The following is a 115,343-nucleotide window of genomic DNA, read 5'->3' on the forward strand; positions in this document are numbered from 1 at the left end:
CTCCATAATAAAGATTAATGCCGATATTTTTAAGAAAATATCCGCATCTATATGGTTTTTATGAAAATATCGGCATTAAAAAAATATCGGCATTAGGGACAAAATGCCGATATCGGTATTTTATCCCATCTGAGAAAATAAAGTGCTTTGAAAGCTGTTTGATCCAGAGAAAAGTCATTTGTGATCAAGGTTTCCGTAACACCGCTGGGAAGGGAAAAGCGCAGCACACGGACACGCATCCCTTCATATAAAGTGACCACCTGGTCGGTCACCCCATGCTCTTCGGAAGGGAGTGGGACTGCATCAATCTCCAGGTTGAATTTTGAGCGGAGCCGAAAAAGATAACGCGTATGGATATCATTTTCGATATAAGATATCAATTTTTTTGAAGCATATCCCCGATCGAAGATGAACATGGTGTATAATAGATCTGTCCGGCTTTTGCATCTGATGTGATCCATATGGCGTGCCGCAAGGGTACGTTCATCAATGCTCATGGGTTCAAGCAGGGCGTCAAGAATACGGTGGTTGAGCACATCATAGGCAATGCTGGCCATGGCAGTGGGAGAGTTTGCGCCTCTCCCAATACTGCCGTATTTGTGGAGAAGGGCTTTTCTGTTAGGCAAGGGAATCTTGGAACCATCAATCGCAACAGGCTGAATGCCCCATACCCCACCAAGACGGCGGTGATAGTCCAGGGATTCCGTACAGCAGAGGAAATCCAGGACATTTTCAAAGCATTCCTGGAAAATGGTGTGGCTGATACCAGCCCTTGCTTTGCTGAAAGCCTGCTGTGAGCAGTGGATGGTCTGTGAGATAGGATTCCCCATTTTCTTGCGTAAGTCAGAAAAGAACTCATCAAGCATGGAAGAAGTGGAACGCTTGACGCTTTTGAGGAGCAGTTCCATCATAGTCCAAAAGGGAAGCTTGCCACAGTTCCTGGTAAAAGCCCCTTTTCTGAGACGGGCCCTTTTAAGTACTTGAGGATCCGAAAGGGTATTGCAGATGATAGACGCGACAATTTCCATTAATTTCATAAGAAGAATCTCCTTTCAAAAAGTGTATAATCAAGGAGCTTCGCTGCAAAATTTTCGTAATTTGTCAATAGGTAAATATTACCAAAAATAGGGCGATATATTTGTGCAATATTAAGCAAGAAAAGACATGGAAACCTGAGTTAAGGAAAAGAAAAAGCGGTATGAGAAATATGCCATACCACTAAAAAGATGGAATAAATTTATCTGCGATTAAAAATCAAAAATACAAGATATTGTGGTTAGTAGGAAGAATAATATTTAAGTTGTTAACATTGATTTAATAGTATACTTACTAACGGATCGTTTGTCAAACAGTTTACAGATCGGATGGAGGAGATTTTGCACTCCCCTTAGATCGCGCGCCCGCCGGATACACCACGAAAAAGCTGCCATGTTCCTCACATGACAGCTTCCTCCTGATCTGTTATAAACCATTTCTGATCGCAATGCAGTATAATAGATCCTCTACACTCTCACCGCCGCATAATACCCTGTATTCATCGCGTCATAGATCTTCCCGACCTTCCCGCAGTCCCCGATGATATAGCACTCGTCCACCAGCTCCGCCAGCGTGTCCGCCTTTTCGCAAAGGGGCTTCAATCCCAGCGCGCACACCACCGTATCCGCTTCCAGAAGTAGCTCCTCTCCGTCCTTCTCACAGAGCACCCCTTCCGGCACCACGGCCTTGACCTTTGTATTCACATAACACTTAGCCGCCTTCTCCACCTCCGGCATCAGGCCGCCCCGGTAGAAGGAATTGACATCCTCCGCAATGGCCGGCTTCATCTCCACGATGGCGCATTCCTTCCCGTCATGGTGAAATCCGACGGCCGCTTCCGCTCCCACCAGGCCGCCGCCCATGATGACCACCTTCTGTCCCAGCTTTTCCGGATGCAGCTCCGCGTCGATCGCCATCACGACCTTCTCCGAATCCAGCCCCGGAATCGGCGGGCACAGTTCCTCGGAGCCAATCGCCACGAACAGCGCGTCCGGCGCAAATTCCTTCACATAGTCCGGCGTCGCTTCTGTTCCCAGCAGCACCTTCACCCCGGCACGCTCCACCCGGCGCTCCAGCACATTGCAGAGCTTCCGGATATCTTCCTTAAAATAAGCGGCTCCCGCCGGATGCAGGTTTCCGCCCAGCCTTTCCGATTTTTCCGCCAATGTGACCTCATGCCCCCGCCGGGCGGCAGTGATGGCTGCCTCCATCCCGGCCGGGCCGCCGCCCACGACCAGGATCTTCTTTTTCCGCTCCGGCTCCGCCTTCGGACATTTCGCCGCAAGCTGCTGGCCCATGGTGGGATTCACCATACATTTTACCATCTCCAGCTCCACGGTGGAACCGAAGCACTCGTAGTAGCGCAGACAGGGTGTAATGTCATCCGCGCGGCCCTCGTACGCTTTTTTCGGCAGATAGGGATCGGCCAGCACGGCCCTTCCGATCTCCACCGCATCGGCCTGCCCGGAGGCAATGATCTCCTCCATCTGGGCCGGGTCGTTTAAGGAGCCCACGCAGGCTACCGGGGTCTTCACATGCTTTTTGACGGCCGCCGCCAGATACACGTTGACCCCTCTCGGATAAAATGCGGAAGGATGGGTTCTGCAGAACATATCCGGGTCCTCATGGTTTCCGCAGGATACGTTGATCAGATCCACCTTGCCGTCGATCATCTCCGCCACCTTGATGCAGTCCTCCATCCCCAGACCGATATCCGTCAGGTCGTCCCCGGAGATCCTCGCCTCAATCGGGAAATGGGGCCCTACCGCATTTCTGACCGCCTCCACCGTCAGCAGGAAAAATCTGGCCCGGTTTTCCAGGCTTCCTCCAAATTCATCCGTCCTCTGGTTCATCACCGGGGATAAAAACTGGGAAAACAGCCATCCATGGGCCGCATGCACCTGCACCATATCAAATCCCGTCTCCTTGCACAGCTTCGCCGCCTTTCCGTAGGACTCGATGATCTCATAGATCAGCTCCCGGGGCATCTCCTGCACCTCTCCCATGGGTGTCACTTCATGGCTGGGGCCGTAGGCCACCTCGCAGGTTGCCACATCCCCGCCCACGCTGACCAGTCCGCCGTATTTTCCGCCGTGGGACAACTGGATATTGGCATAGGCGCCTGCGTTGTGGATGGCCCTCGCCGCCTCCGCCATGCCCTGGCGCACGCCGAACGCATCCAGCTGAAGCTGTTTGTTGTGGGACTTTCCGGTGGCCGAATGGATGATTGCCTCCCCATAAGTCACAACCGCCGCGCCACCTTCGGCCTTTTCCTCCAGATAAGCGATCATCTCCAGTGTAAAATGTCCGTTTAAATCGATCATGCTGGGGCTGGTGGGCGCACAGATGATGCGGTTTTTCATCCTGATGTTTCCGATCCTCAAAGGCGCAAACAGATGAGGATACAGTTCTTTTCCTTTGCTGCAGCTTTTTTCCGCCATGATTCCTTCCTTTCCGCGGTTTCCTCACATCCGGTACTGGTACTGGATGTCCAAAAGCCGGATTTCCTGCGCCAGCAGAACGCTTTCCAGCTCCAGCACGCCGTCCGTCACCTCCACGGTTTTCATCTCCATGGTAGGAACCGCCCTCTTTTTCAGATATTCAATCTCGTCCTTGGCAAGCCCTTTGGCAAATTCCAGCTTCCGCCAAAGTTCCTGCGCATTTCCGTTATCCTGGTTCACATAATAGATCTTCACCAGGTAATTTCCGTTTTTCATATTTTTCAGCGAAAATCTCAGTTCCAGCGGCTCCATATCCTCCAGGAACTGTTCCAGGTCGCCGATCTGGATCTCGTCCTCCTCGGTAAATACATACCGGGAAGAGAGTTTTTTATAATTATGACTGGCGATCACATACCGGCCCCTGCCGTTGGTCGTCACCATGCAGTTTTCGTCCTTGGCCATGACATACTGCTGCAGCCTGCCCAAAAACTGAAAGGCATAGAACGAGGGCTTCTTGATACCGTCCCTGGAGATCATGCCGGAGTCCCCGTTTAAGATGGACCCTGAATCATAGTACTCCGAATAGATATCCAGTCCGTGCCAATAGGCCATAAAATCCACACAGCCTTCCATCTCCATACAGGTTTTCATTATATAGGCTCCCTGCTCGCAGCTATCGTTGAGTATATTCCGGTTGGATACGGTAAAATTCCATTCATCAATGTGAATCTCCGGAACCTGAAAATCCACTTCTTCCATCATTTCCCGCAGGATCGCCACCTGATTTTTCATATAATGTCCGTCAATGGACTTCCTCCCGTACCGCATCCCGGATTCCACCAGAGCGATATACTGGAATGAGCAAAATGATATAAAATCCGGCCTGCATGCTCTCTGCTTCCAGATCTTAAAAATATCTCTGGCTACCGGAGTCTCATACCCAAGGATCAGCCCGGCGCCGCCCACCCGAACCTCTGGCAGGATCTGCTTAAATGTCCGGTAAATGACTTCAAAATAGCGGTAGTACTCCCCGTCCTCCCCGGTCATCTGAAGCTGCGGGTCATTCCAAAATTCAAAATACCAGCTTTCCACCTCATCCGCGCCGTATCGGTTCACCAGGTGCATACACAGCGTCCTTATGATCTCGCAGAACGTATCATAGGGGTAGATTCCGTCCTCCCGCTCCTCCTGCCGCAGACACCGCTCCGGCGTATAGAGAAAGAGCTCCGGTTTGTATCCCAGCTCAATATACGGCTTCATCTGGATATCCACCAGGAAATCCAGCACCAGGTCCAGCTTTCGGAAATTGTATCCCTCCCGCTCATCAAAACAGCTTTCACGGGTCAGCAGATTCCAGATCCTCGCATAGACCATCCCGGTTTCCCTCTGGATCTCCCGAAGCTGGTTCTGTACCGCCGACTGCAGGATGCAGTAGGCTTCTCCCACGTTGACCGCCTTATTCCACAGCATGTCTCTGCTCTCGTATGCGGCCGCGTCGGCCTCGCAGCCCTGGAAATGCTTTACCACCGGCTCCTGCCGGTTTTCCCTTAATTTCAGATATTCCTGGATTCGCTGCCGGTTCTTTTCCTCCTGCTCCGGAGTGGGCTCCGGCTCCTGGTTCACATTCTGGATCTTCTTCCGGTACTCACTGGGGGATTCCCCATGGATATCCCGGAATGCCTTGGTAAATGCCGCTGATGTGGGAAAGCCGTTGTCCAGCGCGATCCTGGTAATATTTTTATTTGTATAGATGAGTTCGTCTACAGCATGGAACAGACGAACGTTGTTCAGATATTCCAAAAAGGTCAGTCCCAGGTGTTTCTTTACATATTTTGAAAGGTATGCGTTGGACAGATACAGCTTTTCCGCCAGGTCATTCAGGCTGATCTGCCCCTGGTAATTGGCCTGGATATAGTTCTGGATCTGGCGCACCCGGACACGATCCTGGGAATTTTCCAGATTGACGCGCACGTCATCCGCCTTGACCATAAAATTGCTGGTCAGAAGATGCAGTGTCTCAAAATAAAGGGACTGCAGATGGAGGGAGCCCTTGTCTTCTTTTTCAAAATACCGCTCCAGAATCCGGTCCAGCAAAACCCGCATGTCCTGGTAGGCATCATTTTTATCCGCCGCCGTATTGCACCAGAACATGAGCTGCATGGTTCCCATATATTCTGCCAGCAGGTGGAAGTCGATCTCAAACCGGGCGCCGAACATTTCCCTGGTTACGGTAATGGCATGGCTCTTATTCGCGTTGACTACAATAAAATCACCATTTTTTAATATGTAGAGAGCATCATCAATCTGAATCTCCATTTCGCCCTTAAGCACATAGAGTATCTCCAGATTCTGATGGTAATGTGTTGATTTCTCCGGGCTTGTAAGAAAATAAAACTGCATCAGTTTTCTGTCGTTTTCCATGCCTTTACCTCTTCATTTCTACACTAGCTTCTTTTTTGTACAGAGTATCACCGCCGCTGCCGCTGCAGTCATCCCGATCACGGCCAGCAGATACACATGGGACGTGGCCGTCTCTCCAAAGATCAGTTTCGAAGCCGTATTTAAAACGGTGGGGGATATAAACTGTCCGAAACAGTTTCCGCAGGTCAGGCAGGCTGCCGCCATGGCCGTGGCCGCGGGTTTTACAGCGTTGGACACCTCCACCATGGCCGTCGGTATGAACATTCCCTGGGAAAATCCGCAGAAAACCGCTCCTGCAATGAGCATACCATAATTGGCCGGAAAAAGCATCACCAACAAACCGCCCACGGAAAAACTCAGCATTGCGATCGGAAGCGTATATTTCTTCGTGGCCTTTGTCACCGTCCCCAGGATCAGCCCCATGACGATCTGGGCCCCGGAAAATACGCCCGTCAGATTTCCGGATACCACCGTACTGCCTGCCAGGCTTCCGCCAAGGTGCATGGCGATGTTGGTGGAAAATGTAATCAAAAACAGCATTTCCAGCGCCCCAAGCGCCGTCACTGTCCAGACTCTTGGAGTCATCTCCAGCTTTTCCCCCTGTTCGGTTTTCACCGTCCCGGTATCCGGCAGGCAGAATGCGATCAAGAGCATGGAGATAAATCCGATGCTGTTGATAAAATAAGATTTTTCAAATCCAAATCCGCCCAGGAATCCGCCCACCGTCGTCACCACGACCATCCCGGCGCCTACGCTGGCCGCCTGGATGCCCATGACGGCTACCCGTTCGTCGCCTTCAGAAAATTCCGCCACAACCGCCGTATTCAATGCGATCGCCAGCCCCAGCGAGATGCCGTAGAGGGCCCGGGACGCAAACAGCAGCCAGAAGCTGTCCGCCAGAAAGGGGAGAAATCCGGTCACTCCGGCCACCAGCCCGGCAAATACCAGCAGCTTTTTCTTGCTGATCTTCATCACCAGAGCGCCGGAGATCAACGCCACCACGATGGAAAGCAGGGTCGGCGCCGTCACCAGCATCTGTACCATGCTCACCCCGGCCTCCGGGAAATGCTTCTGGATCGGGCCCAGCACCGGCGACACGCAGAACTGCAGCCCCTGGATGAAGGAAATGGCGACGATGGTAATGATGATCTTTATCTTGTCTGTTTTACTCAATTTCATATTTTTTTCACCCTGTTTTCTTCCTTATGCGAAGTCAAAGCCCTGGAAATTACAAACGCCGCTGTATGTTTTCACGGCTTCCTTTCCGTCCAGCACACGCCCGGCTCCTGCCGCCATGGCTTCCATCTCAAATTCTCCCGGATAGGCGCAGACCGGCGCGATCCAGCCGCAGGCTTCCTTCACCTGGTTTACCAGATCCTGGTTGTAGACCATTCCGCCTCCCAGCAGAATCCCGTCCACCTTGCCGTGCAGCACTGCCGCCATAGAGCCGATGCATTTTGTAATCTGGTAGATCATGGTATTCCACAGCATTTCGGCATAGGGATCGCCGTTTTCGGCACGCCTGGTCAGCTCCAGTGCATCCGAGATCCCGGTGTGGCTCACAAATCCGCCGCTTCTGGTGCAGAGCTTTTTCACCTCTTTTAAGTCTTTCCCTTCACAGTATTTCAGAAGATCCGCCGCACAGACACTGCCGCAGCGCGTGGGGGCCATGGGCCCTTCTCCGCCTACGATGTCAAATCCGTCCACCATCTTTCCGCCCCGGTGCGCAGAGATGGAGATCCCGCCTCCGATATGGCAGACTACAAAATTGCAGTCCTCATATGCCTTTCCCAGGCTTTCCGCATGGCGGATGGTCGTCTCTTTCAGGTTCAGTGCGTGGAGGTGGACCATCCGGTATACCCCTTTGATTCCGGTCATACGTGCCAGATCCTGGAGCTCGTCCACATCCGGCGGGTTTACCGTATACGCTTTTGCGCCGTACATATCCGCAAACTCCTTCGCAATGCTGGGGCCTAAGCATGCCGGATGGATCACCCCGTTGGCCGCGTGGATGGAATGATCCAGCACCAGTTCGTCGATGGCATAGGTGCCGCCGTCCATGGCAAGCAGTCCGCCGCCCCTTCCCACGCAGGCATCCAGCCCTCTCAGGTCGATCTGGTTTTCTTTCAAAAGCTGCCCGATCGTTTCCTTCCGATAGGCAAGCTGATCCGCAAGGGTCTCAAACTTCTCAAGAGCCCCGGCGTCATGGCTGACATTTGCGCAAAATACTTTTTTGTCCCCTTCAAACAGCGCAATCTTGGTCGATGTTGAACCGGGGTTCACCGTAAATACTTTATAATCACCCATGCTGCTCCTCCTGTGCCGCCGCGCGAATCACCAGCATGGCCACGTTTCCAAGCATCTCATCCACCGGCGCGCTTCTGGAGAAGTCGCATACCGGCTGCGCGAAGCCCTGGAGCACCGGCCCGTAGGCATTGGCATGGCCGAAGATCTGGATCAGCTTGACTCCGATATTTCCTGCATGGAGGTTGGGGAAGATGAGGACATTTGCCTTACCTGCCACTTCGCTCTCCCACTTAACCTTTTTGGCTGCCACTGCCGGGATGATGGCGGAATCCAACTGAAATTCCCCGTCCACCTTCACATCCGGACGGTATTCGCGCACCAGCTTTACCGCCTCCCGGACAACATCCAGGCTTTCATGCTCTGCGCTTCCGCAGGTGGAAAAGGACAGCATGGCTACCCGGGGCTCCCAGCCAAGCAGATTTTTTACGGTGTCTGCGGAAGAAATGGCGATGCCCGCCAGATCCTTTGCGTCAGGCTGGGCGGTAATGGCGCAGTCCGCCAGTCCCAGCATCTGCCCCTGGGGCCCGTCAAATCCCGGGATATCCGCAATCCCTAAGCTGGACACGCTCTCCACGCCTTCCTGCAGCCCTACGATTCCCATGGTTTCAAAAATCACATCTCCTGTAGAATATTCCTTTCCTGCAGCTACGCAGTCCACTTTATGCAGCTTTAAAAGGAACAGCGCGCAGCGCACCGGGTCTTTGGATTTCCTGGCAACCGCCTTGGCGGAAAAATCCTCATGTCCGGCCGTATATTCCTCTGCCAGCTTCAGGCGGTTTTCTTCCTCTGTATAATCAAAATAGTCGAATCCTGCTGTGGAGATCTGATGCTCCCCTGCCAGGCTTTCAATCGCTTCTGGCTTTCCCATCAGGACCGGAAAGCCAATCCCGGCCGCAGTGACCTGCTCCGCCGTGCGCAGGATATCCACATTCATAGCCTCCGGAAAAGCGACCCGCTTTGGGTTCTTTTTCGCTTTTTCCGTCATATTCTTGATAAATTCATTCATGATACTCTCTCCCTGAGAGCGGTCGGGAAATGCCATGTCTCCGCAGCAAATCGTGTACCTGTTTCATTCCCCGCCCGCCCCGATTCTATTATTCGTCAAGCAGCTCTGCTACATAATCCGCCGCTTCCCCGAAGGTCGCGCAGCGCTTGAAGTTCATATAAGGAACCTCCGCGTCAAATTCGTCCTCCAGAAATGTGGTCATCTGTGAATAATGTGCGGACTTGGGATTCATGGACGCAAATTCCGTATCTCCGTTCAGTGTAGATGCGTCTGCTCCCCAGATTTTGCTTGCTTTCTCGATGATCTTTGCCAATACTTCTTCTCTCATGATTTGATATTCCTTTCTTTTTTTATGTTCTATTCTCGGCCGGCATTCACACAGTTTTCCTCATTACCGGATGATAATGTCCCCATCCTGGAACCGGGGCGGGATCACCGGGATCTGCAGGAAGGACTCGTACTGTCCGCCTGTATAGATCAGGTGGTTGCCCTTGTTGTCAGACTCCCATCTCAGCGGCTCGAACCAGTCTTCACGGATATACCTTCCGGCAATCTGGACACGGATCTGCTGCCCCTTGTGGAAGAACCGGCTGGTGGGCACGATCTCAATATCTACAGGCACGATCTGGCCCGGCTCCAGCTTTTCATCGCAGGTGTGGGCCTGCACCGGATTGTAATCTGTGGACAGCTTTTCGTCCAGCTTCCGGCGGGACACACGCATCTTGCCCCACGCCCCCGGATGGTTCTCCCCGAACAAGGTGATCGGAAGAAATTCCCCTGTGGTGCTCAGCTTCTGGATGTTGACGAACAGATCCATGTCGTCGTAGCTTTCCGCCGCCACATAGAGCCTCAGCTTCAAGTATCCTGTCAGCTCCGTATCCTCTTCAAAGCGGTAATCGAAACACACCTCTCCGGTCAGACTGTCATAGCTTGCCTTTGCTTCCCCGGCCACAGGTTCTGCCTTCATGGAATTGTCGGACGCATCCAGGTACAGTTTTTCGTATCTGGTCCGTTTCAGCGGGAAGGACTCTTCCGGACGGTTGGTCTGGTAGTTGAACTCTCCCACATCCTGAACCTCGATCCTGACCTTCGGAGTCAGCTCCCAGCCGTTGCGCTCCAGCTTTAAATATCTGGCATAGAATTTTTCCAGATCCTGAATGTTCTCATTGCTATATGCGTCCGGCCACTCGAAATTCCTGTGGGCACGGAGCCATTTCCGGCGGGATTTGCATTTCCGGAATGCGTTGATGGAGCCCCGCAGGTGCAGGTGATTCCAGCATGCCGTCTGGTATACCGGGATCTTCACCTTCCCGAAGTCCGGTTCCTTGTCCTTCCAGTACGTGCAGTTGACAAACGGATATTTTTCCAGGTTCAGCGGCGTGTTGTCTATGTAGTTAATTCCGCATGCCTCACGCATCACAAAGCCTACAAACGCTTTTGCCGGAATCCCGCCTTCGCACAGAGATTCCCGGTACATATCCGTGGTGGACTCCCATGGCGCAATACATGCCAGGTGGGGCGGCTGCTGAGCGGCGATCCTCCACTGGGTCATTGCCACACAGCTGTTGCCCGCCAGTCCGCATCTTCCGTTGCACCAGTCCTGGTCAGCCGCCCACTCAATGAAGTCATAACCGTCTTTTCCGTCCTGGGTACCGAACTGTACAAAGTCCCCTTCCGAATGTCCGATCCCTCTCGGGTCTACATTTGCCACCGCATAGCCGTGGCGGCACCAGTAACCCGGGTCCGGGCTCTCGAATTTGGACATGTCCGACACGGTGTGGGGAGGAACCCCCATGATCTGCCACTCTGCCTGTCCCTCGAATGGACGCTTGCCGTAAAAGCTCCAGGAAATGATCAGGGGATATTTTCCCTCTGCCTCGGGCTTGTAAATATCCACATAGATCGTCACGCCGTCACGCATCTTCACCGGAATGTCCTGCATACAGATGATCCCTTCCTCCGGGCTGTAGGTCCGCTGGTTCAACGCCGGCTGGATCTTCGCGCGCTCCCGCTCCTCCAGGGACATTGCCTCAAATTCTTCCCGCGTGCAGGGAGTCATCATCTTTGTCATGACAATCTCCACCTGTTCCCCGCTCATATCCACGGTTTTCGTAATTCTTTCTACTTCTCCCATGTTTGGAAACCTCCTCGTTTTTCTTTTCCTTACTGATTCTATTTTAGAAAAATCAGACGAAAAACAACAGAACACTTTTCCGGTTTGTGTTCAAATTGTACAGATTTCAGAAATGTGTCTAACTGCCCCGGCCGGTTTTTCCGAATGAATGAGTTGGGTTGGATGTTCAAAGAGCATCCAACCGTACAGGTGGAACATCTTCCGCTGACAGCTCCTGTATACCATGGAATCAAAAACGGACGCTGATTTCCATCCATGTCCTCTTTTGGAACATCCCGGAAATCAGCGTCCGTCTTCTGGGTAATATAACATTTTGATTGTAAAAACCGAATCCTTCCAAGCCCCTCCATATGGGTCTGTCAAACCGGCGTCTTGTCCCCGGTCTTTGCCGCGATCATCTGCTTATAGGTCATATATCCCGCCCCTACCCGCATGGTGTTCAGGAGGTTCACCACCTCTTCAGCCGTCAGTGCGTTTTCCCCCTCCGATTCCAGCCAAAGCCGCGCGGACAGAAAGTGCAGTTCCGCAACGGTCCTGACAAAATACCCCCGCAGCTCATCCCGGGGCAGCCCGTCATTGTCCATCATGGCTTCGATGTATTCATTCAATATATTTTTCAGCTTTTTCACAAAATAAGGATCGCCGTTGTGGGGATCAAGCAGCGCTTCCATGGCCGTCTTATGGGCCCTGCAGAAATCGAACCAGAACAGCAGAAGGGGCGGCGGCTCAATCTCATACCTGTCAATAAATTCTTCTATTGGGAACGGCGGCCTTGGATTTCCGGACAATTCCTTATATTTCCTCGACATTTCCTGCAGGATGGAATCCTGGATCTGTTCCATCAGTTCATAGATGTCCCCATAATATTGATAGAACGTCCCCCTGGTGATATTCGCCCGGGAACAGAGCTCCTTTACCGTGATCCTGTCCCACTTTTTTTCAAAAATCAGATTCAGATACGTCTGTTCGATCCGCTTCCTTGTCTGCTCCGACCTGGAGCCTTTTGCATTCGAAATCATTTCCTGCATGGCCATTCTCCTTTATCTGTTTGGGGAACCTGTTTTCACGTCATTTTCTCCTCTATGCTAACATTTTTTCGCCCCATTTTCAATTCTGTGTCCGTACTTTTTTGCATCCTGAAGATTTTTACTTGTTTTTTCTGATTTGCAGATATAAAATATGGATAGCTACCGAAAGGAGGAGCCTCTGCCATGACTTACGGCATCGGAACCGATATTTTAAAAATCAGCAGCATAGCCAAAAGTGTCGCCGACTTAAACGATCCCTTTGTTCGGAAAACCTATACCCCCGGCGAGGTTGCGCTGATCACCTCCCGGCCGGTCCCGCTCAACAGCTTTGCCACCAGGTTCGCCGGCAAGGAAGCGGTCTTTAAATCCCTGAACCTCCATGGGAATGACATCCGTCTCAATGAGATCGAGATCCTGGAAAACGAGAACGGGCAGCCTACAGTCACCCTCCACGGGAATGCCCTGCGGCTGGCAGAGCAAAAAGGAATTTCCCGGATTCTGGTCTCCCTCTCCTACGATACGGATTACGCCGTTGCTTATGCCTCTGCGCATAAAAACTTTCCACCTGTACGGTTGCAATCCATAATCTCAGTTGGTGTTAGTCAAAAAAAGTGTTGGTTCTAATTTTTTGCTTGAACGCAAACACTTGTTCTGATATAATTAGATTATCACAAAGACTTACGGGGGATAATCTTATGGAAAACAAAATAAATACACTCTTTGACTATATCAAAACATTATCTGAATCTGATCTGGATCGGATTATTAAATTTGTACTTGGCATTGTTTTCGTAAATCAGCAATCTGAATCCCTGCCAGATTGTCCGTATTGTGGCGGCTCACATGTTATCAAGCACGGCCACAAGAATAAAAAACAGCGCTTTATGTGTTATGATTGTAAACGAACCTATATGCATACAACAAATACCTTGATGGCCAATTCCCATTACACGCAATCTGTGTGGATTGATTTTATACAAGATACACTTTATGGGAAAACTTTGGATGAATCTGCAAAAAAATATGGATTTTCCCATCAAACATCTTTCAATATGCGACATAAAGTGCTTATGGCGTTACAAGATTTTTTTGAAAAAAATCCCGTGCTCCTTTCCGACATTGCTGAATTGGATGAAACATTTGTCCTTGACTGTTATAAGGGAGGCCCGGTTCCGGAATCAGCAGGCCGTGAAGCGCGTAAACACGGCGCAAAAGCGGCCAAACGTGGGATTTCAAATGAATATATTTCCATCTGTACGGGCGTCCAGCGTGATGGCGGTGTAATTGCCGCGAGCGTAAACAGGGCAAAACCATCCAGTAAAGAACTCGAAGGAATATTTCGAGGACATATAGCGGAGTCTACCCTTGTGCTTACAGATGGACTGCGTAGTTATCATGTACTCGAAACGCTGGCAGACTGCACAGTTGTAGATATCAATCGTGAAGAACATCATGGATTTTTTAACCTTAATACAGTCAACAGCTTACATTCATTTATCAAAGAGACATATAATCATTATCGTGGTGTTGCTACGAAGTATATCAACCGTTATAATGCTTTATTCTCGATTGCGTTTCGATGCGCAAGTAATCTGAAGGATACATTGCTCTCATCCTTGGGCACAGTCGGACAAGAATGCTATTGGCACAGCATAAAAGATGTCCGTAATTGGCAGTTGTTGTTGATTTAAGAAATTACCAACACTTTTTTTGACTAACACCTCTCAGTTTTATGCAATTCATTGCAATAAAACTGAGATTATGGATTAGCAACCTACTCTTGAATGAGCAAAAAAACGGCTGCGTTAGCAGACGTAAGAGTGCGTCAGCACGGTTTTTGCGAATGGATGAGTAGGTTGGAGGCTCTTTAGAGCATCCAACCGTACAGGTGGAAAACTTTCCCTAATTCCATCTTATCATTTTGCTTGGAGATGACGATATAAATATGGACTTTCACGTAAAAGCTGCAAGTGAAAGCAAGAGCTTCAATATTTTTACATAAGGAGACTATAGTTATGAAAAAAGTGATCCAAAATTTAAAAATCAGCCAAAAGCTCTATGTCCTTGTAGGCGTCGCACTGATCGGGATGCTGATAATCGGGGGCATGTCATTCAGCCTGATGGGCAAATTGAATGAGAAAACAAGTGATATCTCCACAAGCTGGCTTCCCAGCGTTGACACGGCCAGAGATATGGATACGACCATTTCCTATATCCGTCTCAACGAGCTGGCGTATCTCACCGCCGTTTCTTCGGAAAAGGAGGAATCCAGCCTGCAGTATCTGGAGAGCGAAAAAAAAGAGATGAATAACCTTCTTGCCAAATACGGCGGCCTGATTGATCCGGAAGAAACCCCATATTATGAAGCCGCTCAAAAAGCATGGAGCGAGTATGCCAAGGCGGATGAGGAACTGCTTGCTCTCGCAAAGCAGGGCAGAATCGAACAGGCCCGCAGCCTTCTGGACGGCGAATGTGTCGGACTTTACAATGCGGTAACCGGCGCCCTTGCCGATATCATCGCATATAATACGGAAGGCAGCAATTCCGAGACCCAGGAGAGTATTTCTCTTTACAGAACCGCGCTCCTTTCCCAGGCTGCCGTCATGATTATCATTATTATCATCGGCGTGTACTTTTCCTTTATAATCATACGTGGGATCAAGTTTCCCTTATTTGAAATTGAGCAGGCCGCTACGAAGATGGCGCAGGGTGACCTGGATATCCATATTTCCTATGAGTCGAGAGACGAGCTGGGCGACCTTTCCTCACAGGTACGCAGGCTGATCCGCAAGCTTCAGGCCATCATTGAAGATGAAAATAAATTTCTGGCGAAAATGGCTTCCGGAGATTTTACCATAGATTCCGCCTGCGCCGAGGAGTATACCGGCGGTTTCCGTCCTCTTTTGGATTCCTTCCGCACGATCTCTGAACGGCTGAATGACACCATGCTTCAGATCAGTTCCAGCTCTGAGCAGGTGGCAAACGGTTCCGAGCAGGTATCCAGCGGAGCCCAGGCGCTTTCCCAGGGTGCGACGGAACAGGCCAGCTCCGTGGAAGAGCTTGCCGCCACAGTGACCGAGATCTCGAACCGCGTCAAGCAAAATGCGGAGCACGCCAGAAAGGCCAACTCCATGGCGGATACGGTCAGTGATGAGATGAATACAAGCAACCAGAAGATGCAGGATATGATTCAGGCTATGAACGATATCAGCCATAGTTCCGATGAGATCGGCAAGATCATCAAGACCATCGAAGATATTGCGTTCCAGACCAACATCCTGGCTCTGAACGCAGCGGTGGAGGCAGCCCGCGCGGGAGACGCCGGAAAAGGCTTCGCCGTTGTGGCCGATGAAGTCCGCAACTTAGCAAGCAAGAGCGCCGATGCTTCCCACAGTACGGCTTCCCTGATCGAAAATTCCCTGCAGGCAGTAGCCAGCGGAACACAGATTGCGGACGAAACCGCAAAATCTCTGAGAGAAGCGGTGGAAGGCGTCAACGCGATGCACGATATCATCTCCCAGATCTCCGAGGCCAGCAGCACACAGGCAGACGCCATCTCCCAGATCTCCATGGGGATCGAGCAGATTTCCAGCGTGGTGCAGACCAACTCCGCAACCGCCCAGGAAAGCGCCGCGGCCAGCCAGGAGCTGTCCGGCCAGTCCCAGCTCATGAAGAGCCTGGTTGGACGATTCCGCCTGAAAAACGGCAGTCATCGTTAAATGTCAAAATACTTCCAGCTGTCGGATTGGCAGCCGCACAGCCGGAAATACTTTCAAGGGACGCTCTCGCAGGGGAAAGCGTCCCTTTATTGCAATTGACAGTCGGATCAGCCCTAGTGTACTGACCGCATTATATCCGGTAAAACTCCGCAGGATAATTTTTCATCGGCAAGGCGACTGAATGAGGCGATGTGGTTACTGTTGTCACAAGGAGGGACCCGCTTGCGGGAGGATTCCTTATGACCTGATCGTCGATTGAAGTCAACGCAGTCCGATGGAAAATTAGACAAGGAGGTTTATTGGAATATAATGCGGTCAGTACACTAGTACAATGTTGCATTAATAATTGAGTAATAAGCGCTCGCTGTCCATGCCATTACTGCGTTGGAGTCAGTCAACGATGCTACCGGCATCGCCTCCTTCCTCCGCCTTGTACTGACATGAACAGCGAACGCTTATTACTTCAAAATTAATGCAACATTGTACTAGTATTGATACCGAATATCCAGCGCCTTGATCTCATGTGGCGCCAGCTTCGCCTCCACCCGGAGCACCCCGTCCTCCGCCTTGAGCCTGCGCAGCTCCACCCTGGGCATAGCGCTGCGGCGCATGTAGTCGATCTCCCCTTTTGACAGATTTCTGATATACTCCATATCCTTCCAGGTATTCTGCACGCTTCCGTTGTCCTTGTTTACATAGAATACCCGCATCAGATAATCCCCGTCTTTCACATTCCGGATCTCGAATTTCAAGTGAACCGCCTCCAGGTCTTCGTACAGCTCGTCCATCTCCTCAATCCGGATGTCCTTCTCCTCCTTCATGGCATACCGGTAATTGAACTGCTTGCAGTTGTGGCATACAATGGAATAGGTGCCTCTGCCGTTGGTGGTCAGCAGGGCGTTTTCCGTCTTTCCCAGCAGTCGGGACTGGGCGAAATGCAGGAAATGGAAGGCGTAGAACGACGGCTTCTTGATCCCGTCCCTGGTCAGCAGCCCGTTGTCCCCATACAGGACGCCTTCCGTATCAAAAAATTCCGTATGCAGGTCTGACCCGTGCCAGTACCCCATCATATCCACATTTCCAATGGACTCAATGCAGGTTTTCATCACATAGGCTCCATGGGCGCAGCTGTCATTGATGCAGTTCCGGTTGGAAATGGTGAAGTTCCACTCCGTAATATGCAGTTCCTCCGGCACAAAGTCCTCCTCCGCCAGGATCTTTTTAAAAATATCCACCTGATTTTTTACAAAATTGTGATCCAGCGAACGCTTCCCGAAATACATGTTATTCTGCTGGATCAGCTCATAGGAGTAGGCGTACACGCTGATAAAGTCCGGACGGATCTGCCGCTTTTTCCAGTTGCTGATCAGATCCCGGTACTGATGCCGGTCATATCCCATGGCAAATCCTGCGCCGCCCACCCTGATCCTGGGCGAAATCTGCTTCAAAGCCTTGTATCCGATCTCAAAGCAGTCGAAATACCATCCGTTTTCGTCCAGCATGTTCATCCGCTCGTCTTTCCAGAGTTCAAAATACCAGGTCTCGATCTCCTCCAGCCCGTACCGGTTGATCAGGTGGGCCGCCAAATCCTGCATCACCTTCTCATAGCTTTCCCGCTCGTGGAAAATGATGTCGTTCTCCTTCTGGGCCAGGGTGGAATTGATGGTATAACTCACATGGATCGGTTTGAAGGACAGCTCGATATACGGCTTCAGCCTGTGATCCACGAGAAAATCCAGCCCCCGGTCCACCCGGCTGAAATTGTAGTGCCACCCTTTCTCCTCGTCCTCATCGTACATGTCTCCCACGAAGATGTTCCAGATCCGGACATAGGAAAATCCCAGCTCCTCCTGCATAAGCAGAATCTGCTGCTGCATGCTGCTGTCCAGAAGTGATTCCACCCGCCCGATGTTGATGATCTTGCACCAGTTTTTGGTGTATTCCTTCGTCTTCAAAGCGTCCACGGTAAACAGGCTGATATTTCTGGCCGCGACGGTGTCCTCCACCGTAACGCTGCCTGCCAGATAGTCCTTCACCCTCTGCCCCACTTCCTCCTGCTGTCCGGCTGCATCCATATCCTCCCGTTCCTCCTGCCGCACGCTGGTCCGGTAGGCGGAGGGCGTCATATGGTAAATGTCCCGGAATGCCTTGTTGAAGGATGCCGATGTGGGAAAGCCGTTGTCCAGCGCGATTCTTGTGATCTTCTTCTCCGTATACAAAAGCTCGTCCACCGCATGGAACAGCCGGATATTGTTCACATATTCCAGAAAGCTTAGACCGAACCGCTTCTTGATATACTTGGACAGATAGGCGTTGGACAGGTACAGTTTTTTTGCCAGGTCATTGAGGCTGATCTGCTTCTGGTAATTGGCCTGCACATAATTCTGGATCTCAAACACCCGGGAATTGTCCGGCGACACCTGTTCTTTCAGCCGGTTATCGTCCGCCTTGATCATAAAGTAGCTGGTCAGCAGATACAATACCTCGTAATAAATGCTGTTGAGATACAGAGCACCTTCCTTTTCCTTGTCATAGTACCGGTTCAGCATCCGGTCCAGCACCTTTTTCAGTTGTTCGTAAGCCTCGCTTTTGTCCGCCGCGGAATTGCACCAGAACAAAATCTGGTTCGTCCCCAGATATTCCACCAGTATCGAAAAATTCATCTGGATGCTGACTATGAGCAGGTCTTTTCGTGTCTCCCGCAGGGAATGCCGCTTGTTGGCGTTCACCAGCAGAAATTCCCCTTTTTGCAGCTCCTGGGTCTCCGATTCGATCTCCAGCTCCAGAGCGCCCTCCAGCACATAGATGATCTCGGGGTTCTGGTGGAAATGCGTATTCTGTATTTTTCTCGTATCAAACTCAAAGTCCATGACTGAACGTATATTTTCCATGTTCTGTACCTTTCCTGTGTTTATTCCAGCCATTCTACCTTACAGGCATGTTCTTTTGTTTCTCTGCTGTAGCCGATTCCGACGGCCAGCAAGCATGTCAAGCGCCTGGGGGATCTATCGTCTCGTTGACCAGGCCGATCAATCCGCTTTTGTCAACATGTGTCATTTCTGATCCCGGCAAATCCACTATTTCCTGGATTCAAATACATTCCCATCACCGATCACGCTCCTCAATTCCGTAAAACTCCCGTCAAGTGTTCACATTATAACACAATCTTTGATATCTGTCCTCTATTTGTTCTTGTTCATTCCCAGCTTCCTTGCACATGAAAATTTATCCTGTGTGTAAGGTAGCGGTAATTATCGTGAGTTATACTAGTACTGTACTGGCCTGTGACCGTGCAGCGCAGTGCACGGCCCAGGAGTCAACAGTAACATACCAAGCGTCACTTTTGCCCCGCCTTCCTCCCCATTCTCCATCACCAGATATCCCCCCTGGCCCATGGCAAACTGCCGGGCCGTGTGCAGTCCGATCCCATAATGCACCTTGCTGCTCCGGCTTTTATCTCCCTGGTAAAACCGTTCGGCGGCATATTTCAGATCTTCCGCTGAAAATCCCGGCCCTTCATCCGTAACTACCGCCAGCAGATACGCCTTCCCTGCTTCTTCCCTGTTGGAAAACGCAATCCGTATCCCTTTCCCAGGGGGGCTGTAATCCAGCGCATTGCTGACAATATTCTGAAATGCCCTGATCATCCGGCTTTCACTCCCTCTGACCATGCCCCGCAGCGGGCCTCTTCTGAACGTAACCCCACATTGCCGCGCGGATGCCAGAAGCCTGGCCTGCTCCTCCATTTTCCCGGCCAGCGCTTCACAAGTGATCTGCCGCTCTTCGTCATCCTCCTGTGCGCTGCCGTTTTCCATCTCTGTCCGGTCTGCCTGCAGAATCTCATGCAGCATTTCCAGATATTCCTCCATGATCGCCACGCTTTGCAGGATATCCCGGTTATACTCCTGTTCCTCCTCCGCAAGCTCCCCTTCCGCCAAAAGCTCCGCATTTCCCCGGATGACCGTCAGCGGAGTCCTGATATCATGGGCCAGCGCCGCAATCTGCTCCTCTTTGCCCTTTTCCAAATTCCATTGCCGATGCAGGGAGCTTTTCAGGGCCTCCTTCATCTGATACAGGGAATCCAGCACTTCCTCCACTTCCTTCAATTCCGAATGCGTCCTTTCAAAATCCAGGTTCTGGTTCCGGATTTCTCCCGTAACCTCATTGAGCACCGCAAGCCTTGCCCCCATATCTTTCCCAAAATGCCGTGAGACCACGAACGTATGCAGCAAGAACAGAACCACATATCCGATCACCAGCAGAAAATCCATCCTGGGAACCCATTTTCTAAGAAATGCGTTCCGATACAGCATAGTAATCCTGTAGTTTACAATGCACACCTCCCCCTTATCCCGTTCCAGGAAACGCAGGTACCCACTGCCATCGGTATAGGCATCATTCTTTTCATAGTGCTCCCAGGCCACTTCCCTTAGCTCCCCGGAAAACGTACCGTACCGCCAGCTTCCATCTGTCTTGTAGACTCCGAAGGTGCACTCCGGAGGTATCATGTTCTCTGTGACTTCCGAAGCCGTCCGGATCTCTGCCGCCGTTTCATTGAGCCAGAGCTCCGCATAATTGGCCGGAAGCACCTCCCCAGACGCCTCCAGCGCGATAAAGATGCAGACCAGGATCAGAAGCCACATCAGCGCCCCTCCTGCCAGCAGGCAGATATATCTCAGAAAAACATTTGCGATTGTTTTTTGTCCTTTTCTCCTCATCCCTGTCTCCATCGATATCCGATCCCCCACACCGTCTCAATCGGCTCCAGCCCTGCCTTCTGGCATTTTGCCCGAATATTCTTGATATGCTCGGTGATCACCGAATTGTCGCTCTCTTTCTCATAGCCGAAGACATGCTCATAGATCTGCTCCTTGGAAAATACCTGGCCATGGTTCAGCGCAAGGTACTCGCAGATCGCATACTCACTCTTTGTAAAATCCAGTTCCTCATCCTTGTACCGCACCTTTTTCGCCTTCAAAAGAAACTGCACGCCGCCCACCGACACCGCCTGCTTTTTCTCCCTCGTCTCCCGCCGCAGATGGGCCGCCACCCGTGCCCGAAGCTCTCCGATGCCGAAGGGCTTGGTAATGTAGTCGTCCCCTCCCACGCCCAGCCCCTTCATGATATCCGCCTCTTCCGTTTTTGCGGTCAGAAACAGGATCGGGCAGTCCACCGAATCCCGAATCTCCCCGCACAGCGCAAATCCGTCCTTCCCCGGCATCATGACATCCAGAAGGATCAATTGATACTCCGTGAGTTTCAGCTTTTCAAGCTCCTGCGGATCTGACACCGCCGTCACATGATACCCTTCCCTTGCCAGCGCGTTTTGAATCAGCCTTAAGATATGTTTCTCATCATCCACTGCCAATATATTAATCATGACACTGCCTTCCTTCATAATAATGATACCACAGGAAAATCATTCCCCACAGCGCCGCCGTCAGAACTGCGCCGATTCCCAGGCTCCGGGATACAAATCCGGCAGGCATCGCCTGCCCTTTCCAATATAATAGCAGATATCCGCTCCATCTGCTACCCCAGGAGCAGGGAAAAAACTGCCACAGCCCTTCCCCCAGCCCGGTCAGAAACAACGCCGCTGTGAGCAGCTCCGCTGTTCCGACACACATAGAAATGGTTTTGGAAAATGCCAGATTCAGGAACAGATGAAGGAGGTACAAATTGATTCCTCCCAGCCACAGCACCCCCACCATCCCTGCATATTGCGCCGGTGTATAGACCGACCCTCCTGTCATCATCCCGAAGCCCGCCGCAAACCCTCCCACTGCCAGCAGCAGAGCCCCCAGCCCCAGCACCGCCAGCACCGCCCACTTTGCCAGCAGCGCGGCTTTTTTATGCACCATCGCCCCGAGCATCGTCTGGAAATGCCCCTGTTCCTCCATTTCCACGGACAGGGAGCAGACTACGCTGATGATCAGCGGAAATGCAATGGATAATACCTGGATGTACCCGGATACCTTCCCTTCGTCACTCCACCCTGACCAACTGTAGTACATCAGGAACACCACAATCCCCAGCAGAGGAACCAGCAGATGAATCCAGGTTAAAAGGGTATGCCGCACTTTCCAAAATTCCGCTTTTATGAGCCGCAGCAGTTCCCCTTGTATGCTTCTATTCACTTTTGCAGACCTTCCGGATTCCCCGGGCTGCTCTCTTTCTGTCCTTACATGCTCTTTTAATTTTTCAGGCGTCACTTCTTCCTTTACAGAACTTTTTAATTCCCCCGATCTGTTTACATCTGTCCTCACAGCTTCCATCATCTCTCCACCTTCCTTTCAAACCACCTCCGGCTCAAACGCCAGAAAAGAAAGAACCAGATAAGCGATGCCGCGATTCCCAGAGGCAGCCCCGTCCGTTCCATCAGTTCCGGTGAATAGGTCATGCTTCCCGGTTCTGCTACCAGCCCGTTTGGCAGTATCCCCAAGATTATACACATCATCCGGGACGCAATTCCTCCCGGAAGCACCCAGAAATAGGGTTTCAGCGACAGTTCGGCGGAGCACAGAACCCACATGCCCATATGGAGAAGCACCATAGGAAATGTCCCTATAGCCTGCTGCAGAAACAGGCAGAAGGGAATCTGCCACAATGACACTGTAAACAATATCAGCACCGCAAAGATCTGCTGTCCGGGTGTCAGGCTGATCCGTAATACTCTGTGCAGGATCTGTTCCATTCCGATACCGGCAGCCAGGGTCACGCCTCCCAGCACCAGCAGGGCTGTTCCCATACAGCGGATGCCGTACAGGATCTTTCCGTCCCATATGTTCCCCGGCTCTGCCGGCAGCGTCCAGATGGCCCGATTCCCCAGCTTCTTATCCCTGTTTCCCACTGCCCCGCACAGGAACGCAGCCATTCCCGGGAACAGAACTGTATACCACCAGTTATAGCAGTCGATTGTAAAATAATCCCAGGTCAGCATGGCCGACAGTGCCACCACCGTCAACGGCATGATCCAGCCCAGCTTCCCCGCGAAGGTGTGCCGGTTCTTTAAACTCTCCGCAATATAATATTCTCTCATCTGATCTCTTCTCCTTCCAAATATATACCTGCCAGTTTCTCTTAACGCACAGTCTGTACATATGATTTCGCGCCGGTTCCTAAGCCGCCCGGTGCTTCGCCGCAATCTTCATAAATAATTCCTCCAGATGTCCTTCCTCCGGCATTTCTCCCTGATAACCCAGCATCCCGTTTGCGATGATCCCGATATAGTCTGCAGTCTGGGCGATCTCACTCAAGATATGGCTGGACACGATCACCGTGATCCCCTCCTGGGGGAATCTCCGGATCATTTCACGCAGCTCCTGAATCCCGATCGGATCCAGTCCGTTCAGCGGTTCGTCCAGGATCAAAAGCCTCGGCCGGTTAAGCAGCGCGATCCCAAGTCCCAGCCTCTGCTTCATCCCCAGCGAAAATGCCCCCGCCTTTTTCTTCCCTGTATCCGCCAGATCCACCAGTTCCAGCACTTCCCGAATCCGGACGTCCGATATTCCCAGGATCAGCGCCCGGACTTTCAGATTCTCCCAGGCCGTCAGGTTCTCATATACCGGGGGCGTCTCCACCAGCGCGCCGATCTCTGCCAGATCCTTCCGACTCCATGGATGTCCGTCAAAAAGCACCTTCCCGCTGGTGGGCCTAAAAATCCCTGTCAGCATCTTAAGAATCGTCGATTTTCCCGCCCCGTTGGGGCCAAGAAGCCCGTATACACAGCACTCCGGCACCTGCAGAGACACGCCGCACACTGCGGAATGCCCCCGGAACTCTTTTGTTACACACTCTGTTTCTAAAATATGTTTCATCATATTCCATCCTTTCCTTTATCCTCTTTCATCGGGTACTTTGTAATAGCAGTTGAGCACTCAGCCTATGCAGTAAAATCTTCTGCTTCATATCCGATTACATATATAAGGATAAATTGGAATTATGAAGAATTTATAAGGAAATGAAAAATCCGCTGTTCTTTTTTCTATATACGGCCACCAAAAAAAGAGTGCCAAACAGTCAACACTCTTTCGATATCGCCAGTCTTTTTTAAGTCTACTACCGCCCTTTATACCGTTTTATATGACACTTCTAAACGGACAGCTATTTCGGACAATGAAATCATTTACGCTATTATAAGCACTAAAACCCTTATGTTTACAGTGATAAGGAAGTATAGAAACTAACTTATCATTAACACGGACAAACAGGGGCTACAAACAGAGAGCCAATTACCGCAAAAAAATTCCAGTTTTATATCTTGATTCTCAGATCTATCTAGGAACGACCTGAATCTAATGATGAAGCAAGCCTCTTCTTAGCCCTGTTAATAGATTGTTTTAGTTTAGCCTCAAGCAACTTCATGTCTGGAAGTTTTGTCATATACTCCGCAACTCGTATATTACTTTCATCGAGTCTCATCAGTTCAATATGTTCCTCATTTTTACCAGAACACAAAATCAACCCTATCGGCTGATTTTCCCCTTCAACCATTTCGTATTTTTCCAGCCAACGTAAATAAAGTTCCATTTGTCCTTTATGTGCCGCTTCAAACTTTCCTAATTTCAGGTCAATAGCGACCAGACACTTCAGTCTTCTATGAAAGAATAACAGATCGATATAGTAGTCTTCATTATCTATCGTAATTCTTTTCTGACGAGCCATAAACGCAAAATCAGACCCCAATTCTATAATGAACTGCTGCAATTCTGCAATAATTGCAGATTCCAAATCCTTTTCAGAATAAGTATCCGTAAGCCCCAGATAATCCAAAAAATATGGATCTCTAAACACTAAATCCGGAGTCAATTTATTTTCTTCTTGCAATAATGACAATTCCTGAACTATCAGCTCATCCGGCTTTCTGCTAATAGCGGTTCTCTCATACAGCATAGAATTAATTCTATCCTGAAGCGTTCGAGTATTCCAATGGTTCATTTTGCACATTTCGATATAAAAATCTCTCTTCAACGGTTCATCTATATACATTAATGCTTTTATACATGTCCAATTTAATTCTCTCCGCAATGCGGAGAATTTTTCGTCATAAGGAAATGTAATCGCTAAATGCACACAATGCCGCAACTGTTTTTCGCTCCATCCACGTCCATACTCTTGCGTCAACTTTTCTGATAAATATTTTATAATCTGCTTTCCATATGTTGCACGTTCATTATTAAGTATATTTTCATTAATATGACTTCCAATTTTCCAATACAAATCTGTGATCTCAGAATTAACAATGAAAGCAACTTTATTGCGACTATTATCTATCAACTTTTTGATTTCTAAATAGAGCCTATTCTCATATTTAGCAAGTTCCATAAATCCTCCAATTCTCTCCGCAGTGCGGAGAATTTTTTCAGGTATTCGATTCCTGTCCCTTTAACTGCTGCTTAGTGCTGACACTCCGATAATGATATTCGACCTTATAATTTACTGGATAGTTGTTCGGAATGACACAAATTTCAATATTAGCCTTTCTATCTTCCACCAGCGAATTCATCTACAATAATGCCCAAAACATCTCAAAACCATATTAGAAATGTCCTCAAGCAGCTTTTCATGCCACAATTCGTTCCATTCTTCCAGAAGTAAACCGTCCCTTTCTCTAAATATGACCTTATAAATCCCTGACTATCTCAGACCAAATATTGTTTCTTATCCTCCATAAATTTTTGATAATCAATCTCAATATACATCCAGTCAATCAATGTTGGTGCTATACCTCTCTGCGGTTTCGTCTTATGAAATTCCTTATAATACTCTCCCCGCTTATACAGCCAGTCACTGTTATAATGAAGTCCTAATCGTTTTAGATATTCCTCCATTTTTTCTGCATCTTCATCCGATTCTGTCATAGTGGTAGTACTCCCCCTGTCCTGACAATGTTCTATAATATTCGCCATAAGGTTTTTCATCTCTGCTCGTTCCTGACCTTCTTTTTGAATAACAAATCCATCTTTTTTAGAACATTTATTTTTTCCTATACATTGCTTCACATATATTTTTTCTTCTAGGATTGGGATATGTGCCACAATTGAAAAAGCATCTACCATTGACTCTATATTTGGACTGTTTTTTTCATGATAGGGACTGATATCACATACTAACAATGCTTGTTCCTTTTCTCCTAAGGAATCGGTATTAAAATCTTCACCTCAAACCAGTTCGAGTTCAGAGCAGCCATCACAGAGCCGTCATATTTCCTAACTGTACTTTGGATACTCTTCATCCCAAATCCATGGAGACGCTTATCTTTTTTTGTAGTCACTGGCATGCCTTTCTTAAACTGAATCTGTTCCGTACAGTAATTTTCCGTACAGATTCGCAGAAATTGCTTTTCCCGAACCACATAGAGACGGATCAGCCGCATCCGCTCATCCGGAAGCTTTTCCACGGACTCTATGGCATTGTCCAGCATATTTCCAAACAAGGCACTGACATCCATATCATCCATAAAGAAGAGGAGATCCCCTTCTACCACGCACTTCAGTTCAATCCCTTTCCCCTGGCAAGCCATGCTTTTGATAGTAAGGACAGCATCTAACACTTTGTTTCCTGTCTTGTTCTGCACTTCATAACTTTTAATCTCCCGTTCCATCTGCTCCAGATATTCCACGGATTTTTGCGTTTCTGTCTCTGCCTTCAGCAGTGTGATCTGATGCTTCAAATCATGATATTTCTGATTCACCATATCAATATTATCCTGTGACATCTGATAACTTTTATACTGCATTTCCATGATATTCTGAAGGGTATCCATTTCAAACCGCATCTGCATCGCACGTACCTGGATATGATAGGCATAAAGGAGACAGATCCCGCAGAAGTCCGTCAACGTACGGATAATAAAGATATCCCTGCTCATGGCGCTGCTGAACAGCCATTCCGTATCCACATAACTCATATTGCTGACACTATATACCATAAGCACAATCACAAATACGCTCAGCAGTTCACGGCCGGTAAGCCGAAGTTCCTCAATATCCTTGCGCAGATGCCGCTCCAGAAAATAAATCGCCGCATAAATAAGGCCATAGACCAGGACCATTTCTCCAACGCGCCAGAAAACCTGATAATCCTTTGGAATATCGAACGCAAAGTTATAGTAGATCTGCCAGCAGAGGGATGCGGCAAACTCCGCATTGATCAGCACTGTAGCCCCGTAATATCCTGTTTCCCTTAACGTAAAATCACAATTTATCCGTATATATAAAAGCACCAGAAAGATGATCAGCAGCATAGACGGTATGAACAGGAACTTTGCCACGCCGTCTGTCAGATACATGAATACCTGCAGGATCACAAATGCCGCCGCATCTCCTGCCCAATGTTTTTTTTGCCGCGGCTTATCGTGATAAATGAAGATGATCACAAATGCGGACATCCAATAGGCAAATGCATAGTAATATCCCGGTGTATTCAAGATTTCCGCTCCTTTCATCCCCACTCTCCATTCATATGTGCATTTAGCGCGTCCAGAAATGCATTCCGCCTGCCCCGGCTCATGGCAAGGACATCACCGTTCACCGTAAGATCGTTTCCACGGTAATGCTCTACATAATCCAGATTCACTACATAACTCCTGCTGCAGCTGAAAAAACGTTCATCCAGCTGGCTTAGTGTATCTTTCAGCGTTCCCCGGGCCTCATAAATTCCTTCGGTGGTATGATACAGCAGAAGATGATCCAGCACCTCCACATAACAGATGCCGGAAATATCCAGTTTCATTTTTCCTCCCTTTGTGGCAACCACGACATATTTTTTCTCCGATGTCCCAATCCGTTTCAGTGCCTTGTTCATGGTCTCCGTAAATGAAAAATAGGAGAGCGGCTTTAACAGATAGTCCAATGCATTTACTTTATAGCCCTGGATTGCATACTGGGGCATATTTGTAATAAAGATCAGTTCCACGTCCGGATCCATTTCCCGAATCCGCCGGGCCGCACTCATGCCATTCATAAAGGTCATTTCAATATCCATCAGTATCAGGTCATATTTTGCCATATACTCTGTAATGATGTCCTCGCCGTCCGAAAATTCGGTCACCTCAAACCGCCGCTGGGTTTCCTCTTCATATCTTTTCAGACATTTTTTCAGCCGGGCTTTATCATGGACGTCATCCTCTACAATCGCAATGTGTATCATACACTGTCCCTCGCTGCAGCCATTCTTATGCTAGATCAAAAGAAATAAAGTCAAAGCTTCCTCTTCCTTCATATTTGAAAAACAACGCCTGCTTTTCTCCAGGTGCTTTCAGTTCCGAGACAAAACCATGCACATCTTTTGTCGGTTTTACCTCAATCTTTGCCACCGGCTCCTGATTCTCCGCAGTACGGATATAAACCATGCCAGAGGCATTTCCACGGATATTAATCCTGATCTTGGAAGTTTCTCTTAAGTCAAAATACTTAAACCCTGCCACCGCGCCGTCATCCATGTTCGCAATATACTGGTCATCTCCTGATTCACGGTCTTTACCGTCCTGAGTAAAGTAGGGGTAGCCTCTCTTTGGATGCTTGATCATGCTTAAAAATCTGGTTCCCTTTTTTCCATATAAATTACAGGCGATATAACTGGGATAATGCCCTTTTCCAGACAGCGGCTTTCCGTTCAGCCCGCAGGATGTCAGTTCCGCCTGATAAAATTTTCCGTCTTCGAAACGAATTTTCTCCGCGCAGGCCTGTCTGGAAGACTGCTTCCGGTTGCTGTGGCGATGATAGAATATATAATATTCTCCATTGATCTCAATAATACTCCCGTGGGTATTTCCCGTATAATTTTTTGCATGGTTCACGTCTGTCACGCCCGGCATTCCGATGTCTCCGTTGCTGACCAGAATCCCCCCGTACGAAAAACCGCTGGTGGGATTGTCACTTGTGGCATAGCAAAGTTCATGGCTGTTCAGGGAACTGTAGATAAAATAATAGGTTCCATTGAATTTACGCATGGAACTTGCCTCTAAGAAAGGATGTCCCTCATAAGGGGTCCCGGGCGCTTCCTTCTCTCCTGCAATCCCAATATACACAGGGCCTTTTTTCACCGTCAGCATATCGGAAGGATCCAGTTCAAAGCACATGGGGCCATGCTCCGTCGGTTTAGAGCCGTCCAGAAGAATGGGATTCCCCGCCAGCGCAAAACCGCTGTACATATACAGCCGTCCGTCGTCATCCATGAAGATTCCCGGATCGAACTGAAATGGTTCATTCTTTTTGCCTACAGGCACGTCATCCTCATATTTTACATATCCATAGAATTCATACTTTCCTGCCGGTTCATCGCAGACTGCCACAGAGATCATCTTTGTGCCGCCCATGAAATAATACAGATAGTATTTTCCGTCCGGCCCCTGTACCATATCCGGAGCCGCCAGCCCATTCGTCAGGCGGATCCTGGGCGCCGCCGGATCCTGCTCCCTCTTATAAATACAGCCCTCATATCTCCAATTACTTAAGTCCCCGACCGGGGCAGACCAGCACACATAGTCCCCCAGGCAAAAATTCAGGCCGTTGAACAGATCATGGGAACCATAAATGTAAACACGGCCATCCACAATATGCGGCTCAGCATCCGGTACATATTCATAACTTGGCAGATACGGGTTAAATGCTTGTTTTGTTTTCATCTTAGAACCTCCACTCCATTTTATCTGTTATTTCGTGTTTCGTCCACGCTTATAATGGATTATTATAACTTTTTTTTCGACTGATGCTTTTTCCTGACGTAAAACGTCATTTTTCTAACGTGGATTGTGCCTTGATCCTTCCTGCATACATGGACCAAAAATAATTCAGCCGATAATCCGGCAATACCTTGTCTATTACATAGATATCCGCATCTGTTCCACGCAGTAATCCCTGCCCCGGACGGATTTCTGATGGCTGTTCATTTTCAAGTATGATCGCCTGTAACCGGCTGCAACCTTCAAATGCGCCGTCCTCAATCAGTGCAACCTCCTTCGGTATCGTGATAGCCTGGATGTCCTCATTTCCCGCATAAATATCTGCATACAGTATTTCTGGCTGTTCCTCCAAATCTCCTCCCGTATCCGCCGGCATTTCCGGTTTATTTGGAAATTCATATGCCGTCTGCGTACTTTCTCCCAGCATGGCTTTTATATCCCGAATACATTGGATCGTGTTCACAATCTTCCCGCTGGAATTCAGATGGAAATTTGTATCATAAAACCATTCCGCATCCATTACACTGTCATTCGGGTTCCCGATGACCGGAAAAGAAAGCTTTGTCTGTAGCGCTTCGTAATATGCGGACATATCCCCTGGCACTACTGCCAACGCATTGACCGGACAGAACCGGTACCAGACTTTTGCCCCTTGTTTCTCAAGCTGTAAGGCATAGGTATTCATATACTCTATAAACTCCTCCTGCCAGACATCGTCTGTAAAACGAACTGGAGTGTTCCTGTCGTATCCTTGCGGCATGATATTCTGCCCACACAGCTTTGTGTCAATATCTCCGTATGCATTAAACGAATCCTTCCGATATATCCCTTCCGGCTCAGGCGTTGTCCCATGTAAATGATAACGGAATTTGTCTGCCGCAAAACCCGGCAGCGTCCCTAGCATCTGCCCCCAGTTCCCGCGTTTGATCTTGAAAAGCAGCGAAAATTCCCCGTCCGCCGCCTGCCACATGGCTTCTCCATTAAAATAGTCCGAAAGAGTCTGTGCCTCCTGCTCCGGCGACAGGATCACAATGTCATTTTCCCGAGCGGATCCCTCAGATAAATCCAGCATCACTTTCGTTCCAAGCCCTGCATACATCCCGAAATTTACAACCTGGTACTCCGGGAATGCCCCCTCCAGCATCGAACTGTCATAGCCGAAAGCAATACCGCTCCCTCCCGCCAGTATGATACGCTTCCCTTCGATTTCCTCCAGACGCCTGCATTTCTCTCTCAGTTCACCTAAAAATGTTTCTTCGTACCTGGCAGGCAGACAGAGGGCACATACAATGAGAAATACAGGTATCGCAAGAAGAAGAACCCATGTTATGATAAGTACCGCTTTTTTCGCTGTCCGCTCCATGTCCTTACCCCCGAATCCACACTTAAAACCTAAAATAAATAAAAGAATTTCCTCTGTCCGCCGCGGCTCCAACCAGCCAGGAAATGGCAATCGCGTTTACCATATAAAATCCAAGAAATGATACTTTTACGGTCTCTTTTAATGTCCTGGCCCTACAGATTGTATCCGGCATCTGTTCCACAAGCAGCAGGCAGCCCAGCGCCAACGGCAGGAGCAATAAATCGATTCCTTGTATCTGCATGGACTGCAGTGTCTCTAAGATTCCCAGATCCGCAAAGTGGAACAGGATCTGCCCCAGGACCTGCCCTGCCTCCCTCATATTCTCTGCCCGGAAGAAGATCCAGGCAAAGCAGACAAATCCAAATGTAACAAACCGGCCAGGCAAATACATGCCGCTTTTGGACGGATAGACTTCATTCCACAATGTATACGCTAAAAAACAGACTCCATGCAGCAGCCCCCAGGCTGCGTAATTCCAGGACAGCCCATGCCATAACCCACTCAGCAGGAAGACCACCATGATATTTCTGCAGCGGATCAGTTTACCGCTCCTGCTGCCTCCCAGCGGAATATACACATAATCCGTAAACCATTTTGTCAGGCTGATATGCCATCTCTGCCAGAATTCCCGGATATTTTCCGCCCCATATGGATTATTAAAATTTTCTGTCAGACGGATTCCCATCATAAGCGCCGTCCCCCGCGCAATATCCGTATAGCCGGAAAAATCACAATAAATCTGCCCCGCAAAGCATAAAGTCCCAAGGACTGCCCCAAGTCCCCCCGCCTCCCCCGGCGAAGCATAGACAACATCCACAAAAACCGCCAGATAGTCCGCTGCCACCAGTTTTTTATAGAAGCCCTTGAGCATAAGCCAGCCCCCATCAATAATATCATTTCGATTCCAGACCTGTACTTTTTTTAACTGCAAAAGAAGTCTTTCCGTCCGTTCAATCGGTCCGGCGACCAACTGAGGAAAGAAAGAGACAAATAATGCATAATATCCAAAATGCCGTTCACATCGGATCTGTCCGCGGTACACATCCAGCACATAGGCCAATGTCTGGAATGTATAAAACGAAATTCCTACAACCAGAAAGCCTTTTCGCTTCCAAATCACCAGACACCCCAGACAGCAGACAAGAGCTAACAGCATCCACAATCTAATCTCTTTTGCCCCCGCCCCTTTCTCACGTCGGATTCTCTCCATCTGTAATGCGGCCGTATAGGATACCCCTGTAGTAAACAAAAGCAGCGCCCCTGATCTGAGGCTCCCGTCCATATAGAACAGGTAGCTTGCCGCTAAAAGCAGGATCCATCTTCTATGTCCCGGCATGATCCAATAAAGAATCAGGACCGCCGGAAAAAAAGTGATAAATTCCAAAGATGTAAAATTCATATATTTTCCTCATTTTTCACGGCCGGTCCGCTCTGCGGCCCGATCGCCTTCTTCACGTTTCTCTTATTGCCCGCCCGGACGACCAGCAGGCTCACAAAGAGCATCAAAAGCACCCCCGCCAAAATTTCCTGAAGTTTAGCGCCGCAGACCAGCGCATACAAAATTCCGGCCACAGTAAAAAACTCACAAATAATGCAAATGATTCCGATCTTCATTTCTCATCCTGTTCCTTTTCCATTTCTTCTTTCAATTCCTGAATGATCCTCCTGGTCCGGATCTCCACCCCTTCGGTAGACAGATGGTTATCCGTCCCATACAGATACACCCCGGAAACCAGAGAATCCTCCAGTTCCGTGATCACCGGCACAATTAGGTTCTCCTGAAAATACTGATGCAGCCGCGCGCGTTCTTCGGGTGTACTCTCCTCTGACACGGCATACTGGTTACGGGGCGAATATGTAAAATAAACGTCAGCCCCTTTTTCCAAAAACTGCTCATACACCGCATTTAACGGCTCAATATACTGTCCCTTTGGAAACGCATTGACTGTATAATGCACCGGAAGGCCATAGATTGGCTGTTCTTCTGCAGAATTTGGCCGATACAGGCAATAGTCCCCATATTCGTTATAGCTGTCTTCTTCTACCGGAATACCATCCTCATCATAATGAGACGCAGAGATTTTATAATTTTTCTTTTCCATTCCTTCCCGCCCGGCATTGTAAGAAGAAAATGCGGTAAATACCTGCTCAAAATCCCGGATATCCAGCTTTGTAAACACATCGTAACCTGATTCCATCATGGCAAATGTGGCGTAATCCAAAGCTTTCTGCCCGCAGAACTGCCGGTTGCTGGCATCAAATTCCGGCGCGTGGATCAGAATATCTCCTTCCCGCATACATTCCAGAATCAATTGCAGCTGCGGAAGCGCCGGAGTATAGGCAAACACTCCCATGTTCACCACCTCATACTCTTCAAACGCCTCATCGATCATAGCGCTGTCATAGCCGAACCGGGTAGAAGAACCTGAAAACAATACGATTTTTTTCTGATCCTTCAACTGCAAAAGCCTGTCATATTTGTCCTGGAAGGTGTCAAAATAATTTCCGCTATATACCGGCGGCTCTATTGCATTGATATGCAGCGTTTCAAACTGCCCGCATCCTGCAAATGCATGATCGCTGATCTTGGAAATATCATCATAAAGATAAAGTTCCTGCAGCGATGCACTTTCAAACGCTTTGTTTTCCACTTCATAGATTCCCGGCGGCAAAATCACTCTTCTGCAATCCACACCTGCAAATGCCCCTTCTGCGATCCGCCGTACCTTCTTTCCATCCAGTTCTGCCGGAATACAGATCGTATCTTCCTGCCCTTGATAATCTATAATCCGTGCAAATTCTCCTTGTTCTTCATACTCAAAAAGAGCCGCATCTGTCCAGGGAACCCACTGCGCATAGAGTAACATCCCCTCCTGAGTATCCACCCTGCTGCCAAGCCCGATCTGAGTCCCGCTCCCGTCCTGCTTTGTATTCCAGCCAATCAGCGTATAGCCGGTCCTCTCAAATAAATCTGTACCAATCGACGTATTCGGCCGCAAATGGGAACGCACAACAGCAACCGGGACTTCATCCCCGCCGCCATCCTCCCCATATCCTTCATCCGCCATATCCCTGCTTTCACATCTGCGGCCCCCATTGGCATGATACCGGATGACCACATCACTTTTTTCAACCCGAGCCTGCACAGTCTCGGAATATCGAACGTCATACAGCGTCAAAGTAAGCGCTCTGCCATCCCCATCATATTTCACGGAATAATTGTGGGCAGCACTTCCTGTTTCCCTGTCATCTCCATATTTCACATTTTGCAGTTCATATCCATCCTCCAGGATCATCTCAAAAGACGCATCCTTCCCCCGTTCCACCGTCAGGGCACTTTCCTCCACAAAAAAACCTTCCCCTTCTTCCAGCACAAGATGGCAGAAATCCTTTTCTTCCAGCGCCCTTTTGCCGCATCCCATGACACCAAAGGCAATACAAACCCAAAGGACACATGAAACAATATGCCGTTTTCTTTCCATTGCGCCCTCCTCTATCCGTAACTGACTACTACAAAAATGCAGCAGATGGTACTCCATCCACTGCACTTAAGACATTATCCCACTTCCCGTTCTTTCCTCTTCGCAATCTGCGCCTGCTCCTGCGGCAGATTCTTTTCCACCGTAAACAGGAAGATCAGCACCGCGCAAACCGCATAAGCAGCAGTCTCCACCCAGATATAGCTGATCGAAATCGCATTCTGCACTGCCGCGCTTTGTGCCGCCGTCCCCAGCGCCACATCCGCATCCTGCACATATCCGCTGAAATTCAGGACTGCGCTGAAGATGGAATTACAGATTGGAGTCCCTGCTACCATGATAGAACTATAGATAGACATTGTCAATCCATCGGTACGCATCCCTTCCTTAAACTCAATATGGTCGATCACATCTGCCAGCATTGCCAGAATCACATAAGCCGCCGGAGAAGACCCCAGGCATTTCAGCGCAACGCCGGCTGCTACCGGCACAATGCTTCCGTTTCCCAGGCCGGCGATCAAACCGCCTGCCACACCGATCACCATTCCGATAAATACAACCACTCTCTTGCTGAATTTATTGCACAGCGGAACCACGACCACAACTGCCAGAGCCATCGGAATCGCCCCCATAATGCTCAAAAGAGACTGGGAAGCCCCCCATGCATCGGCGGAGCCAAAAAAAGTATTATCCAATACCCATTTACAAAAGAAGGACATGGAGCCATTTTTGATGGCGCCGCTCCACTGAAATACAAGGTAGAACAGAATTGCGGTCCACCACATTTTCTCGCTTGCAACGGCTTTCAGCTGTGCGGACAAGGACACGGATTCCGCCGCTTTTCCATCCGGTTCTTTCCCACCGGACGCCATAAGTTCCTCTGTCACACGCTCTCTGGTAAACATAAACTGCAGATAGATGGTCAGCGCGGAAAATACGGCAACCGCCAGCATAACCATAAACCACAATGCCTGATTATCTTTTAACGCAAAGGACACTAAAATCGGAAATACCATGGAGCCAAATCCCATAACGCCCAGGCCCGCCACATTGGTAAAGGAAGCCAATGCGCCCCGCTTCTGGCTGTCCCTTGTAGACACCGGCACCAACGTAGAATTTGCCGTATTATAGATTGGATACGCCACTGCATAATACAAGTTGTAGGCAATGGCAACCCAGACCAGCTTTGCCGCCCCTTCAAAGGGAACAATGAACATCAGGACGCTGGCCGCCGACAGGGTCAGCGCGGAAAGCAAGATCCAGGGCCTTGCCTTTCCGGCAAAGGTTTTTGTCCGCTCGATCAACTGTCCCACGATCAGGTTTGCCGCTACGATCAGAATGGTGGAGAACAACTGCAGGGTTGTCAGAAACGTCAGATCCAGACGAAGAACATCCGTAAAATAATTTTGCAGGATGCTGGTAAATATACCGGATGAAAGCAGCGCTCCGAAAGGGCCGATAAAATAGCCCAGAAGCATCTCCGGTGTCCTGACATCCGAGGCCGTAATCCTGGAACGAGTCAGCGGACTGCTCCAAAAATCATTTTTCTGACTGCTCATATTTCTTCATTCCTTTCTGGAACTGCAGCGGTATTACCGTGCAGTTCCAAACTTCCATATTTATGCTTCTTTCACAACTTTAAAGAAGGAACTGATCATCACCAGTAATAATGCGATCACGCAGCAGGCCATGGCAACAATGGCATTGTTCAGGTCCGCCATATTTTCTGCATTGCTTTCAAAGGTCATAATGGAAGCCGCGCCCGCAATCCTGCTTCCGATAAACTGGATTGCCGCAACAGCCGTCAGGATTCCGCACACTACCGGGATCGCGTCCAGATACGCTTTCTCACCCTGCTTCATGGATAAAGCCAGCATCAATGCTTCCAGCACCACCGCAGCCACAAGGCATGCAGCCACTGTCGTGTCAACGCCCATATTTGCAAAATAATTTGTCTTACAGTTCTGCAGATAAAGGAACAGTGATACGGCAGTCACGATCATCGTCAAAACTGTCAGGATATATCCGATACCAATCTTTCTTTTCTCGCCCATCTCATTTTCCCCTTTCCTACTGCTCTTTCTTCTTCATTCCAAGAAGATACATTGCGATGCAAAGAACTGTCAGAATGCCAAATCCGGCTCTCAGGCCCAATACCAGGTTGTCATACCATGTATTGACCTTTTCGATGTGGGTACTGGTAGACATACCGTCCATTGCATTGGAATTCGCCAGCGCATAATTCTGATACAGCATCACCTGTTTCAAGTCTTGAAGCAGAGTCTCGTCCTGGCTTACATTTTCCACGGTCCAGTAAGGCCATTTTGCAGAGACTGCCTCGATATTGTTGTCACCTGTATTACAGGTCATGGTCACGCCGTTATGTACGGCCTCTTTTAATACCGTATAATTCGGGTCCTGAATGAAGTCTTCCGACATCAGGCCTTTGAAGCCCCATTCCTTATGGAGAATGTTCAGGAGCAGTCCTTCGTGGGCATTGCTCTGTGTACATCCCACACGGTTATAGGTGGACATCACACCCAGGGCGCCTGCCTCTTCGATACAATCCTGTGTCCCCCTGAGTTCATTTTCCCTTGCCGCCTGTTCGGTCATAAACGCGGCAATACCGGTCCGGTTGATCTCCGTATCATTAAATGCCAGATGCTTCGGCGCAATAATGGTTCCGTATTCCTGTCCCGCGGCAATGAATGTGGAAGCCTGTCCTGCTGTCAGCACTGCGTCTTCTGAAAAATACTCATGATTTCTCGCATTGTACGGTACACGGTGAAGGTTCGTGCCTGCCCCCCAGAAAATCGTTGTATTTGCCCACAGGGAATAGTTTCCGATCACCTTGCCCCATTCTTCCATGAGCTGTTTGCTGAAGGTCTGCCCCATAACTGTGCCATTTCCCATAACCCCCATCCTGTAGCCCAGGTTCGGGTCATCCGGATCGACTGCACAGGGGTCGCCTGTGGAAGCATCCTTATTGGCATATTGTCCCAGAGGATAGGAGTTAAAACCGTTCGGTCCGTCGTTCTGAATGACCTCAGGAGATACGATGGATTCAATGATCTTCGTGCTTGTTCCGCCAAATGCAGTACGGATCAAAGCCTCTTCCAGTTCAATCTGGTCGATCAGCTGGCTCCACCGCTCGTCTTCAATATCTGTCACGCCCTTTAAATCAGCCAGTGTCAGGCCATTATCTGCGCCGAATATGACAGACTCAGGGTCGCCCTGGGCCGTAATCTCACGGATGTCATTGTCCATAATATCCAGCATCTCATCCGTCGCCGTCAGATCCTGATAAGTCTTCGGCCAGGTGCCCTCCCAGTCATTTCTGGTCAGATAGGTGACCGTATCAGGCATATAGTAATTCAGATCTGCGTCTGCAAGCTGGTTTTCTACCGGAGTTCCGTTTAATGTCACCGCAAAAGATTCCGAATCAAAGTTGTCTAAATCCCATGTCTTTACATTTCCCTCGTCCCCGTCTGCTGCCGCGCCCTGTGCCGCAAGCACATTATTGACCGCCTCATGCGCTCCGTTTCCTACGGTAAAATAATAAGTTCCGTCATCCAGAATCCAGTTTCCCGCAGTCCCTGCCTCATTTTTGCAGGTGGAATCCCAGCTTGCCATATCCTGCGCGTCTGCCGTGATGGTCACCTTCTCGGATTTACCCGGCTCAATGAGATCTGTCTTTTCATAATCCAGAAGCTGGATTGCCGATTTTTCTACCAGATGCTCTTTGTCATATTCGGTATATGGAACAGATGTATAGAACTGTACCACATCTTTTCCCGCAACGTCACCGGTATTCGTCACTGTTACTTCTGCGGTCACTGTTTTGGAATCCAGATCTACCTCCACACTTTCCAGTTCCTGCTCAAAAGTCGTGTAGGACAGCCCATAACCAAATGGATAAGAAACTTCACTGTCATAATCCCATGCGCCGCCTGTGGTACTTCCTGCTTTAGAAGCAGCATTTCCCTGCCCGAGCACCACATCCGCATAACGGGTCTCGTAATATTTATATCCCGTGTAGATCCCTTCCGCCTCTACCTCAAAAGAATTGGTGCTGGTAGACGGATCCGGGTTTGTCCATGCGAAATTGCCAAAATTCTGTGCCGCGGGAGAATTTGCATTCTTCACAACATAGGTATCCGTCAGATGGCCGGAAGGATTTGCCTCCCCGCTTAAGACATCTGCGATTCCATAGAAACCATATCCTCCCGGCAGGCCGATCTCCATGATCGCATCCACACCGGTATGATTCTTGATCTCGTCAATTTCCATGGCGTTTGCGTTATTCAGAAGCACGATCACTTTTCCGCCGTTTGATTTTTTCGCCTCAACTGCCGCATTGATCAGATCACGTTCGTCATCGGAAAGTCCCAAAGGATCTGTCTGGTTCAGATTCTGTGACGGGTCTACGCCCGTCTCTCCCGGCAGATAGGTTCCGTTTTCCGTAGAAGAACGCGCAATGGTCACCAGCATCACATTGTAATCATCCATACTGTCTTTCCATGAAGGATCCGTACTGTCCATGATTTCCTGAGACGGCTCTTTGCTGGAAAAAACACCGTCTGTCGCCGGAGCGGTAATGTGGTAATATTCCATGATATTTCCCCACATATCGATCTCTGTCTTAAAGCTCGATTCCAGACCTTTGTAAAGCTCCTGCAGTTTTTCATTCATGCCAAAGCCCTTTGCAGACAATGCCTGTACAAAATCTACCGTATCTGCGTCTGTTCCGCCGTTGTCTGTTCCGCCCCCGCCATTGGCTGTCAGGGAACTTCCCATATCGCCGCCCTGTACCGGATAATAACTGGAAAAGCCCAGCAGGGAAATTTTCTGTGTCTCGTCCTCAGTAAGCGGAAGGGCATTGTTTTCATTTTTCAACAGGACCGTGCCCTCTTCACTCATACGTTCCCCCAGATCTTCGATGGAATCCAGAAGTTCCGTGGTGCTGGAATAATCCGACTTGTAAGTATACAAATCTTCTCCGTCCTTATTTTCCGTGATCATCATGCTGCTTTTCGTTCCAAGGAATTTGTCAATGTCCGTGCGATAGCTGTCTACGAGCGGACCTGCTGCCAGAGAAACCGCCAGCAATGATGCCGTGCAGGTGGACAAGCCCCGCCAAAGATTTTTTCTGTAACTCATCTCTTTCTCTCCCTTTCTCTTTTTGATGTAAGGATTATAGCATGTCTTTTTTCCGGCAGATGGCCAGGAACGTCAGCTGCACTTTTTTTGACGCGAATGGAGGGGCCGGTTATTTTCGTCCAAACTCAAAAGTCCCCTCTGTTCGCTGTATTTATGGATGCTCTTTTGCCCTTGCCATTATGTCCAGCAATCACTTTATATATTTTTATTTACACAGAACCTCTGCGGTATGGCTCCCCCGGCTGTCTTCCACCGTTACGGTTACCACACCGGCTTCCCCGGCCCTGACAACCGCCATGGCCTCCCCATAATAGGTGTCCGCCGTATCCTGCGCGTAATTTCCTTTTACATATGCATTTGCACTGCCAAGCCCCATCAGGACTCCGTTTTCCACAGATACCTTCAGCCGCTCCCGCGCCATCGGCTTCCAGATCCCTTCTGCATCTGTATATTGGAGCGGAATAAACACAAGCTTCCCTGGCTTTACTTCCTGCTGTTCCGGACAAATCCTGAGCCGGATATCTTCCCCTGCTGTTTTCAAAGTCCGGCGGCCGATGATCCTGCCCATGCTGTCATAGGAAACCGCCGTAATTTCTCCATCCTCGTATTTTGTTTTAAATACCCTTCGGCATGTATTTTTATAGCTTTTTCTGCCCACGGCCTGCCCGTTCACCAGAAGTTCCACTTCTGCGGCCCTTGCGTACACTTCCACCGTGGCTGTCTGCCCCTGACACCCGTGCCACGACCAGCTTTCCAGCGCCTTCGTCAGCTGCCACCCGGTCAGGTTCAGCTTCTCCTTCTGGTATACCGGGTTGACCGCAATGAGCGGCCCCTTTTCCCGCTCAAAGGCGACTCGGGTAAATGCGGCCTCTGCCCGTGGTTTTCCGAGCAGATCCACACGCCCGTTGCCTCCGGTCATGCGGCAGGCCGGATTTTCTTCTTTATAGTCCGAATATTCTGCGGCTCCGTCACCCGTCTCTCCGATATAGTCCATACCGGCCCATACAAAATCTCCCAGAATGCGTGGATTCTGTTTTGCTTTTTCCCAGAAAGAATATGCATCCTTGCAGAACGTCTCTGTTCCCAGAATCAGACGGTCTGGATATTTTTTGAGGTCATGAAGATAGCGGAAGATGCCGTAATTATAACCTGCAATATCCATATTGGCAAATGCGTCTCTGGTTTTTAAATCGCAGTGGTACAGCGTGGCTCCGCATTTCATGAAATAGTCCCCGGCAAGGCAGGCCAGAGTATTATAAAATTCACTTCCCACCGGTTTTTTCTTTTTTTCCTTCCCTGCATCTGTTTTCTTTCGTGCTGCCTGAGCATTCTTCTCCGCCGCCTGGGCGTTCTTTTTTGCCTTGTCGTCACTGTAAACCCCAAAACCGATGGAACTTAAAAAGTTAAAGAAAATATTGATCCCGCAGGTTACCGGCCTGGTGCTGTCCAGAGAATGAAGGTACTGGGTAAACTGGCCTGTCAGCTTTATTCCTTTTTTCTGGGCAGTCTCCGATACCTCATTTCCTGTGGAATACATAATGACGGACGGATGGTTGTAATCCTTTTCCACCATATCTTTCAGATCCTGCTTCCACCAGCGGGGGAGGTGAACCACATAATCATGCTCTGTCTTGTGGATATACCATACATCCACATATTCATCCATCACCAACATGCCCAGACGGTCACAGGCATCCAAAATGGCTTTGGAGCAGGGATTATGGGCGGATCGCAGGGCATTGTAGCCCTGTTCCTTCAAAATCCGCACTTTCCGTTCCTCTGCTTCCGGGAAGGCACATGCCCCCAGGATTCCATTGTCGTGATGGATACAGGCGCCGCGGAGGATAACACGTTTTCCATTGATGGTGAGGCCTGCATCTTTGTTCCACTCCAGAAGCCGGATTCCAAAATGCTCTTCCACAACGTCTTCCCCGAATGTCACTTTACAGCGATACAGATTTGGAGTATCGCAGTTCCAGAGTTTTGGAGACGGAATCTGCATCTGGACAGAAGCTTGAGATTCGATTTCCAGTTCTTTTACTTCCACGCACTTTTCGCTGTCATCAAAAATCTCAATCTTCACTCGGCCATTGATACTGGTTTTGACTTCCGCCTCTATAACAGCAGGTTCATAACTGACGGTGCGGATCCGCACACCGTTAACCGGAATGTGCTTTTCCTCTCCAATCCAGAGAAATACCGGGCGGTATATTCCGGTTCCCGGATACCAACGGCTGTTGGGCTGATCCGAATTATAGGCGGTCACGCAGATTTCATTTTCCTCACCGTAAAGCAGCGCATCTTTTGTATCCACATAAAAGTTGGTATAGCCGTAGGGACGGGACAGAATCTTTTTCCCATTGAGAAAGACCTCTGCATTATGATAGACTCCTTCAAATTCTATCAGGATCTTCTTGTCCCGGTCATCTTCTGATACAAAAAATAATTTCCGGTATTCATAGTCTCCGCCCTCAAACCACCCGATATTATTCTCTCCCTTACTTGCCTCTGTACGGGCCTCTGACCACATAGCGTCATGAGGCAGAGCCACTGGATACTCCGCCTCGTCACGTGTCAGGCATCTACAGGTCCAGCCTTCGTTAAAATCCACTTTTCTCATCTTATGCTTCCTTTCCTGTTTCCTTTTCAAGAACCATAGGAAAATATCCTGTACAGCTTGTTTTCATTATTTCCCTATATTTCCATAGTGCCCGAATACATTTCCTACATTATTTATGCAGGACCCGGTTATCAAAAAGTGTAACATAACCATGAGATGAAATACAAATTTACACGCGAATTGTCTGTTTTTTAACGTTAATGTCGTTACATGTCACACCCCGACCAATCACCACGCTGATTGGTCGGGAGGATGCACATAAGAGCTGGTATTCAGGCCGTCCATTGCCGTAGGCAATTTAAAATGACGGCCTGAGTTACAGGGCACGCCTGGTCAAGGTGTGACCTGTAACTTAATGTCACCTGGCCTGAGAACTCGCTTATCCTTTTGCCGCCCCGCCCGTGATCAAACCGCGCTGTTCCGCGCGCCAGCTGACAAAGCAGGCACATCATTCTTCTCTATGTGAAACCCCATACCACGACCAGAACTTCTGACCGCCTTCATTTCCAAGCTGTGCCATTGCCACCGACACCATCTGGCTGTTCCAAATAATCCCGCAAACAAATTTCCTCCCAAATAGTACCTCATTACATGGGCAACATATTCCGGATCCCCCTCTTTTTATAGTCATTTTCTGAAAATTCTGTTATAATGTATTCATAGAAACCGATATTTTTCCACTGCAGAAATCCCGCCGCCCGCGGTTTTTCTGCACACCAAGGTATCCCGATGCCATGCAGCCTGCTGCGCGGCACGGAAGTGAAAGGAGCCCTGTAATATGACAAAACGAATCATTACCATCAATCGGATGTATGGGAGCAATGGGAGAAAGATTGGAAAGGCACTGTCGGACGAGTTGGGAATCCATTACTATGACAAGGAACTCATCCGGATTGCCAGCGAAAAGGAAGGCATCCCATATGAAGAACTGCAGAAAGTAGACGAAAAGCGTGCCAGTCAATGGCGTTATCCTCTGGACGAACCAATGCAGATGGCGCCCCAATACCGCTTTTATCCCATGAATGACGTACTGTACCAGGCCGAAAGCGAAATCATCCTCTCCCTTTCCCAACGTGAGGACTGTGTCATCATCGGGCGCTGTGCCGGACATATCCTGGAAAAGCAGGCTTTGCGCGTGTTTATCCACGCCCCCTTCGACTTCCGGGTATCAACGGCTGCCGAACGGATGGATATTCCGGAACGGGACGCACGTGTTTATGTAAAGAAGATGGACAAAGAGCGGCGCAATTATTACGAGTATTTTACAGATGAGAAATGGCTGGACATCACTTCTTACGATCTGTGCATCGACAGCAGCCGATTTACGGAAACACAGGCTGTCCAGATCTTAAAGGCCGCCTATGAAGACCGCTACTGCCCTGAATCTGCTGCAGGCGTCAGCTGATTGAACATACATACGATCAAAGCGGCAGCACAAGCGTCCGCCTGCTTTTCCGTATCCAAAAGCATTTCCAAAACCTGTATCCGGGATCTGCACGCTTCTGTAAAAGAGCCTGCCCGGTTCCGGATACATTTTTTTGTTCATCCGGTTCTCCGCGTAATCACCGGTCTGTCTGCACGTCTAATTCCATCTGCTTCCCATCCAGCGCCGCATACAGCAGAGTTCCCTTGGCGTCATAGACCAGCTTCAAAGAAAAGAATGGATACCCTTCCTCCAAAAGCCGGAAGAAGATCTTATCCCCTTCCCAGATGTCCAGCTCCTGGATCTTTTTCTTTTCCACCCATTCCAGCTCTCCTTCGTCACAGGGAATCGCTTCTCCCTCAAACCCTTCCGCCGTATAGAGGGACATGTACTCCGTCACGTCCTCCCCATAGAGAAACGTCACGATTCCCCTGTATTTCCAGGACGTCAGCGTATATCCCGTCTCTTCCTTCACCTCACGGAGCAGACATTCCTCCGGGCTCTCCCCTTTTTCAAAATGTCCGCCCACACCGATCCATTTGTCCTTATTGATGTCATTCTTCTTCACCGTCCTGTGAAGCATCAAATATTGATCGTCTTTTTCGATATAACACAATGTACTCAAACTGACCATCATTCCAACCTCTTTTTTATCAACAGTATATTTGCATAGGCTGGCGGAAGAAGAAGCCGCAGTGGGCTGCGGCGACTGATGACAACGATGCCTATACAAATTTAGGCAAGCAAGATATACATAATATTTTGAGACAGTTCCTTAGCTCAAAGAACCCTCTCCAGCACTTCCTCTACCTTCTTCACCGGTATGATCTCCAGCTTCTCCTTCACTTCCTCCGCCACATCGTCCAGATCATCCACATTGTCCTCCGGTATAAATACCTTGGAAATTCCGGCCCGCTGCGCTGCCATCAGCTTTTCCGGCAGGCCGCCGATTGGCATCACCGTCCCCCGCAGGGACACCTCGCCTGTCATAGCATATTCCGGGCTCACCGGCTTTTTGGTCACTAAGGACGCCAGGGCCGTAGTCAGGGTGATCCCGGCTGACGGTCCGTCCTTCGGAACCGCGCCCGATGGCACATGGATATGCAGGTCATTGGTCTTGAATGCCTCCGCCGCTTCGGGATATCTGGATTTTACAAGGCTGACCGCAATCTGGGCGGACTCCTTCATCACATCCCCGAGCTGTCCGGTGACCTTCACCTTTCCTTCCCCTTTGGTAAATAAAGTCTCTACGAAAAGGATCTCCCCGCCTGCTGCCGTCCATGCAAGCCCGGTGACAATCCCCTGCTTCTTCTCCTCCAGCGCTTCCTCATGCCGGATGGGCTTCCGGTCCAAAAATTCCGGCAGCCTTTTGGGGCTCACCGTGATGCTCTTCTGCTCGCCCTTGACCAGCTTCACCGCCGCATATCTGCATAGGCCGTCCAGCCGCTTTTTCAGTCCGCGCACGCCGGATTCCCTGGTATAATCACTGATGATGGCCTGGACAGCCTGATCCGTCACTTTCAGGTTCTGGGCCTTGATTCCCATTCCCTTCATGGCTTTGGGCAGCAGATGCTTCCTCGCGATCTGGAACTTCTCCACCGCCGTGTAGCCCGGGAACTGGATCACCTCCATCCGGTTCAGCAAAGGCTCCGGTATCGTGTCCGTGGTATTGGCCGTACATACAAACAGCACATCCGACAGGTCGTAAGGCACATTCATATAATGATCCGTAAAATTATTATTCTGCTCCGGATCCAATACTTCCAGCAGCGCGCTTGCCGGATCGCCGCTGTAATCCCTGGACAGCTTATCCACCTCATCCAATACCATCACCGGATTGGAGGTCCCGCAGCGCTTCATCCCCTCCATGATCCTGCCCGGCATGGCACCCACGTAGGTTCTGCGGTGTCCCCGGATCTCCGCCTCGTCGCGCACGCCGCCTAAGCTGACCCGGACATACTTCCGGTGCAGGGCCTCCGCAATGCTCTGGCCGATACTCGTCTTTCCGGTTCCCGGCGCGCCTACAAACAGCAGGATCGAGCCGGACTGGCTCTGTTTGAGCGCCATCACCGCCATTTGCTGCACGATCCTCTGCTTCACCTTTTTCAGTCCGTAATGCTCGCGGTCCAGGATTTCCTCGGATTCTTTCAGATCCACATCCTCCGCGTCCATTTTTTTCCAGGACAGGCTGGTAACAAAGTCCAGATAGTCATAGAGCAGCCCGTACTCGTGGCTGTCCTTCCCTTCCTGCTTCATCCGGTTCAGAACCTTGTCGGCTTCCTTTCTCGCATCCTGGTTCATCCCGGAATCCTGGAGCTTTTGTTCAAACTTCCGGATATCGGAGACATTTTCCGGATGCATCTCGTCGAGCTGCCTCTGCAGAAAATCGATCTGCTTCTTGATGGCTTCTTCCCGATAGACCTTCTCGTGCTTCTCCTGCTGCGCCGTCTCCGCTTCCTCGCTGACTCTGGCCATCTCGATAAATTCATAGATTGCTTTTTCGATCCGTTCCATACGCTCGGATACCGTATCTGAGGCAAGGATCGCATATTTCTCATCGTCTGACAGTGTGAGATATCCGGACAGGGCAGATACCACCTCATTCATGGACTTCCAGTGCAGGACATAGCTGCGCGCCCAGATTCCCCACTGGAATCCCTGTATAAAATGAAGCAGCGTGGAGCGCATTTTCTCAAAACGCTCCTGGATCTCTTCGGACTCGATGTCCTCCTCCACTTTTCTGACTGACACCGACGCCTCAATGGCTTCCTCTGTCACCTGCAGATCCGATACCTCCACCCGCTCCCCGGTCTTGACGCTCACATTGCCGTCCCCGTCAATGGTCTCCAGTTCCCCGATCACACCGATCGGATAGAAATCTGACATGGTCATGTCCTTCCTGCTCTTATCCTCTTTCAGCATAAGAAACAGGAGCTGATCCCCCTTCTCGGCGCCCTGTGCCCCCAGATCCTTCAGTACGTCTTTCTTAAAATAATAGGTCACATCCGGCAAAATGATCATATCATAAATGGGTATTGTAATCATAACAGTCTCTCCTTCTGTCAGCACTCTATTCGACCGAGTGCTAACCTATTTGTAACCATACCACACTTCCCGTCATTTGTAAAGCATAGAGTCGCTTGAAGATAATTGCTGTTACAATTCATAGCCTGGCCGACCGTAAATTGTAACTAATTGATATATTTTATAGCTGGAATTCACTTCACCCGCATAAGCCAAAAGCGGAGTCGTAATACTTCTATATAAAAGAGTGATTTGCATGCATGATTACAAACCACTCCTTCGTATTCCTTATCGATCCTGCAGCAGGAAACGATCTTTCTCTGCTGTCCTGATCCGCATAAAAGCGAACTGCTTTTCTGATACTCAAAATCAGTCACGTTCGATGAGTCTTCCGTCTCTTACAGATTCGCGCTGTTCCCGCGCATAAACCTGTATTCCGCTACGGAACGGTCAAATCCTTTAATATGCCGGTACAGCCAGTCGATCACGTTGCGGTTCACCTGCTCTACAAATGCCGGCGTCGGCCCTTCCTCCTCCACAAGCATCTGGTGGAGCTCATCTACCACCTTTCTCAGCTTAGCATGCTCTTCTTTGTGCTCTTTTATCCCCGGATACTCCATTTCCTCCTGCAGCTTTTCCTCCGCCGTAAAATGGAAATCCGTATATTCCGCCAGATAGTCCAGCGTCTTGACCGCCGCCAGCTTGTCATTGCCGTCCTCACAGCTGTCCAGCAATCCGTTGATCTTGCCGATCAGTTCTTTGTGCTGGGAATCGATCATCTCGTTTCCTGTAATCAAGGTTTCGTCAAATTCTGCTCTCATCATGTTTCTTCCTTTCTCATTTATATATTCAATTGGCAAATGCTATACCAAATTCTTTTGCTTCTTGTTTACTTTCCGCAAGCTTAAGTACCATGCTGTTTTATTCAGCCGCGCATTACATCGCTTATATTCTTCCATTCTTAAACCGCATGATCATCTCATTGGTCAGGCTGTCCCTGGATGGCGTGACCGGAATCTCCTCCCGTTCGAACCACTCCGCCAGCGCCAGTTCTTCCTCATCCAGCCGGATCTCATCCGATCCGTCCAGATCACAGTAAAAGCCCATCAAAATGGTATCGCTGAACGCCCACGGCTGGCTTTTATAGTAGCGGATATTCTTCACCTTCAGCCCCACCTCTTCCATGACCTCCCGTGCCACGGTCTCTTCCATCGTCTCCCCGATTTCCGTGTAGCCCGCAAGGAGCGCATATTTTTTATATGTCCGCCCTGCATATTTGGAAAGCAGAAGCCGGTTTCCGTCTGTCACGCCGATGATCACGGCAGGGCAGATCCTGGGATATTCCATGGAACGGCATGTTTCACAATACAGCATCCGCTCTTTCCCGTCCGGCTTTGTGGGAGAACCACACTGTCCGCAGTACCGGTGGGCCTGATACCAATGGTATAACTGATGACCCGTAATTCCGGCAAATGCCCTGTACTGTGGTTCGGCCTGTCGGAAAACAGTCAGATCCTCCAGCTCAAAGTCAGACAGACAGTCCCCTTTTGCTTCCGTGACCAGATAATACCGTTCTTCATCTACCTGGAACAGATAGGTATAAGCTTTGTAAATCTCCGTATTTTCTTTCTCCAGATCCGCAAATCTTGGAAAAATGATCTCTTCTCCCGCTCGTTTCATCAGACAGGCGCGTCCTTCATAACACAAGGCTATACTGTCCCGGTCCGGCGGGACAGGACGGTATGCATTGTCCAGATGATGCGGAGCTATATCCTGTATCATGAGTTTTTTCCTCCGTGAAAAGAAGCCGCCACAGAATTATCCCATTCTCATAGCGGCCTGCATTTCATTTTTCACATCATTACACTCACGGCAAAATCCATTTGCTGTGAACATCGCGCCAACATCAGCCTTCGGAAAGAGCGGACAGAATATCGTCTATACTTTTGCCTGACTCCTCCACAGCTTTAAAGAGAGCTTCCTTCTTCTCTTCCTTGATCTGCTTATCTATCTCTTTTCTCTTACGCTTCAGTTCTTTGATCTGTTCCTCACATGCGGCAATCTCGTTATTCACTGCCTCAAGCTGTTCCTCTAATGTAAGATTTACCTGTTTTTTGCGTCCTCTCGCCATTTATGCAACCTCCTATATCATGTATTTTCGTAACCTCACACATACAAATTTATTTGATGCTATTTTTTGAAGCTACGCATTTCTTCTATTTTAACACTACTTTATAAAAAATACTATACATTTTTACTCTTTGTCCGCAAAAATATTTATCCAGAAATAAATCGTTACAGTTCACACGGCGTCGTGCTCCCTGCTGCACGGCGACCGGCCAATAAAGCAACATTTGCCATAATATCCAGCCCCTCGCCGAAGGCGACTAAAAATGGGCTGTATACTGTTACTGGAGCACCCAAAAGGTGTGAACAGTAACAATAAATCAACTGCCAATATACGAACGGCGCGGCGTCTGAGTATTTCTGATTTCAGATGCCACGCCCTGTTTTTCCTGAAATAGCCTCTACGTATTCCGGCTATTCCAGCAAAGATTCACTTTATGCAAATGTAATCACTGTCCCAGTCTTCCCCTCCAATGCTTCCAGCGCTTTGTCAAGGCTGGTGATAATCGCTTTTTTCTGTGGGTTCTGACGTACAAACTTCATGCAGGCTTCCACCTTCGGAAGCATACTTCCCGGAGCGAATTGCCCCTCTTCCACATACTGCGCCGCTTCTTTCAGGCTCATGGTATCCAGATTTTTCTGATTCGGCCTGCCCCAGTTGACCGCGGCCTTTTCCACTTCTGTCAGAATCATCAGAATATCTGCTTCCACCTGCTCCGCAAGCAGCTCAGCCGCATGATCCTTATCAATGACGGCAGCAACCCCTTCCAGTGTCCCGTCCGGATTCTCGACTACCGGAATGCCGCCTCCTCCGCAGGAAATCACAATTGTAGATTTCCACAGATTTTTAATTGCCTCTATCTCTACGATCTTTCTGGGGATCGGAGACGCAACCACTCTGCGCCATCCCCGGCCCGCATCCTCTTTCATCGTATATCCATTTTCCTCTTCCAGCTTCTTTGCCTCTTCCTCCGTATAAAACGGACCGATTGGTTTTGCAGGATTTTCAAAAGCCCTGTCGTCTCTGTCAACCACCATCTGCGTCGCGACTGTCACCACCGGGCAATGCTTATTCCGAATACTGAGCGCGTATTTTAATGCCTGTTGGATATGATACCCGATATATCCCTGGCTCATGGCTCCGCACACATCAAACGGCATTGCAGGTGTCAGATCCTTTGCGGCCTCAGAGGCCAGAAGGATTCTCCCGACCTGAGGTCCGTTTCCATGGACAATACTCATCTCATATCCCTGGGCGCTGATCTCCGCCAGCCTTTCGCAGGTCTGCCTGACCACTTCCAGCTGTCCTTCTGCTGTCGGTTTGCTGTCCTTGGACTGGAGCGCGTTCCCGCCCAGAGCAATTACAATTTTCGGCATGTTTTCACCTCTTCCTATGAAAAGAACTCCTATTTCGATGCCCTCGGTACATTCTTCGTCGCGCAGTGCACTCCGCCGCCCCGGATATTCAGCGCGGTACTGACAAACGGCACGATCTTTCTGTCCGGGAACACCTCCCGCAGCACAGCCAGTGCCTGTTCATCCCGCTTTTTAATGCTTTCCGGACGTCCTTCTTCCCAGTAATTCTGAGCGATCACGATATTGTTCAGGATCAAAAAGTTAATATAACTCAAGGCCGGCTGCATGATCATATCCCCTGTCGGCATCGGTGTTCCGTCATCCAGGAATTCATTTCCCTCCCCGTAACGGCAGGACCATGTATCATTGATCCAGTCTCCCGGTTTAGAATATACATAGAATGGCTCCGGAGCCGGCATACGCACGATCTTAAACGGATTTCCTTCTGCGTCTGTTGCATTTTTTAAAACTTCATAAGCGGCATCACAGCGCTCCTTCGTAATCCGGTGGGAGTTCAGGTTTGATGCCTCTTCTTCCGTAATTTCGGTGAGAAGGATCGTATTGGGTCCTACAAACCTTGCAAATTCATCCATGTGCCCATTTGCGGATGAGGAACGGTAAACCGGCTCTCCATCCACATAATCCAATACCCCTGAGGTGGTCAGCTCGTCGTCGAACACACCTTTCTCCAGCCAGAGCACTTTTTTCAAGTGGAACAATCTCTTCAGCTCTTCCTCTACCTCTTCGGTTGACATATGTGGATTACGCTTCGTCACCTCCGTATCACGCAATGCCATGAGCACACCGTTGCCGTTGAATTCCTTGTCTCCGCCTTCTGTAATCAGGGTGGAATTCACAAAATCCCGGCATCCGATTTCCAACGCGAGGTGGGGCGCGAACTTTGCGCATAATGTAGAAGTAACACTGTCAATGGTACTCTGACCATACATGTTAAATCTCGGATTGGCAAGGAGACGATGGCCCTTATCGTCCACCAGAATATCCGGGCCGTAGTCCCTTGTCCAGTTACTGCCGTCCGGGTAGGTCGTGATCACAACCTTTTCAATCTCCACTTCTTCCTCTGTCAAAGCCTTCCTGCAGCTTTCCACACGCTTCTGATCCGGACAGTTCACATAGACGGTCACACCCTCTGCCTGTTCCACAATAATCTTGATCAACTGTGCAAATGCTTTGTGCAGACTGTACCCTTTTATACATTCCGCCATTTCCGGCCATCCCAGGATCACGGCCTCCTGGGGTTCAAATTCCCCCGGTACGCGAAAATCTTCATAATCCAGCCCTCTGTAGTTTAAAATATCCATAAATGGTTCCTCCTTCTTAAGGTCTATCGCTTTAACTTCGCAAAATTACAAGTTGCATGCTATATATCATCTTTCTCCTAATACAGCTTTGATCACCGCTTTGATCGTGTGCTTTCGGTTGCCTGCTTCCTGGAAAATATATTTTGCGTTCTGTTCAAAGACTTCATCTGTCACTTCCATTCCGCCCTTTAAAAATTCACGCAGTTCCGGATCCTCTATTACGGACAGCAGCTTTTGTCCGGACGCGTGATCCATATTGTGTGTGGACGGCAGCATATGGATGACAATACAATCCGGATTTTCCGAACGTTCCAGAAGCTCTCTGTTCACCTGGTACGGACGAAAACGCACAATCCCCGGAAGCCATGTCTCCACAGGGTCTGTAAAGAATCCCCAGTTCTCTGTCGTGATCACATCCACGCCCTTGATTGCGTTGATATCATCCGTTTCAATAAATTTACATTCCGGGCTGTATTTCGCGAACAGTTCTTCTACAATTTTGCGCTTTCTCGCATCCATCTTGGTATCCCAGTTCGGAGATACTACTCCTTCGGGCACAAATTTGCGGAATGTAGCCTTTTCTGCTGCTGTCAGACCTTCCAGAGCCTCGTCCATTTCCATATAAGAGGTAATATAGGTAAAGTTCATACCAAGCATAGCACACATTACGCCATATGAGAAGGAGTTCACGGCACCGCCCCGCCCGATAAAGCACAATGTTTTCCCCTTATAGTTCTCCCGTCCCCAAACCTCGTCCAGTGTCATCGCGTCCGCCAGCATCTGGGTCGGATGCTGATGATCTGTGTATCCGTTGATGATCGGGATCGTACTGTCCTTTGCCATTTCAAGCAGCGTGCTGTGCTTAGCGCCCCGGTAGCCGATTGCACTGTACATCTCGCTGAATACACGCATGGAGTCTTTGATCGTCTCCGTATTTCCGAAATGCGAGTTTGAAAGAAATGTGGTTCCCATTCCCAGATCATTTGCGGAAGTCTCAAACGCGCAGCGGGTTCGTGTAGAATTCATTTCAAATAATAACAGAAAGTCCTCCCCGATATAGTCCTGATGTTTGATGTGTTCCTTACTTTCCTTTTTCAGCTGGATTGCAAGATCCAAAAGGTAACGGATCTCCTCCGGTGTAAAATCCTCCAATGCGAAAAAGTTTCTTCCTTTCAGTGAAATTGCCATTTTTGTTTTCTCCTTTATTATTGAATGCTTCTTACCACTTTGTTACCAGTTTGAATACCTTAGTTTGTCTACACGACTCCTTCTCATATCCGCTTTAACCAATCAAGGTCAATCCCAACGCAAATGCGAGGCACACCAGGAAGATCACAGCCAATGGTTTCCATACTGCCTTGATCCAGGATGTATAGTCAATCTTCGCGTACTGGGTACATGTCATAACCGCGATCGAAGTCGGTGTAAACATCTTGGCAATGCCAAGCGCAAAGTTATAAATAATGATCATCACATACGGCGGTACCCCTGCAAATGTCCCCAGAGGAACCATGACCGATATGGTTGCCCCTGCAAGCCCTGTAGAACTGGGAAGGAAGCATGCAAAGATCAGATAGATCACAAATGCCAGAATTACGAATATCACGACCGGCAGGGATCCCAGTGTCACCTCTGTAGCATGCAGGATGGTGGATGTAATATTTCCGGATGTCATGATCACCTGGATACCGCGTGCCATGGGAACGATCAGGGCCGTTGACACAAGCTCCGCCGCACCCTTGATTATAATATTAATGATCTTATCCAGGTCATACCCTGCCATAAATCCCGCAATCAGGCACATCACAAGCATCAATGCTGTCAATTCCGTAAAATACCAGTCTCCGAATGCCACCACGCTGCTTCCGATCACGGTGCTGATAACCGGTGTCGTATTCACCCATTCCGCAATTGATGCAAAAATTGTAAAATGCTCATTAATGGATGTCCATGGGAACAATGCCAGGAGCATGATCACGAAGGTCAGGACAAACACGATCACAAGCCCCTTCATATGCTTCACATCACTTACCGTATCACCCGCCTCTTCGGAATTGGAAAATTCCTTCATATCCTGATCCCGCCGGTAGAACTGCACGGATTTTTCCGGATGAGACTGCACTGTCTTCGCATACCAGCTGATCAGCACGGAAACAACTGCCGACAGCACGAAGAACAGAATCAGTCTTGGAATAATACCGTCTCCAAAAGAAATTCCTGCAATATCCGAAGCAATCCCTGTGGAAAACGGATTGATCGCTGATGCGGCACATCCAATCTGCGTACCGAATACAGAAATCATCACGACCGTAATCGTATCCATCCCCATCGCCAGGAAAATCGGCAGGAACAAGGATACATAAATGGCACATTCTTCATATGCCCCCTGTGACGTACCAAGGAATGACAGAATAAATACAAGGATTGTTATCAGTATATAAGGCTTTTTCTGAAATTTTTTTGCCACGGATGTCAGCGCAAATCCGATGACACCTGTCTCTTCCATCATCTTCAGGAAGCTCCCGAAAAGCATGATGTAAAGGGAAATGGAAATCGCCCCGCTCACCGCGCCATTTCCGACCATACCTACGATCGGCGCAGTGATCACGTCCCAAAGCCCCTGCGGATTGGCTGGAAGCTCTTTGTAAGTCCCGGCAATCGCATATCCGGCCTCATCCAATTCATATTCCCCTCCCGGAATGAACCAGGTCAGAATTGCCATGAATGCAATTACAACAAATATAACTACATAGGAATTCAGACCCTTCTTTTCTTTTTTCTTTTTTTGAGTTTCTCCCATTGTTGACTCACCTTCCTTTTCATTTGTCTGTATTTTCTGTTTTTTCCTTGTGTATTTTATTTTAGTAAAAATATTTTCCGAAATATATTGTCTGAACCCACAAAGTCAGTTCAAAAGATTTGTATGAATCACCAATCCAAAAGCGCCCTGCTATCAGCTTTTCTGCCTCCTGATGATAAAAACGTAATCTTCAAAACAGCATGTTCCAAACAGACGTGAAAAAAGAGACTGTCAGCAGGCAGCCCCTTCATTCTTTAAAATACACCAAATAAATTTGTCAGCAGCACAATTATCGGCAGTGCGATCAGCGTCTTTTCTATAAATATAAAGCACAGATCTTTCAACTTGACCGGAACTTTCGAGGAAATCATAATCGATCCGATCTCCGTAATATATACGATCTGAACCAATGACAGTGCCCCCAGTATAAATCTGGTTTTCACCGACTCCACTCCCGCAAGCAGCACAGACGGCAAAAACATGTCAATAAATCCAATGATTGCCGCAGGCGCCACCGCAAATGCATCCTCAATCCCAAATAACCGCAGATAATATCCGAACGGAACGGAAAGCCATTTAAAAATCGGTGTATATGCCTCCACCATACATGCAATCGTACCAAAAGCCATTACGATCGGAGCCGTCTGAAATACGATCCCCATAAAGGTACTCAGCCCGCTAAGCAGGATCTGCCTCACCCCCGGTCCCTTAGCCGCCTTTTCTACAGCCAGCTTCAACGCCCACTGATGCATGGTATATCCTTCAATTTCCTCCTCCTTGACCTGTTTTCCTACATCAGGACAGAACTCGTCCGGATACAGACGAAGCGGCGGGATCCGGATCATGAGCGCCGCACTTACGAAGCCGGTAATTGTCACGATCAGATAAAAGGGAATAAACAAATGATCCACACCGATCATTGCGGCGATTACAAGGCTGAATGGAAGCGACACGGCAGAAAAACAACATGCGATCACAATGGCTTCTCTCGCCGTATAATATCCCCGCTCATACTGCTTAATAGTAAGCACCGCACCCACCGTATTGCTTCCCAGCCAGGATGCCAGCAGATCCACCGCCGCTCTTCCCGGCAGATGGAACACCGGCCTGGTCACCCTGCGCAGCAGCGTACCGACATAATCCATAATTCCGAAATCCATCAGTAGCGGAATCAAAAAAGCTGCTGCCATAAACCACACGGTAATCGTCTTTAATAATCCCAGCATGGTTCCGCCGGTATCCGGGGAAACCACAGCTTCAAAGCCGATTTCAAAATACACCATCACCGCAAATACCATTCCCAGAAGACGGCAGATATAATAGAAGGTACTGCATGAAAAAATCGCGTTCAGGCGTTCACTTTTTATAATCCATTCCGGTTTCAAAAATTTTCTGATCGTAGAAAGCACTGCTGAAAGGACAATTGCAATTGTCACCACAGCTGAAATCACCGGCGCAAGCAATACCTGCAGTGCATCCGTAATAATTCCGATTAATATGGTCATATTTCCATGCCATTTGATCGGCAGCAGGAAAATGACCGTCCCCAAAAGAGACGGGAGGATAAATCTGCATAATTCCCCTCCGCTATAACTTTTTTTGCCTTTACTCTCCATATTTTTTTCTCCTGTACATCCATGTTATTTACGCGCCGCGCCGTCCCCACCAAAAACGTTTCATCTTCTCATAGTATACCCATAGGCATCCCATCATGGTCTTTTCATAAAGTATAATTTTTAAATTCTGTTTTTTCTATTGTATGCATCCACAAAATTTTGCCCCTATTTTTATATTCTGCACCAATTTACATTTTGCTTTTCTTGTATTTAAATTTAATTAATCTTTCAGTAACTAAATTTACCATAATCATCTTTGCATATTCAGGAAACAATGATATAATCAGCAGATAAGGTGGTGGCTAAATGGAAGAAAATCTATTAAATTACACATTTCATAATGATTTTAAGGAGGTTTCCATCCGAGATCTACTCAATACAAAACCGATGGTTTCCTGCGATATGATCATAACTGAGGAGGGATTGGAGCACATTATAAAAAGCGCAACCGTCATGGACGTGGAGGATATAGAGAATTGGCTGCATGAAGGCGATATTCTGATTGTAAGCCGTTTCATGCGTACTTGTCTCACTGAGAGCTTTATCAATACTCTGCACCGGAAAAAAATTTCCGGCGTGATCACGCACAAGCTGTATGAAAAGTATATCACTGAGGAACAAAAAGAGTTGTTGATCAAATATCACATTCCTCTTATATTTATTGAAGATCACGTTCCATGGAGCAGTATGATCGTTCTGATCCAGAATCTGATCATCAATAATCAAACACAGTACCTTGTAGAAAATCAGAATTTTCAGAATTCTATTATCAACTATCTGTCCAATAATTACCTGCTGAACAGCCTTTGCGAAATTGTGCATAACCTGACAAAAATCACGATCGCTCTTGCAGACTATAATCTTCGGATTCAGGACAGCTCTAATGACAACGACTGGAATTCGGAGCTTCGGAATCTGAGAGTCAGTACTCTTTTACAGCGCATTCCTGTCGGGGAAAATTTCAACGGCACTGCCATGAACGGATATAAATACCATGACAATTCTGTCAATGAACAAGATCAGTATTTTATCATCCCTTCCCATATTTCAAAATTTACTTCTGCATTTTATATTATTGTAAAATACCGTTCATCTGCCGAGACGCTTCCTCCTGAACTGATCTGCCGACTGGAAACAATCATGTCCATATATTCTCTGAAAATCAGTATTACGGCAGAATTTGAGAAATCAAACTATTACTTCAAAAGTGTTGTTTTTGAAAGTCTCCTTGACCTGCCGCACGAGGACCGTGCCCGCAAAAAGCAGATCAGCCTGAGTCTGAATACAGAATTGAGCAACAGCTATTATCTGCTCTTAATCAACAGCCGCAAAGACTTAAATCTCTTTAATAACGTGGAGCTATTGACCGGATTTATCAATCATTTAAAGCATATCAGGCTCTACAATAATAAATTTCTTGTGTTTTTATATAAAGAACAATGGGTGATTCTGATTGATGATAAAGTACGATCCATAAAAGATGTGGGCATGCAGCTCTATGATGCCCTGTCCACTTATTTTAATTCCTCCCACTTTATTATGGGGATCAGTGACCTCCATCGCTACTATGATCTGCGGAGGGCATATAATGAAGCCGTATTTACTTTGAATTATGTCAGAAACAGGCAGGACAGCGTTTCTCTGCTTATATATGGAGAGCTGGGGATCATCAAGCTGTTTACGGACAGCAACGGCAACATCAACGATGCCTACCTGGACGAGTTGTACCAATTATACTTGAGACCGATCCTTGAATATGACAGGAAGCATTCCTCCGACCTCTATTTTACCTTGGAATCTTTTTTTTCGAATGAGCTTTCCTATAAGCTGACCAGCGAAAAACTATTCATTCACGTCAATACGCTGCATGCGCGAATTTCGAAAATCGAACACCTGATCCATGTCAGTTTTTCCAATCTGGACAGTATCATAGGGCTCCGGCTTACGATTCTACTGAACCAGTTTGACTACTTTTCACATTACAGGAGCCACCCTGCCTGAGATGGATGTATCTCAGGCAGGGTGGCTCCGAGAACCGGAGATCTCCGGAACTATTTTATTTTTTCTTACTGCTATGAAGCAACGCGCAAAGCATGACCAGAATGCTTCCTGCCCCCAGGAGAAAGTCGCCCAGATTGAAGGTCAGCTTCGTAATCTTTTCCCACCTGGTCTGAAATCCCACATAATCGATCACGTAGCCGCGGAACCACCGGTCAAAAGTATTGCTCCACGCGCCTGCCGTCATCAGCGACAGGCCGATCTTCTTCACGCAGTGCTTCTTCCGCGTCAGCGTAAGCAATTGATAAATGGTCAGGAGCACTGCCGCATATGCCGAAGCATACTTTACGGCCTCCGGCCTCTCTTCCAGCAGATTCATGCAGAATCCGCGATTATAGACCTTGCGCAGGATCACCTTTCCCTTGCAGGCCGTCCGCTCTTCCTTCCGGGTCATATATCCTTCTATGACAGACTTGGCCGTAATATCCAGAAGTGCCAGACAGGCCGTAATACTGATCAATAATAAAATTCCCATAACCATCGTCCTGCTTTATGATTCTGTCTTTGCTTCGTCCACATGCTCTGCTGCCGTTTCCGCAATGTCTTCCGCCTTCTCTGCCACAGCTTCCGCAACTTCTTCCACTTTCTCAGCCGCCGCTTCCGCTGCTTCTTCCGTCTTCTCAGCCGCCACGTCTACTGCTTCTTCCACTGCTTCCGCAACGTCCTCCGCTGCCTCCTCGACGATCTCCGGCATCTTATGTCCGCAGAATGGGCAGTATGCCATGCCTTTTCCAACGGTCTTTCCGCAATCCTCGCACTGGGAATCACCCTTTACATCGGAAATCTTCTGCAGGCATTCCGCAATGCTCTCTTCTCTGCTCTGAATAGCCTCGCACAGCCCTGCAGCTTCTTCACCTACCTCTGTCCCGGACTTAAACTGGTCGTAAACCGCAAGCCCAAGCTCTGCCAGGTCACTGTCGTTCTCCCTTTCCAGTGTACGGATCTGGCTTTTCAGCTTCTGGATCTCCATCGCCTCTCCCGCTTTGTTCGTTACGCTCTCAGCAGTTTCACCCAGACGCTTTCCCAAATCCTCCAAAAAATTTCTCATATCAACACAGCCCCTTTCATTGGTTTATAATTTGGCATGCAACTGTTCAGCTTACACAGTTACGTTCACTAGTCTTCATTATACCCCATTCTCCGTCAACTTCAAATAGTTTCTAACTTTTTTTATACTTTCATAATATTTTTTTTACGATTCCCGGCGTCAGTACAGTTTCTATTCGCGGCATGACCGGCCGCTCATAGTAACGCAATACAGTCTGCTGTTCTGAAAAATCCACTTCCGTCATATAGTAGCATTAAACAGCAGCATGAAAAAGAAAGTATATATAGCCTATGGTTGATCTGGAAACATGTAAAACAGCCATCCTCTCTGACGATTACCGTGATTTTATCGTGAATGATAATTCCTCACTGATCTCGCGGATCAATGAAGAAGATTTTTGTACACAGACTGCGGAAACGAATTACCGCTGCATCTATGTTCCCAGCGAACAGGCGGATCCGCTCACCTCGGAAATGCTGTATTACCCGGCCGTTCCGAAATGCTATACGCATATCAGTACCGACTCCTTGAACCAGGCCGGTGTCCTGCCGCTGCACAGCTATCCCACCCTCCACCTGATGGGAAAAGGCGTGCTGATCGGCTTTCTGGACAGCGGGATCGACTACCGCAATCCGATATTCCGGAATCTGGACGGAACCACAAGGATCGCCGCCATTTGGGATCAGACAATCCAGGATGGAACTCCGCCGGAATGGTTTGCCTACGGTTCCGAATATACCGAAGAGATGATCAACGAAGCTCTGCTCAGCGACACTCCCCTGAGCATCGTCCCTTCCGTAGATGAATCGGGACATGGTACTTTTACCGCAAGCCTTGCGGCCGGAAGCGGAAACCCTGCAGAAAACTTTTTAGGCGCCGCGCCGGAATGTACCCTTGCGGTGGTAAAACTAAAGCAGGCAAAAAAATATCTGCGGAACTATTATTTTATTCCGGACGGTGTCCCCTGCCATCAGGAAACCGATATTATACTAGCCCTGCGCTATCTGCATCTTCTGGCGCGGAAACTGGATCTTCCGCTTGTTTTCTGCTTTGCCCTCGGCACCAACGCAGGAGGGCACGTCGCTGCTCTTCCCTGTCCGATCATTCTGAACTATTACGGTTCCTCCATCAACCGGATTCCTGTCATCGGCTGCGGAAATGAAGCAGACAAACGCCACCACTACTATTACGAGATCCCGGATGTCTACACAAATCATACGGCAGAAATACGAGTTAGCGAAGGTGTCATCGGATTTACCATGGAGCTTTGGACCTCCATCCCCAATATCCTCTCCATCTCCCTGACCTCGCCATCCGGTGAAAGCACCTCCAAGCTTGCCATCCGGGCCAATGTCCGTACATCCTTCCAGTTTTTGCTGGAGCCGACCCGCGTGACTGTTGACTATCGGGTCGCGGCGGATCTGGAAAGCTCGGAGCTGATCTTTTTCCGGTTTGCCAATCCTTCCCCCGGCATCTGGAGGCTCAATATCGAGCCTGTGCGGATCTTTAACGGACAGTTCCATATCTGGCTTCCACTCAGCGAATTTATCAGTGGAGAGGTTTATTTTTTGAATTCCAATCCCTACTATACCGTCACAAATCCCGCTAACGGCGTAAGTACGGTCAATACCGCCTTTTATGAGGGGACTACCAAGGCGATGGCTCTTAGTTCCGGAAGGGGATACAGCCGCAATGACCTCATCAATCCCACCCTAGCGGCCCCCGGCGTAGATGTGCTGGGAGCCCTCCCTGGCGGACGTTATGCCCTGCGCACAGGCTCCAGCGCGGCCGCCGCGATCACCGCGGGCGCCGTAGCGCTCCTGCTGGAATGGATCCTGGGCAAAATGGGCAATACCTCTGTGGATTCCTATCAGGTAAAAAGCATTCTCATGATCGGAGCCCAGCGCCCCCCGGGGGTACAGTTCCCGAACCGCGAGTGGGGATACGGCCTTTTGGATCTGTATAACGCGCTGAATGAGATCCGGGAGCTCTAAGGGATCTTCTCTGCCGAAAGCAATATTTTCCTTATCACATGAATGTAAAAAGCGGCTGCTGGAAAAATCATATTTCCCAACAGCCGCCGTGTTCCATTTCCGTACGATTCCTCCTCCATACTCAGACCGGCTGGCTCAGCAGCGGCACGCTCTGGCTCCTGAGCCGGATCACGGGACCGCCCGTACCTTCTATGTATTCCCTTGTGATAGTCACCTGTCCGATGCTGTCATCCTTGGGGATCTCATACATGATATCCAGCATAAACTCTTCAATGATGGCCCGGAGCGCCCTGGCCCCGGTATCCTTTTCCATCGCCTTTTCCGCAATGGCCTCCAGCGCGCCTTCATCAAAGTCCAGGCTCACCTCGTCCAGCGCGAGCAGCTTCTGGTACTGCTTGAGGATCGCGTTTCTCGGTTCCTTTAAGATCTTGACCAGCATCTCCTTATCCAGCCCCTGCAATGTGAAGATGATGGGAAGCCTCCCGATAAACTCCGGGATCATACCGAATTTGCGCAGATCCTCTACTGTCACCTTGGAGACCAGATCCTTATCCTTGTCATATTTGTCCTTTAATTCCGCGTTAAATCCCATGGAAGTCTTCTTCGAAAGCCGTTCCCTGATGATGATATCCAGATCCGGGAACGCGCCGCCGCAGATGAACAGGATGTTCTTCGTGTTCACCGAAGTCAGTGGAACCATGGCGTTCTTACTGTTGGCGCCCACCGGCACCTCCACCTCGCTGCCCTCCAAAAGCTTTAACATCCCCTGCTGTACGGACTCTCCACTCACATCCCTCTGGCTGGAATTTCTCTTTTTCGCGATCTTGTCAATCTCATCGATGAAAATGATCCCCTGCTCCGCGCGCTCCACATCATTGTCCGCCGCAGCCAGCAGCTTGGAAACCACGCTTTCAATATCATCCCCGATATAGCCCGCCTCCGTCAGAGAGGTGGCATCCGTGATCGCAAGAGGCACATCCAACAGCTTTGCAAGCGTCTTCACCAGATAGGTCTTGCCGCTCCCGGTAGGTCCGATCATCAGCATATTGGACTTCTCGATCTCGATATCATCCAGTGTGCCGGAAGCGACTCTCTTATAGTGGTTATAAACCGCGACCGACATCGCCTTCTTGGCATGCTCCTGACCGACCACATACTCGTCCAGACGTGCCTTGATCTTGTGCGGCACCGGCATATCCTTGATATTCAGCTTCTTCACCGGCTTATCCTTTGTTTCCTTTTTCTTCTTGATCTTCTGCCGCTTCGGGATGGCATTTTCCAGATCCGACAGATTCAAAAACTGGATTCCCGGTATGCTGTTCATCAGCTTCGAGAAATCCACGGAGCCATTGGTCATCGTGTCAAAGCTTCTCTGCATACAGCTCTGGCAGATGGTAATGTGGTTCGGCAGCTCGATCATCTTCCCGGCAGCGCTCTCCGGGCGGTGGCACATGAAGCAGACCTTCTCGTACTCGTCCTCCTGCTTCTTCTCTTCGTTTTCCGAAACCGTCACTTCTTTTTTCTCTTCCGTAGGAACAGATTCTTCCTCTTTGTCCGAATCTACTATGATAAAATCATTCCCCGACATTCTTCATCCTCCAGATTCATATTTCCGCAGGCAAACCTGCCAGGCGGACCGCTTTCTCTTTGCGTGTCCGGCTGTAAAACTCCTGTCATGAATATCAGCCCACTGTTTCATTATAGACGAAACACGCCGTAGATACAAATTAACTTTTTCTAAACGTGTTCAGCCCCAGGCAGAGCAGAGTTATAGTTCACTCCGCGCCATTCGCAAAACGTATCTTCGATACTTTTCCGCCGCTTTGCTGCTATTTTTGCTCATAAACCGGCGCTCCCTTTGTCAGCCCGGCAGCCCGTTTTCCAGCATCCCAAGGAAATCTTCCTCCGAAATAATGGGCACTCCCAGCTCCTTCGCCTTCTTATTCTTCGAGGAGGCGGACTGTACGTCATTGTTGATCAGATAATGGGTCTTGGAGGTTACGGAGCCTGTCACCTTGCCGCCCCTGCTCTCAATCAGCTCCTTCACCTCTCCCCGGTTCGCAAAATGCGTCACGCTCCCCGTGATCACAAAATTCACTCCGGCAAACATGGCTGCCTCCGCCGCGGCCTCCTCCTGCGGAATCGTCACCTCCGCCAGCAGCTTCTGATAAAGCTCCCGATGCTTTTCCTGAGCAAAATAATCCACATAGGTCTTTGCGATCACACCGCCTACACCCGAGATCTCATCCAGCTCCTCCTCGGTCGCGTCCGGGATCCGGGCCGGGTCATTCCCAAAGGCACGGCAGATCACTTTGGCATTTGCCAGTCCGATATTCGCGATCCCCAGACTGTAGACCAGCCGGGGCAGCGTCGTATTCCTTGCGTTTTCAATGCTCTTCTGCAGGTTCACGTAGGACTTTTCCCCAAACCCTTCCAGATTCTTGATCTCTTCCTCATAGCGGTCCAGATGGAAGATATCCGAAAAGTCCTTGATAAATCCCTGTATGATAAATTTTTCCAGCGTGGCCTCGGACATCCCCTCGATGTTCATGGCATCCCGACTCACAAACAGGGCAAACGACTTGACCTGCTTTGCCTGACAGTCCGGATTGGTGCAATACAGGGTCTTCGTGTCATTTTCCGTGGAAATACGTGTCGCTCCGCCGCACACCGGGCAGACCGCCGGGATCTCGCGCTTTCCGCTCCGGGTCAGATTTTCCGCGATCTGGGGAATGATCATATTTGCCTTATAGACCTGGATGGTGTCCCCGATTCCCAGCTCCAGTTCCTCCATGATGCTCAGGTTGTGGACGCTGGCCCGACTCACCGTAGTCCCCTCCAGTTCCACCGGCTCAAAGATTGCCACCGGGTTGATCAGCCCAGTCCGGGAAGGACTCCATTCTATCTCCCGCAGCGTCGTCTCCCGAACCTCATCTGCCCATTTGAACGCAAAGGAGTCTCTGGGAAATTTTGCCGTTGCCCCCAGCGACTGTCCGTATGCAATGTTGTCATAGACCAGCACCAGTCCATCTGACGGAAAATCGTTGCTCTCGATCCGTCCCGCGAACCAGTCCACCTCTTCCCGAATGGTCTCCGCCGTCACCCTGCGGTGCTCCACCACCTCAAAGCCCTGGGATTCCAGCCATTCCATCTGACGGAACCTGGAATTGTCAAAATCCACCCCTTCTGCCCGCACCAGAGAAAAGGCGAAAAAACGGACATTGCGCCTTGCCGTCACCTCATTGCTCAGCTGCCGCACCGAACCGCTGCACAGGTTCCTCGGATTCTTATACCGGGCATCCACATCCTCGATCTCCTCATTGATCCGCTCGAAGTCCCTGTATCCGATGACCGCCTCCCCCCGCAGGATCAGTTCTCCCTGGTAGGAAATGCGCAGAGGAAGATTTTTGAACACTCTGGCATTGTTGGTGATGACCTCCCCCACCTCTCCATTTCCCCGGGTGACCGCCTTCTGCAGTTCTCCGTCCCGGTAGGTCAGCACGATGGTCAGCCCGTCCAGCTTCCAGGAGATCACCGCCTGCTGGTCTCCCAGAAATTCCTGCAGCCGGGGCACCTCCTTGGTCTTATCCAGGGAAAGCATGGGGCGCTCATGCCGCTCCTTCGGCAGTTCGCTGAGCACCTCATACCCCACATGGACGGTGGGGCTGGATGCAAGTGTTGTTCCCAGCTCCTGCTCCAGCCCTGAAAGTTCGTCATACAGCTTATCATATTCGTAATTGCTCATGATCTCCCGGTCTTCCTGCTCATAGGCACGCCGGGCGCGGTTTAAAAGCTCTGTCAATTCCTGCAGCCGCTGTCTTTTCTGCTCCATAAGATCCTGCTCCTGTTCCTGTTCATTTTGCAGCTGATCTGCTCCGTCACTTCATACGTATACGCAGAAACAGCATTCCATACCCTCTGATTTTATTTCGAAGAACCCCGGATCTGCTCATACAATTCATTGAGTTCTTCGTCCGTGACCTGTCGGTACTCCCCTTCTTTCAGGTTTCCCAGCCTGATATTTAATATTCTTGTGCGCAACAGATCCTTCACCTGGTATCCCAGGGCTTCGCACATCCTGCGGATCTGCCGGTTCATGCCCTGAGTCAGGATGATCGAAAACGTATACTTCCCGATCTTCTGTACCTGGCAGGGTCTCGTCACCGTATCCAGGATGGGCACGCCTGCCGCCATCCGGTCCAGAAAATCCCGGGTCACCTCCCGGTCCACTGTGACCTTATATTCCTTCTCGTGCCGGTTTGCGGACCGCATGATCTGATTGATGATATCCCCGTTGTTGGTCATCAAAAGCAGCCCCCGGGAATCCTTATCCAGCCTTCCGATATACGTGACCCGCACCGGATAATCCAGATAACGGATGATGCTGCCGCGTTCCCTGCGCTCCTCCGTACACACAATGCCCACAGGCTTGTTCACCGCCAGCACGACCATTTCCTCCTGGCGGGAAATCACTTTTTTCCCGATACAGACCTTCTGCCCCGGACAGACCTTCATTCCGGTCTCCCCGGGCCTCCCGTCCACCGTCACCCGGCCGGACGCGATCAGGCGGTCTGCCTCCCGCCTGGAACATACGCCTGCCTCGCTGAGATATTTGTTCAGCCGGACAGGCTCTGTTTTCTGCTGAAATTCCTTTTGGATCTGATTGCTCATCTTCTCTCACTCCCCGCTCAGCACGCCTTTGAGATTGTTGTCCTGGAAAAAGGTATTGCCGCTGTATAAATACAGCACGTCTGAGATCCGGTAGGTATCCATGATATCCTCGATCGTCCCGCTGTAATATCTGGGATCCACCAGCACGATCTCCCGAAAATACGGGGTCAGAAACGGCACAAAGCTGTTTGCGTAGGAATCCTTGATGAGCAGGAGCCTCCTCTTGCTTTCCGACACCGTCTTGATATCCACCACGGACGTATTTTCCCCCAGAAAGACCGCATACTGGTCCCGGGTCTTGAGCTTGGACGAATCATACAGCGAAGCGGTCTTGCGCTGTTCATCCACATAGTTGACCACCACGTCATTGTCCGTGTCTCTGGGAACATACATATAGATATCCTCCCTGACGTCCATCCTGCAGCCGCTCTTGGCCGCTAGCATCCCGTTAAAGGTGGTGGAGATGGGATAGGAGACAAACCCGCTGGACACATCGGTCTTGATCTGCATCTGCTCCGCCACCTGGCTGAACGTATAAAACGCCCCCAGGCTGGTCCAGTGGTGATCCGTCTTATAATAGATCTGTTCCCCCGCATGCTTCTTCAAAGCTTCTGCGGCATCCAGCCACTCCACGTCCTCCCCCAGCTCCCGCTTCACCTGGGCGAACATCCGGCTCTGATCGGACACCGTGGCAAACGCGGGAAGCCGGTCGCGCATGATATTGGCCGCATTGGGAACCAGCAGCATATACGTCTGAATATCCCGGCTCCGTTTCGCAAACTGCCGGATCGCTTCCAGATTTTCCATCAGCGTATCCTGGTCCGGCGACACGATCTCTTCCATCAGATAATCATCCTTTCCGATCAGGATGTCCTCCTCCTGTCTGCTTCCGCCGAGGCCGCTTAAGCCCACCTTGATGCTCCTCCAGAAATTCCGCCCGGCAAACTGGTCCGCCAGATAGGTTTCATATTTTGTCATAAAATCCCCTGACACCAGGCTGCTCCAGGAGAGCCTGGGGCTCCCGGCGAGCATCCGGTTTTCCTCCTCGGACATCTCCTTATCCGATACGATCAGGTTCAGCAGGAAAAAAATGATCATGCACATGACAAATGCTTTTCCTACTGTCCCTTCAATTCTTCTTAGTCTTCTATGATTCCTCATATTGATCTCCTGATATCGAAAGGCATCCGATTTCTTTTCGCGGATGCCGCCATTTCACACAAAATCCTCCCTGCGGGAGTTTTGACGTTAAAAGCGGAAATATAAAAACGGATTAAAGGTTTCCGTCACCAGGAATGCCACGCTGACCAGGAATATCCCCATATAGATCACGCAGGACATGATCCTCTGCGTCCTTCCTTTTTTATAGGACTCCATAAAGGCGCGCAAGATCGTCCATCCGATGGATGAGGATCCCAGGATACACAGCAGGAACAGCAGCCAGTGGGTCGTCAGCAGGAACACCGCCTGCCGGTCCGCCAGGGCGCTCGCCCCCATGCCGAACATCATTCCGATGTAGTCCAGCGCCGAGCCCAGGTCCGGACTGAAGAAAAATACCCATCCCACCATCACCAGGACAAACGTGTAAATATGCTGGATCACTCCCGGAAGCCGGTCCATCAAAGCTCCCCACACATGTTTCTCCAGGATCAGCAGCACACCGTAGTAAAGGCCCCAAAACAGAAAATTCCATTCCGCGCCGTGCCAAAGTCCGGTCAGCGCCCATACCAGGATCAGGTTCACCATATTGCGCTGTCCGCCGCACCGGTTTCCTCCCAGTGGAATATACACGTATTCCCGAAACCAGGTGCTCAGGGAAATGTGCCATCTCCGCCAGAACTCTGTAATACTTTTCGAAACATATGGGTAATGGAAGTTCCTGCGGAATTCAAAGCCAAACATTTTTCCCAGCCCGACTGCCATATCCGAATATCCGCTGAAATCAAAATAGATCTGGAACGCGTATGCAAGGCACCCGACCCATGAGGTCAGCACGGATACCGTCCCTACCGGGAGCTGCATCACCTGCTCATAGACCGTACCGATGGAATTGGCGATGACCACTTTTTTCGCCAGTCCCCGGATAAAAAACATGGCTCCCCGGCCGAACTTTACAATGCCGAAGCTGCGCTGTCTCAGCTGCTCCTCGATATCCACATACCGGATGATCGGCCCTGCGATCAGCTGCGGAAACATACAGATATAGGAGGCAAACCAGGTGAACTTTTTCTGCGCCCGTGCCTCTCCTCTGTACACATCTACAATATAGGACAGCGCCTGAAAGGTATAAAAAGAGATCCCGATGGGCAGCGGAAGCACCCGGTAGGGAATATCCACCGGCAGCGTCCCATTCACCGTCTCCATGATCAGTCCGTAATATTTAAAAAAGCCAAGCACCAGTACATTTGCCGCCACCGCAAAAATCAGGCTCCGCCTGGCAAGCTGCGGGCTGTTCCTCTTGCCGTCAATATCCAGCCCGCAGTAATAATTCATGAGGATGGACAGCAGCATCAATATGATATAGACCGGTTCTCCCCATGCATAGAAAAACAGACTGGCAGCCAGCATCACCAGATTCCTCATCTGTGCAGGCGCCAGATAATAAACTGCCAGCGTCACAGGCAGAAATACAAACAAAAATGTCATACTACTAAACAGCATTCAACTATCCTCTTCCCAGCCCGGTCTACAGGCTCTTTGTAAATGCGGCGGCTAAGGTTTCTGCCTCCGGCGAGACGGCCAGAAAGAGAAACCGTCCTCTCACCTGGATCTGTGCCTGCCCGATCAGCTGCGCCTGCTCCGGCGCGTACCCCTCAAAGGTATTCTTTCGGCTTTCCAGGCGTTCCTCTATGGCGTCCCGTACCTCATGCACCTGCTGGTCCGTTTTCACTTCAATCAGCAGAACCTCCTGCGCTGAGATACTGAACTCGGCTGAATAAAACAGGACGCCTTCATAGTCCGCGCTGTTCAGCCCATAATACCGCTTCAGCGCCTGGGCGTCCTGCCTGACAAGGCTTTCCTTATCCAGCAGGGGCTCAACGGCTCCGGCAACCTCCTCGAAGGGCTTCGTACTCCCGCTGGTATAGATCAGCAGCAGCACGATATACACCAGGATCAAAAAGGCCGCTCCCAATTTGAGGATTCCCGCTTTGCTGAAGGACGAAATCTCCTGCTGATCCTGCCGGTAATCCTCTGCGTCATATTTCTCTGTGCCTTCTGCATAGCCGGCTTCATAATTGGTTTCTTCATGGCTGGCAGCATATTGGCCGCCGTCATTCTGGCTGGAATTTTGATGATAGCTTTGTTCATAGCCCTGGCCATAATTCTGACCGTAATCAGGCGCGTAACCTGGCTCATAGCCCTGGCCATAATTCTGACCGTAATCAGGCGCATAGCCCTGGCTGTAACCAGCGCCGTTTTGTCCGTATCCCCAGTCGTGATCAGCGATGCCGCTCTGCCCGTATCCCTGACTATAATTTTGTCCGGCATTTCCCCGGTAATTCACTCTGTATCTCTCTGTCATAAGGAAGCCACCTCCGCCATGCGTTCTGCCCAAACCGGGTAAAAATCTGGTTTAAAATGGACTCCGTCCTCTTCATAGTATCGGTCAGACACCAGCTCCGTGTTGTCCACATACGCGATCTGCTGCCTGTCGCACATCTCCCGCAGCGCTTCATTATAGGCATCCAGTTCCTGAAATAAAGGTTCTCTTTCCCTTTCCTGCCGCGAGACCGGAAAAATGGAATTGATAAAGATCTTTGTATTCGGCAGCTCTTTCTGCATCTGCTTGATAATCGACTTGTATTGATCTATAAATGCATCCGTATCCCCCTGGGTAGAAAGGATATCGTTCATGCCGTAAGACAAAAACACCACCTGAGGATTGAGTTCCTTTAGCTTCCCGATCTGTTCCTCCAGCCCTCCCAGTCCGGCTCCGATCTCTGCCACCACACTGGAAGCGTTCAGGATGTCGTACTCTGTAAATCCGGCCGTAATAGAATCCCCCATAACGACCGCAGTGGTAAATTTTTCCTTGATACTGCGGGTATCTTCCGCTTCTGCTTCTTTTTTCTCCTGCTCCTCCAGATTCTGTATCTTCGTCTCGATCACGGTGACCTCCGCCGCTTCCGCCTGCTTAATGATCTCCACGCCTTCCGATGTATCCACCTTTTTTCTGGTCAGGCTTCCCACCGCCTCCACCGCTATGATGACTGTGATCAGCACCGCCGCAAGCGCCAGTCCTGAGATCACCATGATTCTTTTCTTTTTATTATCCAATATTCTTTATTGTACCTCTCTTATGTATTTTGATAAACTGTTACAGGTCCATGCCTGACCGGCACCCTGCAACGATAAACTTCTGTATTTGCAATCTGACGGCAATTACAATATTTCTATATAATACGTTTTTTAACATAAAAAGTCAATGTCTGCGGTTCACTACACCAGATTTTTGTGATAGAATAGTGGTTGCTCCCCCTTGGACCGCGCACCGCGCCGCAAGGACACAGCCCCGCAAAACAACACGATTCCCAATGATCGGAGGAAAAAATATTGATCGCACTGAAGCTGAAAAATACCAAAAATTTCATGACGCGCCTTCTGCTGTCCGATACCTTTGACAACTTTCTGTTTATCGAAGGCGAGATCGTCACATTCAATACCTTTACCATAGACGGTTATATCCAAAAAGCCTTTTATGAAGATTCCATGGCCCCAGGATCGGACAGCCCGGGTTCTGCCGCGTCATCCGGCTCCGGTCCGACCCCGGATCACGAAAACGCCGGCGGCAGCTCAAAGGGAGGTTATTCCTCATGGAAGCAGCTGCGGGAGCTGTGCTTTTCGATCATTAAGGGAAAGCGGACTCCGCTGAGCTTCCGGTTCGTATTCAGTCTGTCCCCTGAAAATATTGCAAGGCTGATCGAGCAGAATAGCCTGAACTATCAGGCATCCGATGTGCAGGGACTGTACCTCAATATCCGGTTTGACGGCACCGCTCTCCAGTGCATCACCGGAACCTCTCTGAAAACATTTTCCATGGATAAATCCTTAGAGCATGAGTGGGACGCCATGGTCCCCAGATTTTTTGACAAGAAAGGAATTGCTTTTGAGCCGGAGGAATGATCCTCTGTCGGCCAAACCTGGAAGAGTACGGGTTTTTCTACATAAAAGAGGCCGGAACTCTCTGCAGTCTCCGGCCTGAAAAATCGCAATTTCAGAAGTATTTATTTTTTAATTTTGTGGTGTAAACCATATACCAGACAAGCACGCCGAGAAAGACCGCAAGCCCGGTATAATCCAGCACCGGAATGGGCGTCACAAAGCAATGGATCATGTCGATCACCCCATATACCGTTGCCACGATCCCGAATACCAGCACCGCCGGCAGCGCTTTTTTCACAAATGCGGCTTTATCCCTGCACATATATTCCGAATACTTCTTTCCCAGGAGAAGCGTTTCATTGATGCTCCCGCTCTTCCGCATCTGTATATAGGCATACAGCCCATAGATCCCACATCCAAAAGCCATGATACTGACAAAGCCAAAAACGTTCTCATCCATCGTTCTTCGATTCCTTTCTTGCTTATACTGCCGGCAGCAGTCTTCATCACTGCATCCCGTCCCCTTATTGTCCCAGGTAAAAACTATATTCAGTGTAGCAGAAGGCGCAAAAAAAAGCAATCGGCGTTTACTTTTTTTCTCAGTCGTATTATGATATGGTTACAGGTCACACCTTGAAGGCGTGCCCTGTAACTCAGGCCGTCATTTAAAATTGCCTACGGCAATGGACGGCCTGAATCCCAGCTTTTATGTGCATCCTCCTGACCAATCAGCGTAGTGATTGGTCAGTGTGTGACATGTAACATAATATGATACAAGCGTCAGAAGATCATGCGTTTCATGCCTGCATAAAACGCATGACTTTGGGACGCAAAAAGCATCTGAAGGAGGAGATCCATGGAAATCGAACGCAAATATCTGATCGAACGCTCGAAGATCCCTTTTGACCCGAAGGACTATCCGTGCCGCAGGATCGAGCAGGGATACCTGTGCACCGAACCGGTCGTACGGATCCGGCGTGACAACGACGACTATTACCTGACTTACAAATCAAAGGGCCTTTTGGTCCGGGAAGAATACAATCTACCGCTTACCCGCGAGGCATATACCCACCTGATCGAAAAAGCAGACGGACATCTGATCACCAAGGACCGCTATGTCATCCCCCTGGACGGCGGCCTGAACATCGAGCTGGACTTTTTCTCCGGTTATCTGGACGGCATGATCTTTGCCGAGGTCGAATTTCCGGATGAAGCGGCTGCCAATTCCTTCCGGCCTCCAAGCTGGTTCGGTGAGGATGTCACCTGCTCCCCGCAATACCAGAACAGCACGCTGAGCCGGCTGTAATGCCCATAAACCGCACGCCTGCAGTGCCTTGCGGACACGGAAACCCAGATATACTATTTTGTATGCTTTTCAAATATTTTCTCCATTCTGTTGCATAATAACCCGTATCGGAAAATCATTGCTATAATTCAGGAAAGGAAATATGGTCTTTTTCAACATTCAACAGATTTTCCGGGAATCTTTTTCCCACTATACGGAGGTGCATCGTGGCGAATATACAGCTTGCATACAATTTAAAAAGATATCGTGAAGCATATGGATTCACTCAGCAGGCATTGGCTGAGAGGATCAGCATCTCCCGTCAGGCATATTCCAACTATGAGACCGCAAAAAGAGATCCGGATCTGGATCTGCTGACCAAGCTGTGCGAGGTCTATTCCATCACGCTGGACCAGCTGGTACGCACGCCGTTCTCCGAGGATGAGTTTAAGGAATCCATAGCTTCCTATCATATCTCCTATCGCAGCGGCACGAATGACATCCTCTATCTGACCGATGAGGAGATTCGGTTTGTATTGGAATACCGCGGCGCCGAATGGGAGCGTCAGCATCTTGTCGCATATGTATTGCATCAGATGAATCCCCAGGGCCGGTGACTCGATCACCTGCCCTGATTTTACGTCTATCCTGTATCTTACCTGCATCTGTTTTGAAAGAGGAATCTATTTCCCGGTCAAACCGTGTTTTTCTACTGGTATTTCGAAAATTTTGGAGAATTGTTATTGATTTTATCGCTTTATTATGTATAATATGATATTGAAGTTACAATGTCTGTTTCGCAGGAGAGGGCATCACATATCCTGCATATATGGACAAATATTGAAGAAGAGAGGTTTAATGAAGATGGCAGAACTCAATTTAAGTAAGTATGGTATTACCGGAACTACAGAAATTGTACACAATCCTTCATATGAAATGTTATTTGAAGAGGAAACAAGACCTGATCTGGAAGGTTTTGAAAAGGGCCAGGTAAGCGAACTGGGTGCAGTCAATGTAATGACTGGTATCTATACGGGCCGTTCACCCAAAGATAAGTTCATCGTTATGGATGAAAATTCAAAGGATACCGTATGGTGGACTTCCGATGAGTACAAAAATGACAACCATCCGGCTTCTGAAGAGACTTGGGCTGTTGTAAAGGATCTTGCTCTGAAAGAGCTCTCCAATAAGAGACTCTTTGTAGTAGACGCATTCTGCGGAACGAACGCTGATACCCGCATGGCAATCCGTTTTATCATGGAAGTTGCGTGGCAGGCACATTTTGTAAAGAACATGTTCATCCAGCCGACAGACGAAGAGCTGGCAAGCTTTGAGCCTGATTTCGTTGTTTACAACGCTTCCAAGGCAAAGGTTGAAAATTATAAAGAGTTAGGCCTGAATTCTGAGACAGCAGCAGTATTCAATATCACAAGCCGCGAGCAGGTTATCCTGAATACATGGTACGGCGGAGAGATGAAGAAGGGTATGTTCTCCATGATGAACTACTATCTGCCGCTCAAGGGCATCGCTTCCATGCACTGCTCCGCAAATACAGATATGAACGGCGAGAATACCGCTATCTTCTTCGGTCTTTCCGGAACCGGCAAGACAACGCTTTCCACAGACCCGAAGCGTCTCCTCATCGGTGATGACGAGCACGGCTGGGATGACAACGGCGTCTTCAACTTCGAAGGTGGCTGCTATGCGAAGGTCATCAACCTGGACAAGGAATCTGAGCCGGATATCTACAATGCGATCAAGCGCAACGCTCTGCTTGAGAACGTAACACTGGATGAGAACGGCAAGATTGATTTTAACGATAAGAGCGTGACAGAGAATACACGTGTATCCTATCCGATCGACCACATTGAAAAGATCGTGCGTCCGGTATCCGCGGCTCCTGCAGCGAAGGAAGTGATCTTCCTGTCCGCAGACGCGTTCGGCGTACTTCCTCCGGTATCCATCCTGACTCCGGAACAGACACAGTACTACTTCCTGTCAGGCTTTACCGCAAAGCTTGCCGGAACAGAGCGCGGTATCACAGAGCCGACACCGACCTTCTCCGCATGCTTCGGACAGGCATTCCTGGAACTGCATCCGACCAAGTACGGCGAAGAGCTGGTTAAGAGAATGGAAGCAAACGGCGCAAAGGCATATCTGGTAAATACCGGATGGAACGGCACAGGCAAGCGTATCACTATTAAGGATACCCGCGGTATCATCGACGCGATCTTAAGCGGCGATATCCTGAAAGCACCGACAAAGAAGATCCCGTACTTCAACTTCGAAGTTCCGACAGAGCTTCCGGGCGTAGATTCCGGTATTCTTGATCCGCGCGATACTTACGGCGATGCTGCTGAGTGGGAAACCAAGGCGAAGGATCTGGCGCAGAGATTCATCAAGAACTTTACAAAATATGAGGGCAATGACGCAGGCAAGGCTTTGGTTTCTGCTGGTCCTCAGTTATAAATTTCAATACGAGATTGATTGGATCCGACTAGAAGAAACAGGGGCAAAGGCTCCTGTTTCTTTCTTAGTAACTGTCCGGATTGATCCGCAAAACGTTTGCAGGATTTCTCCGCGCAGTCCCTTACTGCGGATCAGGAGGAACGAATATCCATGAAAACAAAAGCATTCAAAGCTGCCCTGCCTCATACGATCCCCATCTGCATCGGATTTCTCTTTCTGGGGATGTCCTATGGCTTTCTCATGCGGAGCAAGGGCTTTTCCTTTGTCTTTCCCATGTTCATGAGCCTGTTTATCTTTGCCGGTTCTATGGAATTTGTCACCGTGGGGCTGCTGCTGTCCGCTTTTCATCCGCTGCATGCCTTTTTTCTGGCGCTGATGGTCAACGCGAGGCATCTGTTTTACGGGATCTCCATGCTGGAAAAGTATAAGAATACGGGCTGGAAAAAACCCTATCTGATCTATGGGATGTGCGATGAGTCCTTTACGGTCAACTGTACCGTGACGCCGCCTCCGGATGTGGACAGGGGATGGTTTATGCTCTTTGTGACACTTCTGAATCAGATGTACTGGGTCGCGGGTGCGACCATGGGAGCCCTTCTAGGTTATGTTATCCATTTTGACACGACAGGCATCGAGTTCGTCATGACGGCGCTGTTTGTCGTCATGTTCATCAACCAGTGGGAGGAATCTAAGGATCACCGCCCGGCCCTCACCGGCCTGGGCTGTTCGCTTCTCTGCCTGCTGGTATTCGGAAGCCAGAGCTTTATCCTGCCTGCCATGGCCCTGATTATCCTGTGCTTTTCCATTGGCAGAAGGTACCATAAGAAGGAGGAGACACCATGACAACCGCACAGAGTATTCTCACGATCCTGGCTGTCGTGCTGGGAACCATGACGACACGGTTCCTTCCTTTTCTCATATTTCCAGAGGGCAAAGAGCCGCCCCGCTATATTACCTATCTCGGAACGGTCCTGCCCTATGCGGTGATCGGGCTGCTGGTGGTGTACTGCTTAAAGGATGCGTTCGGCGGCGGACATTTTGCCCTGCCGGAGCTGACCGCCATTCTTTTCATTGTTGGCCTGCATAAATGGAAAAAGAATACGCTGCTGAGCATCGGAGGCGGGACGATTATATATATGTTTCTGGTACAGACGATCTTTCGATAGTGTGATTGTTCCCAAAAACGGATTTCATAAGACCCGATTTTGCTGCTGATGAAGAGATACAGATTATACATACATGGAGGTTTTTAAAATGGAAAAGAAACTATCAAGAGAAGACGCATGGAAATTGTTGACGGATTACACAAAATCCCCGGCGCTGCAGCAGCACGCCATGGCCGTAGAAGCTGTAATGGCCCATTTCGGGCGCCTGAGCGGCGAGGATGAGGAAGTCTGGGGTGTAGCCGGGCTGCTGCACGACCTGGATTATGAACAGTTCCCGGAGGAGCATTGCAAAAAGGCCGAAGAGATCATGCGTGAGCATGGAATTGACGAGGTCTATATCCGCGCCATGAGCTGCCACGGATACGGAATCTGTACGGACACAAAGCCGGAAAGCCAGATGGAGAAGGTGCTGTATACGATCGATGAGCTGACCGGCCTGATCAATGCGGCATGTCTGATGCGTCCCTCCAAAAGCGTATTGGATCTGGAGGTGAAGTCCGTAAAGAAAAAATTCAAGGACAAACGCTTTGCCGCCGGCGTAGACCGCGACGTCATCCGCAAGGGCTGTGAAATGCTGGGGATGGAGCTGGATGAGGTGATCCGGGAGACCATTGAAGGGATGAAGGAAAAGGCGGAGGAGATTGGGTTGAAGGGGAATCTGTAAAGCTTCCCTCAAGCCTGCGGCCGTATCGTTGACGTACGGCCGCAGGCCGGAAAAATCACCTCTGCCTACTTGATCGTTTTTAAAATTTTTTGGGCACATTTATCGTCCATGATCAAGGTTCCAATATAGTTCCCTCTGACTGCCCCCAACACTGCTTCCGCTTTTTGCTCTCCCACAGCGATGCATATTGCAGGATACTGCGTTGAGATGTATGACGCACCGGACAAGTGTCCTAAGTGGACCGATGATGAAAATTATTATACCGAGATCTGGATCCCTGTCAAAAAGAAATAAGATTTTTCCCCCTGCCCTGCTGCTGGTGTACTGCTTGCAGCAAGGCAGGGGGATTCCTGCTTTTCATTTTATGAGCGCTTCACGCCTCAGATGCTCCCGGATCAGCAACGGCTGTATGTCAGGATATGTCCACGCCTCCGGCAGCTCTTCAAAGAACTCCACCTTTTCTATCTCGCTGTGCAGTTCCTGTTCAAACTTCCTGATCTCTGCATAGTACAGCATCCCAAAGGTCTCTTCCCCCGTCTGATTGACCCGTGTCCGCCCGATCACGGAGTAAACGCAGACAGGACGGAGGTCGTATTCTACAGCACCTGTCTCTTCATATAATTCCCGTTTTGCGGTTTCCAGGATACTTTCATGTTCTTCTCTGTGGCCGCCGGGCACTTCGTATGTATTTCTGTCTTTGTGCTTACAGAATACCCATTTTCCATCTGCCCTGGAAATAATGACGGCGAATTTTAAATCCGAATCTTCCACTGTCGGGCCGCTGAAAGGCTCCCCGTTATTCATCTCCCTGCAGGACGAACGTACTTCGTCCGATAAGGGATAAAATTTCACTTCCATTCGTTCTTCTCCCAGTCAATTACAACATCCATCTGCGAAAACACTCAACTGTACGGTTAGATGCTCTAAAGAACGTCCACCCTGCTCATTCATTCGCAAAAACCTTGCTGACGCACGCTTACGTCTGCCAACACAGCTGTACGGTCAGAAAATGCTCAGCTGCGGGTTCCGAAAAGATTTCACTTTCCTGTCTGTCACCCGGTCCTCCAGGCCAATCCTTCCGCAGAGCAGCGGCGAATCCGCATCATAGCATGCTATGCATTTTCGCACCTGTTCCCCGCTAAAATTCGCATAGCAATACCGGCACCCATTTCCGCAGGTATTGTAGGCTCCCACATCAATACTTTCACAGCAGCCGCAGGCTTCTCGCTGGTTTTTGTCCTTTTCCGCGCTCAGTGAACATCCCGCAATCTTCTCGATCTGCTTTTTGTCAATACAGCTTCCGTGCCGGATTCCCACATCCTTCAGATCAATCTGCTCCGCACAGGTTTCGATCACCAGCCCGCAGCAATCTGCAATCTGCGACATTCCCTTCGCAATTTCCGTCATTTCTTCCCTGCTCAGGTTCTTTATATGCAGATCCTTTGTATTGCGCAGCGTTTTCGCATAAAAATCCACAAAGCTGATGACCGCCTTTTCCGTGTAGCCTTTGAGACAGCCGGCGATCTCTTCAAATGCTTTCAAGTGATATTCCATCGTATACCTGTCATTTACCAGGATCGGATCGTACCGCCAGACGACTCTCTCCTTCCCCACTTTTTCAGATAATCTCTGAAATGTACCGATCAGCTCTTTCCTTTTATCCGGAAGCCCCGGTTCGATATCCCTTCCATATCCCGTCAGCGTAAACTGAAAATAAAAGGGATATTCCCGCAGCTCATCCAGTCTTTCCAGCATCGGCGCCGGATTTTTGCTCCAGAACACGATGCAGTCCACCACATCCGGAGACAGAGCGATCCTGCTCACCTGACGGGGATTCATCGGGTTTCTGACATACAGAAAGCCTTCCCGGATCCGCCGGAAAAACCACTCCGCATAGAAGGCGGGGATATCTGTTCTTCTGCTGACGCTTAAGATCATAATATTTTTATCCTTTTTTACTGCACTGGAGACATTCAAAACGTATCTTCCCTTGCCTTTGCCCTGAATTGCCTTAATCAAGCCCTGTGCCTCCATCATTTTAAAAACCGCAGTCTCCTGACGGAAACTGCGATTTTTTATTTTTCACCGTTCTCAAACAGATGCCGGATCAGCATATGCCCCTTCTCCACCAGGATCCCGCTCTCCTGCCCGGTCTTTTCATCATACCGGACCGCTTTGCCGCCCAGATCCGCCGTGCTGTCATACAGCAGATAGGGAACCGGATCTCCGACATGGGTGCGCACCCGGACCGGAGTCGGATGATCGGGCAGTACCAGCATGCGGAAGTCCATACCTTCCGCTTCCAGGGTTTCCGCGATCGGGCCGATGATCTGCGCATCGATCCGCTCAATCGCCGTGATCTTATCCGTAAAGCTCCCCTGATGTCCCATCTCGTCCGGAGCCTCGATATGGATATACACAAAATCCATATCCCCCCGGAGCGCGTCTATGGCTGCCTGTCCCTTGCCCGTGTAGTTCGTATCCAGGCCGCCGTTGGCGCCTTCCACGGTGATATTGCGCATTCCTGCGCCCACCGCGATGCCTTTCAGCAGATCCACAGCGGATACCATGGCGCCCTTCAGATGATGCTCCTGCTCAAAGGAGGTCAGCGCGGGCCGGGTGCCGGCTCCCCAGAACCAGGCGGAGTTGGCCGGGTTCAGTCCCTGTTCCTTCCGCTTCACATTGATGGGATGGTTGGAAAGAATGTCATAGCTCTTCACCATCATCTCCCGGAGCACCGGGTCTGCCGGCAGGTATTCCCCAATTCGCCGGGTCAATATATCATGGGGCGCGGTCAGCTCCACCACTCTGCCCTGCTTCCAGATCAGCAGATGCCGGTAGCTGGTTCCCGCATAAAACTCATACCCGTCCCGCTTCAATCCTTCCTTCAATGCCTCAATCAGGACTGCCGCGTCCTTACTGCTGATCTCTCCTGCGCTGTGATCCAGAATCCGCCGGTCCTCGTAGTTTTCTTCCTCCTCAGACAGTGTCACCACATTGCAGCGGAACGACACGTCATCCTCTTTCATATCCACCCCGATACTCAGCGCTTCCAGCGGGGAACGCCCGGAATAGTATTTAACCGGGTCGTATCCGATGACCGACAGGTTGGCCGTATCGCTGCCCGGAGACATCCCCTCCGGCACCGTCCGCGCCATGCCGATCTCGGAGCGGGGCGCCAGCCGGTCCATATGGGGCGTGCGCGCCGCTTCCAGAGGCGTCCTTCCATCCAGCTCCGGCAGCGGTTCATCCGCCATCCCGTCGCACAAAACAATTACATATTTTTTCATCATACCCCACTACCCTTCCACACGGATCCTGTGAAGGATCCCCGGGAACTCTTTTGCATTTTCCTCGTAAGCCCGCTCGGTCAGCACGCCGGTCAGGAATCCGAATTCCCCTTCCAAGCCGTCTGCCCTGACAATCTCCACCGGTCCAAATTTACTTTCCACGTGAGCTTTCAACGCCTCCGGCTCCCCGGAGATCCGGACAAAGAACCGTTTGCTCGTATCTTCAAAGGGAAGCAGTTCCAGCTTGTCGCTCTTCCACATGGTCATGATATTTCTGTGAAGATGCTTTGCCTCGTCCACCACGTCGGCCACCACCGCGCTGGCGGTGGGAAGCTTGCCGGCTCCGCTGCCGTAGAACATGGCGTCTCCGAGGACATTTCCATGGACAAAGATCGCGTTGAACACGTCATTGACACTGTACAGCGGATGCTCTTTTCTCAGCAGATACGGCGCAACCATGGCCTGCAGAAGATCTCCCTGCCGCTTGCTTGTTGCCAGCAGCTTGATGGTCATCCCCATGGCCTTCGCGTACATCATGTCCTCTTTGGTGATATGAGTGATGCCTTCGGTGTAAATGTCTTCGAAGTCTACCTGCTGCCCGGAGATCAGGGAGGACAGAATGGCGATCTTACGGCAGGCGTCATAGCCTTCCACATCCGCTTCCGGATTGCGCTCCGCATAGCCCTTCTCCTGTGCTTCTCTGAGCACATCGTCATAATCCGAGCCCTCATAGAACATTTTCGTCATCATATAGTTGGTAGTCCCGTTCAGGATACCGGTGATCTCTTCGATCTCGTCCGCCGTCATGGAGGAATTTAAGGGCCGGATGATCGGGATTCCGCCTCCTACGCTTGCCTCGAACAGGAAATTGATGTCCCGCTCCCGGGCAATGGACAAAAGCTCCGCCCCGTGCTTGGCAACCAGCGCCTTGTTCGAGGTAGCCACGCTTTTTCCGGCCAGGAGGCATTTTTTCACAAAGGTATAGGCCGGCTCAATCCCGCCCATAACCTCCACTACGATCTGAATCTCCGGATCATTTACAATGATGTCAAAATCATGGACGATCTTTTCCTGGATCGGATCCCCCGGGAAATCCCGCAGATCCAGCACATACTTGATACGGAGCTCGTCGCCGATCCTCTGGTTGATACGCGCCCCGTTGGTGTTGATCACCTCCACCACGCCGGAGCCTACCGTACCATACCCCATTACTGCTATATTTACCATCTTTTTCTCTCTTTCCTTTCTATTATTTACCGGAAGCGCTCAGATAGGCATTGATAAACGGATCAATATTGCCGTCCATCACGCTGCCCACATTGCTGATCTCCGCATTGGTCCGATGGTCCTTGACCATCGTGTATGGCTGCATCACGTAAGAGCGGATCTGATTTCCGAAATTGATGTCCTTGATATCTCCGCGGATATCAGACATCTTCTCCGCCTGCTCCTGCTGTTTCAGCACATACAGCTTGGATTTCAGCATCTGCATGGCCTTATCCTTGTTCTGGTGCTGGGAACGTTCATTCTGACACTGTACCACGATCCCAGTAGGAAGATGGGTGATCCGGATCGCCGAGGAGGTCTTGTTGATATGCTGGCCTCCCGCGCCGCTGGAGCGGTATGTATCAATCCGAAGGTCATCATCATTGATGTCGATCTCAATGTCATCCTCAATATCCGGGATCACGTCGCAGGAAGAAAAGGACGTCTGCCGCTTGCCCGCCGCATTGAACGGGGAAATCCGCACCAGGCGGTGTACTCCCTTCTCCGAGCGCAGGAAGCCGTAGGCATTCTCGCCGGACACCTCAAAGGTTACGCCCTTGATCCCGGCCACATCCCCTTCCAGATAATCCAGAACTTCCAGCGAAAAGCCTTTTTTCTCCGCCCACCGGCTGTACATCCGGTAAAGCATTCCTGTCCAGTCGCAGGACTCGGTTCCCCCGGCCCCCGCGTGCAGCGTCACGATGGCATTACTCTTATCGTACTCCCCGGTCAGAAGAGTCTGGATCCGCAGCTCTTCAAATTCCGCCTTGAAACGCTCCAGCTCCTCCTGAATCTCCGCGATCGTGTCCTCATCCGGCTCTTCCTCACTCATCTCGATCAGAAGCCCCAGATCCTCATGGTCCGCAAACATTCCCTCGATCTGTTTGACCGAATCCTGAAGGCTTTTCAGTTCCTTCATCGTGTGCTGGGATTCCTCCGGCTTATCCCAGAATCCCGGTTCTTCAATATTTCTTTCCAGCTCTTCGATTCTTTCCTTCTTTGACGCTAAGTCAAAGTGAATCCCTCAAATCTTTCAGCGGTTCTTCATATGCAAGCAGAGTTGCTTTTAATTCATCTAATAAAACCACCTTAATCACCTCTTTCATTTTAATTTTATTTTTTAGACTGTTCACGCGGCAGACCACAGACCCGTCTGCTGCCGTTCTGGATATGATCATTTCCTTCCGCAGCACTGCTTATACTTCTTGCCGCTGCCGCAGGGACACGGGTCGTTGGGATAGACCTTCTTCGTGTCACGCCGCTTTGGGGCGCGCGCCGCGCTGTCGTCCTTGTTGGTGCCGGTCACCTTGGCAACCTGCTCCCGCTCCACCTTCTGCTCTACCCGCACGTGGAACAGGGTACGGATGGTAATCTCGGCAATGGCATTGGTCATGCCGCCGAACATGTCGTATCCCATCATCTTGTACTCTACCAGAGGATCCCGGTTGCCGTATGCCTGCAGGCCGATTCCCTGACGAAGCTGATCCATGTCGTCGATGTGGTCCATCCATCTTCCGTCAATGGCCTTGAGCAGCACAACACGCTCCAATTCCCGGATATGCTCCGGCTCCGGGAACTCCGCTTCCTTCGCTTCGTATGCCTTGACAGCCCGTTCCTTGAGCAGATGCTTCAGCTCCTTCTGCTGCATGTCCTCGACTTCCTTTGCAGGCGGAAGCACAAGCTGCGGGATTACCCCATGGAGCGCCACATCCAGTCCGGCCAGGTCCCACTCTTCCGAATCCACTTCCGCGGATACATACCGGTCTACGGTATTCTCCACATACTCGGTGATCATATTGTAAACCGTGTCCCGCATGCTCTCTCCGTCCAGCACCCGGCGGCGTTCCCCGTAGATGATCTCCCTCTGTTCATTCATGACCTGATCATATTCCAGCAGGTTCTTACGGATTCCGAAGTTGTTGCTCTCTATCTTCTTCTGCGCCTTCTCAATGGCGCTGGAAAGCATCTTATGCTCGATCTGTTCGTCCTCTTCCACGCCCAGCGTATTGAACACGCCCATCAGCTTCTCGGAACCGAACAGACGCAGCAGGTCATCCTCCAGGGAAATGTAAAAGCGGGATTCTCCCGGGTCGCCCTGACGTCCGGAACGTCCCCGGAGCTGGTTGTCGATCCGCCGGGACTCGTGCCGCTCCGTACCGATGATCTTCAATCCGCCGGCTGCCTTGGCCTCCTCGTCCAGCTTGATATCCGTACCCCGGCCTGCCATGTTGGTGGCGATGGTCACAGCCCCGTGCAGCCCGGCGTCCGCCACGATCTCCGCTTCCATCTCATGGAACTTGGCATTCAGGACATTGTGCTGGATTCCCTGCTTTTTCAGCATTTTGCTCAAAAGCTCCGATACCTCGATGGTAATGGTACCCACCAGAACCGGCTGTCCTGTGGCATGGGCTTCCTTGACCGCTTCCACGACTGCCCGGTACTTTCCTTCCTTCGTCTTATAGACCGCGTCGTCCAAATCCTTCCTCTGAACCGGAAGGTTGGTGGGGATCTCCACGACGTCCATCCCGTAAATATCCCGGAATTCCTTTTCCTCTGTCAGCGCGGTACCGGTCATACCGCTTTTCTTCTCGAATTTATTGAACAGGTTCTGAAAGGTAATGGTGGCCAGGGTCTTGCTCTCCCGCCTAACCTTCACATGCTCCTTCGCTTCAATGGCCTGATGGAGTCCGTCCGAATAGCGTCGTCCCGGCATGATACGTCCGGTAAATTCGTCAACGATGACCACCTCTCCTTCCGGGGTCACCACATAATCCTGGTCGCGGAACATCAAATTGTGCGCCCGCAGCGCAAGGATGATGTTGTGCTGAACCTCTAAGTTCTCCGGATCGGCCAGGTTTTCCAGATGGAAGAACTTCTCCACCTTCTTCACACCGTCCTCGGTCAGGTTGACAGACTTTTCCTTTTCATTGACAATGTAATCTCCGGTCTCTTCGATCTCCTCTCCCATGATGGCATTCATCTTGGAAAATTCGCCGCTGGCCTCGCCCCGCTCCAGCTGTCTTGCCAGGATATCGCAGGCTTCATAGAGCTTTGTAGACTTGCCGCTCTGTCCGGAAATGATCAGCGGCGTCCTTGCCTCGTCAATCAGGACCGAGTCCACCTCGTCGATGATCGCGTAATGGAGTCCCCGCTGCACCAGCTGCTCCTTGTAGATGACCATGTTGTCGCGGAGATAATCAAATCCCAGTTCATTGTTGGTCACATAGGTGATATCACAGTTATACTGCTTACGGCGCTCGTCATTGTCCATGCTGTTGAGCACGACGCCCACTGTCAGTCCCAGGAATTCATGTACCTTGCCCATCCACTCCGCATCACGCTTTGCCAGATAGTCATTGACCGTGACAATGTGGACGCCTTCTCCCGGCAGCGCGTTCAGATATGCCGGCAGCGTAGATACCAGCGTCTTACCTTCTCCGGTCCTCATCTCCGCGATCCTGCCCTGATGCAGGATCACACCGCCGATCAGCTGAACCCGGTAATGCCGCATGCCTAAGCTTCTGACCGCCGCTTCCCTGACAGCCGCAAATGCCTCCGGCAGAAGGTCATCCAGGGTCTCGCCTTCCTCCAGCCGCGCCCGGAACTCCCGGGTCTTGCCCTTGAGCTCCTCATCACTGAGCGCCTGCATCTCAGGCTCCAATGCCTCGATCCGGTCTACGATCGGGTAAATACGCTTCAGTTCGTTTTCGCTGTGCGTACCAAATATTTTCTCTATCAAGCCCATAATCTGCAATTAACTCCTTCTTATGTTTATTCAGATTGTATTTTAACACTAACTTCTCTCAAATTCAACAGATTCATAGTTTATTAACAAACTCCAGGGGAAATTTGAAAAAAACCGCTGGACTTATCTTATATCAAATCCTGTGGATTTTCAAGTTGTTTTCATTCTGCAAAGCTCCCGGTAGGGGATATTTCCACCGAACAGATCCAGCGCGCTCCCGATGGTAAAGTCCAGCCTCCCGCCGCTGATCCCGCGGAAATGCTCCAGTTCCTCCATACTTCCGATGCCCCCTGCATAGGTCATCTCCGCACCGTTCCATTCTGCCAGCAGCCGTACCAGCTCTTCCTCCACTCCCGAGGACTTGCCCTCCACATCGACCCCGTGGATCAAAAATTCATCACACTCTCCCGCCAGTGCTTCCAATGTTCCCCGCTCCAGCTTTACCTCCGTAAAGGTCTGCCAGCGATCCGTCACAATATAGTATGCCCCGTCCCGCTTCCGGCAGCTTAAGTCCAGGACGATATGCTCCCGTCCCACCGCGCGCTTCAGCTTTTCCAGATTTTCCCTCTGAAACACTCCGTTTTGAAATACATAGGAGGTCACGATCACGTGGCTGGCGCCTGCTTCGAGAAAATCACCCGCATTGTCCGCTGTGATCCCTCCTCCGATCTGCAGGCCCCCGGGATATTCCCACAGCGCGGAAAATGCCTGCCTCCTGTCTGCCTCATAGTAGGGGGAATCCTGACCATTCAGAAGGATCATGTGCCCGCCCGCGAGCCCGTCCTTTCTGTACAGCTTCGCATAATAAGCCGCGTCCAGCTCCGAAGCAAAATTGGTCTTTGCCTGGTCTCCCTGATCCTTGAGGCTTCCTCCTACGATCTGTTTTACTTTTCCGTTATGTATATCAATACAAGGTCTGAACCTCATTTTTCCGCTCCTGTCCCTCTCTGTCTCACCGCACCGTTTACATGGAACTCCCTTTATTCAGATCGAAGATTACAAATATGATGTCGCATGAAAATATAAGGCGGATCCTGAAATATGGAAAAAGGAGCCGTACTGCATCCCCGGCTCCCCTGCCTTTGTACTATCCTCACGGCTGATGAAATCTGCCGCTCAGTATAGCTGCTGTCAGTTGTTACGCGTCAAACCTTGATCAGACGGTTCCTGTAACTATCTGTTATTGACGTCATCTGCCACATCATCAATGCCGTCCCTTACATCATCTATCGCATCCCCGATCACGCCGTCCCCTTCATTTCTGTCGGTGGTTCCGTTATTGTTGGTGGTTCCGTTATTCCCGTCGGTTCCATTGGTCGTATTGTTCTTGTTGGTTCCATTCGTCGTGTTGTTCTTATCGGTCCCGTTGTTCTTGTTGGTCCCGTTGGTGGTATTGTTTTTGTTGGTGCTGCTGTTCCCGCCGGTAGCATCATTCATATTGTCGTTCCGGTCCACATTCTCCGTGTCTGTCTGGTCCGCGCCATTGGTATCATTGTTCCTGCCGCAGGCAGTCATACTCCCGATCACACCGGTACATACCATTAATAATAGAAGCTTCTTATATCTTTTCATAGTTTTTTCTCCCTTTCAAAAAATATTTTTTCATACATGTAATATCCGCAAAGTTCCGGATACTATGTATGGAAATTTTTTCTAAAAATATTTTCCAAAGATACAAAAAACTATACCTTATGAAATGGCCGCCTGGCCATGATGGGATGCCCTTGGGCATACTCAGCCATCACTTTTTAACGCTTCTCCTTGATCTCACCGCTCCGGTACGCCGCGAGCAGCGCTTCCAGATCCGAGATCCGCTCTCTCAGGTCCATGCCTGCGTCCGTATCACCCACCAGCCGCCGTTCCATCACCCGCTTGATGATCACGCTCTCGGAGTGGATATCGCTTTCCCGCTCAATAGCCGCCTCTGTAGATTCGAAAGGCTCATGCGCCACCAGGCGAAGCCCGTAGGAATTATAGATCAGAGTATAGCCTGCGATCCCGGTCTCCTTCTGGTATGCCTTGGAAAATCCTCCGTCAATGACCATCACTTTGCCGTTGCATTTGACCGGGCTTTCTCCATTTTTACGCTTCACCGGAACATGGCCGTTGACGATGTAAGCGCTCTCCGGCGACAGACCGAATTCCCGCATCACATTGTCGATCACGTCCTCCTTTTCGAGAAGCTTATAATATGGGTTTTTCTTTTCCACATGGGTCTCCTTCTCCGCCAGGAAATACCGCTCGAAGGTAGCCATCTTGTCCTTGCCGAACAGCGGGGAATCCGGGCTCAGCCAGATATACCACATGATGTCCTTTCCGTTTTCCCGGTCCTGCTCGTCCAGAGCAAAGAAGCCCTTGCGCACATAGCGGTCCAGCGCGTCATACAGGGAACGCCCCTTGAAGGTATGTCCGAAAAGGCTCACCTCCCGCAGGCTCCCGTCCTCATTCAGCGGCACGCATCCGTGATACAGCAGGTTGTTGTTGTGCACCATGTAGAGGTTTCCCTTCGTCAGCAAAAGCCGCATATGCTCCTGCAGCTTCTCGCAGCCCAGAAACGCGCGTTCCAGGCGTTCCATCACTTCCTCTTCCTCCCCGGACAGCGCATACGGATCCTTCGGGTCAATGGTCGGGAAATTCATATCCAGCATAGCATATTCCTTTCCATTCAGGGTAATGGTTCCTTTCTCGTAATCAATCCTGTGGAGCAGTGCCCGGTCCTCCATGTGAAATCCCTTCTGCCGCTGGACGATCTGTCCCTCCATCTTAAACTGGATCACGGAGATTGCCTTATGGATCCGCAGGTTCATCTCCATCTCCGCTTTGCTGATCGTATTGTCCTGTCCTTTCAGGGTAAAGCAGGTACAGGGATCCGTCTCATAGACACGCATGGCAAAAGACGCCAGCGGCAGGAGATTGATGCCGTACCCGTCCTCCAGGATATCCAGATTTCCATAGCGCGCGCAGATCCGGATGGCATTGGCAATACAGCCCCGCTGCCCCGCCGCGGCCCCCATCCACAGCACATCATGATTCCCCCACTGAATATCCAGGGAATGGTAGTTCATCAGCTTGTCCATGATGATATGCGGTCCCGGTCCCCGGTCATAGATATCTCCCACAATATGAAGGTGATCCACGACCAGACGCTGGATCAAGGAGGAGATCGCCGCAATAAACCCTTCCGCCCTGCCGATCCGGATGATCGTCATGATGATCTCATTGTAGTAGGATTCCTTATCGTTGACCTCCGCCTTCTCCGTGATCAGCTCCTCAATGACATAGGCAAAATCCTTCGGCAGGGCTTTGCGCACCTTGGAGCGGGTATACTTGCTCGCCGCCCGCTTGCTCACCTCGATCAAGCGGTACAGGTTGACCTTGTACCAGTCCTCCATATTATCCTCTGTCTTCCTTACGATCCGCATCTTCTCCCTCGGATAATAGATCAGCGTCGCCAGAGACCGTTTTTCCTTTGTACTCAATGTATTGCCGAAGACCTCATCAATCTTGCGGCGCACAGACCCGGAACCGTTCTTCAGCACATGGGCAAATGCCTCGTACTCGCCGTGCATATCCGTAATAAAATGCTCCGTCCCCTTCGGCAGATTTAAAATCGCCTGTAAATTAATGATCTCCGTAGACGCCGCCGCGATCGTTGGGTACAAATCCGACAGCCGTTCCAGATATCTTGTCTCTAAATTCTTCATTCAAACGTCCCTCATTTGCGTCCTATGGAATATAGTTCCGCCCCTCCTAAAGCTGAATCACGTCGCTCATATCATACATCCCTGCCGGCTTTCCCGCCAGGAATTTCGCAGCCTCCACGGCTCCTTTGCCGAAAACGCTTCTGGAAAACGCGGTATGCTTAAACTCGATCACCTCGTCCACACCTGCAAAGATCACTTCATGCTCTCCCACGATCGTCCCGCCGCGGACCGCGGAAATCCCGATCTCCTTCCCGTCTCTCTTCTGACGCGCCTGGCTTCTGTCATATACATAGTGATATTCTCCGTTCAGCGCTTCGTTGATGGAATCCGCCAGCGCCAGCGCCGTACCGCTGGGGGCGTCCAGCTTCTGGTTATGATGGCGTTCCACCAGCTCCATGTCATATCCTGCCGGGGCAAGCACCTTTGCCGCGTCCTTCAGAAGCTTCAGCAGCAGATTGATCCCCATAGACATATTCGCGGACTTCAGGACCGCCGTTTTTTCCGATGCCTCGGCAATTTTTTTCAGCTGCTCCTCCGAATAGCCTGTGGAACAGAGCACCGCCGGGACCTGCTTTTCCACACAGTATGTCAGAACGTCCTCCAGCGCGGATGCCGTAGAGAAGTCAATCACCACATCCGCGCTGACATCGCATTTTGCGATCGTGTCAAAGACCGGATAGGGATTCTGCACCTCCTGATAGGTGTCTACTCCCGCCGCGATTGAGATTCCCGGATCCTCCTTCACCAGGCCGGTGATCATCTGTCCCATCCTCCCATTGCATCCATGCATCAAAACATTTATCATGTTGTTCTCCTCCTCGTCTATGATATGAGCCTGCCGCCCGAAAAAAGTCTCAATTCACGGCCTGACCGGCCGCGAATAGTAACCCAAAAGGTCTCAGACATAAATAAAGGATATCACATTTGAGAAGATTCCTCAATAAATGATATCCCTTTAACAAACTTTTCACTTTTCATAGGACTGCTATTTTAAACGATTCTATATTGCTCTCTTCTAATCCTCCTCCGGGCATTCCAGCTTGCTGACGGATACCTCGTATGCCGTCCGCGTCTCTGTCTCTGTTTCTGATATTTTTTTCACATAATCCCGGCTCTGGATCCTGCCCAATATCCGGACATGCTCCCCCACCTCGAAGCCGGACGCGTAGCGCGCGTTCCTGCCCCAGCAGATACAGGGGATATAATCTGATTTTCCATAGGGGCGGTTCACTGCCAGAAGCAGATCCGCGATCTCCCTCCCAAGCGGTGTCTTCCGATAAATGGGCTTTTTGCAGATGTAGCCCTCCAGAAGGATATGGTTGGTCTTTGCCCCGTCCAGCTCCTCCTCGATAAATTCTGCTTCCCGTACAAACACGGACAGTACAAGGCGGTTCTTCTGCTCCTCATGCCTGTTGTAGGATCGGAACTGTCCGGATACCATGATAAATTCTCCGGTGTAATCCTGTGTCACGTCAATCAGCCGTTCTGAGATCATCAGCGGGATCCGGTCCTCGGAATTGCTCAGCCGACGTACCAGCACGTCTACCATATAAAAGCCTTCTCCGAAGACTTCATGGCTGTATGTAAATCCGGACGCCACCTCACCCATGATCGTTACCTGGTTGTTTTCAATAATCTTATCTGACATAATTTATAGGTCTCCCTTCCTCTGTGCGGTATTTTTGAGTCACTACTAATTTTATGTCGGGCTGTCTCCGGATAGAACAAAAATCCCCCCTAAATCGTTCGACATTTTCTCTCGACAATTTTCCTCTTTTTTTCCTCTATATTTTATGATAGAATGAGTACGCTGTAAATATGCAGCAGTTATTTTATACTTTATTGATATTAGAAAGAGGTATCACATCATGAAGACCAAACGAGAAGATGTAAGAAATATTGCGATCATCGCTCATGTAGACCACGGCAAGACGACCCTGGTAGATGAGCTTTTAAAGCAGAGCGGCGTATTCCGTGAAAATCAGGAAGTGGCGGAGCGTGTCATGGATTCCAACGATATCGAGCGGGAACGCGGCATCACGATCCTGTCCAAGAACACTGCCGTATTCTACAAGGGCACCAAGATCAATATCATCGATACCCCGGGACACGCGGATTTCGGCGGCGAGGTGGAGCGTGTGCTCAAGATGGTCAACGGTGTCGTCCTTGTAGTGGATGCCTTCGAGGGCGCCATGCCACAGACCAAATTCGTACTGCGCAAGGCACTGGAGCTGGATCTTCCGGTCATCGTGTGCATCAACAAGATTGACCGTCCCGAAGCTCGCCCGGATGAGGTGATCGATGAAGTGCTGGAGCTGTTCATGGATCTGGACGCCTCCGACGAACAGCTGGAATGCCCCTTTGTCTATGCGTCCGCAAAGGCAGGTGTGGCCGTGCTGGATCTGACGGACGAGGAAAAGAACATGGAACCACTGTTCGAGACGATCCTGAATTATATCCCGGCTCCGGAGGGGGATCCCGACGCGCCCACCCAGGTCCTGATCAGCACCATCGACTACAATGAATACGTGGGCCGCATCGGCGTGGGCAAGGTGGATAACGGTACCATCTCCGTGAATCAGGAGGTGCTCCTGATGAACCACCATGACCCGGACAAACAGCAGAAGGTCAAGATCAGCAAGCTCTATGAATTTGACGGATTGAATAAGGTAGATGTAAAGGAAGCAGGCATCGGTTCCATCGTTGCCATCTCCGGTATCTCCGACATTTCCATCGGAGATACCCTGTGCTCCCCCGAGAATCCGACCCCCATCCCGTTCCAGAAGATTTCCGAGCCTACGATCTCCATGCAGTTCATCGTCAACGACAGTCCCTTCGCCGGACAGGAGGGCAAGTATGTCACCTCCCGGCATATCCGCGACCGTCTGTTCCGGGAGTTGAACACCGATGTCAGCCTCCGGGTGGAGGAGACGGAAAACGCGGACAACTATAAGGTTTCCGGACGCGGGGAACTCCATCTGTCCGTACTGATCGAGAATATGCGCCGGGAGGGCTATGAATTTGCGGTCAGCAAGGCCGAGGTGCTGTACAAGACCGATGAAAACGGGAAAAAACTGGAGCCCATGGAAGCCGCGTTCGTAGATGTCCCCGACGAATTTACCGGCACCGTCATTGACAAGCTCAGCCAGCGGAAAGGGGAGCTGCAGGGCATGAACAGCATCGGCAGCGGATATACCCGTCTGGAATTTTCCATCCCGGCCCGGGGGCTGATCGGATACCGAGGCGAATTTCTGACCGATACCAAGGGAAATGGGATCCTGAACACCAGCTTTGACGGCTATGCTCCATACAAAGGAGACATTCAGTACCGGAAGCAGGGTTCCCTGATCGCGTTTGAGACCGGCGAGTCCGTCACTTACGGACTATACAGCGCCCAGGAGCGGGGCACCCTGTTCATCGGCCCCGGCGAAAAGGTCTATTCCGGCATGGTGGTGGGGCAGAACGCGAAAACGGACGATATCGAGCTGAATGTCTGCAAGACCAAGCACCTGACCAACACCCGGTCGTCCAGCGCGGATGAAGCCCTTCGTCTGACCCCGCCTCATATCCTGAGTCTGGAGCAGGCGCTGGATTTTATTGACACGGACGAGCTTCTGGAGGTCACTCCGAAGTCCCTGCGCATCCGGAAAAAGATCCTGGATTCCAGACTGCGCAAGCGCAGCAATCAGAATAATCCGAAATAACGAATCTGCTCCGCGGCCGGAGCAGAAAACAAGATCCGCAAAGGAGGCAGCCGGACAATGAAAGAATATATGACTTTATTTTTAAAGCGTCTGACCAATCTTCTGGAGTACGTCATCGCACTGCTCCTGGCAGCCGGTATCCTGATCATGACTGTCCGGCTGATCCTGACCTTCGGCAATCTGTCGGATTTTAACAAATATCCGAACTATGACGATCTGCTGACCACCTGCTTTAACCTGGCCATCGGGATCGAGATGGTGCGCATGCTCTATTTCCATTCCCCGCAGACCATGTATGAGGTTCTGCTTTTTGCCATCGCAAGGCAGATTATCATCGACCATTCCTCCCCGATCAACAGCCTGATCGGCGTGGTCTCCATCGCCATCCTGTTTGCCACCCGCAAGTTCCTGTTCGTGACTTTTGACGAGTCCGACAAGATTCTCTTCCGTGCCAGCCAGAAAGTGCGAAGCGTCAACCGACTCATCCATCTCAACCTTCCCTATGAGGAGAATGAGACGCTGCGGGATATCCTCCTGAAAAAGCTGCAGGAAGAGGATACTTATCCGGGGGTCGGCGCATGCATCTACTTCCCGGACTGTGCCCTGCGCATTGCCAAGATCACGGATGGGAAAATTACAAGAATTGAAGTGATTCGTTCTATACATTAACTCCTTTTCATGTTATAATAGTGACAAGTCTAATATGAGTAAAGGAGTTGATCTGCATGAAATTTATTATCAGTGGAAAAAACATCGAAGTAACACCCGGACTGAAAAGCACAATTGAACAAAAACTCGCAAAACTGGAAAGGTATTTCACTCCTGAAACCGAAATCATCGTAACGCTCAGTGTGGAGAAGGAACGGCAGAAGATCGAGGTCACGATCCCCGTGAAGGGCAATATCATTCGTTCCGAGCAGACAAGCAATGACATGTACGTATCCATTGACCTGGTAGAAGAGGTGATTGAGCGTCAGCTCCGTAAATATAAAAACAAGCTGGTCGCGCGCAGCCAGGGACATCCCACCGCTGCAGCCTCTCCAAGTAATTTTAAAAAGGAATTTTTCGAGTCCGAGGAAGACTCCGAAGAAGACGGCGAGATCCGGATCGTCCGTACCAAGAAGTTCGGGATCAAGCCTATGTTCCCCGAGGATGCCTGTATCCAGATGGAACTGCTCGGACATAATTTCTTCGTATTCAGCAACGCGGAGACTGACGAGGTCAATGTAGTCTATAAGAGAAAAGACGGAGCCTTCGGCCTGATTGAGCCTGAATTCCATTAAGAACCGCGGCACACTAAAAAACAGCCCCCAGCAAGCTCATCACTTGCTGGGGGCTTTTTTATACGAGTGTTGGGCACAACAGGAACCTCAGAGAAAAGCCGCGTATGCAGAGGATCATCTGCGCAGCGGGCGTGTCTGGGGTCTGCTGTGCCTTAAAATATCACCGCCTCGCCTTCCTGATAAGCGAACCTGCAAGCCCGTTCCCGCCGTACAGCAGCCTGGGCATTGGTCGCTTCCGTGACTGCCTTTATAAACGCCTTCTCTTCTCCAGCCGCAACCAGAGTGGAAAGAGTCACCGTCTCCGCGTAATCCGCGTCAACCGTGGGAAGGCCGCGCTGAGCCAGAAGGTACTGCAGCTTTCCCAGCCCGGAATAATCCGTCTCGATCTTCAATTCATACCCGTCTATCTTCGTAATCAGCGTACTTTCGGCAATCCCCGCCTGAGCCGACTGGGTATAGGCACGCACCAGACCGCCGGTTCCAAGCAGGGTTCCGCCGAAATATCGGGTCACCACCACAAGGACATTTTTCAGGCCATGCCCCCGGATCACCTCCAGGATCGGTTTCCCGGCTGTCCCTCCCGGTTCCCCATCGTCACTGAACCGTTCCTGGACCTGTTCCTCTCCGATCACGTATGCCCAGCAGTGATGGCGCGCGTCCCAGTACTGTTTCTTAATATTCCCCAGAATCTCCGCCGCCTCCTCTTCCGTTTCCACCGGAAACACCTCCCCGATAAAACGAGATTTTTTTTCTACGATCTCCCCTTTTCCACATTCATACACGGTACGGTAATCCATCTCTCTCAAACCTGCCTTCCTGTCTGTGGGCCTGCCGCATAAACAACCGCGGCATTTTTCGACAACTCCTAACACCTCTCCGCAATCTCATACAGCAGCCGCTCCGAGTCCTCCCATCCAAGGCAGGGATCCGTGATGGACCTGCCGTAAACGTGATTGCCGCAGCCAATGTCCTGGCGGCCTTCCTCGAGATAGCTTTCGATCATCACGCCCTTTACCAGCCTGCGGATCTCCCGTGAGTGCGCACGACTGTGCAGTACCTCCTTCACGATCCGAATCTGCTCCTTATACCTCTTTCCGGAATTGGAATGGTTGGCATCAATGATGCAGGCCGGGTTCGCCAGCTTCCTTTCCTGGTACATCTCCCACAGCCGCATCAGGTCTTCATAGTGGTAGTTGGGCAGTGTACGCCCATACTGGTTGACGCCGCCCCGCAGGATCACATGGGCGTACGGGTTTCCGCTTGTGGTCGCGTCCCACCCGCGGTACAGGAAATTATGGCCGTGCTGCGCCGCCACAACCGAATTGAGCATCACAGAAAAATCTCCGCTGGTAGGGTTCTTCATCCCCACCGGAACCTCGATCCCGCTGGATACCAGGCGGTGTTGCTGGTCCTCCACAGAGCGCGCGCCCACAGCCACATAGGATAAGATATCGGACAGATAACGGTAATTCTCCGAGTAGAGCATCTCGTCCGCGACCGGAAGCCGGAACTGCTCCAGCACCCGCATATGCAGATGGCGGATCGCAACCAGGCCTGCCAGAAGGTTCGGCGCCTTCTCCGGATCCGGCTGGTGGAACATCCCCTTATATCCTTCCCCCGTAGTCCGCGGCTTATTGGTATAAACCCTCGGTACAATGATCACTTTCTCCATGACGGCCTCCTGGACCCGCACCAGACGACTGATATAATCGCATACAGCCTCCTCATTGTCCGCCGAACACGGTCCGATGATGACAATAAAACGGTCGCTTCTTCCACTGATGGCATCCTGCAGCTCCTTGTCCTTCTCCTCCTTACATTTTGCCACCTCCGCAGACATCGGATACAGTTCCTTGATCTCCTTCGGGGTCGGCAGTTTCTTTTCCATTATAAAGCTCATACTCTCTTCCTCCTTGTGTTTTCAGCATCATGTATCTGTGTCAGGCATTACGGCAGTGCTTCATAAAAGACATAGCCAGAGGTGCCGCGATCCGCGGCCTGACCGTCCGCGGATCGCAGCCCGGATGCATCTCTGACTATGCCTTTTTCCTCTCTGTTTATTCCGTTGTAGAGCTGTCAGATCCTCCGGAGGATCCCGATGTGGTTCCGCCGGAAGTGGTTCCGCCCGAAGAGCTTCCTCCGGTTGTACCGCCGGTACTTCCACCCTCACCGTCAGACGAAGAACCGCTTTCGGAGGTGGTTGAATCCCCGTCACCCTCCTTATCATCGTCTTCCTTTTCTTCCACCACAGGAGCCCGGTAATGTCCGGAGCAGCTCACCGTAGGCGCATTTTCCGCAAAATATTCCGTTAAGGCCGGACAACTGCTGGTCGCCAGAAAGCCTGTCTGCTGACAGATCGTTTTCTGCTGGATGGTCGGCGGCATGGTAAATTCCTGACGCTGCAGGCCTTCGTGCACCCGATTCATGATGTTTTTCCAGAGCACTTCATGCCATACCTGGTTATAGATATTTTCCATCGGCTTGCCGCAGTCGTATCCGCCCCATACGGAAGCCGTAAAGTACGGCGTATATGCGGAAAACCACAGGTCGCGGCTGTACTCTGACGTACCGGTCTTGCCTGATACCGGCATGTTGTACATCTGCGCCGCCGTACCGGTACCTCTGGTGACCACATCCTGCATGGCGCTTGTCAGCAGCGCGGCCGTCGTATCCTTAAGCACCTGATGGCTGTCCTTGATCTCGTTATCCAGCAGTACATTGCCGTCATGATCCAGAACCTTGCTGTACAGGACCGGTTTGATATACGTTCCGTTGTTGGCAATGGTCGCATAGGCTGCCGTCAGCTCCAGATTTGTAACACCCAGGGTCAGACCGCCGAGGGCGGTTGGAAGCTGGACATCGGTATAGTCCGGATACGCCGGATTATCATAATTCACGATCGTAGTAAATCCGAAATTGATCAGATAATCATAGCCCAGCTGAGGAGTGATCGCCTGCAGGGTCTCCAAGGCACATACGTTCATGGAATGCAGGATGGCGTAGCGCACCGTCGCGCTGCCCAGATAAATGCCGTCCCAGTTGTTCGCCTTCTTGTTCGGATCGTTAGGATATTGGAAAGGCCCCTTATCCGGAATCGGAGTCGCCAGTGTATATCCCGCCGCGTCGATGGCCGGCGCATAGGCAGACAATGGCTTAAAGCAGGATCCCGGCTGCCGGGTGGAATCCGTCGCCCGGTTCAAAGAAAGGCTGGCCGTCTTCTGTCCTCTTCCGCCGACCACAGCCAGAACCTCTCCGGAATGCTGGTCCATGAGCACGACCGAGGTCTGGGGCTGAGGTGTGATATCCCTCCACTCTTCTACGGTATCCGCTTCCGTGATCCCCAGCGTGGATTTGTACTCGTTGATCGCCTGCTCCGCCTCCTCCGGCGAGGAGAACAGCAATGCGTACTCCCGTCCCCACGCGCCTTTCACATACTCTTCCAGCATCTCCTTGCTATAATTCTCAATCTCTCCGTTTTCCCGGTAAATCGTCAGCGCAAAATCCAGGCCGTACTCTGTCCCCGGGGGATAAACCGCACTGTTGGCAACCTCCTCGTCGCAGATTGCCTGGATCCGAAGATCCTGGGTAGACGTGATATCCAGGCCGCCACTGAGAACCGTGGTCTGGGCCTGCGCCTCCGTATAGCCCTTCCGCTCCTGAAGATCCTGGATCAGTTGCGCGTAGAGCTGATCGTTAAAGTAGGAATAGGGCGTTGTATTCTGCACCGGCGGTGTCTGGACAATCCGCTCATAGACCGCGTCCGTATCGGCCATCGCCTCGTCATAGGCCGCCTGGGAAATATAATCCTGATCCAGCATATGATCCAGCACGTCCTCCCGACGTCCCCGATTGGCTTCCGGGTGGAGGATCGGGTCATACCCGGACGGGCTTTGGGTGATCCCCGCGATCAGAGCGCTCTCCGAAAGCGTCAGCTCCGACACGTCCTTGCCGAAATACCGCTCCGCCGCGCTCTGCACTCCGAGGCAGCTCTGCCCCAGATTGATGGTATTCATATAGGCTTCCAGGATCTCATCCTTGGACATCTGCTTCTCGATCTCTATGGCAAGGAACTGCTCCTGGATCTTTCGCTCCAGCCTGTCATAAAATGTCTTTTCATCCATGAAGTTGATAAATACATTATTTTTGATCAGCTGCTGGGTCAGGGTACTGGCTCCCTCATCAAAATTACCTGATGTGATTCCCTTTACCCCGGCTCGGATGATACCCTGAAGGTCGATCCCGTTATGCTGGTAAAAACGCTCGTCCTCAATAGCGACGAATGCTTTGCCCAGATAATCCGGAATCTCTTCGATTGATTTATAAACACGGTTGGAGCCGGCCCGTAAAAATTCTTCCGTCTGCGTCCCGTCCTTCGCGCGAACCACCGATATATAGCCTGTTGGCTTGACCTGGGAAGGAGTCACGGTCGGGCTGTTGTCAAGGATCTTCTTTACAAAATAACCCACACCTCCGACACCAACCACCGCAGTCAGAAGGACACAGATGATCAGGGCCTTGAAAAAACGGACTCCCACCCGCTTTTTCTGCATATTTTTTTTCGAGGAGATCTCTTTTTTTCGTTTCTCCAGATGTTCTTTTCCGTAATTCATGAATCCTGCCCTCCTTTATACATGATTTTTATTATATTTGTCACCAATTTTCGCCAGAAAATTGATGACCTGCTTGCGCTTTGGCGCAATACATATTATACCAAATTTGTTTTTCTAAATAAAGAAAAAAAACAAAAAGTTCATATATATCAGGAAATTTAAGAAAATCTTTCGAATTCATACAAAAAACCTGTCATCGACAGGTCTTTTGTATGAATAAAAAGTATACGTTCTGACGCACACCTGCGCCGAAGCACATCTGCTACATTTTCCTTCTCAGGCATCCAGCATCATCTTTGCCGATCCGCAGATCCCGGCATCGTTGCCCAGTGTCGCCAGCTTAAATTCGATTTTCCGGTTTGCAAAGAACGCTTTTTCCCTGTAGGGCTTTTCGATAAACGGAATCAGGATCTCTCCTGCCTTGGATACTCCGCCGCCGATCACGATCACGGCCGGATCCGCGATCACGGCCAGGTTGACCAGGCCGCTGGCCAGATATTTTCCAAATTCCTCCGCCACATCGATAGCCACCGTGTCTCCTGCCTTTACCGCATCGAATACGTCCTTTGCCGTAACGCTCTCTTTCTTCAATGCCGTTTCCCGGGTATCCCACTCCAGACGTTTCTTCGCCAGCCGTACGATCCCGGTGGCGGACGCATACTGCTCCAGGCATCCGTGGTTTCCGCAGCCGCAGGTATCCGGTTCATCGTAATTCACACAGAGATGGCCCACCTCGCCGCCTGCGCCGTGTTCTCCTGTGATCACCTTTCCATTGATGATCACGCCGCCGCCGACTCCGGTGCCCAGGGTGATCATCACCATGTTCTTCTGTCCGGCTCCGCCGCCCTTCCACATCTCGCCGAGCGCGGCCACATTGGCGTCATTGCCGATGACAGAGGTGATGCCGGTCAGCTCTTCCAGCTCCCGCTTGACCTCCTTGTAGGTCCATCCCAGGTTGGCGCTTCCGTTGACAATGCCGTCTGCCGTCACCGGTGCGGGAACCCCCACTCCGATCCCGATAATGTCCGTTTTTTCCAGTCCGTGCTCCTTCGTCTTCTCCAGAATGGAGACTGCAATATCCGGCAGGATCTCCTTCCCCTCATCCTCGACCCGGGTTACGATCTCCCACTTGTCCAGGATATTACCGTTCTCCTCAAATAACCCCATCTTTACCGTTGTTCCGCCGATATCTACTCCATAACAATACTTCATGACACGATCTCCTATCCCTTTTTCACAAGATTCTCCTGTACCCGCTTGTACAGCTCCTGAGCCGCGTTGTAGCCCATCTTCTTCTGCCTGTGGTTGACAGCCGCAGATTCCATGATGATCGGAAGATTCCGTCCCGGACGGATTGGGATGCTGTGACAGACCACCTTATTCCCTAAAAATTCCGTATAGTTCTCTTCCAGCCCCAGACGGTCGTATTCCTTATCGCGGTTCCACTCCTCCAATGTGATCACCAGATCGATATTCTGCGTCTCACGGACACACTGCACACCGAACATGGACTTCACATCCACGATCCCGATTCCCCGAAGCTCGATAAAATGCTTCGTGATATCCGGCGCCGAGCCGACCAGTGTGTCGTCACTGACCTTCCGGATCTCCACCACATCATCCGTTACAAGACGGTGCCCCCTCTTGATCAGCTCCAGAGCCGCTTCGCTCTTTCCGATTCCGCTTTCCCCCATGATCAGCACGCCGACGCCGTACACGTCCACCAGCACACCGTGGATCGTAATGCAGGGAGCCAGCTTCACGTTCATCCAGCGGATCAGTTCCCCCATAAACGCACTGGTCTGCCTGGACGTCTGCATGACAGGAATATCTCTGCTCCGGGCCAGCTCCAGAAGCTCCTCTTCCGGCTCCAGATTCCGGCTGAATACGATACACGGCACCTGGCGCGACAGCAGTTCATCATAGATCTGCTGCTTCCGGTCCTCCTCCAGTGTCTGCAGATACGTATATTCCACATATCCGACGATCTGCACCCTGTCATACGCAAAATGATCAAAAAACCCCGTAAGCTGTAATGCCGGCCGGTTTACTTCCGGAACATTGATCCGCTTATTTGCAAGATCCACATCAGGAGTCAGGTTCTTTAACCCCATTTTCTCCGCCAGCTCGCTAATCTTAACGCCTTGTCCCATCTTTACTTTTTCCTTTCTTGAGAACTGTCATACAGAGGCCGCCGCCCGCGGCATCCTGCTCTTTCCCGCAGGCCGTCCGCCGATAGGGCGGCGATTCCATGCTCCCCTCCAAAACAATTCTTTTCTTTTCACAGCGGGGCTTATTCTGCGCTCCGCCTCCTGCATCTTATAGTATATCATTAATGAAAGAATTTGTACACGGATTCTGCCGCTTTTTCATTCATTTCCGGAATCTGTGCCAGACGTTCCGCTGTGGCTGCCTTGATCTCATCCAGAGAAGAGAACTCACGCATCAGTGCCTTGCGCCTTGCGGGCCCGATCCCCGGAATATCGTCCAGTATGGAATGGACCTGCCCTTTGCCCCGGAGCTGCTTGTGGTATTCAATGGCGAATCGGTGGGCCTCATCCTGGATCCGGGTAACCAGGAGAAATGCCTGGGATGAGCGGTCAATGGGAATCTCTTCATTCCGGTAATACAGTCCCCTGGTCCTGTGGTGATCGTCCTTCACCATGCCGCATACCGGAATATCCAGATGCAGCGCGTCCAGAACCTGCAGCGCCACATTGACCTGTCCCTTGCCGCCGTCCATCAGGATCAGATCTGGAAAGGACGTAAATCCTCCCAGTTCCCTGCTTTCCTCCCGTTCCCGAAGTCCGTGGGTAAACCGCCGGGTGAGCACCTCCCGCATACTGCCGTAATCATCCGCGCCCTTGATCCCCTTGATCTTAAACTTCCGGTAATCATTCCTTTTCGGCTTTCCGCGTTCATACACCACCATGGAGCCTACAGATTCGAATCCATTGGTATTGGAAATATCATAGGCCTCCATCCGGGTGATCCCCTCAATCCCCAGCAGCCCGGCAATCTCCTTCACCGCCCCGATGGTCCTCCCTTCCTCCCGTTTCAACCGTTCCTTATCCTTGCTCAATACGAGCCGGGCATTGTTTACCGCCAGCTCCACCAGCTTTTCCTTGGTTCCTTTTTTCGGGATCCGAAGCGTCACTTTCGTGCCCCGCTTCCCGGAGAGCCACTCTTCGATCAGCTCCCGATCCTCCGGCTCCTCCGGCAGCACCAGTTCTCCCGGAATAAACGGTGTTCCTCCGTAATACTGCTTGATAAAGCTGTCCAGGATGCTCCCGATGGATTCATCTTTGGAAATCCGAAGGTAAAAATGGTCCCTGCCGATGAGCCTTCCGCCCCGGATAAAAAAGACCTGAACCACCGCGTCTTCGCCTTCCGTGGCCGCCGCCAGGATATCCCGGTCCTCCCCGCCGGTGTCCGTGATCTTCTGCTTCTGAGCCACCTTCCTGACGCTGTTCAAAAGCTCCCGGTATTCGATGGCCTTCTCAAATTCCATGGCTTCCGAGGCCTCATTCATCTTCGTCTCCAGCTCCGAAAGGATCCCTTCATAATGCCCGTTCAAAAACCGGGTCACCTGGGAAACGGCTTTTGCATATTCTTCCCGGGAAATGAATCCCTGGCAGGGCGCGTCGCACTGATGGATATGGTAATTCAGACAGGCCCTTTCCTTTCCGATATCCCTGGGCAGGTTCCGATTGCAGCTCCGGAGATGGTACAGCTTGTGAAGCAGCTCGATCGTATCCCGCACCGCCTGGCCGCTGGTGTAGGGCCCGAAATATTTTGCCTTATCCTTCACCACATTCCTCGCCAGCATCACCCTGGGGAACGACTCACCCACCGTCACCTTGATAAAAGGATACGCTTTATCGTCCATCAGCATGGTATTATACTTCGGCCGATGCTCCTTGATCAGGTTGCATTCCAGCACCAGGGCTTCCAGCTCGGAATCCGTCACGATATACTCAAACCGCCGGATATGGGTCACCATCTGCTCAATCTTGATCCCCTTGTTCCGACTGGACTGAAAATACTGCCGTACCCGGTTCTTCAGGCTGATCGCCTTTCCTACATATATAATGTGGTCCTTTTCATCATGCATCAGGTACACACCCGGTTTGGCAGGCAGCTTTTTTAATTCTTCCTCAATATCAAAATTATATTCTTCCATAGCCTCGTCTTTCACTCCCGCATCCCTCCAAAAAAATCAGGCAGAGATGTCTGTTCTTATCCCTGCCCGTTTTTGAGAACCTGTAAATAACAGTTACAGATCCTTACCAGCCTTGTATATCCGAGTCCTCTTTTTCCTCTTTTTGCTCAATCCTCTCTACCGGACGCATCGCGATCCGGTTTTCCTTCTTTTCTTTCCCTTCTTCGGATTCCAGCGGTTCCGGAATCCCCTTCACCTCCCGGAAAATCTTCATAAATTCTTTTCCGGTGATCGTCTCCTTCTCGATCAGGAATTCCGCGATCTTATCCAGCGCTTCCCGGTTCTCCTGGAGCAGGCGTTTGGCTTCCTCGTATGCCTTTTTCAGCATCAGCATCACTTCCGCGTCGATCTCCGCCGCCGTAGCGTCCCCGCAGTTCATCACCGCGCGGCCGTCCAGATATCGGTGCTGAACGGATTCCAGGCCGATCAGGCCGAACTTTTCAGACATCCCGTACTGGGTGATCATCTCCCGGGCGATCTTGGTCGCCTTCTCGATATCATTGGATGCCCCGGTGGTGATCGTCTCAAACACGATCTCCTCCGCCGCGCGGCCTGCCAGCATTCCCACCAGCATAGCCTCCAGCTCCTTCTTGGTATTCAGGAACTTCTCTTCCTCCGGCGTCTGCATCACGTAGCCCAAAGCCCCCATGGTCCTGGGCACGATGGTGATCTTCTGCACCGGCTCCGCGTCTTTTTGCAGGGCGCTGACCAGCGCATGGCCTACCTCATGGTAAGACACGATCCGTCGCTCCTCCTCGCTCATGATGCGGTCCTTCTTCTCTTTTCCGACCAGCACCACTTCCACGGCATCAAACAGGTCCTTCTGGCTGACCACCTGCCTGCCGTTCTTCACGGCATTGATGGCTGCCTCGTTGATCATATTGGCAAGATCGGATCCCACGGCTCCTGATGTCGCCAGCGCAATGGCTTCCAGATCCACCGTCTCATCCATCTTCACATCCTTGGAATGTACCTTCAATGTATCTACACGTCCCTTTAAGTCCGGCTTATCCACGATGATCCTCCGGTCAAACCGCCCCGGCCTCAGAAGTGCCGGGTCCAGGATCTCCGGACGGTTCGTCGCCGCCAGGAGCAGCAGTCCCTTGTTCGTATCAAATCCGTCCATCTCCGCAAGGAGCTGGTTCAATGTCTGCTCCCGCTCGTCATTGCCGCCTCCCATAGCGGTGTCACGGCTCTTCCCGATGGCGTCCACCTCATCGATAAAGACGATGCAAGGCGCCATCTGCTGTGCCTGCTTGAACAGGTCCCGGACACGGGACGCGCCCACGCCCACATACATCTCCACAAACGCGGAGCCGGAGAGGGAGAAAAACGGCACCTTGGCCTCTCCTGCCACAGCCTTTGCAAGCAAGGTCTTACCGGTTCCCGGAGGCCCCACCAGCAGGGCGCCCTTAGGCAGCTTCGCTCCGATGCCCGTATATTTTCCCGGGTTATGGAGAAAATCCACGACCTCCTGCAGGGACTCCTTAGCCTCGTCCTGGCCGGCCACGTCCTGGAAGGTAACACCGGTCTCCTTCTCCACATAGACCTTGGCGTTGCTCTTGCCGATCCCCATCATGCCGCCGCCCTTGGTCATGTTGCGCATCACGAAGCTGAATAAGACTCCCAGCAGCAGAAGCGGCAGTATCACGGTGATAAAGATCTCCATCATCATCACCGACGCCGTATCCGGAATCGTCTGTTCGTAGTGTACACCGGCTTCATTCAACCGATCCGGCAGCTTATAGTCCTGTACTACCCCGGTAAAATAGTCCGGCGCCCGCTCCTGATCGTCCCGCTGTCCGGTGGCTTCCTCCATCTGGTTCAGAAGATTGTCCCGCATATCCTGGAACTGGTCTTCTACCTGAGCCTCCGCGTCTTCCCCTTCTTTCTTCTCTTCTTCCTTTTCCACGCCTTCCTTTAACGTAATGTAGATGCGGGAGGATTCCAGTGTAACCTTCTCTACCTTCCCTTCCTCTACCAGACTTAAAAATTTATCATAACTGATCTCTTCCGGATCTCTGTCCTGCATCAGTGAATAAAGCCCCATTACAACAAAAAGGGTCAGCAATGTCGTGAAAAGGATCACGCCCCATCCCTGCCGATTGTTTCTGGGATTATTCTTATTGTTCTTGTTATCCATCCTGCTCCTCCTAAAATGGTTACTGTTCACTCCCTGATCAGGTGTTCACAGTAACGGCACCGTGTGAACAGCAGCCATAAAATCCACTGCCACTTCTATATTATAAGTACAGGTTCGGTATAAATCAACTAAAAGATTATGAAAATATTGTAAAAACGCAGGTTTTTGTTGTATACTAAGACATGTATCGCAATTTTGTAACTGTTAAAAGGATTGAGGACAATATAATGAAAACAGGATTTGATAACGAAAAGTACCTGCGCACACAGTCGGAGCATATCCGGCAGCGCATTGAACAGTTCGACCACAAGCTGTACCTGGAATTCGGCGGCAAGCTGTTTGATGATTACCACGCTTCCCGCGTGCTTCCGGGGTTTGCCCCGGATTCCAAGCTGCATATGCTCAAGCAGCTCAGCAACCAGGCGGAGCTGATCATCGTCATCAGCGCGAAAGACATTGAAAAAAATAAAATACGCGGAGATTTGGGCATTACCTATGACTCCGACGTTCTGCGTCTGATCGACTCGTTTCATGAACACGGTCTCTATGTGGGCAGCGTAGCCATCACACAGTACTCCGGGCAAGACAGCGCCCTTCTCTTCCGAAGACGGCTGGAGAATCTGGGCATCCGCGTCTACCTCCACTACCATATCCCGGGATATCCTTCCAACATTCCGCTGATCGTCAGCGAAGACGGATTCGGAAAAAATGAATATATCCAGACCACCCGTCCGCTCGTCATCGTTACAGCCCCCGGACCAGGAAGCGGAAAGATGGCCACCTGTCTTTCACAGCTATATCATGAACACAAACGCGGGATTCATGCAGGCTATGCCAAGTTTGAAACATTTCCCATCTGGAACATTTCGCTGAAGCATCCGGTGAATCTTGCCTATGAGGCTGCCACCGCAGACCTGAACGACATTAATATGATCGATCCGTTCCATCTGGAGGCCTATGGGGAGACAACGGTCAACTACAACCGGGATGTGGAGATCTTCCCGGTACTCAATACCATTTTTGAAAAAATTTATGGAAAAAGTCCTTACAAATCCCCCACGGATATGGGCGTCAACATGGCGGGAAACTGCATCTCCGACGATCAGGTCTGCCGGGATGCCTCCTGCCAGGAGATCCTCCGGCGTTACTATGCGTCCCTCAATTCCCTGTTAAAGGGGAACTGCATGGAGGAGGAAACCCAGAAGCTGGAGCTTCTGATGAACCAGGCCGGCATCACCACCGCGGACCGGAAGGTAGTCGCGGCTGCACTGGTGCGCGCGGAGCAGACCGGGGCTCCGGCGGCCGCGCTGGAGCTGCCGGACGGACAGATGATCACCGGGAAGACCAGCAGCCTTCTGGGCGCATCCGCGGCCCTGCTCCTGAATGCCATTAAGGAGCTGGCAGGGCAGCCTCACGATCTGGACATCCTTTCTCCGGAGTCCATCGAGCCGATCCAGAAGCTGAAGGTGGATTATCTGAAGAGCAAGAATCCGCGTCTCCATACGGACGAAGTCCTGATCGCCCTCTCCGCAAGCGCGGCCACCAGCCAGGACGCGCGCCTGGCCCTGGAGCAGCTTCCCGCGCTGGAAGGCTGTCAGGCCCATACATCCGTTATGCTGTCCGACGTGGATATCAAAATCTTTAAAAAGCTCGGGGTCCAGCTCACCTGCGAGGCAGTGTATGAGGCGGGGTCGCGGTATCATTGATTTCTGCAGAGATTGCTGACAGCCTTCGGCATTTTGGAGGCAGATGCCCCATTCAAAAAAATACTGTATTTTTTTGTCAGGATGGTGTATACTTGGTAACTGTTTAAAACAGTCGTGCATTTTTTACATTTCACACATAAGGGAGGAAGCCATGGCAGTAAAATATGTATTTGTAACCGGCGGGGTCGTGTCCGGCCTCGGAAAGGGTATCACAGCAGCATCTCTGGGCCGGCTTCTGAAGGCGCGCGGGTATACCGTCACCATGCAGAAGTTTGATCCCTATATCAATATGGATCCGGGAACCATGAACCCTGTCCAGCACGGAGAGGTCTTTGTCACCGACGACGGCGCGGAGACCGACCTGGACCTTGGGCATTATGAGCGTTTTATCGATGAAAGTCTGACCCGCAACTCCAACGTGACTACGGGCAAGATCTACTGGTCCGTCCTGCAGAAGGAACGCCGGGGAGATTTCGGCGGAGGCACCGTTCAGGTCATCCCTCATATCACCAATGAGATCAAAAGCCGGTTTTACCGCAATCCCTCTGCTTCCGGCACGGAGATTGCCATCATTGAGGTGGGCGGAACCGTAGGAGACATTGAGAGCCAGCCCTTCCTGGAATCCATCCGTCAGTTTCAGCATGAGAAGGGGCATGAAAATGTGATCCTGATCCATGTAACCCTGATCCCGTATCTGAAAGCATCCCAGGAAATGAAGACCAAACCCACGCAGGCCAGCGTGAAGGAGCTGCAGGGGATGGGAATCCAGCCGGATATCATCGTCTGCCGTTCCGAATATCCCCTGGACATCGGCATGAAGGACAAAATTTCCCTGTTCTGCAACCTTCCGGCTGACCATGTGCTGCAGAATCTGGATGTCAACTACTTGTATGAGGCTCCCCTTGCCATGGAGCAGGAGCGTCTGGCAGAGGTTGCCTGCGAATGTCTCCACCTGGATTGCCCCCAGCCGGATCTGAAGGACTGGGTTGAGATGGTGGAGAAACTGAAGCACCCTACGCAGGAGGTCACGGTGGCTCTGGTGGGAAAATATATCCAGCTCCATGACGCTTATATCAGTGTGGTGGAAGCCTTGAAGCACGGCGGGATCTACAGCCACACCACGGTCAATATAAAGTGGGTGGATTCCGAGACAGTTACTGCGGACAATGCGTCGAAGATCTTTGGAGATGTCAGCGGGATCCTTGTTCCCGGCGGCTTCGGCACCCGGGGCATTGAGGGCAAGATCGAGGCCATCCGCTATGCCAGAACCCGGGGCATCCCGTTCCTCGGCCTGTGCCTGGGTATGCAGCTCTCCATCGTAGAATTTGCCCGAAATGTGATCGGATACAATGATGCCCACAGCATGGAGCTGAAACCTGACACTACCCATCCGGTCATCCATATCATGCCGGAGCAGATCGGCATCGAGGATATCGGCGGCACCCTGCGGCTTGGTTCTTATCCCTGTATCCTAAAGGAAAGCTCCAAAGCCTTCCGCCTGTATGGCAAAAAAGAGATCCAGGAACGGCATCGGCACCGCTATGAGGTGAACAACGATTACCGGGAAGTGCTGGAAAAGCACGGTATGCTGCTGTCCGGCCTCTCACCGGACGGAAATATCGTGGAAATGGTTGAGATTCCGGAGCATCCCTGGTTTATCGCAACCCAGGCGCATCCGGAGCTGAAATCCAGGCCGAACCGCCCGCATCCGCTGTTCAAAGGATTTGTTGAGGCCGCGCTGGAAAGACAGGCGAAAAGCGTCTGAACATAGAAAAAAGAAGGAGTAGGCTGGAGGATCTAAAAAGTCTCCAGCCTACTCACTTATTCTACTTTTTTTCTATGCGACCTTACATATTTCTGCATGTGCCGCGCCGCCCATGCCGCAAACAGCCCGATCAGCAGACCTGCCAATACATCTGTAGGATAATGCACACCCACATAGAGTCTGGAAAATGCAATCATCGCCGCAAGTATCACCAAAGGAATGCCGAATTTCTTCGGCAGCATCCGCCAGTACACTCCGGCCGCCGCAAATGACGCACAGGTATGTCCGGACGGAAAGGAATAATCCCTCTGCTTTTCAATCAGAAGCACCAATCCTTCTACGACTTCATAGGGCCGGGTACGCGCGACCAGATTTTTCAGAGTTACATTCGTGATCAGTGCTCCGATCACGATTGCCGCCAGCGATGTGATCCCGATCCAGCGGGTCTGTCTTGGAACCATCAAAAGGAGGGACAAGGCGATCCAGAACCATCCGGAATCCCCCAGCATTGTAATCCCTTTCCAAAATCCTTTCATCCAGTCCTGCCGGATATACTCCTGAATCCATAATAAAATATTTCCATCCAGGTTGATCAAAAATTCCATCTTCTCTGCTCCCTGTTCCTCTTCCAATATATTTTCCAGATTAAGCCTCCCGCAATCACAGCTCCGCCAAAAATGATCATGGCCGCGTATACATACCAAGACAACATGTCTCCTGTCCCGACCGCCTGGCTTGCGCCTGCGTACAGTGCGTTGCGTTCCTCAATGCTGGTCGTCGCAAACGGCACCAGTCCGCCGATTGCGTTCATAATCGCTGCAGCCGCCTGATCCACTTCCTCCTGCGCGGCATAAGAGTCATCCAATACGGCCTGCCCTTCCTTCATTGCCTGTTTCAATACACCAAAGCTTTCTGACGTATAGTCCGCTTCCTGATATCCTGCCGCAAGGTTCAAGACCTCCTGCAGCTGGGTTTTATCCACCTGGGGACGCACTGTCCCTCCGGAACCGCCTTCCCCGCCGCCAGGGTTTTCCGGCTGTTCAGGCTGTTCAGGCTGTTCAGGTTCCGGCGTTTCCGGGTCGGCCGGTTCTTCCTGATTTACCGGAATGATCGGCACTGCATTCGGTGCTGCTGCCGCAAGCTTCTCTGCATTCCTCCCCTGTACCTTTCGGAAAGATCCCGGCACCACGCTGATATAGAGCCCGGAGCCAGCATGAGCTCCGGCAATCTCTGTCAGCATCACGGTTCCCAGTGCCAGGCTGTCCGGCGCTTCCCCTTCTTCCGAAAAAAGCGGTTCGGTTCCCGCAATATAGATCCGCAGGATTCCTGTTTCCTTCTGGTAGCGCTGTTCTGTGATTGCTGCCCTTGCCTGGAGTTCCTGGCTCCAGCTAAAAGTCAGATTTTCAATCTGCTCCAATAGATCCTGCCCCACAGGATTGCCGTCCTGATCCGAGATCTGCAGTCCCAGCTGGAGAGACGCTACCTTCTCCTCGGCCCCGCCCGAAACAGAAACTGATACATTTACATTGTTCCCATCTTCCTTGAGCCTAACCTCGTCTCCTGCTGCCAATACCCGCAGCGGCAATATTGCGGTCATTGCAAACACCGCCGCTATAAATCCTGTAAAATATTTCCTCATGTCCCGCTCCCCTTATCGCTGTTTCATGTACTCCCGCTCTGCGACAATGATGTAAGCTCGATCAGCGGCATTTGTTCCATATTCTTTGCCGGCATGATCTCGAACATCGAATCACTGACAAGCCTCTGTCCTGCATTGGTCCCGGCGTCATCCACACGGTACAGTTCTGCCCGGACTTTTTCCAGCTTGCTAAGGTCTATCATATGATCCGGTTCTATCCAGTATACCCAGGTTCCGTCTGAAACGTCCTGAATATTTCCCGTATCCGGGACCTCGGCAAGAATGATCTGGTTTGCATTGACGCTGCCGTCTGTGCCTTCCCCGCCGACGATATTGCCGGCCTGGTCATAAAGGATCACTACGTTGTATGCCGGATTTCCTTTATATACCCCGGTAAATACCAGCGAGCCGGCCGGAATCTTACTGCCCTGACTGTCATAAATGAAATCCTTTGTCAATTTTCCGATCGCCGCCCTATGATCCCCTTCGGTACGCCGGAAGTCCACGTCATCTCCAGTCACTCCCAGCACATCCAGCTCGGCGATTCCAATCTCCCTGCCCGCCTGGTTCTTGATGGCCAGCTTGACTGCCGTAGCCTGATAGCCGGCAAGATTGTCATTGTTCTCCTTCCTGCCGCTTCCAAAATACACGATCTGCGGATCCTCTGACTGATCAAACGTACCGCTCACCGCTTCTTTCCATTGGCCGCTGCTTTCCCGCACAAAGATCGTATAGTCCCTGATGGGATTCACTCCCGCCGCAGGTGTATACTTGAAGCCTGTGACCGTATGAGTTTTATGAAACTCCATGATCACCTCTGCACCGGCCCCTGCCGTGCCTGCGTAATTGGTCGCCGGATCATCGTCCGCCGCGTGTTTGATCGGATTCTCCACCGCAGAACCGCAGATCGTATCCTGATCGTCGGTTCCCATTCCGCTTCCGATCTCTTCCTCCGTCTCGCTTCCGGTTCCAATTCCGTTTCTGGCTTTACCCTCAGCTGCGGTCAGATCATTGGAGCTGACCGTCCAGTTTGACTTGTCAATGCTTCCGTCATGCTGGATCTTCAATTCCCCTGATAACGCCGGCGCGGAACGGTTCAGATATTTGTCGATCACCGTAACCTGATAGCTCACTACACGGTTATTCATGGTTGTTACATGATCGCTAAAAGAACCCGTGGTCGTAAATCCTGCCACTTCCTCCAAGACCTCTCCTCCAGATGTTGTACAGCGTACGATCTCATAACCCAGGATATCCTCCGCCGGGATCGCTGCTGACAATTGGAAATTCACCTGATTCGGTGTTTTCTCATCAAGCTCTGCGGAAATGATGTTTACCGGCTGTGTATTTCCGGTTCCGTCCAGACTGCTTCCGTTATTGGTCAGCCTGTATACGCGCGCCTCGTCATTTACATAGCAGATGGCCCTTGTCTCCGGAGCGAACTGCTGTGCGTAGGCCCTCGTCCCTTCATTCGGCGTCATGCCCCAGCGCTCGAAGAACTCCAGAAGATCCTTCTCCGCCGCCGCACAGGCCAGGCGCATCAGATTCTGATCCTGGTCCCCCGGCAGAGTCAGCTCAACCCCACCCGGCTTCGGCGCCCTGGAAGGTGTCCTTGCATAAGTATCCACTCTTGCAAAGAACAGATTCGCAAGCTGCGTATCATACTCATCATACGTCTTAAAGTTATATCCGTTATCATAGGCCAGATGAAGCTGCCAGTACATTCCCAGCTGGGTAAATACATTCGAAGCGCGTCCCTTCGTACCCGAAGTCACCTTCTTGTAAACCTCGTCATACTTGAACCGCACACTGTCATTTGTCTCTTTCGCCTGGGCAAGCACGGAAAAATAGTTATTAGTGATCTCCGCAACCGCATAGCTGCCCTGGTTGATGCAGTGTCCGATCTCATGCGCAATCCCCCATCCGAAATAATTTCCACTCTGGTATCTTCCCTCTGGATCTGCCGACAGCGAATTACCGGATACCATACCCGGCGCGGAACCCCATTCGATTCCGATGTGGTTGCCGGCCGCATACATAAATGCCCCCGCAAACATCCGCTGGTACCGGATGTTCAAATGCCTGGACGGATAGGTGTCTTTCACATCCACCGCCGTTCCATCCGCTTTTTGGGTATTCTTTGTCAATCCCTTATGCTGATAGAACAGATGCATCATGTTCTCCATCGCCTCCGCAGACGTCAGGATCCTTTCTGCATTTCCTCCGGACCCTTTCAAAATCTGCGATGCCGGAAGGGAAAGCATCATCGTATCAAGCATCATATCCGATGCCCCCAGTATGCATTCGCTCTCTTCATAATTACAGTCCACAGAAGCCAGCTTGGAGCCTTTATGCAGCTTCTCATGCTGTGCCTCCATGCCCTCTACATATGCCTGCAATTCTTCCACATATGTCTGCGCACGTTTCTGCCGCTCGGCCGCGTCAGTCACCTGATACAGATCCAAAAACGGGACTTCCGCGCCGCCGCTCACACGTACCGCATACTGGTCCGAAGCACTGCTGCCTGTATACTGCACATACAGCGCGCCCCCGGCCTCGCCCTGAACCGTGGAAAGCTGTGGAATCGTAACATCATTTCTTCCGATCTTCAGGTTCGCCGCCTGCTTGAACATGGAGCCGGACTCCGCATGATACTGTGTCGCAATCAGCTGCAGATTCGTACTTTCGCCGGTTTTCTTCGTATTATGTCCCACATAAACCGTAATCTCTTCCCCTGCCGCTGCCGTGACTCCAAGAGGCTGCCACGCGTTCAACCCTCCGAATCCCCGGTTTGCATCCTTTGTCGTAATGCTGTTGTGGATATATACCGACCGGCTTAACTTCGCGTTCAGAATATCCTCAGCTGTCTTGAGCTCCCTTTCCAGCTTCTCCCTGTCCGGATGATATTCCCCGCTATCCGGATCTTTGGTATTGATCCGCGTTCTGAGCGCGTCAATCGTCGCCTGCGTCACACCACTTTTTAACTCCGTATGTAAGTCATTGACATAGAGCGCCATAATATCATCTTCCAGAGAATCATAATGGTAGAAATACACCTCCGAACACGTGATCGAACCAGAAGCGAGGCTGCGGCTGAGGCCGAACTGGATCTTCTTGACTGTCACAGCCTCCGGAAGCCTGAGCATATAGTACACCCGCTTCTCCGAATCCATTTTTCGCTGTACAGACACCTGATGATTCACAAACTCTTTTAAATTTCCGTTCGCGTCCCAGCATTTTACCTTCGCATATCCATACGAAAGGCTCTGCGCTGTTACCTCCTGCAACGCAAAATACTGCATTTTATATTCTTGGTCAAATTCATAGGTCAAACCGTTTGACCCCAGATTATTAAATCCGCCGTCATCCCAGGTGTTCCGCAGATAGTGGGATACCGGGTCATTATCAACCGTGCCCCATGCAGTCTTGGTTCCCGCCGCATCGAATGCGCTGTCCTGCATCGTACCATTCTGTGTATAGTAAGCCTCTTTGATATGCTCACTGACCTCTCCCTCTGCAGCCCGGTTAAGCAGCTTATACTTCGGCATCTGTGCCGGGTCCGGGGAGGTCGTTTCCGCTTCTCCGGTCAGGGACGGCTTTCCTTCGCCCAGCTCATTGACTCCTGTCACATAGACCTCATAGCTTGTCCGGTCTTTCAGGCCGGTGATCGTATATTTGTTTGCGGAACTGCCTTCTATTTTCTGAAACGAACCTTTTCCGCTCTCCCGGTAATACAGATTGTAGCGGTCCGTGTCCTCCATATTTTTCCAGGTCGCGTCTATGGCTCTGTACGCTCCCGTAACTCTCAGGTTATCCGGCGCGTCCGGTTTTTTATCCGCTTTTGGAACCACCTTGACCGATTCGCTGTAGCCGCTCCTCCATGCGCCGTTTACAGACTGCACCGATACCGTATAGTCCGTATTATTCACAAGCTTCCCTTTTTGGAAGGACGAGATCCTCGCGCTGTTTCCCTTTACGGAAACCGTGTCTGACTTTTGTTCTCCTTCGATTTCCGTTGTGATCCGGACCTCATAGCCCGTCACATTCACGCAGGGATCCCATGTCAGGTCAAACTGCTTATTTCCCGCCTGCGCCGACAGATTCTGCGGGATATCCATCTGCGGCTCCGGAATACGGCTCTCCATGTCGTTCAGAAATTCCACCTTGGAGATCTCTGCAAGGTCATTGTTGTTCCGCATCCCCATGATCTTCAGCGTAACCTTCTTCACCGCGGTCTGCGCTCCAAAGTTGATCGTGATCACGCCGCTTTCATTTTGAGCCGCCTGCACGGTGTCGTAATTCAGCAGAAAGTCAACACCCTCTTTCAGGGGAATCTGAACCGTATCCACCTGGCCTTCTTCCACATAAACAACATCGATCTGCATGTCACTGATCGAATCATTGTTTCCCGTATCGATCGCCATGCCCTCGATCGGAATCCCTTCCTCCCCGGCAAAATCAAAGATCACAGACACCGGCTGGGTTCCCGAGATGGGACTGCCATATTTGGTCGAAAGCGTCACGCCCCCTTCATTTTTAAGCAGGGCGTTCAAGTCGCCTGACACCTCCGTATCCGCGTCCGCTTCCATCGTCACCGCTTCTGCCGGCACTAATTTTACCACGGAAGAGCTGCCGTCTCCGTAAAATCCATATCCCTTTGCCAAATATTCCAGATCCGCCAGGTCTACCCACGCATCCCCATTCAGATCCAGGTTCGGATTTTCATGCCGGGACGCAGCCTGCTTTTCCGTATCCCGCTCTCCGGCGTCTATGGCATCCACCAACAGATCCCGGTCTGTATCGTCGATCACACCGTTTCCGTCCACGTCTCCCACCAGAAGAAGGCCCGGATGCACGCTGCCCGGCTGATCATAGGCAAAGCCGCTGACCATTCCCGTGGTCAGTGTCAGAGCATACGCCCAGTCCTCTACCGCAATCTCCTGAGTATAGGTAGCAAAGCCCGGAGCCGCAACCGTCAGTACATAAGTCCCCGGTTCCAGGTCTTCAAACGTCACATCGGCCTGGGATGCCCGACCATTCTGTCCCTCCTGATCCGCAGCCAGTACCACCCGCTTCGGTTCCTGCCCGGTCAGGGAAACGGTAAAGCTTATATCCTTACGCAGATCCAATGCGGAAAGGATCTCCACATCGACCTGTCCCCAATTCCCGGCGTTCCCGCTTCTCTCTTTTAGATCCTCCTCATCCTGCCCTTCTTCGTCCTGTTCCTCTTCCTCCTCCGAATCATCTTCCTGACTGTTCTTGTCCCCGGTGTCAGAAGAGATTCTGTTTGGATCCGCCGTAGAATAGGAACCATTTGTGTTCTCTCCAGATCCGTCTTCTTCTGCGCCTTCTCCGTTTGGAGCGCCTGTTTCCTCACCGTGCTCCTCATCCGCACTTTTATCACCATGTTCTTCTTGAGGTATCCACCCGTTTTCCCCTGTTTCAGTCCCTTCCTGCCATTCCCCTTCCCCGGCAGCTGGATTGCTCCCCGCAATCTCCGGCTCCAATGGTTCAGCAAAAGCATCGACACACAGAGAAAAAACGAGAATCACCGCAAGCAGATATGAAACAATCCGCTTCATACTCCTCTCCTCTCTTTGTTTTGCTTCGCAGCGGTTCACCCATCCGCGCGCAGCAAATTCCAGGAATTATAAAAACGGCATGTCTGTCCTCTCCCAACAATACGGCAACGCCTGTTTCCACAATTCCAAACCCCTTGTTAATATACTGCAGTTCTCTCCTT

The 115,343-nt window shown here is 50.6% G+C and carries 88 protein-coding genes and 1 pseudogene; 18 read left to right on the top strand and 71 right to left on the bottom strand.

Annotation, left to right across the window (positions count from 1 at the left end):
• Nucleotides 1-92: 92 nt before the first annotated feature.
• From ACTOY7_RS03160 to ACTOY7_RS03200, 9 genes are all read right to left on the bottom strand, one after another.
• Entirely contained in the window at nt 93-1,037 is a 945-nt protein-coding gene (locus tag ACTOY7_RS03160) for a transposase (protein ID WP_482671637.1), read from the bottom strand.
• A 465-nt stretch (nt 1,038-1,502) separates the two neighbouring features.
• A complete protein-coding gene (locus ACTOY7_RS03165) occupies nt 1,503-3,476 on the bottom strand; it encodes an oxidoreductase (RefSeq protein ID WP_482671636.1) in 1,974 nt (657 codons plus the stop codon).
• Nucleotides 3,477-3,500: 24 nt separating this feature from the next.
• On the bottom strand, nt 3,501-5,897 hold the full coding sequence (locus ACTOY7_RS03170) for a GH39 family glycosyl hydrolase (RefSeq protein WP_004082712.1): 2,397 nt from the start codon (nt 5,895-5,897) through the stop codon (nt 3,501-3,503).
• A gap of 18 nt (nt 5,898-5,915) precedes the next feature.
• Entirely contained in the window at nt 5,916-7,076 is a 1,161-nt protein-coding gene (locus tag ACTOY7_RS03175) for an MFS transporter (protein ID WP_482671635.1), read from the bottom strand.
• A gap of 24 nt (nt 7,077-7,100) precedes the next feature.
• Complete coding sequence (gene buk / locus ACTOY7_RS03180; RefSeq protein ID WP_482671634.1) at nt 7,101-8,204, bottom strand: butyrate kinase; 1,104 nt, start codon at nt 8,202-8,204, stop codon at nt 7,101-7,103.
• Nucleotides 8,197-9,210, bottom strand: coding sequence for a phosphate acyltransferase (locus ACTOY7_RS03185; protein WP_125126210.1), 1,014 nt, complete (start codon nt 9,208-9,210; stop codon nt 8,197-8,199). The genes buk and ACTOY7_RS03185 overlap by 8 nt, the downstream gene beginning before the upstream one ends.
• Before the next feature lie 88 nt (nt 9,211-9,298).
• On the bottom strand, nt 9,299-9,538 hold the full coding sequence (locus ACTOY7_RS03190; protein ID WP_004082720.1) for an acyl carrier protein: 240 nt from the start codon (nt 9,536-9,538) through the stop codon (nt 9,299-9,301).
• A gap of 63 nt (nt 9,539-9,601) precedes the next feature.
• Nucleotides 9,602-11,344 carry a CocE/NonD family hydrolase gene (locus ACTOY7_RS03195; protein WP_482671633.1) on the bottom strand — a complete coding sequence of 581 codons (1,743 nt, stop codon included), beginning with the start codon at nt 11,342-11,344 and terminating at the stop codon, nt 9,602-9,604.
• Between the two features lie 359 nt (nt 11,345-11,703).
• A complete protein-coding gene (locus tag ACTOY7_RS03200) occupies nt 11,704-12,372 on the bottom strand; it encodes a TetR/AcrR family transcriptional regulator (RefSeq protein ID WP_004082724.1) in 669 nt (222 codons plus the stop codon).
• Between the two features lie 183 nt (nt 12,373-12,555).
• On the opposite strand from ACTOY7_RS03200, the gene acpS reads away from it, so the two are divergent.
• From acpS to ACTOY7_RS03215, 3 genes are all read left to right on the top strand, one after another.
• Nucleotides 12,556-12,996: a holo-ACP synthase gene (gene acpS, locus ACTOY7_RS03205; protein ID WP_482671632.1), complete on the top strand. Its 441-nt coding sequence runs from the start codon at nt 12,556-12,558 to the stop codon at nt 12,994-12,996.
• A 71-nt stretch (nt 12,997-13,067) separates the two neighbouring features.
• Nucleotides 13,068-14,063 (top strand): IS1595 family transposase, encoded by a 996-nt coding sequence (locus ACTOY7_RS03210; RefSeq protein ID WP_482672660.1) that lies wholly within the window; start codon nt 13,068-13,070, stop codon nt 14,061-14,063.
• Nucleotides 14,064-14,387: 324 nt separating this feature from the next.
• Nucleotides 14,388-16,091 (top strand): methyl-accepting chemotaxis protein, encoded by a 1,704-nt coding sequence (locus ACTOY7_RS03215; RefSeq protein ID WP_004082728.1) that lies wholly within the window; start codon nt 14,388-14,390, stop codon nt 16,089-16,091.
• Between the two features lie 485 nt (nt 16,092-16,576).
• On the opposite strand, the gene ACTOY7_RS03220 is transcribed toward ACTOY7_RS03215, so the two are convergent.
• The 20 genes and pseudogenes from ACTOY7_RS03220 to ACTOY7_RS03315 form a co-directional block, all read right to left on the bottom strand.
• On the bottom strand, nt 16,577-18,982 hold the full coding sequence (locus tag ACTOY7_RS03220; protein WP_482671809.1) for a GH39 family glycosyl hydrolase: 2,406 nt from the start codon (nt 18,980-18,982) through the stop codon (nt 16,577-16,579).
• Nucleotides 18,983-19,357: 375 nt separating this feature from the next.
• On the bottom strand, nt 19,358-20,809 hold the full coding sequence (locus tag ACTOY7_RS03225; RefSeq protein ID WP_482671810.1) for a sensor histidine kinase: 1,452 nt from the start codon (nt 20,807-20,809) through the stop codon (nt 19,358-19,360).
• The gene (locus ACTOY7_RS03230; RefSeq protein ID WP_482671811.1) at nt 20,806-21,471 is read right to left on the bottom strand and encodes a response regulator transcription factor; all 666 of its coding nucleotides are present in this window, start codon (nt 21,469-21,471) and stop codon (nt 20,806-20,808) included. The genes ACTOY7_RS03225 and ACTOY7_RS03230 overlap by 4 nt, the downstream gene beginning before the upstream one ends.
• On the bottom strand, nt 21,464-22,369 hold the full coding sequence (locus ACTOY7_RS03235; protein ID WP_482672420.1) for a lantibiotic immunity ABC transporter MutG family permease subunit: 906 nt from the start codon (nt 22,367-22,369) through the stop codon (nt 21,464-21,466). Before ACTOY7_RS03235 ends, ACTOY7_RS03230 begins: the two co-directional genes overlap by 8 nt.
• On the bottom strand, nt 22,366-23,130 hold the full coding sequence (locus ACTOY7_RS03240; protein WP_125126199.1) for a lantibiotic immunity ABC transporter MutE/EpiE family permease subunit: 765 nt from the start codon (nt 23,128-23,130) through the stop codon (nt 22,366-22,368). The genes ACTOY7_RS03235 and ACTOY7_RS03240 overlap by 4 nt, the downstream gene beginning before the upstream one ends.
• A 79-nt stretch (nt 23,131-23,209) precedes the next feature.
• Nucleotides 23,210-23,911 (bottom strand): lantibiotic protection ABC transporter ATP-binding protein, encoded by a 702-nt coding sequence (locus tag ACTOY7_RS03245; RefSeq protein ID WP_300886427.1) that lies wholly within the window; start codon nt 23,909-23,911, stop codon nt 23,210-23,212.
• 457 nt (nt 23,912-24,368) lie between these two features.
• Nucleotides 24,369-25,415, bottom strand: coding sequence for a PDDEXK nuclease domain-containing protein (locus ACTOY7_RS03250; protein ID WP_482671244.1), 1,047 nt, complete (start codon nt 25,413-25,415; stop codon nt 24,369-24,371).
• Nucleotides 25,416-25,732: 317 nt separating this feature from the next.
• Nucleotides 25,733-26,206 carry a hypothetical protein gene (locus ACTOY7_RS03255; RefSeq protein WP_482671243.1) on the bottom strand — a complete coding sequence of 158 codons (474 nt, stop codon included), beginning with the start codon at nt 26,204-26,206 and terminating at the stop codon, nt 25,733-25,735.
• A 17-nt stretch (nt 26,207-26,223) separates the two neighbouring features.
• Nucleotides 26,224-27,537, bottom strand: a complete 1,314-nt coding sequence (locus tag ACTOY7_RS03260) for a sensor histidine kinase (RefSeq protein WP_285823857.1) — start codon at nt 27,535-27,537, stop codon at nt 26,224-26,226.
• Nucleotides 27,534-28,241, bottom strand: a complete 708-nt coding sequence (locus ACTOY7_RS03265; RefSeq protein ID WP_004082751.1) for a LytR/AlgR family response regulator transcription factor — start codon at nt 28,239-28,241, stop codon at nt 27,534-27,536. Before ACTOY7_RS03265 ends, ACTOY7_RS03260 begins: the two co-directional genes overlap by 4 nt.
• Before the next feature lie 25 nt (nt 28,242-28,266).
• Complete coding sequence (locus tag ACTOY7_RS03270; protein WP_004082753.1) at nt 28,267-29,718, bottom strand: family 43 glycosylhydrolase; 1,452 nt, start codon at nt 29,716-29,718, stop codon at nt 28,267-28,269.
• A 106-nt stretch (nt 29,719-29,824) separates the two neighbouring features.
• On the bottom strand, nt 29,825-31,138 hold the full coding sequence (locus ACTOY7_RS03275; RefSeq protein WP_482671242.1) for a hypothetical protein: 1,314 nt from the start codon (nt 31,136-31,138) through the stop codon (nt 29,825-29,827).
• 22 nt (nt 31,139-31,160) lie between these two features.
• Nucleotides 31,161-32,537 carry an MBOAT family O-acyltransferase gene (locus tag ACTOY7_RS03280; protein WP_482671241.1) on the bottom strand — a complete coding sequence of 459 codons (1,377 nt, stop codon included), beginning with the start codon at nt 32,535-32,537 and terminating at the stop codon, nt 31,161-31,163.
• Nucleotides 32,534-32,752, bottom strand: coding sequence for a hypothetical protein (locus ACTOY7_RS03285; RefSeq protein ID WP_160281562.1), 219 nt, complete (start codon nt 32,750-32,752; stop codon nt 32,534-32,536). Before ACTOY7_RS03285 ends, ACTOY7_RS03280 begins: the two co-directional genes overlap by 4 nt.
• Nucleotides 32,749-34,620 (bottom strand): leucine-rich repeat protein, encoded by a 1,872-nt coding sequence (locus ACTOY7_RS03290; protein ID WP_482671240.1) that lies wholly within the window; start codon nt 34,618-34,620, stop codon nt 32,749-32,751. The genes ACTOY7_RS03285 and ACTOY7_RS03290 overlap by 4 nt, the downstream gene beginning before the upstream one ends.
• A 74-nt stretch (nt 34,621-34,694) precedes the next feature.
• Nucleotides 34,695-36,176 (bottom strand): MFS transporter, encoded by a 1,482-nt coding sequence (locus ACTOY7_RS03295; RefSeq protein ID WP_004082762.1) that lies wholly within the window; start codon nt 36,174-36,176, stop codon nt 34,695-34,697.
• Nucleotides 36,177-36,236: 60 nt separating this feature from the next.
• Nucleotides 36,237-36,671: a hypothetical protein gene (locus tag ACTOY7_RS03300; protein WP_482671239.1), complete on the bottom strand. Its 435-nt coding sequence runs from the start codon at nt 36,669-36,671 to the stop codon at nt 36,237-36,239.
• 16 nt (nt 36,672-36,687) lie between these two features.
• Complete coding sequence (locus ACTOY7_RS03305; protein WP_482671238.1) at nt 36,688-39,777, bottom strand: glycoside hydrolase family 3 C-terminal domain-containing protein; 3,090 nt, start codon at nt 39,775-39,777, stop codon at nt 36,688-36,690.
• 205 nt (nt 39,778-39,982) lie between these two features.
• Complete coding sequence (locus ACTOY7_RS03310; RefSeq protein ID WP_482671237.1) at nt 39,983-42,397, bottom strand: glycoside hydrolase family 2 TIM barrel-domain containing protein; 2,415 nt, start codon at nt 42,395-42,397, stop codon at nt 39,983-39,985.
• Nucleotides 42,398-42,848: 451 nt separating this feature from the next.
• A pseudogene (locus ACTOY7_RS03315) lies at nt 42,849-43,012 on the bottom strand (CHAP domain-containing protein); the annotation flags it as partial.
• A gap of 163 nt (nt 43,013-43,175) precedes the next feature.
• Here ACTOY7_RS03315 and ACTOY7_RS03320 point away from each other — a divergent pair.
• Nucleotides 43,176-43,802, top strand: a complete 627-nt coding sequence (locus tag ACTOY7_RS03320) for a cytidylate kinase-like family protein (RefSeq protein WP_482671236.1) — start codon at nt 43,176-43,178, stop codon at nt 43,800-43,802.
• Between the two features lie 157 nt (nt 43,803-43,959).
• Here ACTOY7_RS03320 and ACTOY7_RS03325 read toward each other — a convergent pair whose 3' ends face one another.
• The 10 genes from ACTOY7_RS03325 to ACTOY7_RS03370 all read right to left on the bottom strand — a co-directional run bounded on the left by ACTOY7_RS03325 (nt 43,960) and on the right by ACTOY7_RS03370 (nt 56,065).
• Nucleotides 43,960-44,454 (bottom strand): NUDIX hydrolase, encoded by a 495-nt coding sequence (locus tag ACTOY7_RS03325; protein ID WP_482671245.1) that lies wholly within the window; start codon nt 44,452-44,454, stop codon nt 43,960-43,962.
• A gap of 146 nt (nt 44,455-44,600) precedes the next feature.
• Nucleotides 44,601-46,865, bottom strand: a complete 2,265-nt coding sequence (gene lon / locus ACTOY7_RS03330; RefSeq protein ID WP_160281555.1) for an endopeptidase La — start codon at nt 46,863-46,865, stop codon at nt 44,601-44,603.
• Between the two features lie 377 nt (nt 46,866-47,242).
• Nucleotides 47,243-47,665: a bacteriohemerythrin gene (locus ACTOY7_RS03335; protein WP_160281570.1), complete on the bottom strand. Its 423-nt coding sequence runs from the start codon at nt 47,663-47,665 to the stop codon at nt 47,243-47,245.
• 124 nt (nt 47,666-47,789) lie between these two features.
• Nucleotides 47,790-48,626, bottom strand: a complete 837-nt coding sequence (nudC, locus tag ACTOY7_RS03340; protein WP_482671235.1) for an NAD(+) diphosphatase — start codon at nt 48,624-48,626, stop codon at nt 47,790-47,792.
• A 124-nt stretch (nt 48,627-48,750) separates the two neighbouring features.
• On the bottom strand, nt 48,751-48,975 hold the full coding sequence (locus ACTOY7_RS03345; RefSeq protein WP_004082780.1) for a hypothetical protein: 225 nt from the start codon (nt 48,973-48,975) through the stop codon (nt 48,751-48,753).
• Nucleotides 48,976-49,406: 431 nt separating this feature from the next.
• On the bottom strand, nt 49,407-50,348 hold the full coding sequence (gene arcC / locus ACTOY7_RS03350) for a carbamate kinase (RefSeq protein WP_285823848.1): 942 nt from the start codon (nt 50,346-50,348) through the stop codon (nt 49,407-49,409).
• Between the two features lie 29 nt (nt 50,349-50,377).
• Nucleotides 50,378-51,649 carry an agmatine deiminase family protein gene (locus ACTOY7_RS03355; RefSeq protein ID WP_285823847.1) on the bottom strand — a complete coding sequence of 424 codons (1,272 nt, stop codon included), beginning with the start codon at nt 51,647-51,649 and terminating at the stop codon, nt 50,378-50,380.
• Nucleotides 51,650-51,715: 66 nt separating this feature from the next.
• Entirely contained in the window at nt 51,716-52,837 is a 1,122-nt protein-coding gene (locus ACTOY7_RS03360; RefSeq protein WP_004082786.1) for a Rossmann-fold NAD(P)-binding domain-containing protein, read from the bottom strand.
• A gap of 94 nt (nt 52,838-52,931) precedes the next feature.
• Entirely contained in the window at nt 52,932-54,449 is a 1,518-nt protein-coding gene (locus ACTOY7_RS03365; RefSeq protein WP_482670431.1) for a YfcC family protein, read from the bottom strand.
• Between the two features lie 254 nt (nt 54,450-54,703).
• A complete protein-coding gene (locus tag ACTOY7_RS03370) occupies nt 54,704-56,065 on the bottom strand; it encodes a YjiH family protein (RefSeq protein ID WP_160281550.1) in 1,362 nt (453 codons plus the stop codon).
• Nucleotides 56,066-56,371: 306 nt separating this feature from the next.
• Here ACTOY7_RS03370 and ACTOY7_RS03375 point away from each other — a divergent pair, with 306 nt between their 5' ends.
• The gene (locus tag ACTOY7_RS03375) at nt 56,372-58,066 is read left to right on the top strand and encodes a helix-turn-helix domain-containing protein (RefSeq protein WP_160281549.1); all 1,695 of its coding nucleotides are present in this window, start codon (nt 56,372-56,374) and stop codon (nt 58,064-58,066) included.
• A 55-nt stretch (nt 58,067-58,121) separates the two neighbouring features.
• Here the strand turns inward: ACTOY7_RS03375 and ACTOY7_RS03380 are convergent, their stop codons facing one another.
• Both ACTOY7_RS03380 and ACTOY7_RS03385 read right to left on the bottom strand, forming a co-directional pair.
• A complete protein-coding gene (locus tag ACTOY7_RS03380; protein WP_482670430.1) occupies nt 58,122-58,598 on the bottom strand; it encodes a signal peptidase II in 477 nt (158 codons plus the stop codon).
• Between the two features lie 15 nt (nt 58,599-58,613).
• Nucleotides 58,614-59,171 carry a zinc ribbon domain-containing protein gene (locus tag ACTOY7_RS03385; RefSeq protein WP_160281547.1) on the bottom strand — a complete coding sequence of 186 codons (558 nt, stop codon included), beginning with the start codon at nt 59,169-59,171 and terminating at the stop codon, nt 58,614-58,616.
• Nucleotides 59,172-59,461: 290 nt separating this feature from the next.
• Between ACTOY7_RS03385 and ACTOY7_RS03390 the strand changes: the two genes are divergently transcribed.
• On the top strand, nt 59,462-61,165 hold the full coding sequence (locus ACTOY7_RS03390; RefSeq protein WP_160281546.1) for a S8 family peptidase: 1,704 nt from the start codon (nt 59,462-59,464) through the stop codon (nt 61,163-61,165).
• A 121-nt stretch (nt 61,166-61,286) separates the two neighbouring features.
• Here ACTOY7_RS03390 and clpX read toward each other — a convergent pair whose 3' ends face one another.
• From clpX to ACTOY7_RS03425, 7 genes are all read right to left on the bottom strand, one after another.
• The gene (clpX, locus tag ACTOY7_RS03395) at nt 61,287-62,753 is read right to left on the bottom strand and encodes an ATP-dependent Clp protease ATP-binding subunit ClpX (RefSeq protein WP_160281545.1); all 1,467 of its coding nucleotides are present in this window, start codon (nt 62,751-62,753) and stop codon (nt 61,287-61,289) included.
• Between the two features lie 273 nt (nt 62,754-63,026).
• On the bottom strand, nt 63,027-64,997 hold the full coding sequence (gene ligA, locus ACTOY7_RS03400; RefSeq protein ID WP_482670429.1) for an NAD-dependent DNA ligase LigA: 1,971 nt from the start codon (nt 64,995-64,997) through the stop codon (nt 63,027-63,029).
• 92 nt (nt 64,998-65,089) lie between these two features.
• Nucleotides 65,090-65,836 (bottom strand): pseudouridine synthase, encoded by a 747-nt coding sequence (locus tag ACTOY7_RS03405; RefSeq protein ID WP_160281543.1) that lies wholly within the window; start codon nt 65,834-65,836, stop codon nt 65,090-65,092.
• A gap of 6 nt (nt 65,837-65,842) precedes the next feature.
• Nucleotides 65,843-66,997: a DHHW family protein gene (locus tag ACTOY7_RS03410; protein WP_160281542.1), complete on the bottom strand. Its 1,155-nt coding sequence runs from the start codon at nt 66,995-66,997 to the stop codon at nt 65,843-65,845.
• Nucleotides 66,998-67,084: 87 nt separating this feature from the next.
• Nucleotides 67,085-68,497 (bottom strand): MBOAT family O-acyltransferase, encoded by a 1,413-nt coding sequence (locus ACTOY7_RS03415; RefSeq protein ID WP_160281541.1) that lies wholly within the window; start codon nt 68,495-68,497, stop codon nt 67,085-67,087.
• Nucleotides 68,498-68,522: 25 nt separating this feature from the next.
• Nucleotides 68,523-69,359 (bottom strand): DUF4358 domain-containing protein, encoded by an 837-nt coding sequence (locus ACTOY7_RS03420; protein ID WP_482670428.1) that lies wholly within the window; start codon nt 69,357-69,359, stop codon nt 68,523-68,525.
• Nucleotides 69,356-70,114, bottom strand: coding sequence for an SGNH/GDSL hydrolase family protein (locus ACTOY7_RS03425; RefSeq protein ID WP_160281539.1), 759 nt, complete (start codon nt 70,112-70,114; stop codon nt 69,356-69,358). The genes ACTOY7_RS03420 and ACTOY7_RS03425 overlap by 4 nt, the downstream gene beginning before the upstream one ends.
• Before the next feature lie 276 nt (nt 70,115-70,390).
• Between ACTOY7_RS03425 and ACTOY7_RS03430 the strand changes: the two genes are divergently transcribed.
• Nucleotides 70,391-70,960: a DUF5721 family protein gene (locus ACTOY7_RS03430; RefSeq protein WP_482670427.1), complete on the top strand. Its 570-nt coding sequence runs from the start codon at nt 70,391-70,393 to the stop codon at nt 70,958-70,960.
• Between the two features lie 91 nt (nt 70,961-71,051).
• Here the strand turns inward: ACTOY7_RS03430 and ACTOY7_RS03435 are convergent, their stop codons facing one another.
• Complete coding sequence (locus ACTOY7_RS03435; RefSeq protein ID WP_160281537.1) at nt 71,052-71,399, bottom strand: hypothetical protein; 348 nt, start codon at nt 71,397-71,399, stop codon at nt 71,052-71,054.
• 396 nt (nt 71,400-71,795) lie between these two features.
• On the opposite strand from ACTOY7_RS03435, the gene ACTOY7_RS03440 reads away from it, so the two are divergent.
• From ACTOY7_RS03440 to ACTOY7_RS03465, 6 genes are all read left to right on the top strand, one after another.
• Nucleotides 71,796-72,245 carry a CYTH domain-containing protein gene (locus ACTOY7_RS03440; protein ID WP_160281536.1) on the top strand — a complete coding sequence of 150 codons (450 nt, stop codon included), beginning with the start codon at nt 71,796-71,798 and terminating at the stop codon, nt 72,243-72,245.
• 206 nt (nt 72,246-72,451) lie between these two features.
• Nucleotides 72,452-72,841, top strand: coding sequence for a helix-turn-helix transcriptional regulator (locus tag ACTOY7_RS03445; RefSeq protein ID WP_160281535.1), 390 nt, complete (start codon nt 72,452-72,454; stop codon nt 72,839-72,841).
• A gap of 247 nt (nt 72,842-73,088) precedes the next feature.
• The gene (gene pckA, locus ACTOY7_RS03450) at nt 73,089-74,693 is read left to right on the top strand and encodes a phosphoenolpyruvate carboxykinase (ATP) (RefSeq protein ID WP_160281569.1); all 1,605 of its coding nucleotides are present in this window, start codon (nt 73,089-73,091) and stop codon (nt 74,691-74,693) included.
• A gap of 150 nt (nt 74,694-74,843) precedes the next feature.
• Entirely contained in the window at nt 74,844-75,536 is a 693-nt protein-coding gene (locus tag ACTOY7_RS03455; protein WP_300886031.1) for an AzlC family ABC transporter permease, read from the top strand.
• Nucleotides 75,533-75,859 carry a branched-chain amino acid transporter permease gene (locus tag ACTOY7_RS03460; protein ID WP_160281533.1) on the top strand — a complete coding sequence of 109 codons (327 nt, stop codon included), beginning with the start codon at nt 75,533-75,535 and terminating at the stop codon, nt 75,857-75,859. Before ACTOY7_RS03455 ends, ACTOY7_RS03460 begins: the two co-directional genes overlap by 4 nt.
• Before the next feature lie 88 nt (nt 75,860-75,947).
• Nucleotides 75,948-76,523, top strand: a complete 576-nt coding sequence (locus tag ACTOY7_RS03465; RefSeq protein ID WP_482670426.1) for an HDIG domain-containing metalloprotein — start codon at nt 75,948-75,950, stop codon at nt 76,521-76,523.
• Nucleotides 76,524-76,588: 65 nt separating this feature from the next.
• Here ACTOY7_RS03465 and ACTOY7_RS03470 read toward each other — a convergent pair whose 3' ends face one another.
• The 12 genes from ACTOY7_RS03470 to ACTOY7_RS03525 form a co-directional block, all read right to left on the bottom strand.
• On the bottom strand, nt 76,589-76,699 hold the full coding sequence (locus tag ACTOY7_RS03470) for a sugar-binding domain-containing protein (RefSeq protein WP_394683882.1): 111 nt from the start codon (nt 76,697-76,699) through the stop codon (nt 76,589-76,591).
• A 181-nt stretch (nt 76,700-76,880) separates the two neighbouring features.
• On the bottom strand, nt 76,881-77,381 hold the full coding sequence (locus ACTOY7_RS03475; RefSeq protein ID WP_160281530.1) for an NUDIX hydrolase: 501 nt from the start codon (nt 77,379-77,381) through the stop codon (nt 76,881-76,883).
• Nucleotides 77,382-77,525: 144 nt separating this feature from the next.
• The gene (locus ACTOY7_RS03480; RefSeq protein ID WP_300886033.1) at nt 77,526-78,461 is read right to left on the bottom strand and encodes a DUF1848 domain-containing protein; all 936 of its coding nucleotides are present in this window, start codon (nt 78,459-78,461) and stop codon (nt 77,526-77,528) included.
• 137 nt (nt 78,462-78,598) lie between these two features.
• Entirely contained in the window at nt 78,599-79,816 is a 1,218-nt protein-coding gene (locus ACTOY7_RS03485; RefSeq protein ID WP_160281529.1) for a cofactor-independent phosphoglycerate mutase, read from the bottom strand.
• Nucleotides 79,817-79,822: 6 nt separating this feature from the next.
• On the bottom strand, nt 79,823-81,040 hold the full coding sequence (locus ACTOY7_RS03490; RefSeq protein ID WP_300886030.1) for a homoserine dehydrogenase: 1,218 nt from the start codon (nt 81,038-81,040) through the stop codon (nt 79,823-79,825).
• Between the two features lie 22 nt (nt 81,041-81,062).
• A protein-coding gene (prfB, locus tag ACTOY7_RS03495; RefSeq protein WP_160281567.1) for a peptide chain release factor 2 occupies nt 81,063-82,167 on the bottom strand; the annotation gives its coding sequence in 2 pieces (ribosomal slippage) (nt 81,063-82,091 and nt 82,093-82,167; 1,104 coding nt in all).
• Nucleotides 82,168-82,253: 86 nt separating this feature from the next.
• Nucleotides 82,254-84,824: a preprotein translocase subunit SecA gene (secA, locus tag ACTOY7_RS03500; RefSeq protein WP_394683883.1), complete on the bottom strand. Its 2,571-nt coding sequence runs from the start codon at nt 84,822-84,824 to the stop codon at nt 82,254-82,256.
• 150 nt (nt 84,825-84,974) lie between these two features.
• Complete coding sequence (gene hisA, locus ACTOY7_RS03505) at nt 84,975-85,751, bottom strand: phosphoribosylformimino-5-aminoimidazole carboxamide ribotide isomerase (protein WP_482670425.1); 777 nt, start codon at nt 85,749-85,751, stop codon at nt 84,975-84,977.
• Nucleotides 85,752-85,997: 246 nt separating this feature from the next.
• Complete coding sequence (locus ACTOY7_RS03510; RefSeq protein WP_394683885.1) at nt 85,998-86,396, bottom strand: hypothetical protein; 399 nt, start codon at nt 86,394-86,396, stop codon at nt 85,998-86,000.
• A gap of 176 nt (nt 86,397-86,572) precedes the next feature.
• Nucleotides 86,573-88,528 carry a fructose-1,6-bisphosphatase gene (locus ACTOY7_RS03515; RefSeq protein WP_482670424.1) on the bottom strand — a complete coding sequence of 652 codons (1,956 nt, stop codon included), beginning with the start codon at nt 88,526-88,528 and terminating at the stop codon, nt 86,573-86,575.
• A gap of 46 nt (nt 88,529-88,574) precedes the next feature.
• Nucleotides 88,575-89,333, bottom strand: a complete 759-nt coding sequence (gene dapB / locus ACTOY7_RS03520) for a 4-hydroxy-tetrahydrodipicolinate reductase (protein ID WP_300886237.1) — start codon at nt 89,331-89,333, stop codon at nt 88,575-88,577.
• 210 nt (nt 89,334-89,543) lie between these two features.
• Nucleotides 89,544-90,176, bottom strand: a complete 633-nt coding sequence (locus ACTOY7_RS03525) for a single-stranded DNA-binding protein (protein WP_016296540.1) — start codon at nt 90,174-90,176, stop codon at nt 89,544-89,546.
• A gap of 220 nt (nt 90,177-90,396) precedes the next feature.
• Here ACTOY7_RS03525 and typA point away from each other — a divergent pair, with 220 nt between their 5' ends.
• The 3 genes from typA to hpf are packed head-to-tail and all read left to right on the top strand — an operon-like array spanning nt 90,397 to nt 93,515.
• Nucleotides 90,397-92,232: a translational GTPase TypA gene (typA, locus tag ACTOY7_RS03530; protein WP_160281522.1), complete on the top strand. Its 1,836-nt coding sequence runs from the start codon at nt 90,397-90,399 to the stop codon at nt 92,230-92,232.
• Nucleotides 92,233-92,289: 57 nt separating this feature from the next.
• A complete protein-coding gene (locus ACTOY7_RS03535) occupies nt 92,290-92,901 on the top strand; it encodes a transporter (RefSeq protein WP_482670423.1) in 612 nt (203 codons plus the stop codon).
• Nucleotides 92,902-92,957: 56 nt separating this feature from the next.
• Nucleotides 92,958-93,515 carry a ribosome hibernation-promoting factor, HPF/YfiA family gene (hpf, locus tag ACTOY7_RS03540; protein WP_160281520.1) on the top strand — a complete coding sequence of 186 codons (558 nt, stop codon included), beginning with the start codon at nt 92,958-92,960 and terminating at the stop codon, nt 93,513-93,515.
• Nucleotides 93,516-93,667: 152 nt separating this feature from the next.
• On the opposite strand, the gene ACTOY7_RS03545 is transcribed toward hpf, so the two are convergent.
• From ACTOY7_RS03545 to ftsH, 7 genes are all read right to left on the bottom strand, one after another.
• Entirely contained in the window at nt 93,668-94,312 is a 645-nt protein-coding gene (locus ACTOY7_RS03545) for a YigZ family protein (RefSeq protein WP_482670435.1), read from the bottom strand.
• A gap of 68 nt (nt 94,313-94,380) precedes the next feature.
• Nucleotides 94,381-95,415 carry a 3-deoxy-7-phosphoheptulonate synthase gene (locus ACTOY7_RS03550; protein WP_160281519.1) on the bottom strand — a complete coding sequence of 345 codons (1,035 nt, stop codon included), beginning with the start codon at nt 95,413-95,415 and terminating at the stop codon, nt 94,381-94,383.
• Nucleotides 95,416-95,572: 157 nt separating this feature from the next.
• A complete protein-coding gene (locus ACTOY7_RS03555; protein ID WP_300884614.1) occupies nt 95,573-98,125 on the bottom strand; it encodes a transglycosylase domain-containing protein in 2,553 nt (850 codons plus the stop codon).
• 276 nt (nt 98,126-98,401) lie between these two features.
• On the bottom strand, nt 98,402-99,337 hold the full coding sequence (locus tag ACTOY7_RS03560; RefSeq protein ID WP_160281517.1) for an ROK family glucokinase: 936 nt from the start codon (nt 99,335-99,337) through the stop codon (nt 98,402-98,404).
• A gap of 11 nt (nt 99,338-99,348) precedes the next feature.
• Entirely contained in the window at nt 99,349-100,278 is a 930-nt protein-coding gene (hprK, locus tag ACTOY7_RS03565; protein ID WP_160281516.1) for an HPr(Ser) kinase/phosphatase, read from the bottom strand.
• A gap of 179 nt (nt 100,279-100,457) precedes the next feature.
• Nucleotides 100,458-102,308: an excinuclease ABC subunit UvrC gene (gene uvrC, locus ACTOY7_RS03570; protein WP_482670434.1), complete on the bottom strand. Its 1,851-nt coding sequence runs from the start codon at nt 102,306-102,308 to the stop codon at nt 100,458-100,460.
• 103 nt (nt 102,309-102,411) lie between these two features.
• A complete protein-coding gene (ftsH, locus tag ACTOY7_RS03575; protein ID WP_482670422.1) occupies nt 102,412-104,490 on the bottom strand; it encodes an ATP-dependent zinc metalloprotease FtsH in 2,079 nt (692 codons plus the stop codon).
• Nucleotides 104,491-104,717: 227 nt separating this feature from the next.
• Here ftsH and ACTOY7_RS03580 point away from each other — a divergent pair, with 227 nt between their 5' ends.
• Nucleotides 104,718-106,196, top strand: a complete 1,479-nt coding sequence (locus ACTOY7_RS03580) for a DUF1846 domain-containing protein (protein WP_160281514.1) — start codon at nt 104,718-104,720, stop codon at nt 106,194-106,196.
• Nucleotides 106,197-106,347: 151 nt separating this feature from the next.
• Entirely contained in the window at nt 106,348-107,961 is a 1,614-nt protein-coding gene (gene pyrG, locus ACTOY7_RS03585) for a CTP synthase (RefSeq protein WP_160281513.1), read from the top strand.
• 56 nt (nt 107,962-108,017) lie between these two features.
• Here pyrG and ACTOY7_RS03590 read toward each other — a convergent pair whose 3' ends face one another.
• From ACTOY7_RS03590 to ACTOY7_RS03600, 3 genes are read right to left on the bottom strand one after another with little or no spacing between them, the layout of a single operon-like run.
• A complete protein-coding gene (locus ACTOY7_RS03590) occupies nt 108,018-108,566 on the bottom strand; it encodes a phosphatase PAP2 family protein (RefSeq protein ID WP_482670421.1) in 549 nt (182 codons plus the stop codon).
• A complete protein-coding gene (locus ACTOY7_RS03595; protein WP_482670420.1) occupies nt 108,554-109,600 on the bottom strand; it encodes a hypothetical protein in 1,047 nt (348 codons plus the stop codon). Before ACTOY7_RS03595 ends, ACTOY7_RS03590 begins: the two co-directional genes overlap by 13 nt.
• 23 nt (nt 109,601-109,623) lie before the next feature.
• Entirely contained in the window at nt 109,624-115,182 is a 5,559-nt protein-coding gene (locus ACTOY7_RS03600) for a fibronectin type III domain-containing protein (RefSeq protein WP_482670419.1), read from the bottom strand.
• Nucleotides 115,183-115,343 lie beyond the last annotated feature (161 nt).

This window comes from Schaedlerella sp. (assembly GCF_056796775.1).

Bases quoted from the DNA above. Each gene is read 5' to 3' on its own strand.
- ACTOY7_RS03160 (WP_482671637.1), bottom strand. From the start codon at position 1,037: ATGAAATTAATGGAAATTGTCGCGTCTATCATCTGCAATACCCTTTCG.
- dapB (WP_300886237.1), bottom strand. From the start codon at position 89,333: ATGATAAATGTTTTGATGCATGGATGCAATGGGAGGATGGGACAGATG.
- lon (WP_160281555.1), bottom strand. From the start codon at position 46,865: ATGATTACAATACCCATTTATGATATGATCATTTTGCCGGATGTGACC.
- ACTOY7_RS03355 (WP_285823847.1), bottom strand. From the start codon at position 51,649: ATGGATATTTTAAACTACAGAGGGCTGGATTATGAAGATTTTCGCGTA.
- ACTOY7_RS03240 (WP_125126199.1), bottom strand. From the start codon at position 23,130: ATGAGAGAATATTATATTGCGGAGAGTTTAAAGAACCGGCACACCTTC.
- ACTOY7_RS03375 (WP_160281549.1), top strand. From the start codon at position 56,372: ATGGAAGAAAATCTATTAAATTACACATTTCATAATGATTTTAAGGAG.
- ACTOY7_RS03275 (WP_482671242.1), bottom strand. From the start codon at position 31,138: ATGGAGCGGACAGCGAAAAAAGCGGTACTTATCATAACATGGGTTCTT.
- ACTOY7_RS03380 (WP_482670430.1), bottom strand. From the start codon at position 58,598: ATGGGAATTTTATTATTGATCAGTATTACGGCCTGTCTGGCACTTCTG.
- ACTOY7_RS03270 (WP_004082753.1), bottom strand. From the start codon at position 29,718: ATGAAAACAAAACAAGCATTTAACCCGTATCTGCCAAGTTATGAATAT.
- ACTOY7_RS03545 (WP_482670435.1), bottom strand. From the start codon at position 94,312: ATGGATTACCGTACCGTGTATGAATGTGGAAAAGGGGAGATCGTAGAA.
- secA (WP_394683883.1), bottom strand. From the start codon at position 84,824: ATGGGCTTGATAGAGAAAATATTTGGTACGCACAGCGAAAACGAACTG.
- ACTOY7_RS03385 (WP_160281547.1), bottom strand. From the start codon at position 59,171: ATGAGAAATTTTTTGGAGGATTTGGGAAAGCGTCTGGGTGAAACTGCT.
- ACTOY7_RS03535 (WP_482670423.1), top strand. From the start codon at position 92,290: ATGAAAGAATATATGACTTTATTTTTAAAGCGTCTGACCAATCTTCTG.
- typA (WP_160281522.1), top strand. From the start codon at position 90,397: ATGAAGACCAAACGAGAAGATGTAAGAAATATTGCGATCATCGCTCAT.
- ACTOY7_RS03280 (WP_482671241.1), bottom strand. From the start codon at position 32,537: ATGAATTTTACATCTTTGGAATTTATCACTTTTTTTCCGGCGGTCCTG.
- uvrC (WP_482670434.1), bottom strand. From the start codon at position 102,308: ATGGAAGAATATAATTTTGATATTGAGGAAGAATTAAAAAAGCTGCCT.
- hprK (WP_160281516.1), bottom strand. From the start codon at position 100,278: ATGGGACAAGGCGTTAAGATTAGCGAGCTGGCGGAGAAAATGGGGTTA.
- ACTOY7_RS03370 (WP_160281550.1), bottom strand. From the start codon at position 56,065: ATGGAGAGTAAAGGCAAAAAAAGTTATAGCGGAGGGGAATTATGCAGA.
- ACTOY7_RS03195 (WP_482671633.1), bottom strand. From the start codon at position 11,344: ATGGGAGAAGTAGAAAGAATTACGAAAACCGTGGATATGAGCGGGGAA.
- ACTOY7_RS03210 (WP_482672660.1), top strand. From the start codon at position 13,068: ATGGAAAACAAAATAAATACACTCTTTGACTATATCAAAACATTATCT.
- ACTOY7_RS03295 (WP_004082762.1), bottom strand. From the start codon at position 36,176: ATGAGCAGTCAGAAAAATGATTTTTGGAGCAGTCCGCTGACTCGTTCC.
- ACTOY7_RS03220 (WP_482671809.1), bottom strand. From the start codon at position 18,982: ATGGAAAATATACGTTCAGTCATGGACTTTGAGTTTGATACGAGAAAA.
- ACTOY7_RS03475 (WP_160281530.1), bottom strand. From the start codon at position 77,381: ATGGAAGTGAAATTTTATCCCTTATCGGACGAAGTACGTTCGTCCTGC.
- ACTOY7_RS03185 (WP_125126210.1), bottom strand. From the start codon at position 9,210: ATGAATGAATTTATCAAGAATATGACGGAAAAAGCGAAAAAGAACCCA.
- ACTOY7_RS03410 (WP_160281542.1), bottom strand. From the start codon at position 66,997: ATGAGGAATCATAGAAGACTAAGAAGAATTGAAGGGACAGTAGGAAAA.
- ACTOY7_RS03335 (WP_160281570.1), bottom strand. From the start codon at position 47,665: ATGAGAGCAGAATTTGACGAAACCTTGATTACAGGAAACGAGATGATC.
- ACTOY7_RS03230 (WP_482671811.1), bottom strand. From the start codon at position 21,471: ATGATTAATATATTGGCAGTGGATGATGAGAAACATATCTTAAGGCTG.
- ACTOY7_RS03555 (WP_300884614.1), bottom strand. From the start codon at position 98,125: ATGAATTACGGAAAAGAACATCTGGAGAAACGAAAAAAAGAGATCTCC.
- ftsH (WP_482670422.1), bottom strand. From the start codon at position 104,490: ATGGATAACAAGAACAATAAGAATAATCCCAGAAACAATCGGCAGGGA.
- ACTOY7_RS03300 (WP_482671239.1), bottom strand. From the start codon at position 36,671: ATGGGCGAGAAAAGAAAGATTGGTATCGGATATATCCTGACAGTTTTG.
- ACTOY7_RS03225 (WP_482671810.1), bottom strand. From the start codon at position 20,809: ATGAGGAGAAAAGGACAAAAAACAATCGCAAATGTTTTTCTGAGATAT.
- ACTOY7_RS03510 (WP_394683885.1), bottom strand. From the start codon at position 86,396: ATGAAAAGATATAAGAAGCTTCTATTATTAATGGTATGTACCGGTGTG.
- ACTOY7_RS03345 (WP_004082780.1), bottom strand. From the start codon at position 48,975: ATGGCGAGAGGACGCAAAAAACAGGTAAATCTTACATTAGAGGAACAG.
- ACTOY7_RS03290 (WP_482671240.1), bottom strand. From the start codon at position 34,620: ATGGAAAGAAAACGGCATATTGTTTCATGTGTCCTTTGGGTTTGTATT.
- ACTOY7_RS03305 (WP_482671238.1), bottom strand. From the start codon at position 39,777: ATGAGTTACAGAAAAAATCTTTGGCGGGGCTTGTCCACCTGCACGGCA.
- ACTOY7_RS03485 (WP_160281529.1), bottom strand. From the start codon at position 79,816: ATGATGAAAAAATATGTAATTGTTTTGTGCGACGGGATGGCGGATGAA.
- ACTOY7_RS03190 (WP_004082720.1), bottom strand. From the start codon at position 9,538: ATGAGAGAAGAAGTATTGGCAAAGATCATCGAGAAAGCAAGCAAAATC.
- ACTOY7_RS03590 (WP_482670421.1), bottom strand. From the start codon at position 108,566: ATGGAATTTTTGATCAACCTGGATGGAAATATTTTATTATGGATTCAG.
- ACTOY7_RS03550 (WP_160281519.1), bottom strand. From the start codon at position 95,415: ATGAGCTTTATAATGGAAAAGAAACTGCCGACCCCGAAGGAGATCAAG.
- ACTOY7_RS03245 (WP_300886427.1), bottom strand. From the start codon at position 23,911: ATGATGAAACATATTTTAGAAACAGAGTGTGTAACAAAAGAGTTCCGG.
- ACTOY7_RS03360 (WP_004082786.1), bottom strand. From the start codon at position 52,837: ATGGCAATTTCACTGAAAGGAAGAAACTTTTTCGCATTGGAGGATTTT.
- ACTOY7_RS03490 (WP_300886030.1), bottom strand. From the start codon at position 81,040: ATGGTAAATATAGCAGTAATGGGGTATGGTACGGTAGGCTCCGGCGTG.
- ACTOY7_RS03595 (WP_482670420.1), bottom strand. From the start codon at position 109,600: ATGAGGAAATATTTTACAGGATTTATAGCGGCGGTGTTTGCAATGACC.
- ACTOY7_RS03440 (WP_160281536.1), top strand. From the start codon at position 71,796: ATGGAAATCGAACGCAAATATCTGATCGAACGCTCGAAGATCCCTTTT.
- ACTOY7_RS03460 (WP_160281533.1), top strand. From the start codon at position 75,533: ATGACAACCGCACAGAGTATTCTCACGATCCTGGCTGTCGTGCTGGGA.
- ACTOY7_RS03285 (WP_160281562.1), bottom strand. From the start codon at position 32,752: ATGAAGATCGGAATCATTTGCATTATTTGTGAGTTTTTTACTGTGGCC.
- pyrG (WP_160281513.1), top strand. From the start codon at position 106,348: ATGGCAGTAAAATATGTATTTGTAACCGGCGGGGTCGTGTCCGGCCTC.
- ACTOY7_RS03310 (WP_482671237.1), bottom strand. From the start codon at position 42,397: ATGAGAAAAGTGGATTTTAACGAAGGCTGGACCTGTAGATGCCTGACA.
- ACTOY7_RS03175 (WP_482671635.1), bottom strand. From the start codon at position 7,076: ATGAAATTGAGTAAAACAGACAAGATAAAGATCATCATTACCATCGTC.
- nudC (WP_482671235.1), bottom strand. From the start codon at position 48,626: ATGATACAGGATATAGCTCCGCATCATCTGGACAATGCATACCGTCCT.
- ACTOY7_RS03390 (WP_160281546.1), top strand. From the start codon at position 59,462: ATGGTTGATCTGGAAACATGTAAAACAGCCATCCTCTCTGACGATTAC.
- arcC (WP_285823848.1), bottom strand. From the start codon at position 50,348: ATGCCGAAAATTGTAATTGCTCTGGGCGGGAACGCGCTCCAGTCCAAG.
- ACTOY7_RS03515 (WP_482670424.1), bottom strand. From the start codon at position 88,528: ATGAAGAATTTAGAGACAAGATATCTGGAACGGCTGTCGGATTTGTAC.
- ACTOY7_RS03465 (WP_482670426.1), top strand. From the start codon at position 75,948: ATGGAAAAGAAACTATCAAGAGAAGACGCATGGAAATTGTTGACGGAT.
- ACTOY7_RS03170 (WP_004082712.1), bottom strand. From the start codon at position 5,897: ATGGAAAACGACAGAAAACTGATGCAGTTTTATTTTCTTACAAGCCCG.
- ACTOY7_RS03560 (WP_160281517.1), bottom strand. From the start codon at position 99,337: ATGAAGTATTGTTATGGAGTAGATATCGGCGGAACAACGGTAAAGATG.
- ACTOY7_RS03455 (WP_300886031.1), top strand. From the start codon at position 74,844: ATGAAAACAAAAGCATTCAAAGCTGCCCTGCCTCATACGATCCCCATC.
- ACTOY7_RS03405 (WP_160281543.1), bottom strand. From the start codon at position 65,836: ATGAGCAATCAGATCCAAAAGGAATTTCAGCAGAAAACAGAGCCTGTC.
- ACTOY7_RS03320 (WP_482671236.1), top strand. From the start codon at position 43,176: ATGACAAAACGAATCATTACCATCAATCGGATGTATGGGAGCAATGGG.
- ACTOY7_RS03265 (WP_004082751.1), bottom strand. From the start codon at position 28,241: ATGATACACATTGCGATTGTAGAGGATGACGTCCATGATAAAGCCCGG.
- buk (WP_482671634.1), bottom strand. From the start codon at position 8,204: ATGGGTGATTATAAAGTATTTACGGTGAACCCCGGTTCAACATCGACC.
- ACTOY7_RS03235 (WP_482672420.1), bottom strand. From the start codon at position 22,369: ATGATGGAAGCTGTGAGGACAGATGTAAACAGATCGGGGGAATTAAAA.
- ACTOY7_RS03365 (WP_482670431.1), bottom strand. From the start codon at position 54,449: ATGGGAGAAACTCAAAAAAAGAAAAAAGAAAAGAAGGGTCTGAATTCC.
- ACTOY7_RS03420 (WP_482670428.1), bottom strand. From the start codon at position 69,359: ATGACAGAGAGATACAGAGTGAATTACCGGGGAAATGCCGGACAAAAT.
- ligA (WP_482670429.1), bottom strand. From the start codon at position 64,997: ATGGAGCAGAAAAGACAGCGGCTGCAGGAATTGACAGAGCTTTTAAAC.
- acpS (WP_482671632.1), top strand. From the start codon at position 12,556: ATGACTTACGGCATCGGAACCGATATTTTAAAAATCAGCAGCATAGCC.
- ACTOY7_RS03415 (WP_160281541.1), bottom strand. From the start codon at position 68,497: ATGCTGTTTAGTAGTATGACATTTTTGTTTGTATTTCTGCCTGTGACG.
- ACTOY7_RS03165 (WP_482671636.1), bottom strand. From the start codon at position 3,476: ATGGCGGAAAAAAGCTGCAGCAAAGGAAAAGAACTGTATCCTCATCTG.
- hisA (WP_482670425.1), bottom strand. From the start codon at position 85,751: ATGAGGTTCAGACCTTGTATTGATATACATAACGGAAAAGTAAAACAG.
- ACTOY7_RS03480 (WP_300886033.1), bottom strand. From the start codon at position 78,461: ATGATCTTAAGCGTCAGCAGAAGAACAGATATCCCCGCCTTCTATGCG.
- clpX (WP_160281545.1), bottom strand. From the start codon at position 62,753: ATGTCGGGGAATGATTTTATCATAGTAGATTCGGACAAAGAGGAAGAA.
- ACTOY7_RS03525 (WP_016296540.1), bottom strand. From the start codon at position 90,176: ATGTCAGATAAGATTATTGAAAACAACCAGGTAACGATCATGGGTGAG.
- ACTOY7_RS03325 (WP_482671245.1), bottom strand. From the start codon at position 44,454: ATGGTCAGTTTGAGTACATTGTGTTATATCGAAAAAGACGATCAATAT.
- ACTOY7_RS03260 (WP_285823857.1), bottom strand. From the start codon at position 27,537: ATGAAAGGAGCGGAAATCTTGAATACACCGGGATATTACTATGCATTT.
- ACTOY7_RS03435 (WP_160281537.1), bottom strand. From the start codon at position 71,399: ATGGATGAGAACGTTTTTGGCTTTGTCAGTATCATGGCTTTTGGATGT.
- hpf (WP_160281520.1), top strand. From the start codon at position 92,958: ATGAAATTTATTATCAGTGGAAAAAACATCGAAGTAACACCCGGACTG.
- ACTOY7_RS03580 (WP_160281514.1), top strand. From the start codon at position 104,718: ATGAAAACAGGATTTGATAACGAAAAGTACCTGCGCACACAGTCGGAG.
- ACTOY7_RS03600 (WP_482670419.1), bottom strand. From the start codon at position 115,182: ATGAAGCGGATTGTTTCATATCTGCTTGCGGTGATTCTCGTTTTTTCT.
- ACTOY7_RS03215 (WP_004082728.1), top strand. From the start codon at position 14,388: ATGAAAAAAGTGATCCAAAATTTAAAAATCAGCCAAAAGCTCTATGTC.
- pckA (WP_160281569.1), top strand. From the start codon at position 73,089: ATGGCAGAACTCAATTTAAGTAAGTATGGTATTACCGGAACTACAGAA.
- ACTOY7_RS03250 (WP_482671244.1), bottom strand. From the start codon at position 25,415: ATGGAACTTGCTAAATATGAGAATAGGCTCTATTTAGAAATCAAAAAG.
- ACTOY7_RS03200 (WP_004082724.1), bottom strand. From the start codon at position 12,372: ATGCAGGAAATGATTTCGAATGCAAAAGGCTCCAGGTCGGAGCAGACA.